This window comes from Nostoc sp. (assembly GCF_036916655.1).
In the GTDB taxonomy this organism is placed as follows: Bacteria; Cyanobacteriota; Cyanobacteriia; order Cyanobacteriales; family Nostocaceae; genus Nostoc.
This window is the reverse complement of the sequence record NZ_JBALFY010000019.1, coordinates 1-115,343: the sequence shown is the minus strand read 5'-3', so window position 1 is coordinate 115,343 and position 115,343 is coordinate 1. Positions and strand designations below refer to the sequence as shown.

111 protein-coding genes, 1 tRNA gene and 1 pseudogene (1 of these 113 running past the window's edge) are annotated in these 115,343 nt (G+C 41.5%); 52 read left to right on the top strand and 61 right to left on the bottom strand.

Features of this window, described 5'->3' with window-relative positions; translation table 11 throughout:
* Both V7L31_RS04755 and V7L31_RS04750 read left to right on the top strand, forming a co-directional pair.
* Nucleotides 1–1,379 carry the 3' portion of a proline--tRNA ligase gene (locus V7L31_RS04755; protein WP_334695177.1) on the top strand. It extends 436 nt beyond the left edge of the window, so the window shows 1,379 of its 1,815 coding nt (coding positions 437–1,815); its start codon lies off the left edge, out of view; its stop codon occupies nucleotides 1,377–1,379.
* Nucleotides 1,380–1,697: 318 nt separating this feature from the next.
* Nucleotides 1,698–2,312, top strand: coding sequence for a GerMN domain-containing protein (locus tag V7L31_RS04750; protein ID WP_334695176.1), 615 nt, complete (start codon nucleotides 1,698–1,700; stop codon nucleotides 2,310–2,312).
* A gap of 64 nt (nucleotides 2,313–2,376) precedes the next feature.
* On the opposite strand, the gene V7L31_RS04745 is transcribed toward V7L31_RS04750, so the two are convergent.
* From V7L31_RS04745 to efp, 3 genes are all read right to left on the bottom strand, one after another.
* A complete protein-coding gene (locus V7L31_RS04745; RefSeq protein ID WP_104909018.1) occupies nucleotides 2,377–2,724 on the bottom strand; it encodes an ArsR/SmtB family transcription factor in 348 nt (115 codons plus the stop codon).
* Between the two features lie 62 nt (nucleotides 2,725–2,786).
* Complete coding sequence (gene accB / locus V7L31_RS04740; protein WP_334695175.1) at nucleotides 2,787–3,344, bottom strand: acetyl-CoA carboxylase biotin carboxyl carrier protein; 558 nt, start codon at nucleotides 3,342–3,344, stop codon at nucleotides 2,787–2,789.
* 108 nt (nucleotides 3,345–3,452) lie between these two features.
* The gene (gene efp, locus V7L31_RS04735; RefSeq protein ID WP_179067019.1) at nucleotides 3,453–4,010 is read right to left on the bottom strand and encodes an elongation factor P; all 558 of its coding nucleotides are present in this window, start codon (nucleotides 4,008–4,010) and stop codon (nucleotides 3,453–3,455) included.
* 187 nt (nucleotides 4,011–4,197) lie between these two features.
* On the opposite strand from efp, the gene V7L31_RS04730 reads away from it, so the two are divergent.
* Nucleotides 4,198–5,304, top strand: a complete 1,107-nt coding sequence (locus V7L31_RS04730) for a peptidylprolyl isomerase (RefSeq protein ID WP_334695174.1) — start codon at nucleotides 4,198–4,200, stop codon at nucleotides 5,302–5,304.
* A 69-nt stretch (nucleotides 5,305–5,373) separates the two neighbouring features.
* Here V7L31_RS04730 and V7L31_RS04725 read toward each other — a convergent pair whose 3' ends face one another.
* Complete coding sequence (locus V7L31_RS04725) at nucleotides 5,374–5,955, bottom strand: Uma2 family endonuclease (protein WP_334695173.1); 582 nt, start codon at nucleotides 5,953–5,955, stop codon at nucleotides 5,374–5,376.
* A gap of 95 nt (nucleotides 5,956–6,050) precedes the next feature.
* Between V7L31_RS04725 and thiL the strand changes: the two genes are divergently transcribed.
* A complete protein-coding gene (thiL, locus tag V7L31_RS04720) occupies nucleotides 6,051–7,103 on the top strand; it encodes a thiamine-phosphate kinase (protein WP_334695172.1) in 1,053 nt (350 codons plus the stop codon).
* A gap of 55 nt (nucleotides 7,104–7,158) precedes the next feature.
* Here thiL and V7L31_RS04715 read toward each other — a convergent pair whose 3' ends face one another.
* Together V7L31_RS04715 and nadD are read right to left on the bottom strand one after the other, a co-directional pair.
* The gene (locus V7L31_RS04715; RefSeq protein ID WP_334695171.1) at nucleotides 7,159–8,172 is read right to left on the bottom strand and encodes a type I glyceraldehyde-3-phosphate dehydrogenase; all 1,014 of its coding nucleotides are present in this window, start codon (nucleotides 8,170–8,172) and stop codon (nucleotides 7,159–7,161) included.
* Nucleotides 8,173–8,288: 116 nt separating this feature from the next.
* The gene (nadD, locus tag V7L31_RS04710; RefSeq protein WP_334695170.1) at nucleotides 8,289–8,915 is read right to left on the bottom strand and encodes a nicotinate (nicotinamide) nucleotide adenylyltransferase; all 627 of its coding nucleotides are present in this window, start codon (nucleotides 8,913–8,915) and stop codon (nucleotides 8,289–8,291) included.
* A gap of 403 nt (nucleotides 8,916–9,318) precedes the next feature.
* Here nadD and murC point away from each other — a divergent pair, with 403 nt between their 5' ends.
* The 4 genes from murC (at nucleotide 9,319) to V7L31_RS04690 (ending at nucleotide 12,990) form a co-directional block, all read left to right on the top strand.
* On the top strand, nucleotides 9,319–10,782 hold the full coding sequence (gene murC / locus V7L31_RS04705; RefSeq protein ID WP_334695169.1) for a UDP-N-acetylmuramate--L-alanine ligase: 1,464 nt from the start codon (nucleotides 9,319–9,321) through the stop codon (nucleotides 10,780–10,782).
* A 125-nt stretch (nucleotides 10,783–10,907) separates the two neighbouring features.
* Nucleotides 10,908–11,909 (top strand): UDP-N-acetylmuramate dehydrogenase, encoded by a 1,002-nt coding sequence (gene murB, locus V7L31_RS04700; RefSeq protein ID WP_334695168.1) that lies wholly within the window; start codon nucleotides 10,908–10,910, stop codon nucleotides 11,907–11,909.
* A 184-nt stretch (nucleotides 11,910–12,093) separates the two neighbouring features.
* Nucleotides 12,094–12,441, top strand: coding sequence for a YbaB/EbfC family nucleoid-associated protein (locus V7L31_RS04695; RefSeq protein WP_179067011.1), 348 nt, complete (start codon nucleotides 12,094–12,096; stop codon nucleotides 12,439–12,441).
* 69 nt (nucleotides 12,442–12,510) lie between these two features.
* Nucleotides 12,511–12,990, top strand: coding sequence for a low molecular weight protein-tyrosine-phosphatase (locus tag V7L31_RS04690; protein ID WP_334695268.1), 480 nt, complete (start codon nucleotides 12,511–12,513; stop codon nucleotides 12,988–12,990).
* A gap of 59 nt (nucleotides 12,991–13,049) precedes the next feature.
* Here the strand turns inward: V7L31_RS04690 and V7L31_RS04685 are convergent, their stop codons facing one another.
* The gene (locus V7L31_RS04685; RefSeq protein WP_334695167.1) at nucleotides 13,050–13,733 is read right to left on the bottom strand and encodes a response regulator transcription factor; all 684 of its coding nucleotides are present in this window, start codon (nucleotides 13,731–13,733) and stop codon (nucleotides 13,050–13,052) included.
* A 460-nt stretch (nucleotides 13,734–14,193) separates the two neighbouring features.
* On the opposite strand from V7L31_RS04685, the gene smpB reads away from it, so the two are divergent.
* Both smpB and V7L31_RS04675 read left to right on the top strand, forming a co-directional pair.
* Nucleotides 14,194–14,661, top strand: coding sequence for an SsrA-binding protein SmpB (gene smpB, locus V7L31_RS04680; protein ID WP_094349892.1), 468 nt, complete (start codon nucleotides 14,194–14,196; stop codon nucleotides 14,659–14,661).
* 183 nt (nucleotides 14,662–14,844) lie between these two features.
* On the top strand, nucleotides 14,845–15,126 hold the full coding sequence (locus V7L31_RS04675) for a WGxxGxxG family protein (RefSeq protein WP_334695166.1): 282 nt from the start codon (nucleotides 14,845–14,847) through the stop codon (nucleotides 15,124–15,126).
* A gap of 76 nt (nucleotides 15,127–15,202) precedes the next feature.
* On the opposite strand, the gene V7L31_RS04670 is transcribed toward V7L31_RS04675, so the two are convergent.
* Nucleotides 15,203–16,621, bottom strand: a complete 1,419-nt coding sequence (locus V7L31_RS04670; RefSeq protein ID WP_334695165.1) for an IctB family putative bicarbonate transporter — start codon at nucleotides 16,619–16,621, stop codon at nucleotides 15,203–15,205.
* Between the two features lie 404 nt (nucleotides 16,622–17,025).
* Nucleotides 17,026–18,579, bottom strand: coding sequence for a GAF domain-containing sensor histidine kinase (locus V7L31_RS04665; RefSeq protein ID WP_334695164.1), 1,554 nt, complete (start codon nucleotides 18,577–18,579; stop codon nucleotides 17,026–17,028).
* 744 nt (nucleotides 18,580–19,323) lie between these two features.
* On the opposite strand from V7L31_RS04665, the gene V7L31_RS04660 reads away from it, so the two are divergent.
* The 5 genes from V7L31_RS04660 (at nucleotide 19,324) to V7L31_RS04640 (ending at nucleotide 26,628) form a co-directional block, all read left to right on the top strand.
* Nucleotides 19,324–20,589, top strand: a complete 1,266-nt coding sequence (locus V7L31_RS04660) for a DegT/DnrJ/EryC1/StrS family aminotransferase (protein ID WP_334695163.1) — start codon at nucleotides 19,324–19,326, stop codon at nucleotides 20,587–20,589.
* Nucleotides 20,590–20,802: 213 nt separating this feature from the next.
* Nucleotides 20,803–21,696 carry a cyanoexosortase B gene (gene crtB, locus V7L31_RS04655; RefSeq protein WP_334695162.1) on the top strand — a complete coding sequence of 298 codons (894 nt, stop codon included), beginning with the start codon at nucleotides 20,803–20,805 and terminating at the stop codon, nucleotides 21,694–21,696.
* A 199-nt stretch (nucleotides 21,697–21,895) separates the two neighbouring features.
* On the top strand, nucleotides 21,896–22,618 hold the full coding sequence (locus V7L31_RS04650) for a cyanoexosortase B system-associated protein (RefSeq protein ID WP_334695161.1): 723 nt from the start codon (nucleotides 21,896–21,898) through the stop codon (nucleotides 22,616–22,618).
* A gap of 222 nt (nucleotides 22,619–22,840) precedes the next feature.
* Entirely contained in the window at nucleotides 22,841–24,193 is a 1,353-nt protein-coding gene (locus V7L31_RS04645) for a polysaccharide biosynthesis/export family protein (protein WP_334695160.1), read from the top strand.
* A gap of 251 nt (nucleotides 24,194–24,444) precedes the next feature.
* Nucleotides 24,445–26,628 (top strand): GumC family protein, encoded by a 2,184-nt coding sequence (locus tag V7L31_RS04640; protein WP_334695159.1) that lies wholly within the window; start codon nucleotides 24,445–24,447, stop codon nucleotides 26,626–26,628.
* 102 nt (nucleotides 26,629–26,730) lie between these two features.
* Here the strand turns inward: V7L31_RS04640 and V7L31_RS04635 are convergent, their stop codons facing one another.
* The 3 genes from V7L31_RS04635 to V7L31_RS04625 all read right to left on the bottom strand — a co-directional run bounded on the left by V7L31_RS04635 (nucleotide 26,731) and on the right by V7L31_RS04625 (nucleotide 28,860).
* On the bottom strand, nucleotides 26,731–27,402 hold the full coding sequence (locus V7L31_RS04635) for a rhomboid family intramembrane serine protease (protein WP_334695267.1): 672 nt from the start codon (nucleotides 27,400–27,402) through the stop codon (nucleotides 26,731–26,733).
* Between the two features lie 126 nt (nucleotides 27,403–27,528).
* Nucleotides 27,529–28,248 (bottom strand): rhomboid family intramembrane serine protease, encoded by a 720-nt coding sequence (locus V7L31_RS04630; RefSeq protein WP_179067001.1) that lies wholly within the window; start codon nucleotides 28,246–28,248, stop codon nucleotides 27,529–27,531.
* A 132-nt stretch (nucleotides 28,249–28,380) separates the two neighbouring features.
* The gene (locus V7L31_RS04625; RefSeq protein WP_334695158.1) at nucleotides 28,381–28,860 is read right to left on the bottom strand and encodes an MEKHLA domain-containing protein; all 480 of its coding nucleotides are present in this window, start codon (nucleotides 28,858–28,860) and stop codon (nucleotides 28,381–28,383) included.
* 120 nt (nucleotides 28,861–28,980) lie between these two features.
* Between V7L31_RS04625 and V7L31_RS04620 the strand changes: the two genes are divergently transcribed.
* On the top strand, nucleotides 28,981–29,604 hold the full coding sequence (locus V7L31_RS04620; RefSeq protein ID WP_334695157.1) for a tetratricopeptide repeat protein: 624 nt from the start codon (nucleotides 28,981–28,983) through the stop codon (nucleotides 29,602–29,604).
* Between the two features lie 89 nt (nucleotides 29,605–29,693).
* Here the strand turns inward: V7L31_RS04620 and V7L31_RS32540 are convergent, their stop codons facing one another.
* From V7L31_RS32540 to V7L31_RS04610, 3 genes are all read right to left on the bottom strand, one after another.
* The gene (locus V7L31_RS32540) at nucleotides 29,694–29,912 is read right to left on the bottom strand and encodes a transposase family protein (protein ID WP_442944357.1); all 219 of its coding nucleotides are present in this window, start codon (nucleotides 29,910–29,912) and stop codon (nucleotides 29,694–29,696) included.
* A 213-nt stretch (nucleotides 29,913–30,125) separates the two neighbouring features.
* Nucleotides 30,126–31,394, bottom strand: coding sequence for a bifunctional sterol desaturase/short chain dehydrogenase (locus V7L31_RS04615; protein ID WP_334695156.1), 1,269 nt, complete (start codon nucleotides 31,392–31,394; stop codon nucleotides 30,126–30,128).
* Between the two features lie 400 nt (nucleotides 31,395–31,794).
* Nucleotides 31,795–31,959, bottom strand: coding sequence for a hypothetical protein (locus tag V7L31_RS04610; RefSeq protein ID WP_334695155.1), 165 nt, complete (start codon nucleotides 31,957–31,959; stop codon nucleotides 31,795–31,797).
* Nucleotides 31,960–32,292: 333 nt separating this feature from the next.
* On the opposite strand from V7L31_RS04610, the gene V7L31_RS04605 reads away from it, so the two are divergent.
* Nucleotides 32,293–32,805, top strand: coding sequence for a hypothetical protein (locus V7L31_RS04605; protein ID WP_334695154.1), 513 nt, complete (start codon nucleotides 32,293–32,295; stop codon nucleotides 32,803–32,805).
* Between the two features lie 750 nt (nucleotides 32,806–33,555).
* On the opposite strand, the gene V7L31_RS04600 is transcribed toward V7L31_RS04605, so the two are convergent.
* Complete coding sequence (locus V7L31_RS04600; protein ID WP_334695153.1) at nucleotides 33,556–33,720, bottom strand: hypothetical protein; 165 nt, start codon at nucleotides 33,718–33,720, stop codon at nucleotides 33,556–33,558.
* Between the two features lie 27 nt (nucleotides 33,721–33,747).
* Here V7L31_RS04600 and V7L31_RS04595 point away from each other — a divergent pair, with 27 nt between their 5' ends.
* Nucleotides 33,748–35,418, top strand: a complete 1,671-nt coding sequence (locus V7L31_RS04595) for an MBL fold metallo-hydrolase (RefSeq protein WP_334695152.1) — start codon at nucleotides 33,748–33,750, stop codon at nucleotides 35,416–35,418.
* Between the two features lie 58 nt (nucleotides 35,419–35,476).
* Here V7L31_RS04595 and V7L31_RS04590 read toward each other — a convergent pair whose 3' ends face one another.
* From V7L31_RS04590 to V7L31_RS04555, 9 genes are all read right to left on the bottom strand, one after another.
* On the bottom strand, nucleotides 35,477–35,788 hold the full coding sequence (locus V7L31_RS04590; protein ID WP_012408115.1) for a DUF6679 family protein: 312 nt from the start codon (nucleotides 35,786–35,788) through the stop codon (nucleotides 35,477–35,479).
* A gap of 851 nt (nucleotides 35,789–36,639) precedes the next feature.
* Nucleotides 36,640–36,900: a hypothetical protein gene (locus V7L31_RS04585; RefSeq protein ID WP_334695151.1), complete on the bottom strand. Its 261-nt coding sequence runs from the start codon at nucleotides 36,898–36,900 to the stop codon at nucleotides 36,640–36,642.
* Nucleotides 36,901–37,165: 265 nt separating this feature from the next.
* Entirely contained in the window at nucleotides 37,166–37,954 is a 789-nt protein-coding gene (locus V7L31_RS04580; protein WP_334695150.1) for a Nif3-like dinuclear metal center hexameric protein, read from the bottom strand.
* Nucleotides 37,955–37,986: 32 nt separating this feature from the next.
* Nucleotides 37,987–38,736: a hypothetical protein gene (locus V7L31_RS04575; RefSeq protein WP_334695149.1), complete on the bottom strand. Its 750-nt coding sequence runs from the start codon at nucleotides 38,734–38,736 to the stop codon at nucleotides 37,987–37,989.
* A gap of 291 nt (nucleotides 38,737–39,027) precedes the next feature.
* On the bottom strand, nucleotides 39,028–39,441 hold the full coding sequence (locus V7L31_RS04570) for a secondary thiamine-phosphate synthase enzyme YjbQ (RefSeq protein ID WP_334695148.1): 414 nt from the start codon (nucleotides 39,439–39,441) through the stop codon (nucleotides 39,028–39,030).
* 216 nt (nucleotides 39,442–39,657) lie between these two features.
* The gene (locus V7L31_RS04565; RefSeq protein WP_334695147.1) at nucleotides 39,658–40,740 is read right to left on the bottom strand and encodes a glycosyl transferase; all 1,083 of its coding nucleotides are present in this window, start codon (nucleotides 40,738–40,740) and stop codon (nucleotides 39,658–39,660) included.
* A gap of 225 nt (nucleotides 40,741–40,965) precedes the next feature.
* On the bottom strand, nucleotides 40,966–41,652 hold the full coding sequence (locus tag V7L31_RS04560; protein WP_334695146.1) for a hypothetical protein: 687 nt from the start codon (nucleotides 41,650–41,652) through the stop codon (nucleotides 40,966–40,968).
* Nucleotides 41,645–41,809, bottom strand: coding sequence for a DUF6960 family protein (locus V7L31_RS32535; protein WP_442944352.1), 165 nt, complete (start codon nucleotides 41,807–41,809; stop codon nucleotides 41,645–41,647). The genes V7L31_RS04560 and V7L31_RS32535 overlap by 8 nt, the downstream gene beginning before the upstream one ends.
* Nucleotides 41,810–41,985: 176 nt before the next feature.
* Nucleotides 41,986–43,179, bottom strand: coding sequence for an aminotransferase class V-fold PLP-dependent enzyme (locus tag V7L31_RS04555; RefSeq protein ID WP_334695145.1), 1,194 nt, complete (start codon nucleotides 43,177–43,179; stop codon nucleotides 41,986–41,988).
* 126 nt (nucleotides 43,180–43,305) lie between these two features.
* Between V7L31_RS04555 and V7L31_RS04550 the strand changes: the two genes are divergently transcribed.
* From V7L31_RS04550 to ftsH2, 8 genes are all read left to right on the top strand, one after another.
* The gene (locus V7L31_RS04550; protein WP_334695144.1) at nucleotides 43,306–44,766 is read left to right on the top strand and encodes a TM0106 family RecB-like putative nuclease; all 1,461 of its coding nucleotides are present in this window, start codon (nucleotides 43,306–43,308) and stop codon (nucleotides 44,764–44,766) included.
* A gap of 407 nt (nucleotides 44,767–45,173) precedes the next feature.
* Nucleotides 45,174–46,358, top strand: a complete 1,185-nt coding sequence (locus tag V7L31_RS04545; protein WP_334695143.1) for an esterase-like activity of phytase family protein — start codon at nucleotides 45,174–45,176, stop codon at nucleotides 46,356–46,358.
* A 287-nt stretch (nucleotides 46,359–46,645) separates the two neighbouring features.
* Entirely contained in the window at nucleotides 46,646–48,268 is a 1,623-nt protein-coding gene (locus tag V7L31_RS04540) for a serine/threonine protein kinase (RefSeq protein WP_334695142.1), read from the top strand.
* 104 nt (nucleotides 48,269–48,372) lie between these two features.
* Nucleotides 48,373–49,896, top strand: a complete 1,524-nt coding sequence (locus V7L31_RS04535; protein ID WP_334695141.1) for a serine/threonine protein kinase — start codon at nucleotides 48,373–48,375, stop codon at nucleotides 49,894–49,896.
* A 110-nt stretch (nucleotides 49,897–50,006) separates the two neighbouring features.
* Nucleotides 50,007–50,080, top strand: a tRNA-Asp gene (locus V7L31_RS04530).
* Nucleotides 50,081–50,218: 138 nt separating this feature from the next.
* Nucleotides 50,219–51,664 (top strand): glutamate--tRNA ligase, encoded by a 1,446-nt coding sequence (gltX, locus tag V7L31_RS04525; protein WP_334695140.1) that lies wholly within the window; start codon nucleotides 50,219–50,221, stop codon nucleotides 51,662–51,664.
* A gap of 325 nt (nucleotides 51,665–51,989) precedes the next feature.
* Entirely contained in the window at nucleotides 51,990–52,484 is a 495-nt protein-coding gene (locus V7L31_RS04520) for a hypothetical protein (RefSeq protein WP_334695139.1), read from the top strand.
* A 396-nt stretch (nucleotides 52,485–52,880) separates the two neighbouring features.
* Entirely contained in the window at nucleotides 52,881–54,767 is a 1,887-nt protein-coding gene (gene ftsH2, locus V7L31_RS04515; RefSeq protein ID WP_334695138.1) for an ATP-dependent zinc metalloprotease FtsH2, read from the top strand.
* A 152-nt stretch (nucleotides 54,768–54,919) separates the two neighbouring features.
* Here ftsH2 and V7L31_RS04510 read toward each other — a convergent pair whose 3' ends face one another.
* From V7L31_RS04510 to V7L31_RS04500, 4 genes and pseudogenes are all read right to left on the bottom strand, one after another.
* Nucleotides 54,920–55,408 carry a hypothetical protein gene (locus tag V7L31_RS04510; protein ID WP_334695137.1) on the bottom strand — a complete coding sequence of 163 codons (489 nt, stop codon included), beginning with the start codon at nucleotides 55,406–55,408 and terminating at the stop codon, nucleotides 54,920–54,922.
* A 210-nt stretch (nucleotides 55,409–55,618) separates the two neighbouring features.
* Complete coding sequence (rnc, locus tag V7L31_RS04505) at nucleotides 55,619–56,305, bottom strand: ribonuclease III (RefSeq protein ID WP_334695136.1); 687 nt, start codon at nucleotides 56,303–56,305, stop codon at nucleotides 55,619–55,621.
* Between the two features lie 91 nt (nucleotides 56,306–56,396).
* Nucleotides 56,397–56,552, bottom strand: a pseudogene (locus tag V7L31_RS32530) (HNH endonuclease); the annotation flags it as partial.
* 712 nt (nucleotides 56,553–57,264) lie between these two features.
* Nucleotides 57,265–57,876, bottom strand: a complete 612-nt coding sequence (locus V7L31_RS04500; protein WP_334695135.1) for a Uma2 family endonuclease — start codon at nucleotides 57,874–57,876, stop codon at nucleotides 57,265–57,267.
* 91 nt (nucleotides 57,877–57,967) lie between these two features.
* Here V7L31_RS04500 and bchD point away from each other — a divergent pair, with 91 nt between their 5' ends.
* The 3 genes from bchD to V7L31_RS04485 all read left to right on the top strand — a co-directional run bounded on the left by bchD (nucleotide 57,968) and on the right by V7L31_RS04485 (nucleotide 60,751).
* Nucleotides 57,968–60,001, top strand: coding sequence for a magnesium chelatase ATPase subunit D (gene bchD, locus V7L31_RS04495; protein ID WP_334695134.1), 2,034 nt, complete (start codon nucleotides 57,968–57,970; stop codon nucleotides 59,999–60,001).
* Between the two features lie 55 nt (nucleotides 60,002–60,056).
* Nucleotides 60,057–60,212 carry a hypothetical protein gene (locus V7L31_RS04490; protein ID WP_334695133.1) on the top strand — a complete coding sequence of 52 codons (156 nt, stop codon included), beginning with the start codon at nucleotides 60,057–60,059 and terminating at the stop codon, nucleotides 60,210–60,212.
* A gap of 173 nt (nucleotides 60,213–60,385) precedes the next feature.
* A complete protein-coding gene (locus V7L31_RS04485; protein WP_334695132.1) occupies nucleotides 60,386–60,751 on the top strand; it encodes a hypothetical protein in 366 nt (121 codons plus the stop codon).
* Between the two features lie 24 nt (nucleotides 60,752–60,775).
* Here V7L31_RS04485 and V7L31_RS04480 read toward each other — a convergent pair whose 3' ends face one another.
* Genes V7L31_RS04480 through V7L31_RS04470 form a run of 3 tightly spaced genes read right to left on the bottom strand, consistent with a single transcriptional unit; the run spans nucleotide 60,776 to nucleotide 63,700 of the window.
* Nucleotides 60,776–62,158 carry an aminopeptidase P family protein gene (locus V7L31_RS04480; RefSeq protein ID WP_334695131.1) on the bottom strand — a complete coding sequence of 461 codons (1,383 nt, stop codon included), beginning with the start codon at nucleotides 62,156–62,158 and terminating at the stop codon, nucleotides 60,776–60,778.
* 28 nt (nucleotides 62,159–62,186) lie between these two features.
* Nucleotides 62,187–62,438 carry a hypothetical protein gene (locus V7L31_RS04475; RefSeq protein WP_334695130.1) on the bottom strand — a complete coding sequence of 84 codons (252 nt, stop codon included), beginning with the start codon at nucleotides 62,436–62,438 and terminating at the stop codon, nucleotides 62,187–62,189.
* Nucleotides 62,439–62,491: 53 nt separating this feature from the next.
* A complete protein-coding gene (locus tag V7L31_RS04470) occupies nucleotides 62,492–63,700 on the bottom strand; it encodes an RNA-guided endonuclease InsQ/TnpB family protein (RefSeq protein ID WP_334695129.1) in 1,209 nt (402 codons plus the stop codon).
* Nucleotides 63,701–63,893: 193 nt separating this feature from the next.
* Between V7L31_RS04470 and V7L31_RS04465 the strand changes: the two genes are divergently transcribed.
* Nucleotides 63,894–64,694, top strand: a complete 801-nt coding sequence (locus V7L31_RS04465; RefSeq protein ID WP_334695266.1) for a PhzF family phenazine biosynthesis protein — start codon at nucleotides 63,894–63,896, stop codon at nucleotides 64,692–64,694.
* 243 nt (nucleotides 64,695–64,937) lie between these two features.
* Nucleotides 64,938–65,378, top strand: coding sequence for a DUF4332 domain-containing protein (locus tag V7L31_RS04460; RefSeq protein ID WP_334695128.1), 441 nt, complete (start codon nucleotides 64,938–64,940; stop codon nucleotides 65,376–65,378).
* A gap of 83 nt (nucleotides 65,379–65,461) precedes the next feature.
* On the opposite strand, the gene V7L31_RS04455 is transcribed toward V7L31_RS04460, so the two are convergent.
* On the bottom strand, nucleotides 65,462–66,076 hold the full coding sequence (locus V7L31_RS04455; protein ID WP_334695127.1) for a TetR/AcrR family transcriptional regulator: 615 nt from the start codon (nucleotides 66,074–66,076) through the stop codon (nucleotides 65,462–65,464).
* Nucleotides 66,077–66,230: 154 nt separating this feature from the next.
* Between V7L31_RS04455 and V7L31_RS04450 the strand changes: the two genes are divergently transcribed.
* The 4 genes from V7L31_RS04450 to V7L31_RS04435 all read left to right on the top strand — a co-directional run bounded on the left by V7L31_RS04450 (nucleotide 66,231) and on the right by V7L31_RS04435 (nucleotide 72,255).
* Nucleotides 66,231–67,874 carry a M16 family metallopeptidase gene (locus V7L31_RS04450; protein WP_334695126.1) on the top strand — a complete coding sequence of 548 codons (1,644 nt, stop codon included), beginning with the start codon at nucleotides 66,231–66,233 and terminating at the stop codon, nucleotides 67,872–67,874.
* A 148-nt stretch (nucleotides 67,875–68,022) separates the two neighbouring features.
* Nucleotides 68,023–69,567, top strand: coding sequence for a M16 family metallopeptidase (locus V7L31_RS04445; RefSeq protein ID WP_334695125.1), 1,545 nt, complete (start codon nucleotides 68,023–68,025; stop codon nucleotides 69,565–69,567).
* A 658-nt stretch (nucleotides 69,568–70,225) separates the two neighbouring features.
* Complete coding sequence (locus tag V7L31_RS04440) at nucleotides 70,226–70,867, top strand: Uma2 family endonuclease (protein WP_334695265.1); 642 nt, start codon at nucleotides 70,226–70,228, stop codon at nucleotides 70,865–70,867.
* Nucleotides 70,868–71,052: 185 nt separating this feature from the next.
* A complete protein-coding gene (locus V7L31_RS04435; RefSeq protein WP_334695124.1) occupies nucleotides 71,053–72,255 on the top strand; it encodes an alpha/beta hydrolase in 1,203 nt (400 codons plus the stop codon).
* Nucleotides 72,256–72,259: 4 nt separating this feature from the next.
* Here the strand turns inward: V7L31_RS04435 and V7L31_RS04430 are convergent, their stop codons facing one another.
* Nucleotides 72,260–72,883, bottom strand: coding sequence for a hypothetical protein (locus tag V7L31_RS04430; RefSeq protein ID WP_334695123.1), 624 nt, complete (start codon nucleotides 72,881–72,883; stop codon nucleotides 72,260–72,262).
* Nucleotides 72,884–73,122: 239 nt separating this feature from the next.
* On the opposite strand from V7L31_RS04430, the gene V7L31_RS04425 reads away from it, so the two are divergent.
* Entirely contained in the window at nucleotides 73,123–73,554 is a 432-nt protein-coding gene (locus tag V7L31_RS04425; protein ID WP_334695122.1) for a biotin carboxylase, read from the top strand.
* Between the two features lie 192 nt (nucleotides 73,555–73,746).
* On the opposite strand, the gene V7L31_RS04420 is transcribed toward V7L31_RS04425, so the two are convergent.
* The 3 genes from V7L31_RS04420 to upp all read right to left on the bottom strand — a co-directional run bounded on the left by V7L31_RS04420 (nucleotide 73,747) and on the right by upp (nucleotide 75,201).
* Nucleotides 73,747–73,998: a YggT family protein gene (locus V7L31_RS04420; RefSeq protein WP_334695121.1), complete on the bottom strand. Its 252-nt coding sequence runs from the start codon at nucleotides 73,996–73,998 to the stop codon at nucleotides 73,747–73,749.
* A gap of 123 nt (nucleotides 73,999–74,121) precedes the next feature.
* Entirely contained in the window at nucleotides 74,122–74,475 is a 354-nt protein-coding gene (locus tag V7L31_RS04415; RefSeq protein WP_334695264.1) for a hypothetical protein, read from the bottom strand.
* A 75-nt stretch (nucleotides 74,476–74,550) separates the two neighbouring features.
* Nucleotides 74,551–75,201, bottom strand: coding sequence for a uracil phosphoribosyltransferase (gene upp / locus V7L31_RS04410; RefSeq protein WP_334695120.1), 651 nt, complete (start codon nucleotides 75,199–75,201; stop codon nucleotides 74,551–74,553).
* Nucleotides 75,202–75,564: 363 nt separating this feature from the next.
* Between upp and crtH the strand changes: the two genes are divergently transcribed.
* Complete coding sequence (gene crtH, locus V7L31_RS04405; protein ID WP_334695119.1) at nucleotides 75,565–77,055, top strand: carotenoid isomerase; 1,491 nt, start codon at nucleotides 75,565–75,567, stop codon at nucleotides 77,053–77,055.
* Here the strand turns inward: crtH and V7L31_RS04400 are convergent, their stop codons facing one another.
* Together V7L31_RS04400 and V7L31_RS04395 are read right to left on the bottom strand one after the other, a co-directional pair.
* Entirely contained in the window at nucleotides 77,056–77,445 is a 390-nt protein-coding gene (locus tag V7L31_RS04400) for a hypothetical protein (protein WP_334695118.1), read from the bottom strand. It abuts the gene before it with no gap.
* A 56-nt stretch (nucleotides 77,446–77,501) separates the two neighbouring features.
* Nucleotides 77,502–78,452 (bottom strand): hypothetical protein, encoded by a 951-nt coding sequence (locus V7L31_RS04395; RefSeq protein ID WP_334695117.1) that lies wholly within the window; start codon nucleotides 78,450–78,452, stop codon nucleotides 77,502–77,504.
* Between the two features lie 291 nt (nucleotides 78,453–78,743).
* Between V7L31_RS04395 and V7L31_RS04390 the strand changes: the two genes are divergently transcribed.
* Nucleotides 78,744–80,105: a serine hydrolase gene (locus tag V7L31_RS04390; protein WP_334695116.1), complete on the top strand. Its 1,362-nt coding sequence runs from the start codon at nucleotides 78,744–78,746 to the stop codon at nucleotides 80,103–80,105.
* A 259-nt stretch (nucleotides 80,106–80,364) separates the two neighbouring features.
* Here the strand turns inward: V7L31_RS04390 and purT are convergent, their stop codons facing one another.
* Genes purT through V7L31_RS04370 form a run of 4 tightly spaced genes read right to left on the bottom strand, consistent with a single transcriptional unit; the run spans nucleotide 80,365 to nucleotide 84,731 of the window.
* Nucleotides 80,365–81,528, bottom strand: a complete 1,164-nt coding sequence (gene purT, locus V7L31_RS04385; RefSeq protein ID WP_334695115.1) for a formate-dependent phosphoribosylglycinamide formyltransferase — start codon at nucleotides 81,526–81,528, stop codon at nucleotides 80,365–80,367.
* A gap of 52 nt (nucleotides 81,529–81,580) precedes the next feature.
* Nucleotides 81,581–82,063 carry a pentapeptide repeat-containing protein gene (locus V7L31_RS04380; protein WP_334695114.1) on the bottom strand — a complete coding sequence of 161 codons (483 nt, stop codon included), beginning with the start codon at nucleotides 82,061–82,063 and terminating at the stop codon, nucleotides 81,581–81,583.
* Between the two features lie 59 nt (nucleotides 82,064–82,122).
* Entirely contained in the window at nucleotides 82,123–83,736 is a 1,614-nt protein-coding gene (locus tag V7L31_RS04375) for an ABC transporter permease (RefSeq protein WP_334695113.1), read from the bottom strand.
* A gap of 44 nt (nucleotides 83,737–83,780) precedes the next feature.
* A complete protein-coding gene (locus V7L31_RS04370) occupies nucleotides 83,781–84,731 on the bottom strand; it encodes an ABC transporter ATP-binding protein (RefSeq protein WP_334695263.1) in 951 nt (316 codons plus the stop codon).
* Between the two features lie 177 nt (nucleotides 84,732–84,908).
* On the opposite strand from V7L31_RS04370, the gene V7L31_RS04365 reads away from it, so the two are divergent.
* The gene (locus tag V7L31_RS04365; protein WP_334695262.1) at nucleotides 84,909–86,690 is read left to right on the top strand and encodes a M61 family metallopeptidase; all 1,782 of its coding nucleotides are present in this window, start codon (nucleotides 84,909–84,911) and stop codon (nucleotides 86,688–86,690) included.
* A 269-nt stretch (nucleotides 86,691–86,959) separates the two neighbouring features.
* On the opposite strand, the gene pyk is transcribed toward V7L31_RS04365, so the two are convergent.
* Entirely contained in the window at nucleotides 86,960–88,729 is a 1,770-nt protein-coding gene (pyk, locus tag V7L31_RS04360; RefSeq protein ID WP_334695112.1) for a pyruvate kinase, read from the bottom strand.
* Between the two features lie 381 nt (nucleotides 88,730–89,110).
* Between pyk and crtR the strand changes: the two genes are divergently transcribed.
* The 4 genes from crtR (at nucleotide 89,111) to V7L31_RS04340 (ending at nucleotide 90,832) form a co-directional block, all read left to right on the top strand.
* Nucleotides 89,111–90,001 carry a beta-carotene hydroxylase gene (gene crtR / locus V7L31_RS04355; RefSeq protein WP_334695261.1) on the top strand — a complete coding sequence of 297 codons (891 nt, stop codon included), beginning with the start codon at nucleotides 89,111–89,113 and terminating at the stop codon, nucleotides 89,999–90,001.
* Nucleotides 90,002–90,085: 84 nt separating this feature from the next.
* Nucleotides 90,086–90,379 (top strand): papain fold toxin domain-containing protein, encoded by a 294-nt coding sequence (locus tag V7L31_RS04350; protein WP_334695111.1) that lies wholly within the window; start codon nucleotides 90,086–90,088, stop codon nucleotides 90,377–90,379.
* The gene (locus V7L31_RS04345; RefSeq protein WP_334695260.1) at nucleotides 90,322–90,453 is read left to right on the top strand and encodes a papain fold toxin domain-containing protein; all 132 of its coding nucleotides are present in this window, start codon (nucleotides 90,322–90,324) and stop codon (nucleotides 90,451–90,453) included. The genes V7L31_RS04350 and V7L31_RS04345 overlap by 58 nt, the downstream gene beginning before the upstream one ends.
* Before the next feature lie 13 nt (nucleotides 90,454–90,466).
* Nucleotides 90,467–90,832 (top strand): hypothetical protein, encoded by a 366-nt coding sequence (locus tag V7L31_RS04340; protein WP_334695110.1) that lies wholly within the window; start codon nucleotides 90,467–90,469, stop codon nucleotides 90,830–90,832.
* A 245-nt stretch (nucleotides 90,833–91,077) separates the two neighbouring features.
* Here the strand turns inward: V7L31_RS04340 and V7L31_RS32525 are convergent, their stop codons facing one another.
* Together V7L31_RS32525 and V7L31_RS04335 are read right to left on the bottom strand one after the other, a co-directional pair.
* Nucleotides 91,078–91,209 (bottom strand): peptidoglycan-binding domain-containing protein, encoded by a 132-nt coding sequence (locus tag V7L31_RS32525; protein ID WP_442938171.1) that lies wholly within the window; start codon nucleotides 91,207–91,209, stop codon nucleotides 91,078–91,080.
* The gene (locus V7L31_RS04335; RefSeq protein ID WP_334695109.1) at nucleotides 91,202–92,227 is read right to left on the bottom strand and encodes a hypothetical protein; all 1,026 of its coding nucleotides are present in this window, start codon (nucleotides 92,225–92,227) and stop codon (nucleotides 91,202–91,204) included. Before V7L31_RS04335 ends, V7L31_RS32525 begins: the two co-directional genes overlap by 8 nt.
* 828 nt (nucleotides 92,228–93,055) lie before the next feature.
* Here V7L31_RS04335 and V7L31_RS04330 point away from each other — a divergent pair.
* A complete protein-coding gene (locus tag V7L31_RS04330; protein ID WP_334695108.1) occupies nucleotides 93,056–93,625 on the top strand; it encodes a hypothetical protein in 570 nt (189 codons plus the stop codon).
* Between the two features lie 402 nt (nucleotides 93,626–94,027).
* On the opposite strand, the gene aroH is transcribed toward V7L31_RS04330, so the two are convergent.
* The 3 genes from aroH to V7L31_RS04315 all read right to left on the bottom strand — a co-directional run bounded on the left by aroH (nucleotide 94,028) and on the right by V7L31_RS04315 (nucleotide 96,504).
* Complete coding sequence (gene aroH / locus V7L31_RS04325) at nucleotides 94,028–94,441, bottom strand: chorismate mutase (RefSeq protein ID WP_334695107.1); 414 nt, start codon at nucleotides 94,439–94,441, stop codon at nucleotides 94,028–94,030.
* 101 nt (nucleotides 94,442–94,542) lie between these two features.
* Entirely contained in the window at nucleotides 94,543–95,364 is an 822-nt protein-coding gene (gene sppA, locus V7L31_RS04320) for a signal peptide peptidase SppA (protein WP_334695106.1), read from the bottom strand.
* 843 nt (nucleotides 95,365–96,207) lie between these two features.
* Entirely contained in the window at nucleotides 96,208–96,504 is a 297-nt protein-coding gene (locus tag V7L31_RS04315; RefSeq protein ID WP_334695105.1) for a hypothetical protein, read from the bottom strand.
* Between the two features lie 501 nt (nucleotides 96,505–97,005).
* Here V7L31_RS04315 and V7L31_RS04310 point away from each other — a divergent pair.
* The 4 genes from V7L31_RS04310 (at nucleotide 97,006) to plsY (ending at nucleotide 100,525) form a co-directional block, all read left to right on the top strand.
* Nucleotides 97,006–97,800, top strand: a complete 795-nt coding sequence (locus V7L31_RS04310; RefSeq protein ID WP_179063719.1) for an MlaE family lipid ABC transporter permease subunit — start codon at nucleotides 97,006–97,008, stop codon at nucleotides 97,798–97,800.
* Between the two features lie 127 nt (nucleotides 97,801–97,927).
* Nucleotides 97,928–98,314, top strand: a complete 387-nt coding sequence (locus V7L31_RS04305; protein ID WP_334695104.1) for a DUF3119 family protein — start codon at nucleotides 97,928–97,930, stop codon at nucleotides 98,312–98,314.
* Nucleotides 98,315–98,450: 136 nt separating this feature from the next.
* Entirely contained in the window at nucleotides 98,451–99,728 is a 1,278-nt protein-coding gene (locus tag V7L31_RS04300; RefSeq protein WP_334695103.1) for a DUF3086 domain-containing protein, read from the top strand.
* A 116-nt stretch (nucleotides 99,729–99,844) separates the two neighbouring features.
* Nucleotides 99,845–100,525, top strand: a complete 681-nt coding sequence (plsY, locus tag V7L31_RS04295; protein ID WP_334695102.1) for a glycerol-3-phosphate 1-O-acyltransferase PlsY — start codon at nucleotides 99,845–99,847, stop codon at nucleotides 100,523–100,525.
* A gap of 82 nt (nucleotides 100,526–100,607) precedes the next feature.
* On the opposite strand, the gene V7L31_RS04290 is transcribed toward plsY, so the two are convergent.
* The 6 genes from V7L31_RS04290 to V7L31_RS04265 form a co-directional block, all read right to left on the bottom strand.
* Nucleotides 100,608–100,865 (bottom strand): hypothetical protein, encoded by a 258-nt coding sequence (locus V7L31_RS04290; protein WP_334695101.1) that lies wholly within the window; start codon nucleotides 100,863–100,865, stop codon nucleotides 100,608–100,610.
* Nucleotides 100,866–100,928: 63 nt separating this feature from the next.
* Nucleotides 100,929–101,168: a hypothetical protein gene (locus tag V7L31_RS04285; RefSeq protein WP_179063724.1), complete on the bottom strand. Its 240-nt coding sequence runs from the start codon at nucleotides 101,166–101,168 to the stop codon at nucleotides 100,929–100,931.
* Nucleotides 101,169–101,606: 438 nt separating this feature from the next.
* Nucleotides 101,607–102,170 carry a 3'-5' exonuclease gene (locus V7L31_RS04280; RefSeq protein WP_334695100.1) on the bottom strand — a complete coding sequence of 188 codons (564 nt, stop codon included), beginning with the start codon at nucleotides 102,168–102,170 and terminating at the stop codon, nucleotides 101,607–101,609.
* A 178-nt stretch (nucleotides 102,171–102,348) separates the two neighbouring features.
* Complete coding sequence (locus V7L31_RS04275) at nucleotides 102,349–102,783, bottom strand: hypothetical protein (protein WP_334695259.1); 435 nt, start codon at nucleotides 102,781–102,783, stop codon at nucleotides 102,349–102,351.
* 62 nt (nucleotides 102,784–102,845) lie between these two features.
* Entirely contained in the window at nucleotides 102,846–104,117 is a 1,272-nt protein-coding gene (locus V7L31_RS04270) for a hybrid sensor histidine kinase/response regulator (protein WP_334695099.1), read from the bottom strand.
* Between the two features lie 30 nt (nucleotides 104,118–104,147).
* A complete protein-coding gene (locus V7L31_RS04265) occupies nucleotides 104,148–106,034 on the bottom strand; it encodes an ATP-binding protein (protein ID WP_334695098.1) in 1,887 nt (628 codons plus the stop codon).
* A gap of 259 nt (nucleotides 106,035–106,293) precedes the next feature.
* Here V7L31_RS04265 and petN point away from each other — a divergent pair, with 259 nt between their 5' ends.
* The 3 genes from petN to V7L31_RS04250 all read left to right on the top strand — a co-directional run bounded on the left by petN (nucleotide 106,294) and on the right by V7L31_RS04250 (nucleotide 109,856).
* Nucleotides 106,294–106,383: a cytochrome b6-f complex subunit PetN gene (gene petN / locus V7L31_RS04260; RefSeq protein WP_012408302.1), complete on the top strand. Its 90-nt coding sequence runs from the start codon at nucleotides 106,294–106,296 to the stop codon at nucleotides 106,381–106,383.
* Nucleotides 106,384–106,390: 7 nt separating this feature from the next.
* Entirely contained in the window at nucleotides 106,391–106,552 is a 162-nt protein-coding gene (locus V7L31_RS04255) for a hypothetical protein (RefSeq protein WP_334695097.1), read from the top strand.
* 154 nt (nucleotides 106,553–106,706) lie between these two features.
* Nucleotides 106,707–109,856: a GAF domain-containing sensor histidine kinase gene (locus tag V7L31_RS04250; RefSeq protein ID WP_334695096.1), complete on the top strand. Its 3,150-nt coding sequence runs from the start codon at nucleotides 106,707–106,709 to the stop codon at nucleotides 109,854–109,856.
* Here V7L31_RS04250 and V7L31_RS04245 read toward each other — a convergent pair.
* The 6 genes from V7L31_RS04245 to V7L31_RS04220 all read right to left on the bottom strand — a co-directional run bounded on the left by V7L31_RS04245 (nucleotide 109,853) and on the right by V7L31_RS04220 (nucleotide 113,437).
* Nucleotides 109,853–111,295, bottom strand: coding sequence for a RecQ family ATP-dependent DNA helicase (locus V7L31_RS04245; protein ID WP_334695095.1), 1,443 nt, complete (start codon nucleotides 111,293–111,295; stop codon nucleotides 109,853–109,855). The genes V7L31_RS04250 and V7L31_RS04245 overlap by 4 nt on opposite strands.
* Before the next feature lie 398 nt (nucleotides 111,296–111,693).
* Nucleotides 111,694–111,822, bottom strand: coding sequence for a hypothetical protein (locus V7L31_RS04240; protein ID WP_334695094.1), 129 nt, complete (start codon nucleotides 111,820–111,822; stop codon nucleotides 111,694–111,696).
* Nucleotides 111,792–112,436 carry a metallophosphoesterase gene (locus V7L31_RS04235; RefSeq protein WP_334695093.1) on the bottom strand — a complete coding sequence of 215 codons (645 nt, stop codon included), beginning with the start codon at nucleotides 112,434–112,436 and terminating at the stop codon, nucleotides 111,792–111,794. Before V7L31_RS04235 ends, V7L31_RS04240 begins: the two co-directional genes overlap by 31 nt.
* A 274-nt stretch (nucleotides 112,437–112,710) precedes the next feature.
* Complete coding sequence (locus V7L31_RS04230) at nucleotides 112,711–113,004, bottom strand: type II toxin-antitoxin system RelE/ParE family toxin (RefSeq protein ID WP_334695092.1); 294 nt, start codon at nucleotides 113,002–113,004, stop codon at nucleotides 112,711–112,713.
* Nucleotides 113,001–113,258: a type II toxin-antitoxin system ParD family antitoxin gene (locus V7L31_RS04225; protein WP_334695091.1), complete on the bottom strand. Its 258-nt coding sequence runs from the start codon at nucleotides 113,256–113,258 to the stop codon at nucleotides 113,001–113,003. Before V7L31_RS04225 ends, V7L31_RS04230 begins: the two co-directional genes overlap by 4 nt.
* Nucleotides 113,259–113,287: 29 nt before the next feature.
* A complete protein-coding gene (locus V7L31_RS04220) occupies nucleotides 113,288–113,437 on the bottom strand; it encodes a hypothetical protein (protein ID WP_334695090.1) in 150 nt (49 codons plus the stop codon).
* Nucleotides 113,438–113,704: 267 nt separating this feature from the next.
* Here V7L31_RS04220 and V7L31_RS04215 point away from each other — a divergent pair, with 267 nt between their 5' ends.
* Nucleotides 113,705–115,255, top strand: a complete 1,551-nt coding sequence (locus tag V7L31_RS04215) for a HEAT repeat domain-containing protein (RefSeq protein ID WP_334695089.1) — start codon at nucleotides 113,705–113,707, stop codon at nucleotides 115,253–115,255.
* Nucleotides 115,256–115,343 lie beyond the last annotated feature (88 nt).

Genomic DNA, 115,343 nt, shown 5'->3' with positions numbered 1-115,343 from the left:
TTCGTCCCCGCTTTGGTTTAATGCGCGGACGAGAATTTATAATGAAGGACGGCTACTCTTTTCATACCGATGAAGCCAGCCTCAAAGAAACTTACCAGGATATGTATAAAGCCTACAGCAATATCCTACGGCGTTCTGGTTTAGCTTTTCGGGCAGTGGAAGCTGATTCTGGTGCCATTGGTGGTTCTGGTTCCACAGAATTTATGATTTTGGCGGAAGCTGGCGAAGACGAAGTTCTCTACACTGAGGATGGTAAATACGCCGCTAACGTAGAAAAGGCTGTTTCTTTACCAATTGACGCCGAAACCTCACGGTTTACAACCTACGAAAAACGCGATACACCTGGAACAGAAACCATTGAAAAAGTCTGTCAACTCCTCAACTCTTCTCCTACTCAATTAGTTAAAAATGTCCTTTATCAAACAGTTTATGATAATGGTATAACAGTGTTAATTTTGGTGAGCATCCGAGGCGATCAGGAAGTTAATGAAGTCAAATTGCAAAATGAACTGACCAAATTAGCTTCTGAGTATGGTGCTAAAACTATTATTAGTTTGAATGTACCAAATGTAGAAGCCCAGCAAACATGGACAGCGAAATCTCTACCTTTAGGCTACATTGCGCCAGATATCGCAGATGAGTATATTGCCGCCAATAAACAGATTCATCCCAAGTTTTTGCGCTTGGTGGATCAAACAGCCGTTGATTTAAAAAACTTTGTTACAGGCGCGAATGAAGCTGGTTATCACGTAGTTGGTGCTAATTGGGGTGAGCAATTTAAGTTACCAGAGCGAATAGTAGATATTCGTAAGTCAAGACCAGGCGATCGCGCCATCCATAACCCAGAACAAACCCTTGCAAGCGCCCGTGGAATTGAAGCAGGTCACATCTTCCAATTAGGGACTAAATATTCCCAAGCTATGGGTGCAACTTATACCAACGAACAGGGTGAAGAAAAGCCGCTATTTATGGGTTGTTTTGGTGTAGGCGTATCACGTTTAGCCCAAGCTGCCGTCGAGCAATCTTACGATAAAGATGGGATTATTTGGCCAGTTGCGATCGCACCCTACCACGCGATCGTCACAATTCCTAACATTAAGGATGCTCAACAAATCGAAATCGCCCAAAAACTTTACACAGAACTCAATCAAGCGGGAATTGAAACTTTACTAGACGACCGCGACGAACGGGCAGGAGTGAAATTTAAAGATGCGGACTTGATTGGCATACCTTATAGAATTGTAACCGGACGTGCGATCGCTAATGGCAAAGTTGAAGTTGTAGAAAGAGCCACCCATAAATCCCAAGAAATAGTCATTGATGAAGTTACAGCAACACTCAAAGGTTGGATTACAGAAGCAATAGGGCATAAGGCATAAGTATGGAGAAGAGACAAGGAAGAGGGGGGAGACAAGGGAGAGACTTGTCCAATAATTTCCCTTATCTTCCTTGTCCCCAACTTCTAACTCCTAACTCCTAACTCTTAACTTTTCACTCTCGACTTCCCAAAATTTACATAATTTGGTAGGTGACGGATTAGAAATAAAAATTCTAGAATTGGATTAGGGAATTACATAATAAAAAGGCATCAAGTCTCCTCTAGATTGTGGGAAACTCTCTACTTGTAAGTATCGTCTTTAACCAGGCTGCTCCTCACATAACTACCATATCAGCCCTCAGTTAGGAAGGTTTTAAACATGAAAGACCAACAAGGATCTAATCGTATTTCTTCAGGCGTAATTGCAGCTGTATCAGCAGTGGTTGTAGCGGTGGGTGGTGGTGTAGCTTGGTTTACCACACAATCCAACAATACTCCCACACCATCATCAAACCCATCTCAGCAAATAGCTCAACCAGCACAGCCATCAACTAGACAGCCAGGTAATGAGCAAACGCCTAACGTTTATTGGCTAAGACCAAAGGACAAAAATGTTGCTTTGGTTCCCCAGCCTGTTAAAGTAGCTTCTGTATTACCCAACCAAGCTTTAGAAGCAGCTTTCCAAAGTTTGTTAGCAGGCCCAACAGATGGGACAGATTCGACAACCATCCCCAAAGGAACCAAATTATTGGGGCTAAAGTCGGAAAATAATGAGGTTCACGTTAATTTATCCGAAGATTTTACCAGTGGTGGTGGTAGCACCTCAATGATGGGCCGTGTGGGACAAGTTGTTTACACTGCGACAACTTTAAATCCCAAAGCCAAGGTGTACATTGATGTGAACGGCAAACCGTTGGATGTTTTAGGCGGTGAGGGTGTAGAGATACAACAACCGCTAACTCGCGAACAGTTTCAGAAAGATTATCCACTTTAGTCATTAGTCATTAGTCATTGGTTTTTCACAAATGACAACTGACAAATGACAAAGGACAAAAGACCTAACGTTTGCTATTTAATACACGAAAATTACGGGCTTGCTGCTCCAACCTTGTGGCGAGGCGATCGCAAACCCGATTACACAAATCAAAAATCATTTGATCTTCCACCCGGTAATAGGCGCAAGTTCCTTCACTGCGGCGGCTAAGGATACCTGCTTGCCACATTACCTTCAGATGTTTTGACACATTTGCCTGAGAAGTCTGTGTTGCCTCTACCAACTCTTGCACGCATTTTTCTTCATCCCGTAATAAGTGTAGCAGCCGTAGGCGCATTGGCTCACTTAACAGGCTGAAGTATTCAGCTACTTGTTGCACCACTTCTGGTGGTAAAGGCAACGTTTGTTTCATCAGGGTTAACCCGCAAGGAAAGAAAATTTTAACAATGATTCACATCATATATAGATTAATACTTAATCGGGGTTAATTCGCATCAAAGGTTGACCATATTCTACAGCGTCGCCATTATGTAGGAGAATTTCCATCACCTGTCCAGAAACTTCGGCTTCGATTTCATTCATCAGCTTCATAGCTTCAATGATACAGACTGTTTGACCCTTGCGGACGCGATCGCCCACTTCCACAAATGCCGCTTCCCCAGGCGCAGGAGCGCGATAAAACGTTCCTACCATTGGGGAAGGCACTTCTACTAATCTTTGGTCAATGGTTGAGGGAGGACTTACTGACAACTGCAATTGTGTGCTAGTACCAGTATTCTCAAACACACGAGATGTGGACACCTCCGTTACCTGACTTCCGCTCACCTGGTTTCCCCCAGATGAACTCGATGTCAAGCCTGAACCTACCACACCGCCTAAAGTCCCTTGACCTACCGACAACATCTGATTGCTAACGCTCACAGCCTTACGAACTGTTAGCTCAAAATCATCGCTTTTGAGCGTGACTTCTGCAATATCTGTTTGTGCGATAGTTGCCAGAAGTTGGCGGATTTCATTAAAGTCCAATGGCACAGTTTTTATTACCTCGACCTATCCGTAAATTAGCATTTTAAGTGTGGCAGGGGATTAATCCCTATGTAGGGATTTAAATCGGGACTTGCATCTCCATAGAGATGAAAGTTATTCCCTGCTGATATATTTATCTTCCTGGGTATCAACTTTGATGCGTTCTCCTTGGGAAATAAACAAAGGAACCATCACAACTGCACCAGTTTCCAGAGTTGCTGGTTTTGAGCCACCTGTGGCGGTGTCACCTTTTAAACCGGGATCTGTTTGGACAATTTCTAGAACCACAGACTTAGGCAATTCTACTCCTAGCACCTGTTCGCCCCACTTAATAACTTCGGCTTCCATACCTTCCTTCAGGTATTTGACGCGATCGCCAATTTGTGCCTTGGTCAATCTGCCTTCTTCATAAGTTTCCATATCCATAAAGACAAACTCATCGCCTTCTTTATAGGTATGCTGCATCGTGCTTTTTTCTAGAGTGGCTTGCGGCACTGTTTCCCCGGCTCGGAACGTTTTTTCCATAACGCTCCCACTCTGGACATTTTTTAGCTTAGTTCGTACAAAAGCGGAACCTTTACCTGGCTTGACGTGTAGGAATTCAAGCACTCGCCATACAGACCCATCCAATACAATTGAAACACCGGGTCGAAAGTCGTTACTGGAGATCATGAAACTTTCAAATTTTGGAAGACAATCGGCATTTATTGTACCCTTCTAGGGTCGTCATTGGGCATTTGTCATTAGTCATTTATCATTTGTCATTAGTCATTAGTCATTTATCCTCTGCCCTTAACGTGGGAAGATTATTGATGGGTTACGTCCAGTCAACAATTTAATGCTGCATTTGAGTTATCCCATGCTTAACTTATTAAAATCCTGGCTGAAGAACAGCCTAATGGCAATACTGCTGATAACAATATTTTTAGGCATAACTACAGCTGGGTGGACTCCCTCCAGTAGCGCCGCACTGCCATCGGGCAATGCAATTACCGACGGAAAGGCTTTGTTGCGGTATGCACTCCCGATAGATAACAAACCTGTGCGGCAATTACAAGGCAGTTTAGAGGACATCTCTGCCCAACTGCGGGCGAATCGGCGTTGGGGTGCTATTTCCAAGGACATTAGCCAAGCATCCCGCATTCTCGATAAACCTTCCCAAATCTTAACAAGCGTTCCCGCAGAACGCCAACCCCAAGCCGAAGCTTGGATTACCGAGTTGAAATCTGGGGTGGGTAAATTGCAAGAATTGGCGAACAGCAAAGATAAAGAACAAATTCTGCAAGAAAGAGGTAAACTGCTAAATCTCGTGACTCAGCTAGAAGAGTCAATGGTGAAACAATTTCCCTTTGAAGTGCCTGCTGAATATAGTAATTTGCCGCAACTTAAAGGTCGTGCCACTGTAGAAATCAAAACCAACAAAGGCGATTTGTCCCTTGTTGTGGATGGTTACAGCGCCCCCGTGACTGCTGGTAATTTTATAGATTTGGTGCAGAGGGGTTTTTATAATGGTTTAGAATTTACCCGTTCTGAAGAATCTTACTTTCTCCAAACTGGAGATCCAGAAGGTAAAGACGTGGGTTTCATTGATCCAAAGACGGGTAAATATCGCGCTATTCCTTTAGAAGTCTTAGTTCAAGGAGATAAAGCACCTACTTATGGCATTACTTTAGAAGAAGCTGGTCGTTACGTTGATATGCCAGTTCTACCTTTTTCTGCCTTTGGTGCAGTAGTGATGGCTCGTCCTGAAAGTGAGGTAAATGGTGGTTCATCACAATTTTTCTTCTTTTTGTTTGAACCAGAACTCACTCCCGCCGGACGCAACCTATTAGATGGTCGCTATGCCGTTTTTGGCTATCTCACCGAAGGTAAAGAAGTTTTGGATAAACTGAAAGCTGGTGACAAAATCGAATCAGCAAAAGTGGTTCAAGGGATAGAAAATCTGGTTGAACCGCAAGCTGCATAACATAGGGCAGGGGAGCAGGGGAAGCAGAGGGAGAATAATTAATTACTACTAACTCCTAACTCTTAACTTCTAACTCCCCTGATTCAGATTTCCGGCGGTGAATATCTGCTCAACTGCGATCGCTATTTCTGGAAAAGTCCGCGATCCAATTTGCTGGTCGCCAGTAAACACCGTCTCTTCGTAAAATCCTTCTTCCAAACACAACACAGAAATCTTTTCTTTTAGTGGGTCTACAATCCAATATTCTGGGACTTCAATCGCTGCATATTCAGACCGCTTATAACGATAGTCCCGCTTAATAGAATCTGGACTGACTACTTCTACAATTAGTAATGGTGGTGACTCAAAGACTGCTGATGCATTGAGCAATTCTCTTGCTTGCTCCTGCGTCACCACAGACAAGTCAGTTAACCGAGACTTATTTTTCCCCGTCCTCGTCCCAGTTTCGCGAAAAGTTAACCAAGGTAAACTCAAGCGCTGAATTTCCGCTATAAGTGCGGTATCTAAAAAAGCGACAATCAAGAAATGTTGAATTGTAGGGGAATTCATTAATTCCAGCCTGCCATCTACTAGCTCATAGTGAAAACCACTGCCATCATCATAATTTAAGTACTCTTCAAAGGTGAGCTTTGTTACTGGTGTAGAGACCATTCCAACATCCCCTAGACGATACCTTTATCGTAACTTGGGGGAGTGGGGAGTAGGGAAATGAGGGAAGAAGGAGAATGACAAATGACAAATGACCAATGACAAAAGTTAAAGATATTGGCGAACAAAGTCTTCTAGAAAAATTACAGCGTTTTTGTCCCGCAGAAATTATCGGCGATGATGCCGCAGTACTTGAGACTGCACCAGGGCAATCTTTAGTAGTGACTACAGATGTGCTGGTTGATGGCGTACATTTTAGCAACCTCACCACTTCCCCAGAAGATGCTGGTTGGCGAGCTGCTGCTGCCAACTTATCAGATTTAGCTGCAATGGGTGCTTCTCCATTAGGAATCACTGTCGGGTTAGGACTCCCCGGTGAACTTAGGGTAAGTTGGGTAGAACGCTTGTACCAGGGAATGACAGAATGCCTGCAAAAATACAATACCCTAATTGTTGGGGGTGATGTGGTGCGATCGCCTGTTACTACTCTGGCAATTACCGCTTTTGGTCAAGTTAACCCTAGTCAAATTATCCGCCGTTCTGCTGCTGCGATCGGGGATGCGATTGTTGTTACAGGCGTTCATGGAGCTTCCCACGCTGGCTTAGAACTCCTCTTGCATCCCGAATTAGGACAAAACCTCAAAGATGCAGAACGCACGGCTCTAATCCGCGCACATCAACGTCCACAACCACGATTAGATGTCTTACCCATCCTCTGGAAAATTTTAAATTCCCAATCCCAAATCCCAGTTGCGCTGGAAGCGCACCAAAGGTGCGACCTAAAATCTAAAATTCCTGTAGCTGGTATGGATAGCAGCGATGGTTTGGCAGATGCAATTATCCAAATTTGCCGCGCCAGTGGTGTTGGCGCTGTTTTAGAACACAGACAAATTCCCGTACCAAAAACTTTTAATCATTGGTTGCCACCAGAGCAAGCGTTAAAATATGCTCTATATGGTGGCGAAGACTTTGAATTAGTGCTGTGTTTACCACAAGAATTAGCATCAGCCTTAGTGCAACATCTTGGAGAAGGTGCTGCGATCGCAGGTAGCATTACAGCCGGATCGACAGTAATATTGCACGACGAGCAAAAAAAATTCCCTGACCAAGTTCTGAATCTTAGCCAGGGATTTCAACATTTTGGTCAATAGTCCTTTGTCCTTTGTCATTCTTCCAATGACTAATGACTAATGACTGATGACTGATTTATTGCCACTTCTCGGCTACTAATTCTGCCAAATCCAAAACTCGTTGGCTGTAACCCCACTCGTTGTCATACCATGCCATAACTTTTACTAAGTCATTACCTAAGACCAAAGTCAAGCTAGCATCAACAATCGAAGAAGCGTCGTGACCTTGATAATCAGACGATACCAGTTCTAGATCGCTGTAAGCCAAAATACCTTTAAGTGGGCCTTCGGCAGCATCTTTGAGAGCTTGGTTAACTTCTTCAGTAATAGTACGCTTTTCAACCTGCACTACGAAATCTACCATTGAGACGTTCGGGGTTGGTACGCGTAAGGCAACGCCATTTAGCTTGCCTTTCAGGTCTGGGATAACTAGCGCCACTGCTTTCGCTGCACCAGTGGAGGTGGGTACAATGTTTATCGCTGCGGCCCTCGCCCGTCGCAAATCCCGGTGAGAAGCGTCTAGCAAGCGCTGATCGCCTGTATAGCTGTGGGTGGTGGTCATCGTACCTTTGATGATGCCGAACTTATCGTTCAACACCTTGGCGATTGGTGCCAAGCAGTTGGTAGTACAGCTAGCGTTACTGATAATGTTGTGTACGTTGTGGTCATAGTCGTGATGATTCACACCAACCACAAAAGTGCCATCCTCGTTTTTACCAGGAGCGGTAATCAGAACTTTCTTGGCTCCAGCATTCACATGCTTCAGCGCCCCTTCTTTGCTAGTAAACACCCCGGTTGCTTCGATAATTAGGTCAATTCCCCAATCTCTCCAGGGCAAGTTTTCGGGATTGCGATCGGATACGCACTTAATGGTCTTGCCGTTAACGATGATAGAGTTATCGTCGGCACTAATCTCAGCACCTTTGATCTTCCCTAGCATTGAGTCATACTTGAGCAGGTGAGCATTAGTTCTGGGGTCTGACGTGTCATTAATCGCGACAAGATCGATTTGACTATTCTCTCTACCCACCCAACAACGCGCAAAGTTACGTCCAATCCGCCCGAAACCGTTGATTGCAACTCTAATCACAGTACCTTGCCCTCTGTATTTATGCTTATATGTTGATATCGTTGACCCCAATCATATCGCAAAGGGGGGGGGCACTTATAACCATAAAGTGTTAGATCAATAAAAAAACACATAATTTATTCAGATTTGTGAGAGTAGAGATTGTTGTTAGTGATATATGATCTGACCGATTCCGGTACTAAATAACGAATTGACTGGTGTTCGCGGCGAAATTTGCGAATTAGACTTGACGAAACTCCTACTAAAGGTATATTCAAGAGTTGCCAGTGAATGGTAGAAGACTGCTCTGTGAGTTGTTGCTCTACTTGCTTGCAGATTAATTTGCTTTGAGTTATAGTCTCACCACCTAGCAGTCGGGGTGCGATTAACCAATCACACATTTGTGCTAGTTCGTGTCCACGATGCCAACGGGGTAAGGTTTGGAAAGTATCTAAGCCGACAATCCAGTACCAGTGAGTGTTTGGGTAACAGGCAGATAAGTCAATCAGGGTGTTAATGGCATAAGAAGTCCCAGAGCGATTTGTCTCCACTAGTGAGACAGTAAACGCTGGGTTATCTTTTATGGCTAATTGCAGCATTTGCAAACGATGCTCAAACAAAGCTGCTTCTTTGTGAGGAGGATTTAGGGATGGCACCCAAATTACCTTTTCAAGGCATACTTGATGCAAAGCTGTCTCGGCTACAAGCAGGTGTCCCCAATGAATTGGATCGAATGTGCCACCAAAAATTGCTAGTTGCTGCATCCAGTTATGCCTGGGTTTTATGCAATTGGAAAATAGTTTCGTTACCAATGTACTATTTTACTCAATTCACGCCTAAACTTGATGCAATTTCAAATCAGTTTCACTAAACAATGTATTATGTAGCCAATTACAGTAAGGCAGCCAAATTTATGTATTTGACATTACAAGAATTTCTTTCCCGATGCGGCCAAAATTTTCAGAATAATCTTAAGAACAGTTCAAAAATAGCAAAAACCTCCAACCAAGGTAAAATCATTCTGAACAAAGAAAACCAGAGCAGAAATATCATTTGGACATCAAACATGAACATGATACAGGAGTAGTTACGGTAAAAATCAAATTCCTGTTATGATACGCGTGTCATTTGTGATTATGGTGTGGTGTGGTGTAAAAGGAGCAATAAATGACTAATTTTGTAGATTTTAGTGGTAGACCATTTCATTTCATTGGCATTGGTGGCATAGGTATGTCTGCTCTGGCATACGTTCTCACAAAGCGTCAATTTCCAGTATCAGGTTCGGATCTTCGTCCAAACCATATTACGCACAAGTTAGAATCTATCGGCGCTCATATTTTTGGTAAACAAGAGGCAAGCAATCTTGAATTCTTTCGACCTCAAGTATTGGCTAATGCAGTAGTATTAAATTCACAAGAACAATTAACTCCTGAGACTAACTCGAAATTGCCTCAAGTCATTTGTTCAACAGCAATTAACACTAATAATTTAGAATACAAAGCAGCGCTGGAATTAGGTTGTCCAATTTTACATCGTTCAGATGTACTAGCAGCTCTAATTGCCGAGTACTACAGCATTGCAGTGGCAGGAACACACGGCAAAACCACAACTAGTAGCATGATTGGCTATATGCTTTTGGAAGCAGGCCTAGACCCAACAATTTTAGTAGGTGGCGAAGTCAATGCATGGTCTGGTAATGCTCGACTGGGACAAAGCCAATATTTGGTAGCCGAGGCAGATGAATCAGATGGTTCCCTAGTAAAACACGCTCCTGAAATTGGCATCATTACCAATATTGAACTCGATCATCCTGACCACTACGATACATTAGAAGAAGTCATTGACATCTTCCAGACATTTGCTAAGAGTTGTAAAACCTTGATAGGTAGCATTGACTGTGCGACAGTGCGCGATCGCTTACAACCCACAATTACCTACAGCTTACACTCAGATACCAACGCTGATTACACCGTCACCAATATTGATTATCGGGCTGATGGTACCACAGCTTTAGTTTGGGAAAGAGGCAAAGCTTTGGGCGTATTGACATTGCGGCTGCTCAGTCGGCATAATCTCAGCAATGCCTTAGCCGCCGTGGCTGTTGGTCGCGCCTTGGGTTTAGAATTTGGAGCAATTGCCAAAGGTATCGCCACCTTTGAAGGAGCAAGACGACGCTTTGAGTTCCGAGGTGAAGTCAATGGCATTACCTTCATCGATGACTATGCCCATCATCCGAGCGAGATTCGCGTTACTCTCGCCGCAGCCCGTTTACAGGCAAGACCAGGGCAAAGAGTGGTTGCCATCTTCCAACCTCATCGCTATAGCCGTACACTCACCTTTTTAGAAGAATTTGCCAAGTCTTTTGCACATGCTGATTTGGTTGTGCTGACTGATATTTACAGTGCCGGTGAACCAAATTTAGGGCAAATTAGTGGTGAAAGTCTGGCCGCAGAGATTGCTAAACAGCATTCTCCTGTCGTTTATCAACCAACTTTACCCGCAGTGTGTGAATACTTGCTACAAACACTACGCCCAGGAGACTTGGCGTTGTTTTTGGGGGCTGGAAACTTGAACCAGGTGATTCCTGAAGTAATTACAACACTTTGTGAGCCAGCTAAAGCCACATCCTAAAGCGGAGACTTTGCGAAGTTTTATTTCTGAGCAAAGCACCCCTCTAGTAACGGTTTCATAGGTTAACTCCATTACCGTATCTTTGCGGTAAATAAATGTAAAAATTTTACCAAAAAAAAGTAAAAATGACCATTTCCCAGGCCGCTGGAAACGTCTGCACAGTTTCTTCTTTGGATACAAAGAAACAGCAAACAGCTAATTCGGTGGAGAGTGAAGTAATTTACTTACCCAATACTGATTGTGCAATCAAGTCTCAGGCTTCTTTGTCAGCCTTCACTTCCTATAGAGTTGGCGGAGAAGCACAATTGTACGTTTCCCCTCGAAATGTAGAAGCACTGCAAGCAAGTCTTAAATACGCAAAAGAACGTGATTTAAAGGTGACAACGCTGGGAGCAGGTTCTAACTTGCTGGTAAGCGATGGTGGTATATTAGGCTTAGTTATTGCGACTCGTCATCTCCGCTTCAGTCACTTTGACCCAAAGACAGGTCAATTAACCGTTGCTGCTGGAGAATCAATTCCTAGTTTGGCATGGACAGCAGCGGAATTAGGATGGGAAGGTTTGGAGTGGGCTGTTGGCATCCCTGGAACAGCTGGGGGTGCAGTAGTAATGAATGCGGGGGCACATAATCGCTGTATTGCAGATATGTTAGTTAGTGCCCAAGTACTTTCACCTGATGGGACGCTAGAAACTCTTACCCCCGATCAATTAGGTTATAGCTACCGGACTTCATTATTGCAAGGTGGCGATCGCATCGTCACCCAAGCCACCTTACAACTTGCCCCAGGTGCCGACCCAGCAGCAGTTGTAGCAATCACCAAACAACACAAAAAGCATCGGTTAAGCACCCAACCATACAACTTTCCCAGTTGTGGTAGTGTGTTCCGCAATCCCAAACCTTACAGTGCTGGCTGGTTAATTGAACAAACTGGCCTCAAAGGCTACCAAATTGGCGGAGCGCAAGTAGCACTACTTCATGCTAATTTTATCGTTAACCGTGGTGGAGCAAAAGCTAGTGATATCTTCTGTCTCATTCGCCACATCCAACATCAAGTACAAGAACGTTGGTCTATTAATTTAGAGCCAGAAGTCAAAATTCTCGGAGAGTTTCAAGGTGCTTGTGGATAGAAAGTGGGGAGTGGGGAGTGGGGAATGGGGAAGAAGAATTAATAACCAATGCCCAATGTGCAAGGCCCAATTCCCTACTCCCATTCTATGAAGCATTAATTATTGGTAAAAAAAGAGTCAAATTACTTACCGCATCTATAATTGAATTTGATTTGTTATTCAACGCACACGCGTACAAATAATTATGACAGGAAAAGGACAGGGATTTGGCTTCGGCCTAGGAAAAATGAAAGAATTGGCTGAAGCTTTTAAGAAAGCGCAGCAAGTTCAAGAAGGTGCAAAGCGACTCCAAGAAGAATTGGAGCAAATGGAGATTCAAGGAGAATCTGGCGGTGGTCTGGTAAAGGTGATTGTCAGTGGGAACCAAGAACCCAAGCGGGTGGAAATTTCTCCAGAAGCTTTAGCAGAAGGTGCAGAAGTACTTTCCGATCTTGTAGCAGTGGCAATGAAAGAAGCCTACAACAAATCCACAGCAACCATGCGAGAACGTATGGAAGAATTAACCAGTGGGTTGGAGTTACCTGGATTTTAGTCATTGGTCATTAGTCATTAGTCATTGGACAAAGGACAAATGACTATTGACAAAGGACAAATAATATCTATGCCTTACAAGTTACTGTTTGTCTGCTTAGGTAACATCTGCCGATCGCCATCGGCAGAAAATATCATGAATCATTTAATTGAGCAGGCGGGCTTGAGCGATCGCATCTTTTGTGACTCTGCTGGGACATCTAGTTATCACATTGGTAGCCCACCTGACAGACGTATGAGTGCTGCGGCGGCTACAAAGTTGGGAATTAAACTGCGTGGACGGGCACGCCAGTTTCAAAAGTCAGACTTTCAAGAGTTTGATTTGATTTTAGCGATGGATCGAGAAAATTATGAGAATATCCTCACTCTCGATCGCACTCAGGAATATCAGCATAAAGTGCGTTTGATGTGCGAGTTTTGCTCTCGACACACTCTAAAGGAAGTTCCAGATCCCTATTACGGCGGTGAAGAGGGATTTAATCAGGTTATTGATTTATTGATCGATGCTTGTGAAGGTCTGCTGACAAAAGTTGAAAATGAGGAGTTATGAGTGAGGAGTTATGAGTGAGGAGTTTTAATTCCTCACTTCTCACTTTTAACTCCTAACTTTTATTCCACCAGACCATGTTTCATCGCAAAACGCACTAATTCTGCTCGGTTGCTGGTTGAGGTTTTTCTCAGTAAACTACTAACGTACTTTTCTACAGTTCGAGGACTCAGGTGTAGCTGAAGACCCATTTCGGCATTAGAAAGACCATGAGTTAATAACTCTAAGACTTCCTGTTCTCTATGAGTTAGGGGTGAGTGCAGATGGGATTTCTGAATCTGAGTAGACAGAGAATTATGGACATCCCCCGCTTTTGTAGAGGCGGAAATACCCAAACTCTCTCTATGAGAAAAACGATACTCTGATTGGATAATTTGCGATCGCTCCAAAAGATTGCGGATTGCTGCTGCTAACTCTTCCAGTTCAAAAGGCTTGGGTAAGTATAAATCGCACCCTGACTGATAGCCCAGAATTCTTTCTTGGGTCTTAGTGCGTGCCGTTAATAAAATTACAGGCAATAAACGAAACACTGGTTGCTGACGCACCCGACGCACCAGTTCATAGCCATTCATCTGTGGCATAACGATATCCGTGACAATCAAATCAGGATGATACTCATCCACCATAAACAAAGCCTCTTGACCGTCATTAGCCGTGATCACCGAGTAGCCAGACAGTTCAAGATAGTCGCTAACAGACAGACGAGTGCCCAAATCATCATCCACTACAAGGATCGTCAAGGGCATGGATAATACACCCCTAGCATTTTTTTACTCAGAAATTTGCTTCTATATGTTCCATTAGTGAACACAAACAATAATAGTGTTCTTATGTTTCATACTATGACAGGATTATCAGCTAATTACTGCCTTTAGGGCTGATTTATAAAGAAAATCTTAAATCCTTAGGAAGGTTAATGAAGTCTAACTCACCTTTGACTACCCGTGCTTGGGAGGCACAAAGACCTTTGTAATTTGTAACAACTCATCAATATTCTGACCAGAGTTAACGGAAATGTTTCCGGCTCCACTCCTGAATTCTGTTTCGATAACTTAAATTTGCGAGAAAACTCTATAATTGTGAACTTAAAAAAGCTAGATTAGTGATATGTGGTTCAGCATTCATAGCGGTTCTAAGATACACCCTATAATTTACAAGCCAATCCAAATAATTTTTTAGGTACATTTAAAGCACACAAAATTATCAATGAGCGACAAGAACGAAGGTTACAAAGTTATTTGCGACAACCGTCAAGCCCGTTATTTGTATGAAATTCTAGAAACTTACGAGGCTGGAATTGAATTGACAGGAACAGAGGTGAAGTCAATTCGCGCGGGGAAAGTCAATCTCCAAGATGGCTATGCTTTGCTTCGCAATGGCGAAGCATGGTTGATCAATGTGCATATCTCGCCTTACAACGCTAGTGGACAATATTTCAATCATGAACCACGGCGTACACGCAAGCTATTATTGCATCGTCAAGAACTCCGTAAGCTAATTGGCAAAGTCGAACAGCAGGGTTTAACTTTAATCCCGTTGAAAATGTATCTCAAACGAGGCTGGCTAAAAGTGAGTATAGCCCTTGGCAAAGGTAAAAAGCTCCACGATAAGCGAGAAGACTTGAAACGACGCCAAGACCAGCGTGACATTCAACGGGCAATGAAAAGTTATTGAGGATTTAGTGTTGCTAAACTACCACAGCCAGAGTGAGAAACAGACTGCTGTGAAAACCATGTTGTATGTCTACAGCGTGAGTTATGAAAATGTCTAGTTTATAGCCGCAGATTGATTTTGTTAAGGTTGAGACTCGATACAGTGGTGGGTAACTTCAGACCACACCAAGAATTTTCACAACTTATGAAAAGTAATTTCATTGCAGCTATCGGCGCTGGGGTTCTCTCCTTGAGTATGGGAATTTTACCCTTATCCCTATCTGCACAAGCTCAGACAACTAATGATACCGGAGCCACTACTACTGCTCCAACAACGACCACTGACGATCGCAACGATTTTGATTGGGGTTGGCTAGGATTGCTTGGTCTCTTAGGTTTAGGTGGTTTGGCTGGTAAGAAGCGTGATGACCGGGCGACTGCTTATCGCGACCCTAATGCCCCAAGTGCTACTACCTACAGAGATTAGATAATTTAAGTTTATTCATGGAAAATTCAAAAGTTGTCAGTTGTCTAGTAAGAAAACAACTGACAACTTCTTTATGTTAATTTACTGCTGGTTCTGAATTAGTTGAATTTGTCTGGTTTTGAGTTAAAGGTGTCCAGTAGCTAGCAATTAAGGCAACGATCAGCCACCAGAGGGTATTAACTTCAGGACGATACCAGACAGTATCTACAGTGCCGTGAGCTAGCATACCCAACAAAATAGCGATCGCTCCAATTAACCAAAATCCCTCGACACTTTTCACTTGTCGCAATCGTCGCACTTGCAAAAATGCCGTATTAAATGTGACTATTATTAGCCAGAGAAAACAGGCTAAACCAACAAAGCCAGTTTCTACAGTCACTTCCAAAAATATCGAATAGGCACTCAAAGCAGTGTAACGAGGGTGTTGGTAGAGTGGATAAACTTTATTAAAAGAGCCGTGACCAGGGCCAATGCCGAAAATCGGGCGATCGCGAATCATCTCAAAAACAGCATCCCACACATTTCGGCGAAAATTATTACTACTATCTTTACGGTCTGCAAAAATACTGAATACTCGCAGGCGCACTGGCTCTACAAATATCACTGCTAGCAGCAATACCCCAATCAAACCTCCCAAGACAATCGGCAGTGACCAAGTACGCCAAAAACGAGGCATTTCCACGCTTTTCCAATAAACTAGCAATGCCATCACAGCTAAAAATGCTACCACTAGTCCAATCCAACCACCACGACTAAAAGTCAGAATCAGGCAGGAAGTATTGACAATTAACATTGTTAATGCTAGAGCTTTTTTAAGCCAGCTTTGCCATGCGAAAATTGCCACTAAGCTAAAAATTACTGCTGGTAAAAGGTATCCAGCTAATAAGTTGGGATTGCCTAAATAACTGTAGACTCTTGTCGTCTTAGACAGAGGAGATTCTGGGTCAACCCAAGTCGCTAGTGCTGTGGCTCCAAAAAACCATTGTCGCAACCCATATACGCTGACAATTAACGATACATGCAGATAAAGAATGATAATCCAAGACCGGAGGCGAGGCGACCTTAATACCCTGGCACAAAGGGCAAATAGTAGCAAATACAAGGTCAACGTACCCAGGTCATTAAGTGCCGCCTTTTTTACTGGTGATAATGCTGTTGCAACTGTGGCAACTCCCCAGTAGAGCAATACCAGTAAGTGAATCGGAGTGACTGACGAGACATTTGTTGTTGTTACTTCATCAGATAGAGTCAACAACAGCCAAAATCCGACACAAGCCACCAGCAACAAACCCACCAACGTACTCGAAGCAAAAGGTGCAAGAGCATATATTAAGCTGAGTAAAGCAGCTGCGATCGCATCTCCCCACTGGAGCAAGATGCTGGTTTGCCGCCAAGAACTTAACAGTCCCACCAGAGAGCGGTGTACATAACTGGTAGCAAGATATTCTTTGAGCGGTAAGGATGATAAAGTAAATCGTTGCCAGACTAAATTCATAAAAAACATTGCGATCAATTAGCCTGCCGACGCAGAACTTGGAATTGATCATAATGCATACCCCTATAAAAAGGTAATGACGGAAATTGTACATCGTGTAATGGCGCTCTTATTCCTAGCCATTAATCACTACTTTTAATTTGGAACTACCTCAGTCAATAGGAAGTTACTTCATGTACTTAGTACAACTTTACGTAAAATCGTGGCGAATTGAGGGTTGAAATTTTAACGCCGATACGCTTCTCTACGAGAGGCTACGCGTAGCTTGCTTCCCCGTAGGGGTATGCCTTACCACAGCATCGAGGCAAGGGCCAAGGCACGCAGAGAATTCGCTACAAATTAATGATTTATGATAAAAAATACGTCTTTCCCAGTCCCCAATCCCCAATCCCCAATCCCCAAAATTAGACATCACTAATTGCTTGTGAAGGAGTCGCCACTTGCAGCGGCAAAGAAAGCACATAACGATATCCTGATTCTGGCGAACCTTGAATCAAAATGTGTCCACCGTGCAATTCTGCCAGTTGACAACTTAGTAACAGACCCAAACTTTCACGAGAAAGACTTCCATGTGATTTAGCTAAATTTATACCAGAACTAGTAGCAAAGAAGTTTGTGTGGGAATCACTTGAATTTTTGGAATTATCCACTGCTACTGATGAAGCATCTAGTTGCTCTTGTCCTTCTGCATGAGTATTGTAAGTTCCAACCTCACCTGTCAGTTCCAACAGCGACAAAGAATTGAGCCGAAAATAGGGATCAACCTCAGTGATGCCATCTCCCAGCCAAGGATGGGAAACCCAAATAGTAATATTGAGCGTATCTTCCTTGTAAGAAACATGAATGCGAACAATACTACCTGTAGCCGAAAGTTGAATTACACTGAAAACCAGGTGATAGAGGATTTGCCGCACCTTGTCTTTATCTAAAGGCCAAATGCGATTGCGTCCCGGTTCTATAGACAGGCGAATATCTTGCTCGCGGCGGTTAGCCACTTCTTCTAGGGTATTGATAGCTTGTTGGCATAGCATTTCAATATCTACAGGAGCTAGATTTAGCACAGTTGAGTTTTCATCCATAGCTCCTAGTTCGGTAATTTCGTTTACTAGAGAAAGTAAGTACCGACCACTGTGTTGGATGATTTCTAAATATTCTCTCTGCTTAGTTGTCAGAGGGCCATAAATCTCACGTCCTAAAACACTAGCCATACCGAGTACAGATGTTAAGGGCGTGCGTAACTCTTGAGTTAGCTGACCCAAAAGTTCTAGTTTCAGTTGCTTGGTAGAAATAGAGTCGTTATCTTTAGGGGATGCGGTGATTTTAATCTCAGTATTACGTTCGTCATTGAGTGAAAATATTGGAGCGTTTTTGGGAGTGCTTGATTCGAGTTTCCCTTGCAGGAGCCGGTTACGCTCAAATTCACTCATGCTCCAACGAGCGATGATTTGTAAAAACTCAATGTCTCGGTTTGTAAAATTGCGTGGGACTAAATCCATCACCGCCAATGCACCCAAACAATGCCCCTCAGCATCTATCAGTGGCGCTCCTAAGTAAGCACGAATACCATAATCTTGCACTAGCTTGCTGCTAGCAAGTACTGGATCTGTAAGTTTATGTGTATCATTAATTACAAATATTTGTAAACTCTCTACTACCTGAGTGCAAAAGGATTCCCGGCGTGACAGTTGGCGGCTTTGTGCCAAATGATTCATTAATCCTAGTCTAGATAAGCCCACCGACGACTTGAACCAGTGGCGTTCTTGATCCACAAATCCCAATATGGAAATTGGTGCTTCCAAAAAGTGGGCAGCAGTCTGTGTGGCTTCTTCAAAAACCGGAATCGTTTCTGGTTGCCGCAAACCTAAATCTGACAAAGCTTTGAGGCGTTGTTGTTCTCTTGATTCATGAGAATCCCAACCATCCTTTAGGGCAAATAATTTGTTTTCAGGCTCTATCATTGCCACTGCTACCTTAATAATTTCTCGATTCTGTAATTGATATAAGCTCTATTTCTAGGTTATCAATTGCTATTTTTAAGCATTCCCTAATTTTGCCTCTGACAAACAAATTTAGGGCAAAAATTTTTTATCCCTGCCATTAAGCCGACGAAGTGTGTCCGCTAGTTACTAATTACTGGTGCTGAATGTTCTTTGTTGATCGCTGGTGTAGTCTTTATTGCTTGAGATTTTGCAATCAGGCTGCGTTAGATTTTGAGTCAGCTAGGGTAAGCTAATCCTAGAGACAGAATGCAAAGGCGGTGTCATTCTCGATCTATATAAGCGAAAACTTTTACTGGCATATTTAAGGTAAATTTACTTAAAATAACTACCATACTAGTGTAATTATATATAGCCACTTTTACCGATAACATCTAGCACCAAGAAATGATAATCCTAGTACAGGATGACGTAAATAGAACAAGGATATTTCTATGGGAAAGCAAGCTACAAAATTAGTCAAAAGCTTAGTTGAAAAGCTTTTTGCATTTTGAGTGAAGTTGGAGTGGCAGTTTGGGAATAAGTCTGATGGTAACTTAGAGGAATCAAATCAATAGGGGATGATTTGGAATTACCCATAGTCTACTAGATAGTTGATCTAAGTCCCGATCCAATAGATTAAATCTATTACAATTTCACACCGAAAATTAGGCGGGCAGTTTTATTTTTGGCATACAAGAAAATATTTGTTGAGGACAACTGGTAATGAATAAAATGACTATTAGAGTTCCTTTTGTAGATTTGAAATTACAACATGAACCAATTCAAACGCAATTGCAAGATGCAATTCAATCTGTATTGGAACGGGGAGACTTTATTTTAGGGCAAGCACTCTCAGATTTTGAAGCAGCATTTGCCGTAGTGTCTGGAGCAGCTTACGGGGTTGGTGTTGCATCAGGAACAGATGCGATCGCTCTGGGATTACAAGCCTGTAATATTGGTGCTGGTGATGAAGTAATTTTACCAGCAAACACTTTTATCGCAACCTTAATCGGGGTGCTACGCGCTGGTGCCAAGCCCATTTTGGTAGATTGCGATCGCCAAACAGCTTTAATTGATTTAGAATCCGCAGCAAAGGCAATTACACCTCAGACTAAAGCCATTATCCCTGTGCATCTCTATGGGCAGATGGTATCACCAAATGATTTAATTAATTTTGCCGATACCTACAAACTACTAATTTTTGAAGATGCCGCCCAAGCGCATCTCGCTCAAAGAGACGGATATCATGCAGGTTCAGTAGGAATAGGAGCAGCTTTTAGTTTCTATCCCAGCAAAAATTTGGGAGCATTTGGAGATGGAGGAATGCTGCTGACACGGGATTTGGATGTAGCCCAGAAGATGGTGCGCTTGCGAAATTATGGTGCATCACAGAAGTATTTTCATACTGAACCAGGTACAAATAGCCGCTTGGATACTTTGCAAGCAGCGATTTTACACAAAAAATTACCATATTTGCCACAGTGGAATCGTGATCGCTTGACTATTGCCCAGCAGTATGATCGAGAACTAGCACCCTTGGCCACTGCTGGGATTATCCCTATAGAAAACCAAAGTGATACAGGACATGTGTATCATCTTTACGTGATTAAAGTTGATGATTCTTGCCCAATAGAACGCCAGCAACTCCAGGAAAAACTCACAGCAGCAGGGATTCAAACTGGCATTCATTACCCAATTCCTTGTCATCTCCAGCCAGCATTTAGCAACTTAGGCTATCAGCCGGGAGATTTTCCCCAAGCAGAGAAGTTATCACAGCAAATATTATCATTACCGATGTATCCTGGTTTGAGCAGTAGCCAAGTTAAAGAAGTTGTAAGTGCGATCGCTAATGCAGTTTCAGCAAGTTATAAGACAGATAACCTATCTTCTGCTGATTGGTTAGGACTCGATAACTCCGCCCTAGAAGTCCCAATGATTCAAAAAGCAGACAACATATCTCCTGCTGGTCTTAACAGTGTGGTAGTTTGAAGTTGATTCAATGCAAAACAGGGAGTAGGGAACTGAGCATGGGGCATTGGGAAAGAGAAGGCAGAAGTTCTTTAATTTTGAATTCTGTCTGCGATATGCTGCGCGAACGTAGAGAGCGTAATTTTGAATTGATTTCTCCCTCATGTCTCTCATCTCCCCCATCTTCCCCATTTCCCACCTGAAATACTGAAAGTTTTTGAATTACTTAAAATCATGGCACTCCGGCAACAGGTTAAAAACATAAATGCATCAGGCTTGTTAAATCTAGCTATTTTAGGCGTTTTGCTGCTGCTTTATGCTCCGATATTGCTACACTGGTTGGATGGTTGGCTGCACAAAAATATTAGTACAGAACACGAATATTTCAGCCACGGGATTATTGGTCTACCATTCGCGGCTTATCTGGGCTGGATGAACCGAAAAAAGTGGAGACGTTTGCCAGATACCATCCATCCTTTGGGTGCTGTTTTCTTGTTATTAGGAACAGTTTTTTATCTTAGCGGTGTTACAGAGTGGGTTAACCTTTCCTTGCCCGTTATATTAGTAGGATTATGCTTGTGGTTTAAGGGAATATCAGGTTTGCGATTGCAAGGATTCCCCCTGTTACTAGTATTTTTGGCAACCCCAACAGCATTACCCTATCTCATTGCTCCCTATACCTCGCCTCTCCAAAGCTTCATTGCTGGTACAGCAGGCTTTATACTGAATCAATTTGGGATGGAAGTGACTGTATATGAGATAAATCTCTATGTGGGAGGACGGATTGTAGAAGTTGCTCCCTATTGTGCGGGGCTGAAAATGTTGTTTACTACTCTTTACGTCGGTTTGATGCTGCTTTATTGGACAGATGCTTTATCTTCGCGTCGCACAACTATATTGTTTTTATGTATTGCTGCGATCGTTAGTACTAGTGCCAATATCATTCGTAATACTTTACTGACTTTCTTTCACGGCACAGGACAAGAAGCTGCCTTTAAATGGCTACATGAGGGTTGGGGTGGCGATCTTTACTCTGCTTGTATGCTGGTGTCATTAGTACCCTTACTGAATTGGATTAATAACTATTTCTCGACATCTCCAGAAACTCAGCAAGAAGCAGAAAGTTGAACTGGGGATTGGGGATTGAAGAAGAGGCTGAGGTGCGGGGACAGATGGGAAAACTCTTTTCTCTTGCTCTCTGCTTATCCATCTCCACACTGCCCACGTCCTTAATTTTTCATCACTTATACGTAAGTCCTAAATATTACTGAACTCACAATGTGGTTTTATAAAGTAAAATTTTGCCTAAGTATTGCAAATTTTATTGATGACTTCCTTCTCCAAGTTTTTCAAGGAAAACCAATTGAGTCAAGTAGCAGCACTCTTGTTATTGCTACTACTACTGGCAATTGCAGGGATTCCCGGATACCTGACAGGACACTGGCAATGGAAACAGCCACCCCCTGTTACTACCCTCAGACAATTAAAACAGATCCACAAGACTGGGTTAACCCTTCCTGGTTGGCAAACCATTGAACAAGCACAACAACAAATTGGCGAACATCAATGGTCTTTGCAGATAATTAAAAAAGAAGGCTCTGAATCCCAGGCAATTCTACTTTTGTTACCGCAAAATGGGCCTATGGATCAACCAGAGGTAGAGTGGACAGACGTTAACGGCTGGGGAAGATCGCGTTGGGGAAAATGGGATGTAGCTCAATCTCGTTCTGCTGAATTTAGTGTGAAACCACCTGCCAAGTTGGCTTCTAATGTCAAAACTCAAGTAGAAGCTAGGTTCTTTCGCGCCTCCACGCCACAACAAACTTTTGCTGTCTTGCAATGGTATGCCATGCCAGACGGCGGAAATTCATCGCCTTTTCACTGGTTTGTAGCGGATCAATTAGCACAGTGGCGTAAGCAACGCACTCCGTGGGTGGGCGTCAGTATTTTAATTCCAATGGAACCTTTGGGACAGGTAGAAACATCTTGGTCTTTAGCTCAGTCTATTGGGGAAACAGTGCAAGCTACATTAATGGCAGGCCCTTTGTAGAGTCTGTTAAAGATGCCTTTGTGCTGAGATTAATCAAAAGTATCTTGATAAAATTGCGTCCAAGCTAAAACTCTTCTAAAAGATGAAGTTGCAAATAAAATTTAGTAAAAATTTTCTCTTTTTCTTGGTAAATACTTGCAGACAAAAGAGACATCTAAGACATTTTTAGAGTAAAATAACGACTCGGCGCTACTAATTTCTATATCAGTATTTTCTACAACGATGTTCATAGATCCCAGTTATTATATGCGTGGATTCAGCGCCCTGTGTTTTGTCAGTCTTCAAGTAGGAGTTTTCTTAACAACACCTATCCAACTGGTTGTTGCCCAGCCTTTTCCACCTCAAGGACAATCACCAGGGCAACCTCCCTCGCCGGTGCCTGGTACTGAGGTTGTACCCCCAAGTGCAAATAACGAAATTTCTCCACAACTCAGCCGCTACCTCTTGGGACCAGGAGATGGAGTTGGCATTGTGCTTCAGCGTCCCCCTGGCCCATACCGCTTAGGCATAGGTGATGGAATTAGCGTTTCGGTTCAGCGCTTTCCAGATTTGAGCTTTCAAGCTTTAATCAACCCAGAAGGTAATATTGTAGTGCCGTTACTGGGAACAGTTTTCTTACAAGGTTTAACTTTGCAGGAAGCTCAAGAAAAAATTCGCTTGGGTTTAAATCGTTATGTGGTTGATCCAGTGATAGTTTTAGCCTTAGCAGCGCAGCGTCAAGACTTAAATTTTCAAGCTGTAATTAGTCCAGAAGGCAATATTATAGTGCCGCAAGTAGGAACAGTGTCATTACAAGGTTTAACTTTGCAGGAAGCTCAAGAAAAAATTCGCTTGGGTTTGAGTCGCTTTTTCCCAGATCCAATTGTAGTAGTATCTTTGCTAGGGACGCGACCAGTTCAAGTGACCATTAGCGGAGAAATATTTCGACCAGGGATTTATCCGATTAGTTCACCAACACCCCGCGTTGCTGATGCTTTACTAGTATCTGGTGGTTCAACTTTGAATGCAGACCTACGACAGGTGCAAATACGTCGTAAGTTAATGGATGGTTCTGTGATTTCACAAACTATTGATTTATATGCAGCACTGCAAAATGGCGGTTCAATCCCTAATTTACGGTTACAAGACGGAGATGCCATACTCGTACCCCGTCGTGAAGTTGGTAATGATGACGGTTATGACCGCAATTTGGTAGCACGTTCATCCTTGGCTGTACCACAGATTAGAATCCGGGTTTTAAACTACGCTGCGGGAGGCCTTTCCGTTCAAGCGTTGCCTAACGGAAGTACATTTGTAGATGCTTTGGGAGGAGTCAATCTTGACACTGCTAACCTCCGAGATATCGCTCTGGTTCGCTTTGATCCTGAACAAGGTAAAGCTGTTACCCAAAAACTTGATGCTAAAAAAGCTCTAGGTGGTGATGCATCTCAAAATATAGCACTTCAAGATAATGATGTTATTGTTGTTGGTCGGAACCTCATTGGTAGAATTACTAATTTACTGACTACCATTACCCAACCTTTTTTCAACGTTCAATCCTTTCTGCAATTTTTTAAAACCTTCGGTGGCAATTGATCAAATTAGTGACTATAAAAGAAGGACACAAGCTGGATCTAGTTGGGAGTGGAGGAAGCCATATCTCAAACTTATCTTTGAATTCATTAATAGAAAAATCTTAAAGATATCAACGGATATGTAGTAGGAAGTTGATAGCATTCTTGTATCAAAGCCACTATCTTTAGTTTGGTGCTTCCTAAATTTTGAATTTTGTACGCCCTTGGCGTTTCCGTAGGGTATTTTAAATTTTTAATTGGAGTGAAGCGACCATGACCCCACCAATTGTTAAGCGCTATCTTATTGCTTTTGATAAGTACAAGTGGATTGGATTAGCTAGTTTTGCTTTAGTTGTCGCTGGGTCAACTGTGGTCGCTATGCAACCAGACCCACCTGCTAGCTATATAGCATCTGCCGCACTTACCTATAGTGGGCCACCAGTTTCTTTCTCTGCAACTGGTACTGAGATCCAACAGCAAGGAAAGGAATTGAGTCAGGAAGTTTTACTCTCAAACCAGATAGTTGCAGCAGTGGCAGAAAAAGTCGGTGTCAAACCGGCAAGGCTCGGTGCCAGTGTTGTACTTTCTCTTCCGAAAAAAAATCCCAGGAGTGGAGAATTGGAATCTAGTATTTTGGAATTGAAATATGTAGATACCGATCCCAAGCGAGGTATACAGGTCTTGACAGAATTGATGCAAGCAATGATCAAGTTGAGCAGTGATATCAATACTGGGCGATTACAAGCAATTATTGAAAAAATTAATGATCGCACACCACCAACTAAACGGGAGTTGCAAATCGCTGAGAAGAAGTTGGAGCAGTACGATCGCATCGAGCGAACAGCAATATTAGCAGCAGAGAATGGTAGTTTGTTAAGCGCTATCACTGCCAGCCAAAATCTCCAAAGGCAAATTCAATTAACTATTTCTGGGGTTGATGGTCAAGTTCGCAGTTTACAAAATAAATTAGGCTTAACAGTCGGACAGGCTTATGTTTCTTCGGCTTTGAGTGCCGATCCAATTATTGGTAACTTGCGAGCGCAAATTTATCAAAGTGAGTCGCAAATCGCTCTACTCAGAAAAGATTTGCGACCGGAACACCCAACAATGGTTCAGTTGATGCGTCAGAAACAAGCTGCTGAGGAATTGCTGCAACAACGTGCGGCTGAGGTGTTAGGTGGTGGTGGGGCGGCGGCTCCGCTTCAGGGTAGTGTTGCAGGTATTCGTACCCAAAGTAGCTTAGATCCAGCCCGCCAGCAATTGGCAAACCAAATGGTGTCTTTGCAAACCCAACGGGAGACACTACAACAACAACTATCTCAAGAAATCCGCCAGGAAGCACGACTACGACAAGAGTATTCTTTGATACCCAATAAGCAATTAGAGCGATCGCGTTTAGAACAGGAAGTTGCACTGAAAAAAGCTATCTACGATCAAATGCAGGTGAAGCTAACCGATGCTAAAACCGCAGAGGCAGAAACTACTAGTAGTCTCAGCATTGCCAGACGCCCTACAGTCACGGTCGATGTCAAACCTCCGAAGAGTGTACCTATTACCCTTGCTGTGGGTGGTTTCTTAGGCGTGGTGGTTGGTGGCGGGGTGATATTTTTGCTAGGAGCGTTGGAAGGAACTTTCAAAACCAGAGAGGATATCCGTCAGAGCCTCAAGCAACGGGAAGTAGCAGTGTTGGGAGAATTGCCTTTAATGCCAGTTGATGATTTGGATCAAGACTCTTTGCCAGTAGTGCTTTCCGCCGACTCTCCTTATTTAGAATTTTATGAAAAATTCCGTAGTAATCTGCGCCGGATTGGTGGTAAAACCTTAAAGGTAGTGTTAATTACTAGCACCAGTAGCCTAGAGGGCAAAACGGCAAGTGCTTATAACTTGGGTGTTGCTTCAGCCCGTGCTGGTAAAAGAACCTTAATTATCGAAACAGATTTGCGATCGCCTTCCCGTAGTGCATCCCTGAAAGTAATTCCTGATCCTGAAGCCGGTATTGAACCCCTGCGTTATTACGCTAATTTGAGTGAATGTATCCGTTTAGTTCCTGATGTAGAAAATTTATACATTCTTCCCAGTCCTGGTCCGGTGCGGCAATCTGCTGCGATTCTTGAATCAAGCGAAATGCGGCGGCTGATGGAAGATGTCCGCGAGCGCTTTGATTTAGTAATCTTAGATACTAGTCCCCTCAGTATATCCAATGACCCTTTGTTAATCCAACCCTACAGCGATGGGATCGTACTAGTAGCACGACCACACTATACACAAGAGAATATGCTAGGTGAAGCTATCGATCAATTGGTTGAATCTGAACTAGGGTTATTGGGAGCAATTATCAATGGTGCTGATATCATCGTTTCTGTACCTGAAGAAGTTGTAAAATCATCAACATTTACATCTGAGGTAGAAGAAGTAGAAGAGTCTGAAGAAGTTTCGGTGAGTGCCAACAAAAACTAATCTAAATAGTTGCCTAATGTGGAAACTTTAACGCAAAGAATACGCAGAGAATTAATTGAAAAGCAGCAATTGTTTCGCTAGAAATTTTCGGAAATGCTGTATTTAGTCGCGCCGAAACAAGCCAAATAGGGGAGCGAGAATTATCCCAAAAGCAAAACCACCAATGTGCGCCCAATAAGCAACTCCACCAGTTTCCACTGTCATGTTAGCGGCTGTTTGCAGGGCAGCAAGACCGGATATGACATTTTGGACAATAAAAAGTCCAATTATTACTAGTGCTGGCACTCTAATTGTGGTAATGAAAAACCCCAAAAATATTAAGGTAACAACTTTAGTCTGGGGAAAGCGGATAATATACGCACCTAAAACTCCAGAAATTGCACCACTTGCCCCCAAGGAAGGAATCTCAGAATTCATGCCAATAAACCATTGGCACAAGGCAGCTAAAGCACCACACGCCAAATAAAAAATCAGATATTTGGCATGACCTAAACGATCTTCAATATTGTTGCCAAAAACCCAGAGAAACACCATATTTGAGATTAAGTGCCACCAACCGCCGTGTAAGAATTGCGATGTAAATAATGTTATCCACTCTCCATTCAAATTAGTGGTTAACTCTTGAGGCACTACCGCATACTGGCTCAAAAACTGACTCAATTGTGCATTTGACAGGCTTACCTCGTGAATAAAAACTATAATATTCATCCCAATTAACCCGTAGGTAAAATACGGGGTGATTCGCGTCGGATTTTCGTCGTAGAGGGGAAACACAGGTGTTTTTCCTAAATTATTGACTAACTGCAATATAGCTTGTCAGGCTAGCGGTTGCGAACGTTAGGCAATTTCATCTATTAAATCAATCAGTATAATTGAAAACCACTACAATCCTATGAAAAATTACTTATACCAAGATTCTTCCTGTGATTTATCGCTAAATAAACCCAACAGTGGGCCAAGAATTGCCCCAAATATAAACCCGCCTGCATGGGCCCAGTACGCAATACCGCCGCTTTCCATACCGATATTGGTACGTGTTTCAAGGCTGGCAAGTCCGTAGAAAGCTTGTTCGAGAAACCAGAATCCTAAAAAGAAATATGCGGGGACGCGGAAAGTTGGGAAGAAAAATCCTAAAGGTACAACACCGAGAACTTCAGCGTTGGGAAAGCGGAGAATGTATGCACCAAGAATACCTGCGATCGCACCACTCGCACCCAAAGATGGAATGCTAGAATCTTGAGCGAAGAACCACTGTGTCAAAGATGCCAAAACACCGCAAGATAAATAAAACAGCAAATATTTAGCATGACCTAACTTATCTTCAACGTTGTTACCAAAAATCCAGAGAAACAACATATTGCCGCCTAAGTGCAACAATCCCCCATGCAAAAATTGGGAAGTAATCAAAGTTGCCCACTCTGGCACTGGTTGATGTAAGGAGATACCACCAAAGCTCAAAGTCAGTTCTCGTGGAACTACAGCTGCAAGGTGTAAAAATCCATTTAATGCTTGTGGGGGAAGACTTGCTTCATAAAGAAAAGCGAGGACATTGGCAGCAATCAGTCCATAAGTTACATAAGGCGTGATTTTTGTCGGATTATTATCGCTAATTGGAACCACGGGCGTTTTTCCTGATTTTAAGACAGTAATTCTACAATACGGAATTTTGCAAGTAGTTTCTTCTACCTCGTGGATGGATCTCAGTTTTATATTTGAGATTTATTGTAGGATTTACCCCTGAAACAGTAGGTTTCATGCGATAAATTTCCAGTTAGAGAAAAAAGCAGCTTGACCACAGTGCTGATTTTGTTCATCTAAGATGTTCCATAAGATGGTATCTTCTATGTAAAAGCGTTTACCAGTGCTAGAAGTGCGGATACCGGAATAATTATTGATAAAGCCTTTAGTTGCTGCTTCTGATAATAGGCGATCGCGCTCTTCCTGCACAACCTCTTCAGCCGATTTTCGGGAAGGCATTCTGGTAAACTCTTCCCAAGAAAGTTCCCATAGTTCCAACGCTTTGCGATTACCATAGTTGAAAATTGGATCTGGCTCAGTGCCGTGAGAAACTAAGACAAACGGTGCTTCAAATAACGCCTCTGCTGTTTCAAATTCAGAAGTATTGGCATCTAGCAAACAATTTCTTGTCCAATGCTGAAAACTATTTATTAGATATTGACTGTGGAGAATAATAGCCTCTTGCTGCCAAGGAAACTCAATTACACTGGTCATAGAAAACTAGAAATATAACATCAAAAATTTAGTATGACAAAACTTGACTCATTTTAGGGGTTGACGAGTTCTCTCCAAGCCTGAAAATATTCTGTTTAATGCATATTAGCTAGCAAATCTATGTTTTTTTCAAATTCTCTAGAAAATCAACTCCAGCGCTGGAATGAAACCATTCGCAATCAGCCAAAAAATCCTAATGCTTACGTTCGCCGGGGTATGGTTAACTTTCAACTAGCCAAGATTGATGAATCTATTCAAGATTTTGATATGGCGGAGCAATTGGATGACCGTATCAAAACTTACCTTTGGCAACGGGGATTATCGTACTATTATGTAGAAAGATTTGCTGAAGGCGCTGAACAGTTTGAAATAGATTTGACAGTGAATGCTCAAGATGTAGAGGAAACAGTATGGCGATATCTCTGCATAGCTCGTTCTTTAGGTGTTGAAGAGGCACGTAATTCTTTACTAACTGTGAAAAATGATCCTCGACGTATTATGCAGCGCGTATATGATTTGTATGCAGAAAATTGTACACCAGATGATGTTTTAACTGTTGGTCAATCAGAAGGGATAAAAGGAAATTTTTACAGTCATCTTTACTTGGGATTATATTATGAAGCCCACAATAATATTGATTTAGCTCAGGATTATATAGTTAAAGCTGCTGATAATTACAAAATTGATGATTATATGTGGTATCTAGCACAGGTACATAAAAAATTACGAACGAGCATAAACTAAGTTATATAAGCTACCAGTTTCTAAATCATCACCAAAATAAACGCTTGCATAGGTAACGTCATTTTGCAATCTTTCAAACTCTTGAAGTGTTATACGCCTATAGCTAGCTTCAATACCCATAAAAAAAGGATTACAAGCATTTTAAGATTATAGCGATGAAGAGATAAACGGAATCGCTCACTAGCTACGCGAAATATTTTTACTCGACATATCATGTGTTCTACACCAATTCTGCGGGATGAAAATTGTCGATTTTCCTGTTTATGTAATTCCGAAATTTCAGCTTTCCTGGATTTGTCGCGTAAAATCTGTATTGATAAGCTGTTTCACATTCAACTTGCATAATTAGGGCGGGCAAGATGCCCACCCCACAAGAGTGATATGAATTTTGGATATGCAAACTAGATGTGGTTTAGCTTACCTTGCTTTCATTGGCTACGCACAAATATTTTCGATAAATATCATCAATTGGGGCACAGTGGAAAGCTAAAAATGTTAATCAAGTGCTTTGTGTGTTGTGGCTATTGTTTGCCTAAATCCGGTTCATTTTTCACTGTTCGGCTAAAAAGTCGATAGTATAGCGACGTACTAGTTTCCTTTAAGGGAAACAGCAAATACGTTAGAGGATTTATGGCTACAATAATATTTCGGAAGTCGCGCCGTGCCAAAAATAAGATCGCACGAGCAACTTGCTGTGCAGACATCACTCCATAAGGATTCAGCTGACTCTTAAATGGGCCAAGAATTAACTTGCGAATTACACAATCCCCATCCAAACGCTTGAGGGTAATAATATCCCCTAGCGATCGCTTACTGAGTTCATAAAGCGGACTCAACGCGGGAGAAACCTCAGCTTCAGAAGTGTTTACCCAAATTTCCTTCGTTGCTTTTGCTTGTGGCCCTGTGACAGTTGTTGAAAATATATCCATCAACCGCAATGCCGAAAAGGTATTTACCTCATAAGAGGAGTTAATAGCCTCCGGTGTACGGCTGGTGTAAACATTGATTCCGTGGTTGATAATTAAAATATCTACTTTCTCTAAAGTATTCCTCAAATTGGCTTCATTTCCCAACTGCCAGGGAACTACTTTCACGCCAACTTCCTCTCCTAATTTTTCTGGATTAGTGGTTAATGCCACGACTTTAGCATTATTCTTGACAAGTTCCGCCACTAATGATTGTCCCAATGCGCCTGATGCTCCAGTTAAAGCAATAGTTTTCCCCTTGAGAGACAATCCTGTACCCAGAATTTTATCCACTAAGGGAAAGACACCACTGTAGTAAGCGTTGACATCATCAAAATGATGCCGCCAATGGTAAGACCGATTCACCCACCAAATAGATGGTATTGTCTCTAAAGGGCCGGGTAGATGGTTATAGTCTGTATCAATTTTTCCTTGAAAATACCGCACAGACGCACCATACAAGAAGGTGCAAGCATAAGCTACTCCCAACCATAACCCCATCTGCTGGATGATTAAAGCAATTACCAGCAATACCACAAGCAGTAGACTCGACTCTAAAATGTCGTGATATAGCTGGGATTCTTGATAAATTTTCAGAGAAACTATTGATAAATCGCGGCGGTAGGCGCTATGGTGCTTGTTATGCCATTTAGCAAGCCAATTGACTTTGTGACACAAAGCATGATATGTGTCTCTCAAAACCTCAGCGAGTAAAAGTGAAAAAAGTCCCCAACCAGCGAACTGTAAGCTGGCATTTAGCCAAACCCAATTAATTTGTAATCTTGTATCAATTCCAATCAAGTTTTCGGCCAGCATTTTTATCATGTTTGTCTATACTCGTTTTTCTTAATTATTCTTCATGATCCGATAAAGGTGCGTTAAGGTCGAGCCTAGAGCAATTAAAATCCAAATGCAAGGCAAAAATAAGCAATGCCAAATTACGAATGACGTTGGCGCAACATTAGTAAGTATTTTCGCCTGATTACTGGAGTTGCCAGAAAAAATATTTGGTAATAACACGTTTTGTGCTTTTTGATTGTTCAGATTCTAGATGAGGATTTTTACAACAGAGCAAGCGATCGCGGCATAATACATCATTCACGATATGGGAGCGTGTATGCGAGTAAATGTTATTACTACAACTCTATTGCTATCACTGGTTGCACCACAGGGTGTTTATGCTCAAGACACCGACATCACGAGTCAGGCATTCATGCGGGCTGCACTAACGGTGATGACATTCGACTACTTCGCTACGAAATGTAAGCAGGGTAATGGCTTTGCCGCTACTGATGCCGCCAAGATCGAGTCTTGGCAAACCGCGAACGGAGTTGCCCAGATCCGCGATCGCCTGAGCGACTTCGATCGCCACCCTACCCAAAAGCAGCAACTCGACCAGGCTGTGGCTGAGGTTACTCAAAAAATCGAACGTCAGTACGTCAATATCGATGCCTGTACTGTGGCGTTGTCGGTGTCGAAGTTGCCCGATGCACAGTTCGCAACGATATCGCCACAACTTCTTGCGTCGGTGAGCAACCCCCCTAAAACACCCAAGAAAGTCGAAGGGCCGCCTTCCAACACGCCTGCAATTGTTTCTTCCCAATCGGACGCCAAAACTGTGGCTCAAATCGATAGCTTCGGTTTCAATTCGCGTCCGAAGATGGGCATCGGTGGCTTTATTGCCCTTGATATCTATCCCGTTGTACTCTTTCGTAACGGGGATGTGCTTACCAACGTCGAAGGGCTTTCCTTCAGTGGCGGACTCGAAGCCCACAAACGCGCAAACCCCGATGAATGGACGCGTTGGCGTCGTCAGGGTGGCAAATTGCAACTTGCACAAAAAAGCGGTTGGGAGGCGTTACCCTTCCAAACTACGTATCCGAAATTGCCAAACAACTTCAAGCTTGATGGACTCTTCCGCTCACTCTCTGGCGCGGGGACGGTGGCGATTGGAGGCAACCAATTGGTCGCTGCTTGGCAAGATTATCGCTTCTCGGCTGATGGTCGAGTCGTGCGCGGCAACGGTGCCGGTGGAAGCGCCGAATCTGGTGGCACAGCGATCGCTACTAGCAGCACAGCGCCAAATCAGCGCGGCCGCTATCGCGTTGAAGGACTGACGCTGTACATCACCTACGAAGATGGCTCAAGTGAGCGTCGCATCTTGATCACCGATCCGAAAGATCCCAAGAGTGTCATCTGGCTCGATGGAGTTAGTTATGTACGCCGGAAGCAGTGACAAAACAATTAAAGTTGTGGGCTTATATCCCACAAGAAAAACATATTTGTCCGAGACGCGCAGCCCAAAGCGTCCTTATTGCAACCCCACAGCTTAAGTCGGGGAATTGAATTTTTAATTTTTAATTTTTAATTTTTAATTCGAGCGAAGCGAGTATCATTCCTAGATTGATGGACAGGTGAACCGAAAGGTTCTACAATCTGACTGATTGCGGTAAATTTACCTATTGCCCAATCCATATAAGCATAGTAAAGATTTTCTAGTGATTCCGTTTGATTGCGGAAGCACTAAATTAATATAGGAAAGTCTTTGAGTAAAGGGCAGCAAACAAATGGATGTAAAGCTGATTCTAGCTGGATTAACAGTTATATTTACGCTTTCGTGCTTATTTTTTGGCACGAAAAATGGATTCTATGATTCAGATAACTATCACGGCAATGGCTCCGCACATTGAGATAAGTCTGTAGACGCTCGATCGACTTCCCAGAAGGTGAGTTAGCTAAGATAGCTCCGAACTTGCAAAGGGAAAAGAAACAAGAGGCAAACTCCTTTGGTTTCTAGTTTGATAGCTTCTCGTTAGCCCACCTTTCCGAACCAGTGCGGGTTTGGTGGAGGCGTCCTCCCCAATCAAAAATCTGTATTTTCAGGGTGTAGGGGCGCACGATAAAACTTACCCCTAAGTCACAAAACCAAAATTTGTATGAGAAGGAGTCAGAAGACAGAATTCAGAATTCAGAATACCCCAAGCTATCAAGTCAGGGGTTTCAGTAAGGAAAGAATTTTTTCTTCTTCACAATTAAAATCGGGGGCTTTAAACCTCGATTCTCCATCCAGTCGCACAGAATCCAGAATGGATTCTGGCTCCTGAATTCTGAATTCTTCTTCGATAACTTTTGGCTTTTGGGATATGTCCATGATGATGAGGTTTGAGGGGAGGAGAGCATGAGGGATAATCTGTCGGCATCCTCTCGCTTAGATGCTGCGGAAGCGGGTAGTGAATTAGAATGTTTGCCCTATAGTGTCCAGCATGACAATGAGGGCGTGTGTTTATTGGTGAAGATGGGCCCACACCGCATTCTATTGGACTGCGGTATGGAAGATATTTCATTGCTGGCTAAGGGGCTTACTAAGTCGGGAGGTGCAGCTAGTTCGCCCCTACCAGCAGATTTAGTTTTGATTAGTCACGCCCACCCAGATCACTCCAGAGGCTTACTGGCACTGAATAAAGCTTTTCCCAAGTTACCTATTTATGGTAGCGAGGTGACTAGTAAGTTGCTGCCGCTGAATTGGCTTGAGGAAGATCCTGAAAAAATTTCCAAATTTTGTCATGCGCTGCCGTTGCGATCGCCTGTGGAACTCCAAGATGGTTTGGTGGCAGAATTATTTCCCGCAGGGCATCTACCAGGGGCAGTGGCAATTCTCCTGACCTACACTACCCAGCAGCGCACATACAAGCTGCTGTATACAGGAGATTTTTTCCTGTCAAACTCCCGATTGGTAGAAGGTTTGCGTTTAGAGGAACTGCGGGGCTTAGATTTGGATGTGCTAATCATTGAAGGTAGTTATGGCACATCCCGTCATCCTCACCGCCGCAACCAAGAAAATCAACTAGCCGAGCGAATTAATCGCGCGATCGCTGATCATTGTTCTGTAATTCTTCCCACTCCGGCTTTAGGATTAGGTCAAGAATTATTAATGCTCTTGCGATCGCATCACCACTTTACCGGGCGAGATTTAGATATTTGGGTAGATGGTGCGGTCGCTACTGGGTGTGATGCCTACCTCGAACTGCTACCCCACCTCCCTCCATCAGTACAGAATTTTGCCCGCCATCAACCCTTATTTTGGGATGAACGGGTACGTCCCCGCGTGCGTCGTTTGCAACCAGAACATCGCTCCAATGTGGGCAAGTCACCTTGTATTGTCCTCACAGACTCGACATCTGATCTAGGTGAACATTGCCAACTAGACACCGGCCCCTGGCTAATCCTGCTACCAGAAAAAATTGATATAAAAGTTAATAAAGAATATTTAGCACCTACTAGTGTTGAAACCTACTTATTGGCTCAACATAGTGACGGCCCTGGTACTACGCAGCTAATTCATAACTTGCGACCCCAGCACGTAATTTTTGTCCACGGTTCTCCTGCCTACTTGGCAGACTTGACTAGCTTAGAGGAATTGCAAAACCGTTACCATGTGCATTCCCCGGCGGCTGAAACCTTAGTAGAACTACCAATTGGCGATACATTTTTACAACCGGCAGCACCAGAGACTAACTACGAAGGCGAACTGACAGAGTTGGGAACAGTAATCACAATCACCCTACCCAATGTGATTACTGCCGATCCGCGTTGGCGGCAATTTGCCGACACTGGTTTAATCGAAGCTCGTTGGCAAGGGGAAGAATTAGTATTAAGGGGATTGTCTCAACGAGAACTGCTCAACCAAAATAGCGATCGCTATACCTGGACAGATGTAGACTGTTGTGGTACTTGCCGACATCAAAGGGGGCAGCGGTGTTGGAATCCAGCTTCCCCGTTGTATAACTTCAAAGTAACTCTCGAAGGTTACTGTCCTGCCTTTGAAAGTTTATCTAATCCTGAGTCCTGAATGCTCAATACTGAGTTAGGATTTGTTAACTCAGTACTCAGCACTCAGCACTGGTTATTTATTCTGGATTCGAGTCAGTGTAACGGTTGTGGATGCGCTCTGCTTCGGGACAATCTTCAGTCATCAGAGGTTCCACATTCCCGCGCGGTACTGAAGCCAATTTTTGCGTTACAGCACCAATGCTCTCAAGGCGAACCATTTCTTCCCAAGAACAAACTTCATCCTCTTCTTCTGTTTCATAGCGTAGGGTAACTAAATCTCCCTCTATATCTATGATGCGGGCGCGTTCAATCCAGCGTTGCTGGTCCCGCAAGAAAACACATACCTCGCGCCCATCGCAACACAGTTGATAAATCTTGCGGTGTAGCATGTATTGTTTCTGCCTTTTTAAACAATGTAGTTAAACCTGTGAAAATCTGGGTTCTACCCCATTACATTACACCTTTAAGAGGTTAATTTCACTCTTTAGAACAAGTACGCTTCATCATCCAATCCCAAGACTTGCTTCTAGTTGTCAAAATATCGGGAAATGTTGGGTCATGAATCAATTGATTGCTCTCACAATGAACTAAGTCCCCCTCTGGCTCATTTTAGGGAATGTCTGCTTCATCGAAGAAGTCAAACAATTCGGTACCTGTCCTAACCAGGTTTATATTTCTTGGTGAGTCATTCTTACAATTGTGTAATAAAGAACACTCCAAAACAATCGTTGATTGCGGTTGTTTAATTTGCCTACTTTTAATCATTGGCATTACTGGGAAGTCCGGGGACTTGGTTTTACTTTTACCCACTTGTATCTGATCTTAACTCATTCTCTTGCTGACCTTGATGGTTTTCTACAAGAACACCCAAAGAGTTTTGAGTTTTTAAGATTTTTGCCTGATTATAGCAATCCGATAGCGAAGCGGTAGCGAGTCCTCGAGCGTCTTTGATTTCTGAATCACTCGTAGAGGTAAGGGACTGGGGATTGGGGACTGGGAAGAAGGAATAAAGCTGTACTGAGTTTTGTTCAAAAATCAAATAGGAGTCCTATATAACTAAGAAAAAGCAACGGAGTTGGGGGAAAAGGCAGATAGACAAAAGAGATAAGGGGCAGAGGGTAAATACCCTGAGAAGATTGATTCTCTTCTGCTTCTTTTGTGGGGTGTCAGCAAGATTTATCAAGAGAGGCGGTTCTTGCTGTTCGCGCATCGTGTCGAAGACAGGCTAGGAGATACCAAATCATCCGGGGTCAAATCCTCTTGGAGTTTGCTCATCCTGCTTCCTGCCCCCTTCAACCGATAGAGGAAATTCCATAAGCACGTTCGACGAGGACGCTTCTCGTTTAATTTGACCTGCGCGAACTGCATTGTATAGGGATGCGAGAAAAGGCAAATCCTCTGACTGATAGCATTTGGTGGACAGCACTTGCTGGAGTAAACCCTCAGATTCAACACTAAGATATCCAGTTTCAAAAGCAGATTCAATGAGTGTGCGAATCATCTTGATTAGGGCAGAGTAAACAATTGATTATTTCAAGTGTGGAACATTTCTCTCGCTTGCTAATTGATATAGAACATTAATACTGTGTGATTAGTATTACACGTAAATGGTGATTCATATCACATTGAATAGTATAAGTTTTGGAAGCTCAGTACATTAATATACGGAGATGATTTGCATAAAGCCGCTCTAGAAGCACAGGGTTTAAAACTCAAATTTTCGATAAAGAGATGAGTTTTAAAGCAGAATATTTAATAATCAGCAATCAAGCAAAAAACTGGCGGAAATCTTCATCTTTTTGACTTAATTGCACCCAGTCTAGATTTAAGGACTGGAATTTTTGCACTAAGCGATCGCAAGCTGGACGTTCGGTAGCGTAATGTCCAGCATCGATTAAAATAAGATTGCCATCGCGGCTTTCTTGAAACTGATGAAATTTGCAGTCAGAAGTCAGATAAGCTTGAGCGCCAGTTTTAGCGACGGCTGAAATGTAACTAGCCCCTGAACCACCCAAAACAGCAACTCGTGAGATTGTTTGCTGTAAATCAGCAGTTGGGGAAAAAATCAAATTAGGGGGAGAAAGTCGGGTTTGAATAGTTGCGAGTAATTCCTGTAATGTTAGAAATGGCTCTAGCGAACCGACACGACCATATCCTAATCCTCCTTGTGTAGGTTCTATGGGAGTAACTTCTTTGAGTTCTAAAATCTGAGCTAAAACGTCAGCAGTCCCATCTTGCACTTGGTCAAAATTCGTGTGAGCAGTGTAAATACCAATATTGTGGGTAAAAGCTAACCGTAGCATTTCGGCGATCGCTTCACCAGTGCGTAAAGATTTGAGAGGATTAAAAATTAAGGGATGATGGGCGAATATCAGATTAGCATTTTCTGCGATCGCTTCCTGCATTACCGCCAAAGTTGGTGTCAAACAGACTAAAACCCGTGCTTTTTCTGGTAAAACTCCTGGTTCAATTTGCCAGCCACAATTATCCCAACTTTCACACCAAGCGGGATTTGCCCATGCTTCAAACCAAGTAATTAAATCAGCAATTTTCATAATTATTTTCTTCAGCAATTTTTAATTGCTCATCAGTGTCTCTGTGGTTGAATATTTAATTTTAATGCTAATTGCTGGCGCATTTCTTGGAAAGGTTTGTTCCACACAGGGCTAGCATTCCAGTTCCATACTGCTACTGGAATAAGTTGTTCTTCCGCAAGATAACTTAACAAACGGTATTCATCTTCTGGTTCACGAGAAAAAGTGAAGGGGTTGCGGTAGCCTGTTTCACACAGTTTATAAGATACGACCTGACCATGATTAATCCGTTGTAAAAGTTCCTTGCCTTTGACGAGCAAGTAATCAAAAAAAACTAGACTAAAAGGCTCTATATGTGCGCGATTCTGTGGCTCTTTTTGTACCCATCTTGCCCACTCAAATCCATATATAAAATCATGAACATAACGGAAGCGCATTTCCGTTTTATTTCCGAACATCTCCGTCAAAGAAACCATCTTTGCACCAAAGATTTTTAAGAATGGAATAGCGCCCTCATCTGCGGTTAAAGCCTGTCTAAGCATACTACTTACAAGAAAATCAAAATCCCAGAATATATTTTCTGGGAAGTTTTGCAATTGAGTACGAACGATGCTTTCGAGAGTTTCCTGAAGGGTTATTATAATTTTAATATCAGTGTTTTGTTCAGTAATCAAATTTCCCAATTCTGCAAAACTGGTAATTAATGTCTTTTCGGGACTAAGTGACAATAAGTTAACAGACTGCTGGGCAAGTATTTCATCAATAAATTGAAAATTATGAGTTGGTGTCAATTCTTGCTTCATAGTAATTGAAATAGCCCAAACAGCGTATACTAAATATTAGTATATATCGAAAGTAAGAGGCTATTTAATAATTATAAATAATCTTAATTTTTAAATTCACAAATATACATAAATTATTTAATATGTGTCTGGTTAGTTTTGTATTAATAATTTTTATAATAAAAGTACCACGGCGAAATTTATTTAATGCTTATCACCGCGAGTTGAGGAGATTATACCCAAAAGTTAAGCAGTATAACCAGAGTATTTAAGCTCTATCTAATTAGACCTTAAATAAAACTTGGAAATCGGCTATCCAGAAATGTGAATCACCAATTCTCTGGAATGATTGCGCTGACGGTGTTCCCAAATATAAATTCCCTGCCAAGTTCCCAGTACCAAATGACCACGATTAATGGGGATATGTTCAGAAGTATGGGTGAGTGCAGTACGGATATGTGCTGGCATATCGTCGGGGCCTTCTGCATCGTGAACGTATTTGCCTGCTTCTGGGACGAGTTTCGCCATAAAATTAGCTAGATCCACAAGAACATCAGGATCGGCATTTTCTTGAATAACTAAGCTGGCTGAAGTATGGCGTAAAAATAAAGTACAAAGACCAGTTTCAACTCCCGATTCTGCAACTGCGGCTGCAATTTTTGCAGTGATGTTATAAAAAGATTTGCCAGTTGTGGAAATTTTTAGTAACTTTTGGTAGTGAGTCATTTCACACAGTAATTATTGATGACAGTAAAAGCTAGTTAACAGTTCAATCTACTTAATTTGGTTGTTGGTTTGCCCTTGGTTGATCATTAGATTGAGTACAATTATTATAAATCTTTCTGAAGTCAGCTAACATCTGTAAATTGTATTCTTGAGACGTAGATTTATTTATCTATGGTTAGAGATTCCATGATTACATTGATGTTGCTTTGAATAACTTTATTTTGTCTGTAAATAATTGATAACAGCTTTAGCGATCGCTTCATTACCATCCTTAGCAATTGGTTGAGATTGCTTTGGGGCTTGGGGTAACTCATGCAGAAAATTCCAAGTCCCTTGAAAAAAATCAGATGGGGTGATGATTTGATGCTGGTTGTAATTAGTTATACCTTCTACGATAAAAGTCGCTTCGGCAAAATCTTCGCGCGGTATGGTGACAATTGGTAATCCTAGTATTGTCGCTTCAGAAAAAGTACTGTACCCAGGTTTAGAGACAACTCGTGTACAAAGAGGCATAAAATCTACAGGGCGGTATTTGCGGTCATCAATTTTCACTAAATTAGGTAAATCAGGGGCAGATTGATCGAATACGATAAATTGCCAATCTGGAAATCGCTGTAAGTTATCATAAGGGATTTGCTGTAAACCCAAACCGCCAAAGGTCAATAAAATAGTTTTTTCGACTGGTGCAGTTATCCCCCAAAGAGAACGTAAATCATCAACAGGGTAACGGGGGGAACCGCCTGTTAAGCCGACATCTGTGATATTGTTAAAAGCTGTCATTGGTTCATGGAAAGGGAGACGAAACAGGCGATCGCACTTTGAATACCAATCACTAATCCAATCTGCAACTGCGGTAAATTCCCCTCCCCAATCTCGGTAGATCAAGTCCCAGCCGAAGTTACTCATCATCCAGCAGGGAATATTTGCAGCTTTGGCAAACCCAGGAGCGAGGAAGGGAATATCTGCCAAGATAAGATTAACGCGATTTTGACGGATAAAATTCACTTCTGAGGCAATCAGCGAATTTTGATGCTTCTTAATATCGAGCAATTTTTCTAAAGTCGCTACTTTATCCATTGTCAAACTATCCGTTTGCACCACACCCAAATCAAATGCACGGGGACGATAAATAAAATCACCTTCTATATAGCACTCTAGTAACCAGCGTGGGGCAGTACTCGCCAGAATTAGCAGAACCTCTGGACATAATTTTTGAATTGTTGCAGCTACAGAAGCCGTGCGGGTAGCATGACCAAAGCCGTGGTTAGTTATGGCTATGTATAAGATTGGGCGTTCCATTTTTATGTTAAGAGGTAGCAGTTTAATATATAGCAGTTATCGGTTGAGTAAAATACACCATCTGATTAGGAAACACTATAACTTTAAAAGCAAAATTTTTATTTAAGGGTTTGTTCCAAGCCTAATATTTTTCCGTAATTTGCATATATGCTAAAGCCATCAGCAAACTGAATAGCAGGAAGGTGTTCTCCATGAAGATTATTCTGTTCATCTAATCTTATTATGCTAGGGCGAGAAGATATATATAATACATATATTCTCGTATGGTAAAATCCAACCACAATAACTTATTAGATTTTGAAAAGTTTTCCATTTTTCAGGATTATGCTCACATTTTAAAACTGATATACAAAAATCATATATACAAGCTTCCCCAATGCTTGCCCATGAAGAAAATATATTACAATAAAATTCCACAGATGGCTCCCACTCATTCTGAGGTTGAAGTTGTTTTTCAATCCATAATAAACTACTTAATTTATCCCATTTATTACCAAGTTCTACCTCTAGTTTTTCTTCTAATAAATTCCAAAAAGGTATTTCTAATCTATCTAAAAATAAATCTGTAAGTTCGCTTAAGAAGTTGATTTTTAATGAGAACCATAATTCTTCATTCAGTTGATTCTTGATTTCTGATTTTAAAAGACTTATTTTTCTGTCAAATAATTTTTCTAAAGGTTGACCTATTATCTTGCTCGCTCCATCTAATTCCATTAATGTTTTTAAAGCTTGATAAGGACTATTAACTAATACGACTTCCGGCTCTTTAAATCCAAGTAGAGCATGGATTGTGTTTATCTCTTTTTTGATTTTATGGTAATCAGTCTGTTCTATTTGCAAACCAATTTTAAACCATTTTTGACGATATTCTAGTATTAATTTTTCTTGCTCTTGGGAAATACTATTAATCATATTCATTATACTGTAGTGTTAAAAAATTGTTGTCTTCGTTAATGCAGTGAAATACTTTATCATTAGGTAAAAGAGCTTTAAATCTTTCTATGTTTTTAGAAAAAATTAAATGTTCTCCATATTCGGAAAACCATTGATAAAGCCCCCAAATTCCCATATTTTTGCTTATATAATATTTTGTTGATTGTAAGGTTTGAAGCTCTGGAAATTTTAGTTATGTGAGACAAGCTGCTTAAGCTTCTATGTTCGGGAGCAACCTCAAATTTAATCGGTATTAGAAGTTAGGGAATTAAGATTGTAATTCCCAGATTGATAATTTATAACTCCTAATTTTTAACTAGTTTTGCAAAATTTTTGAATCGCCTCAACCAATAGGTCAATTTCCGATCCTAAAGTAAAGTAATGAACACTGGCGCGTATACAGCTAGGATCGGCAATTGTGCGAATTAATATGTTTTGTGAGTCTAAAAATTGCACTAATTTGAGATTAGCTTGAGGCTGATTATTTGCAAGTTGAAAGGAGACTATACCGCTTTCGGGTGGGGAAGTTCGCAAACATTTAATATCGGGTAACGCCGTCAATTGTCGCCATAGGTACTCACTATTGTGGCAGATTTGCTCGTAACGTTCTTGTGAGGTTCCCCATTGCTGATGAATTGCGATCGCTTCCTTTAATCCAAGATACAACGGATAAGATAATGTAGAAACCTCGTATCGTCGCCCATCTGGCTGCCAATCCACAGGCTGAGATTGACTATCCACAACAATGCCACTCAAGCCAATAAACGTAGGTTTCAGGCTTTCTCGTGCTTCTGGGCGGACATACAAGCCACCAGCACCCGCAGGGCCACATAACCATTTATGACCAGTGAAAGCATAAAAATCTACTCCCAATTCTGTCAAGTTTAAAGGCAATAAACCAGCAGATTGGGCAGCATCTATTAATAGTGCAGAATGATTATTTCTGCATACTTCGGCAATTTTGTCCAGTGGTAAAACTTGACCAGTATTCCAAAAAACATGACTTAATATTACAAGACGGGTATTGGGGCGCAAGTGCTGGGCAATGACTTTTATGGGGTCGCCCTCATTTAAAGTCGCCTTTAGGGGACAGGTGGTAACTTCCACTGCGAATCTACGTGCGATTTCTTGGGATGTGGCAATTACGCCTGGATGTTCGCAGTCAGAGAGTAACAGATGGTCGCCAGCCCGCCATTCAATACCCCACATGGCGATATTACAGCCAACAGTGACATTTTGGGTGAGAGTAATTGTTTCAGATGGTGCATGAAACTCAGAAGCGATCGCAACTCTAGCAGCTTGAATCTGGGGCGCTATCCAGCTATATGCCTCATTGCCGAAGGGGCCTATTTGCTGAACATAAGCTTGAGTTTGGGCCATAGTATCCATTGCCCTTTGGGGCATCGGCCCTTGTCCCCCATAATTGAAATAAGTCTTATTCGCTAAAGCCGGAAATTGCTCTCGATGGCTATGCAACCTGGTTTGTGCAACAGAAGTACTAGTCATATCAATTTTGGATTTTAGATTTTAGATTTTGGATTAGCATTAGTTTCTCATCTCCCTCATCTCCCACTCCATTATTAATTGTCTGAGGTACTCCCAGAGTGTGCTAAATCTTGTTAACTTAAAAGGATGCTAATTAATGCTGAACTCCTACTGCAATACCAACGCTGTAAACGCCGACCTTTTTTAGATATCCGCGGTGACAAAAGTCAGCGCGATGCCCCCAATGAGTTGCTAAGGAAACTGCAACAAGACAAAATCGCTCATCAGTTGAGTATTTTGACAAAGGTGACTTATCACCAACCAGATTATTCTTATGGAAACTGGGAAAGGGCAGAGAAGGCAACTTTAGAATTGATGCAGCGTGGGGTTGAGTACATCTATAAAGGAGTGCTGTCAGCAACTTATTCTGAAGCAGACACCTTGCTAAGTCGTCCAGATTTACTCGTGAAACAACCGGGACAATCAAATTTTGGAGATTGGATCTACGTCCCAGCGAGTATTGAACTGGGTAAGCGCCCTAAGCAAGAATATCAGGTTGTCGCGGCATTTCATGCCCAAGTGTTGACAACAGTGCAGGGAGTTCCACCGGGAACAGCTTCACTCATATTGCGAAGTAAAAATACAAATTATGCAGTGGATCTATTTAAATGGATGCCACGGATGCAGCAGATTCTAGAGGAGTTTATTCAAGTTTTAGAGTTACCGAATCCGCCAGAGGTGTTTATTTCTCGCCAAAAGTGCAATTTTTGCCATTGGTATAGTGAATGTTATGCGATCGCTCAATCTGAAAAACATCTCTCACTAGTACCAGGCATAACACCCATTCGCTACACTCAACTCCAAGCCTTAGCCATTACCACACTGGAATCTCTCGCTAACACCAGTCCCAGCGCCTTAGAAAATCTACTTGGTTTTGATAGCGAAGTAGCACCCAAGTTAGTAGTGCAAGCTCAATCTGCACTAGAAAAACGACCGTTAATTTTACCCTACCCGCTACCAACAGAAGATATTACATTTACAGCACCCATAGAGCTTTATTTTGATATTGAAGCCCAGCCAGACTTAGATTTAGATTATCTCTTAGGGGTTTTGGTCGTTAATAGACAAGCTAATACAGAACAGTTTTATTCCTTTTTAGCAGACAAACCAGAAGACGAAGAAGTAGTTTGGCAGCAATTTTTGGATTTGGTTTGGCAATATCCCGAAGCGCCAATTTATCATTTTTGTGTCTACGAATTTGATACAGTTAAACGGTTGGCAAAACTTTACGGCACTCCACACTCCTTAGTGCGTCCTGTACTGAATCGATTTGTGGATGTGTATGAGCAATTAACCCAAAGTGTAGCATTGCCAATAGAAAGCTATGCCTTGAAAGCGATCGCTCGTTGGATAGGATTTGAGTGGCGTGATAAAGAAGCCAGTGGTGCCAAGTGTATTTACTGGTACGATCAATGGTTAGAAACAGGCGATCGCACCTTACTAGAAATTATCCAACGCTACAATGAAGATGACTGTCGTGCTACTCATCAAGTGAAAGATTGGCTTGTCAATTTTTTCCAAGATGAATATGGTTTGCGACTAGCCTAAGTAATTTCCTATTTTCTAAAGCTTTTCAAATTAACAATTAATTAAAGCCTGATTTGATCGGGTTTCCAGGCTTCTATAGGACTCATATTTGATTATTGAAATATACGTAGGGTGCGTTACGCCAAAGGCTAACGCACCACCTTTAAGTTTTGGGTGTGTTATGGCGTAGCCTAACACACCCTACATACTACTTAGATTTTTTCAGAAATCAAATCATATTCCTATATCTGTCATTTAACATTGTTTTTTCATTGGTATTATTTATAAGGACGCACAACTAGGCATTTATAACGTCAATACAAACCATCATGTAGAGACGCGATTTATCGCGTCTTAAAAGACTACACCGACAACCTTTAACTGAACCATATTGCTTTATAACACATATTTATTTAACAAAAAAATCTATGCAGCTAATTAAAAAAATCTTTGTATTGCCACGAATTATTTACTTTTTGCTCCCAATTATAATTCTTAGCCTCATATTCATAAACTTAGCGTCAAATGCTGTTGAAATCAGTAGCATAGAATTTATTGGGGAAGCTACCTTACGGAAAGGTTTAATCTTTCAAAAAACGGAAGTTGGAGGTTTATCTGGAATTACATATAATCCTAAAAACAACCTCTATTATGCTATTTCCGATGACCGTGGACAAAAAGCTCCCGCTCGTTTCTACACATTAAAAATAGACTTGAGCAAAGGGGTTCTACAAAAAGGTGGAATTACCCCAGTCAGCATTACCGCATTACTAAATGAAAATGGTCAAACATTTCGCCCTGGTGAAACTGATACAGAAGGTATTGCCTTAACTAATAAAGAAACTGTATTTATTTCTTCTGAAGGTGATGCTATAAGATTAATTAATCCTTTTATTAAAGAGTTTTCACTATCTTCTGGCAAAGAAATTGTAACACTCCCCATCCCAAACAAATTTTTGCCAGATAAGAATGGTCAAAAAGGTATCCGTAACAATTTGGCTTTTGAAAGCCTTACCATCACACCTGATAAAAAGTATCTATTCACAGCTACCGAAAATGCTCTAATTCAAGATGGTGTCGCAGCTAAACCTAATATTGGTAGTCCTTCTCGCATTTTGCAATACAACTTGCTCAACAACCAGCCAGAAAAAGAATTTCTTTACCAAACTGAAGCAGTTGCACCATTTTTGAATCTGATTGGCAAATTCGCGAGTGGATTACCCGATTTACTGGCTCTTGATAATCAAGGACACTTCCTAAGTCTAGAAAGGTCTTTTACTGGTTTAGGATTTGCTATTTCCCTGTTTCAAGTTTCTTTAGAAGGAGCCGATGATATTCATCACATTGATAGCCTTTTAGCAGTTGATTCCAAAAATATTAAACCAGTTCAGAAAAAACTGCTGTTAGATTTGAGAACCCTAGATGTACTACTAGACAACATTGAAGGCTTAACTCTTGGCCCTAAATTACCCGATGGTCAGCAATCATTAATTCTCATCAGTGATAACAATTTTAACTCCCTGCAACGCACCCAAATACTAGCCTTTAAAATTAAAATTGAAAATCCTCTCATGAGATTATTGCGCCGTTTATCCCCGAATCTTAACCTTTAACCACACAGATATAATACTGTTATTTCTTTTTTATGATTATTTCTGTGTATCCACGGAATCTACTAGACAACTTTATCTACCTTGCTTGTAGTTTACGTGTAATTTCTCAACCGTAATCCTTAATAAATATGTTACACAATGTTTAGGAGATTTTGCAGAGAGCCTAAGCATATTTACAGCATATAGTTAATTTTCTCAAAAATCGGATATTTTTTAGATTTAAACTTAATAATTAGCTAGACTTAATTAAAGTATTTTGCCAATAACATTTTTCATAAATGATTTTTATGCCAGAAAATAAAATTGAGAGTATGGTAGGGCAAAAAGCAGAATTAGATGATTATATTGGACAATTTTTAAACAATCGTTATCTAATCAGAGATTTGATTGGCAAAGGGGGGATGGGTAGAGTTTATCTCGCGGAAGATACTGCTAAAGGTGGTATGCCGATCGCAATCAAAATCTTATCACTCAGTTTGTCAAACCAACAAATGTCTCAACGCTTTGCCAGAGAGATTTTTATTGGCGCTCAATTGGGTCGCAAAAGTAAACATATCGTTCGCATCTTAAGTTATGGCGTTACTGAAGATAAAACTCCATTTTATGTAATGGAATATCTTCAAGGAAAAAATCTCAAACAAATTCTGAAAATTCAGCCCTTAACAATCTCGAAGTTTTTAGAGATTTGTAATCAGATTTGTTTAGGTTTACAATGTGCCCACCAAGGCATCAGCTTGAAAGGAGAAATTTATCCTATTGTCCACAGGGATATTAAACCAGAAAATATATTTCTTGCTGAAGATAGTAAACAAGGAGAAATTGTTAAAATACTAGATTTTGGTATTGCCAAATTTCTCACAGAGCGAAGTGGGATGACTCTCACAGATTCTTTTATTGGCAGTTTACCTTATTGTTCTCCAGAACACATGGAAGGGCGCAAACTGCTAGATGTGCGCTCTGATATTTATAGTTTGGGAGTATTAATGTTTGAGATGCTGACAGGGAAACATCCATTTCAAACAAAAAGTAACTCCTTTGGTACTTGGTATCAAGCCCATCGCTTTCAAATGCCACCGACAGTTACAGAAGTAAATCCGCAAGTCAAAATACCGGAAATATTAGAAAAGATATTGATGAGTTGTTTGGCAAAAGAAGTAAGCGATCGCCCTCAAAATATCAGTCAAATATTAGAAGGTTTAGAAAAAGTTAATCTTCAGCTTAATAATGCTATTCCTAGCAATAGTACTGACATTATTAAAGTCTCATTTCCGGTTCAATTAGTACCTGCAACTTTACTATCAGAAAAAGAGTGTTTGCAGAAAAATTGGCCGAAAAATAAACCAATTGCGCCAATTGGGTTTCCGCATTTACTACATACTCTTCAAAGACCAATACCAACTTTTTGGGCAATGTTACCCAAAGAAGATATTACAAAGTTTTTGAATAACATACATGGTACTGAATTTATTAGTCAAATGAATGTATACCCGATGCTATTGTGGGTAACAGTACTATATGATGCCCAACCTTCTATGACTAAATGGCTACCTTATTTTCTGGATTTGAAAGATAATAAAGGTCAGAATATAGCACGTAGTTTAGCAGAAGTAGGTTACTATCATTTACTATTTTTTCCTCTAGAAGATCCAACTCGTTGCTCTCATGTAACGACTTTAAACCTTACGGCTAACCAGCGGCAGCAACTTGTAGATTGGTTAAATATGAGTCAACAGTCCAATGAATTAATTTCACCTAATCAAGCTAAAAATATTTTGAAAACAGAATATGAAAAGTTAAAGTTAGACATCTTACGCAAGTTAGCTGCACATCAAAAAGCTGAGAAAGAAGGTTTAAAAAATTGGATGGTTAAATTTTTGGAGATTTTTTTAAAACTTTTATCACGTCCTTGAAAATTTGCGATTACAATTCTTGCTATGCTTGCTACAATTGTCTAATCATATTCTTATGTGTGTATTACTAACTTTAAATAGACTCAATAGCAGAGGTGAATAAAGTGAATCAAAGCCCATTTACATCTCCAAGTACTACGGGCTTGCTTGCCAATCGTTATCAACTTAAGCAATTAATTGGTAGTGGTGGTATGGGTGAAGTTTTTTTAGCCAATGATATTTTGCTAGGAGGCATACCGGTTGCTGTCAAGTTTTTGACTAAAACTGTTGTCGATAGCAAGATGCAACAAGACTTTGCTCGTGAAGCTTTAATGAGTGCAGCTTTGAGTCAAAAAAGTATACATATAGTACGAGCCTATGATTATGGTGTGAATGAGAAAGGAAAACCATATTATGTGATGGAATACCTATCTGGCAAGAGTTTAAAAGATTTAATTACGCTACCTCTACATATATTTTTGACTCTCTCTCGCCAGATTTGTTTGGGCTTACAATGCGCTCATCAAGGTATTAACATTGATGGCAAAATTTGTCCATTAGTTCACAGAGATATCAAGCCTGCTAATATATTAGTTATTCCCGATCCAATATTGGGTCAGTTAGTTAAAATTCTCGATTTTGGGATTGCTAGATTTTTAAATTATGCATCAACAGCCAGTACAAGTAGGGGATTTAATGGCACTTTACCCTACTGTTCTCCAGAACAATTAGATGGAGAAAAATTAGATAGCCGCTCTGATATTTATAGTCTGGGTGTGATGATGTTTGAGATGCTCACAGGTAAAAAACCTTGGGAAACTGAAACTGATTACTTTGGCGCTTGGTATAAGGCACATCACTTTGAACAGCCAAAAACGATCGCAGAGGTTAAACCCACTCTGAAAATACCTCAAAAGCTGAATAATTTAATCATGGCTTGTCTGGCTAAAAAAGCAAGCGATCGCCCTCAAAATATCGCTCAAATTTTGCAAGTATTAAACAGTCTAGAATCATTAAATTGTCCCAGCGTACCTACAAATATCGCCTCTAATTCCATCTTGAGCCGTCCTTTGAATTCTGTATTACCAATTGCAATAGAACAAAGCTGTCGGCAACTTTTATGGCCTCCAAATAAACCAATTCAAGAAATTGTTTTTCCTCAACTTCTAGACACCGCACAAGGATCGATGACAGCACTATGGTTGATGTTGTCTCAACAAGAAATCAAAAATTATGCGGCTTCTACCCGTTACAGCCGATTTATCTTTATCACATCCCCTCACCCAATGCTGTTGTGGGTGACAGTACTCTACAATCGCCAATTGGCTCCTAAGTGGCTACCATGCTACTTAGATATGCAAAACCCCCAAAATCTTAAAATGGTAAGTCTCTTGACTGAAAATGAACACTATCCTTTGATTTTCTTTACTCTGGAAGAACCGCATTCCTGTACCCAGGTTCTCAGCAGTCGCATTGAGCCAACTCAGCGGCAATTGTTGAAAACCTGGGTGCAACAAAGTCATACTCTACCACCCACTTCTCAAGCCCAGTTGAGCAGACAGCTATTAAAGCAGCAGTATAAACAAATACAATCCAGGATATTGCAGCATTTGGAATCAGAGCCACAGGTTGCATTATCAAGGTTTTAACGAAAAATTCGCACCTTGGAGGGATAGGACAAAAATAATTTCTAATTCCCAACTCCAAAACGCTTGACAAGTAGAAAAAAAATAGTGATAATAGCAAAGTTGCCAAACAAGGGACTGTAGTTCAATTGGTTAGAGCACCGCCCTGTCACGGCGGAAGTTGCGGGTTCGAGCCCCGTCAGTCCCGTTCTAAATTTATGAGTAGTGAATCACTGAATTTAATTTCGGTGATTTTGGATTTTGAATTCCCCAAAGGCATTGCCTCAGAATTCAGGATTTGATTATAAGCTACATTTATCATGCTTTGCGAAAGAGAGAATTAACTGTGACTGTTAGAGTGCGTATTGCGCCGAGTCCAACCGGAAATTTACATATTGGTACAGCTAGAACGGCTGTATTTAACTGGTTATTTGCCCGCCACCACGGTGGGAAATTTATCCTGCGAATAGAAGATACAGATTTAGAGCGATCGCGTCCTGAATACACCGACAATATTCTTGAAGGACTGCGCTGGCTAGGGCTGAACTGGGATGAAGGGCCATTTTTTCAATCCCAACGCCTGGATCTTTATAAAGAAGCAGTAGAAAAACTGCTAGAGCAAGGATTAGCTTATCGCTGCTATACCACTTCCGAAGAACTAGAGGCACTCCGAGAAGCACAAAAAGCTAGAGGTGAAGCCCCTCGCTATGACAACCGTCACCGCAACCTCACCCCAGAACAACGCGCCGCCTTTGAAGCCGAAGGTCGTTCTTCTGTAATTCGCTTCAAAATCGAAGATGGGCGGGAAATTGTCTGGAATGACCTAGTAAGGGGAAAGATGTCTTGGCGAGGTAGCGATTTAGGTGGTGATATGGTCATCGCCCGCGCCTCAGAAGAGTCTAGCGGTCAACCTTTATACAACTTTGTGGTTGTCGTGGATGACATCGATATGCAAATCACCCACGTCATTCGGGGAGAAGACCACATCGCCAACACCGCCAAGCAAATTTTACTGTATGAAGCCTTGGGGGCAAAAATCCCAGAGTTTTCTCATACACCGTTAATTTTGAACATGGAAGGACGCAAGCTTTCTAAACGAGATGGTGTCACTTCTATTTCTGACTTTCAGAAAATGGGCTTTACTGCTGAAGGCTTGGTAAATTACATGACATTGCTGGGTTGGTCGCCACCAGACTCGACGCAAGAAATATTTACCTTAGAAATAGCAGCCAAAGAATTTGGCTTTGAGCGTGTCAATAAAGCAGGTGCAAAGTTTGACTGGGACAAGCTGGATTGGTTAAACAGTCAGTATATCCACAAGACGCCAGTAGATAAACTCACAGATTTACTCATCCCCTATTGGCAAGCGGCTGGGTATAAATTTGATGGTGGAAGAGAACGCCCCTGGTTAGAACAGCTAGTAACTTTAATTAGTCAGAGTTTAACTCGCCTGGTAGATGCAGTACCTCAAAGTCAATTGTTTTTTAGCGATACAGTTGAATTTAGCGAGGAAGGTAGTACGCAACTGAAGCAAGAAGGCTCGGCGGCTGTTCTGGAAGCGATTGTCACAGCTTTAGAAAATCAGCCGCAATTGTCAGAAGCCGCTGCCCAGGAGATTATTAAACAAGTAGTGAAAGAACAAAAAGTCAAAAAAGGCTTAGTAATGCGATCGCTCCGAGCAGCCTTAACTGGAGATGTTCATGGCCCTGACTTAATCCAATCTTGGTTACTACTAAATCAAATTGGTTTAGATAAGCCGCGCTTGAGTCGGGCAATCACAGAAGTGAATTAGCGATTACTTTTGAATTTTAGAAATATTTTAGACTTTAGGGGCGCACATTTGTGGGCCCCTATCCATAAGGTAATACGCTTGGGTTAAGAAATTTATCAGTTGAGGCAGGCAGGGGGAGCAGGGGATGCAGGGGGGAGAAAAAAGCTTATCTGAACCGTCTTGATCCATAAGGTAGAGCAACTATGAGAACAAGAAATCATTGACTAATTACTAATGAATTATTCTCAATTTCACATCTAAAATAGTTAGTCAATTCTCCTCATGTTGGGAACTTGGTGTGTAAAATTCATGTCTTCAAAAACACTTAGAAGCGAACGTAATTACAATGCCGACAAAAGCGCTCAATAGAGGGATGAGATTATCGTTCATGATAGTTACGCTCTTCATCACCTCGACAGTTAATGCTGTGACTGATGCTCAAGAAGCGCCAGCAATATTTGGAGATGTCACAATTGGCCCTCAGTTTTCCCCAGACCCTTTGACAGTTCGCGGGATGAGTGGTGGTTCAATATCTGGGAGTCAAATAGGTGGGAGAACCGAAACAGCCACCGGCCCTTGTACTGGATTTGTTGATGAAACACCAGACCACACATTAGTGCTAACAAGTAAATTTGACTACCTAAAGCTGCAAGTTCAAAGTCCTGAAGATACCACCATAATTATCAAGGGCCCTGGTGGTACTTGGTGCAATGACGATTTTGATGGCAAAAATGCCGGCATTATTGGTGAATGGCTACCTGGAAGTTACCAAATTTGGGTTGGTTCCTACGAAAAAGGCAAGTATCTTCCTTACACTCTCAAAATTACAGAAGTTAAGTAGGGAATTGGGCATGGGGGATTGGGGATTGAAAAGATGCAGAGGGGAAAACTTTTCTCCCTTGCTCCCTGCTCCCTTGCTTCTTCCCCACTCCCCCAGAATCATCATTGAGAAAGACCTAAACCGACACGAGGAAGATTCTGGAGAAATTATCCGTGTCTTTGCATCCCGTTGCGCTTCCTTTTATCGTGCGATTTTGTATTAAAATTAAGTTAACTTTGATTAAGATTCTTATATGTACTGTCATAATGCTCTAGTTGCTTTATAACACTGCATATAAGAGATCAAATTAAACAAAATGGATTTATAAACATCCGTTTAACAGCTTAAGGTGACAGAGTGATGAAGATTCTGTTGCTAGAGCTAATGATTTGTATAGGCATCTAGAGGCAAATTAAGATGAAATTCTCTTGGAAAGTCGTAGCACTCTGGACATTACCGGCTCTGGTAATTGGCTTTTTCTTTTGGCAAGGGGCCTTTGCAGGCGCTCCTGCTGACATGAATAGAAATACAGCCAATACCCGTATGACCTATGGTCGCTTTCTAGAATACTTGGATGGCGATCGCGTCACCAGCGTGGATCTGTACGAAGGCGGTAGGACAGCAATTATAGAAGCCCGCGATCCAGACATCGAAAATCGTGTCCAAAGGTGGCGTGTGGATTTGCCTATTAACGCTCCTGAGTTAATTAGCAAGCTCAAAGAAAAAGCCATTAGTTTTGATGCTCACCCCATGCGGAATGATGGCGCAATTTGGGGATTGTTGGGTAATCTCATCTTTCCAGTTTTATTGATTACCGGACTGTTCTTTTTGTTCCGGCGTTCTAGCAACCTTCCCGGCGGCCCAGGTCAAGCGATGAACTTCGGCAAATCCAAAGCGCGTTTCCAAATGGAAGCGAAAACTGGAGTCAAATTTGACGACGTAGCCGGCATCGAAGAAGCTAAGGAAGAACTACAAGAAGTCGTCACCTTCCTGAAGCAGCCAGAAAGATTTACCGCAGTAGGCGCACGCATTCCCAAGGGAGTGCTGTTAGTTGGGCCTCCTGGAACTGGTAAAACTTTACTAGCAAAAGCGATCGCTGGTGAAGCAGGTGTACCTTTCTTCAGTATTTCCGGTTCGGAATTTGTGGAAATGTTCGTTGGTGTGGGTGCATCCCGCGTCCGCGATTTGTTCAAGAAAGCCAAAGATAACGCCCCCTGTATCATCTTCATCGATGAAATCGACGCTGTGGGCAGACAACGGGGCGCTGGTATCGGTGGCGGTAACGACGAGAGAGAGCAAACCCTCAACCAATTGCTCACCGAAATGGACGGGTTTGAAGGTAACACAGGCATCATTATTATTGCTGCTACCAACCGTCCTGATGTACTAGACTCAGCATTGTTGCGTCCCGGTCGCTTTGACCGCCAAGTAACAGTTGATGCACCCGATATCAAAGGGCGTTTGGAAATCTTGCAAGTCCATGCGCGGAATAAGAAATTAGACACTAGCGTATCGTTGGATGCGATCGCTCGCCGCACTCCTGGATTCACTGGTGCTGACTTAGCTAACTTACTCAACGAAGCAGCAATTCTTACCGCCAGAAGACGTAAAGAAGCCATCACCCTCCGCGAAATTGATGATGCGGTGGATCGGGTAGTCGCTGGGATGGAAGGCACTCCTTTGGTGGATAGCAAGAGCAAGCGCTTAATTGCTTACCACGAAATTGGACACGCTTTAGTTGGGACTTTGTTAAAAGACCATGACCCAGTGCAGAAAGTTACCCTGATTCCACGGGGACAAGCCCAGGGTTTAACTTGGTTTACTCCCAACGAAGAACAAGGGTTAATTTCCCGTTCTCAGTTGAAGGCTAGAATTACTGGTGCTTTGGGTGGCCGCGCCGCCGAAGAGGTAATTTTTGGCGCTGCGGAAGTCACAACTGGCGCTGGTGGAGACTTGCAGCAATTATCGGGAATGGCGCGGCAAATGGTGACTCGTTTCGGGATGTCCGACTTAGGACCACTGTCATTAGAAAGCCAGCAGGGAGAAGTATTCTTGGGTCGTGACTGGACAACCCGATCTGAGTATTCCGAATCCATTGCTTCCCGCATTGATGCTCAAGTCAGAGAAATTGTTGAGCATTGCTACGACAATGCTAAGAAGATCATCCGTGACCATCGCACTGTCACCGATCGCTTAGTAGATTTGCTCATCGAAAAAGAAACCATTGACGGCGAAGAATTCCGCCAGATTGTGGCTGAGTACGCTGAAGTACCTGATAAGCAACAGTACGTACCACAAATATAATAGTTGACTCTTTTCTAGCTAACATCTGGAAATGAGTAAAGTAACAAAAAATAAAATGGGGATGGCGTATACCATCCCCATTTTTTTGGCTGAAATTTGGGGTTTTTTAGCTAAAACTTTAAGTTGGCTCTCGCTGACCCCAAATCCTATCTCTATCTATGATGTTCAACATCGTAAAGGGCACGCTTAGTCGCTTTGAGTGCAGCATCGATATGCCAAAGGGAACGATGTTGCAAGCCACGTGCCGCCGGATCATCTTCCTCACGCCCCACATCAGAATGCACTTTCTTCAATATTTCCTCTGCCTTGTGTAACCGTCCAGGATGATCATTGGGAACATCGAGTTTTGGGTGATTATGAATGTCTTTTCCATCATCAATAGACGCTTTCTTAATGTCGTTAATAGCGTCATCTATCTGCCTAATTGCAACATCTTCTTGTCTACTGACGGCAGCATCACCTGGGCGATGTTCCAGCAGCCACCGTGCAGTGCGTAAATCACTGAGTGCGTGCAGGTAAGAAGGATGTCTTCCTGGCAAGTCGGCATACGCACTTCCCGAAGTAATCGAGAGACTACTACCTAGAACTACTGCTGCTAGTCCTGTCAACACACTAATCGAACGAATTTTCTGCTTGATCATATTTATAGAGATAAATTCAACGAAGTCTACATTATTTAGACTTGCTGATTTCACAAAAGGTTTAATTATATTTACGTCAATCTTGTGTAGTTAATATGTCAATCTTCTAACTCGCACCCTCTGCCTTATTTCGTATATTTATGTAACAAATTTGACTCATAGGTGCTAAAAAGTTTTAAGGTGATCTAAAAATTTCTGAACCCATAAACTCTACAACAAACCTTGTTTTTTTAACTTAGCTAGCGCATCTTCAGCAGCAGCTTTTTCTGCATCTTTTTTATTGCGTCCTTTACCTTCTCCGTAAATTTTTTCATCTACCAATACTTTGGCGATGAATTCTGGTGCATGAGAAGGGCCTCCTATTTGTTCTGTAAAATATTTGGGGGGATTTGGGGTAACGTTGCGTTGCACCCATTCTTGAAAGCGGTTTTTTGAGTCTACATTAGAACGAGATACAATTATATGCTTAGGATCTACAGAATCAAATAGTGGTTCTATAATTGCACGAACTGTTTCAATATTAGAATCATTATCTAAATAGTAAGCACCAAGAACTGCTTCAAACGTACTACTGAGCAAATTAGGATTTTGGTAGCCTCCGTCTCGAATTGCACCTTTTCCTAGCCGCATCCTAAAGTCTAAACCCACTTCCTCAGCAAATTTCGCCAATTGCTTTTCATCTACTAGCGCTGAACGCCGCCGGGTTAATTCATCTTCCCCCATTTCTGCATGACGACCATAGAGATATTCGCCACTTAAGAAATTCAGCAAAGCATCACCGAGGAATTCTAGGCGTTCATTATGTTCGCCTTCTCCTGGGTTTTCATGAACGTAAGAACGGTGGGTAAGTGCTTGTCGCAGAAGTTTTTCATTATGAAATATTAGAAGTTTGTGCATTTTTTTCCTATTGTTAGTAGTTAATTGAATGGGAAAGGCGGACAATATGCCCACCTTAGAAGATAAAAGCTAAATCAAGTTAGGATGCTAACTAGAAACAGTTATTCTCTCTCTGGAGAGGCGGATATAGACTGTTCCCACGAGAATTGTTACATGGAAAGCAAGAAAGTCGTAAGTTTTCAAAAGAATTAGAACCGCCACGACTCTTAGGTAAAAGATGATCAAATGTTAGATTTGTTTGTGGGGTATTTTGACGACACCATCAACAGTAAGAACCATATAAATCAATGAGTTGCTGCTTCTTATTACGTTTTTGTTTGGGATTCATTTTATCGATGTTCCATTTTGCTTCTTGTTTGGAACAGCATTGGAATATTAGGCATCTACGGGTAACGAATTTCTGTGGAGAGAATTAATCAAAAATTAATCTTTCCATATATAAAATTCTTTATCTACGCTTTCTTTGGTTCAAGTCTCAGCCGTAGAACTCCTGGCTTACTACCAAGTTTCGCGTCATCCCCTCCCCTGAACATTTATCCAAACATCTCATCTTCCCGGTGAAAGTCTAATCAATCAGTTGACTTGACATTTTGCTGAATATTCAGCCGAAGGGATGACACGAAGCTCGGCAGGAAACTAGGAATTCTGCTGCTGAGACAACCACCAAAACTTGCGCTTTAGAGTGCGGTTACTTTGCTGTCTTAAATATACATTGGCATAGCGGCTCCTGGATGTCAATATAGTTATTTATGAAGATTTCGTAAAAGCGCTCACCCATATCCATGAACTTTAAAAATACTCTATGGTATTTTTTAAAAGATATTTTAGTTAATAAATTATTTACGGTTTACTTTGAGCGATCGCAGCATATAAAATACCTAAAATCCTCTTAATATCCTTAATATAATATTTGCTCAAATCAATCGAAACTACATAGCCATAAAGCTTATTACTTTGTCTTATGACTCAATCCTATAATAAAGTTTAAAACTCAGCTTTGGCGGAAACACCTTATCTAAATCAAGAGATAAATCAGGAAAACAAGGAAGATTTATCACCTGAGTAGATAAGAAAATTCGCTTATTTGAATAACCATATCTGCCTTGATTATCCTGATATGGTTCACTGTAACATTCCAAATAATTATCGAATAAATTGAATATCCAATAATCAGTAATACCCGCTTTAGCATAGAGAGGTATTTTCACATCTTGGTCATAAGCTAAAGAAGAATCTGAAACCTCCATCACCAATAACACATCAGTCGGTTTAGGGTGAGATAAGAGATAATTATCATCTCGGTTTTGAACAATCGCAAAATCTGGTTCAGGTTCGCTGTTAGGTGGTAAAGTAATTGGGGCTTGAGATTGTAGAGTTGCCCTATCTTCTACAATCTTTGGGAGTTGTTTCCATAAATTCCTTAGACAAGTTTCATGAGCTTTACCTTTGGATGCCATTTCAATAATTTCCCCGTTGATTAATTCAATATGGTCATCTTCATGGAAAAAGCCCAATTCTCCAAGCCTGTGGTATTCATCCAGTGTGAAGCGTTTAGCCTGAGCAATACTCATAACTTTACCTTTCTCTCATTGCCATAATACTTATTCTAAATGTGTCAGAAATTGGTATGCTAAAGGCCGAGACTCGCTATAAAAGCAAACAATGCCTGCGCCTACTATCAATCCCACCATCACTGCTTTTCCCTTGACAGCCGTAGTCGGTCAAGAAGCAATTAAATTAGCCTTACTGTTAGCCGCAGTTGATCCTGGTTTGGGAGGAGTAGCGATCGCAGGTCGTCGCGGTACGGCAAAATCTGTAATGGCTCGTGCTATCCACGCTCTACTACCGCCTATTGAAGTTGTCAAAGGTTCAATCAGCAATTGCGACCCCAATCACCCAGAAGAATGGGACGATCAATTATTGGCGGAGTACGCAGATAAAGACATTCAAGATGTTCCCGTCGAAATCATTCCCGCGCCTTTTTTGCAAATCCCTCTAGGTATCACAGAAGACCGACTCCTCGGTTCAGTAGATGTGGAAAAGTCGGTAAAGCAAGGTGATACGATTTTTCAGCCCGGTTTACTCGCTACAGCAAACCGGGGTGTACTGTACGTAGATGAAATTAATTTATTAGATGACCAAATATCAAATCAGCTTTTAACAGTATTATCTGACGGACGCAACCAGATCGAACGGGAAGGGATTAGTTTTCAGCATCCGTGTAAATCCCTGTTTATAGCAACCTATAACCCAGAAGAAGGCGGATTACGGGAGCATTTATTAGATAGAATTGCGATCGCACTCTCTGCTGACGGTGTACTCGGTTTAGATCAAAGAGTAGAAGCAGTTGAAGTTGCGATCGCTTATTCTAAATCTCCCCAAGATTTTCTCAAACAGTACAACGAAGACTTAGACTCCCTCAAAACCCAAATCATCTTAGCGCGGGAATGGTTGAAAGAAGTCATCATCACCCACGAACAAATTGCCTACTTAGTGGATGAGTCCATTCGCGGCGGAGTTCAGGGACATCGCGCCGAGTTATTCGCCACGCGAGTTGCCAAAGCGGCGGCGGCTTTGGAGGGACGGACAACAGTTAATGCTGAAGATTTGCGCCGTGCAGTGGAACTGGTAATTGTACCACGCGCCACAGTTGTGCAGACACCACCACCCGATCAAGCACCACCACCGCCTCCACCGCCGCCGCAACAAAATCAAGAAGAACCCCAGGACGAATCGGAAGAGGAACAAGAAGAACAGGAAGAACAAGAAGAAAATCAAGAGCAAGAACCCCCCAGCATCCCGGAAGAATTCATTTTTGATCCAGAAGGGGTAATTCTTGATGACAATGTGCTTTACTTTACTCAAATGGCGAAGCGGCAAGGTAAATCAGGTAGTCGTAGTGTCATCTTTTCCGATGACAGGGGACGTTACATTAAGCCAATGCTGCCCAAGGGGAAAGCGCGACGCATTGCAGTAGATGCCACCTTGAGAGCTGCGGCTCCTTATCAAAAAGCACGAAGACAAAGACAACCAGATAGAAAAGTTATTGTCGAACAGCCTGATATTCGCTCGAAACGCCTGGTACGCAAAGCTGGGGCGTTGGTAGTATTTGTGGTAGATGCTTCTGGCTCAATGGCCTTGAATCGAATGCAATCGGCTAAAGGTGCGGTGATGCAACTGTTGACTGAAGCTTATCAAAACCGTGACCAAATAGCATTAATTCCCTTCCGAGGAGAACAGGCAGAGGTATTATTGCCTCCAACACGTTCTATTGCTTTGGCACGTAACCGTTTGGAAAGGTTGCCCTGTGGTGGGGGTTCGCCCTTAGCGCATGGTTTAACTCAAGCTGTGCGCGTCGGCTTAAATGCTCAGATGAGTGGAGATATTGGGCAAGTTGTCCTTGTCGCAATCACCGATGGACGGGGTAATATTCCCTTAGCGCGTTCTTTAGGTGAACAGCTAGAACCAGGAGAAAAGCCAGATATCAAAGGAGAATTATTAGAAATTGCTGCGAGAATCCGGGCTTTGGGGATGCAGCTATTAGTAATTGATACGGAAAGTAAATTTGTGTCTACGGGCTTTGCTAAGGAATTATCGCAAACAGCAGGCGGTAAATATTATCATTTGCCAAAAGCCACAGATCAAGCTATTGCTGCTATGACCAAAGGTGCGATCGCTGATTTAAAATCTCGTTAACTCATCCCCCAGCTTCAAGCCGGAGGAAAATCGAAGTCATTAGCACCAATGACTAATGACTCAATACTGTTTGGTTAAGGCAAGAGACGTGATGAATCAGCATCAAGACAAAAGACTGATTATTGTAGAGATGCCGATTTATCGCGTCTTTGAGATTTATAATTTTCATCAAAAAACCTTACTTAACCCAACTCTATTGGCTAATGACTAATAACTATGGGGATGAGGGTTTTAGAGACTTTCAAATAAAAAAATATTCAATTAACTCTTGTGGGGTGGGCGTCTCGCCCGCCCAAGCAAGATGCCCACCCCACAACTTTGGATAATTTATTTCTTGGAGTTCCCTTAAATCTTGAAAGTTTCAGTTACCCTGAAACTAAAACTATGCAAATAGCTAAACGTAATGATTGGAAGACAGAACCTATGCCTTCCACATCCACAAATATAACGCTAGAAAAAGTTTACTCACAGGAAGAATTCGACCGGATTGCTGCTGGAGTAATTCCAGAGCAGATGGAAGATAAGTGGTTCATTTTCTATGAAGCTCCTTGGCTATACTTGCATCGTAGTTGGACTGGTTTTTGCATTTTCAAAGTGCATTTTGAGGTGATTGCAGAAAGCGTAAAGATTGCAGAAGTGCAGGTAAATCGAGATCCAGAGGAGTACTCTAACACTGATGATGAGCGTGATGCTTCTATGTTAAGGATATTGCTGGATTCACGATCTGAACGTGATGTGCAAAGAAGTTAAAAGGGTTTGGCGCATCACATAAACTCAGTCATTGACTAGATTTTCCACACTATCAGCATCGTTTGGCAATGCGGCTGTTAAGACTTCGCTGCCTTCTGTAGTAACTAAAACATCATCTTCAATACGAATTCCGCGAACATCGGCAAATTCAGATAAACGCTGCCAATTCACCACACTCTGATATTTTGAACGGACATTAGCATCATTTAAAATTGCTGGTACTTGATAAAAACCAGGCTCAATTGTGACTAACATTCCTGGACGCAGGGGACGATTTAAACGCAGGTAGCTTAAGCCAAAGCGATCGCTCCTTGTACGTCCCTCTTCATACCCTGCTAAATCGCCTAAATCTTCCATATCATGGACATCTAAACCCAGTAGATGACCAATACCATGAGGGAAAAACAGCGCGTGGGCATCGATTTCTACTAAATCTTGGGGATTTCCTTGTAAAATACCTAACTCTACTAAACCTTCTGCGATCGCTGTAGCCGCTAGCAAATGAATATCGCCATACTCTACACCAGGCTTTATTTTGGCAATGCAGGCATCATGGGCTGCCAACACCACATTATAAATATCTCTTTGGGTAGATGAAAACTTCCCGGAAACTGGCCACGTGCGAGTTACATCACCTGCCCAACCCATCTCGGTTTCAGCGCCAACATCGGCAAGCAGTAAATCACCTGGTTGCAAATTATGGTGATAATGCTCGTTATGCAAAACTTCACCGTGAACAGTGACAATACTGTTGTAAGAGGTAGTCATATTGTGAGCAATAATTACCCCTTCCATCGCTGCCCGAACTTCTGCTTCTAATTTGGCTTGGGGTGTTGCAGCCATCCCAGCTTTGTGGGCTTTTACAGTCACAGCAGCAGCTTTTCGCAACTCGATTAATGCCGCATCATCATGGATCAGGCGCAGAGAAACGATCGCCTTAGCTAACTCCAAGTCAATTCCTTGGGGAGGACTTTGGGGTAAAACCCATTTATTTAATATCTGTGATTGCTGCGTCCAAGTAGCTGCATCTTGAGCAGCAAGTGTAGCGGCATCTTCTACCCAAGACTCTAATTCTGCCATTGGCCCTGCCATATCCGCCCCAATCTTTTCGGCTATTTCCTGGCGCGTTGGCGTTTCTCCATGCCAAAGGGCGCTGCTGGGTGACGGATCGTCGATGAATAATTCTAGCTTGCCTGCTTTTAAACGAATTGCCGCCTTTGATAATGGCAGTCCAGCAAAATAGAGGAAATGACTGCTAGCACGAAACGGAAAGGAATTTGCCGGAAAGTTGCGCGGATTGTTGCTACCTGACCACAGAATTACTGGAAAATCAATGAGATTGGCTAGTTGTTGGCGGCGGCGGCGTAAAGTCTCGATGAGGGAAGTAGAAGTTTGTGGGATAAGCATAAATTTAAGGTGATAGTTTTACCTTTATTTAGTCGTTATCGTCATCTTTTTTATCATCCTTGCGATCGCCATCTTTTTGATCATTTTTGCGATCGCTATGTTTATCATCTTTATCGTTCTGCTTTGCCTGCTTAGGCTGTTGGCTAGGTTGTACGACTGGTTTTTGTTGCTCAGTTGGAACAGGTGGCTGTGGTACTTCAACAACACAGCTAACTAATCCTCCAGAAATTAGCGCTAAGTTGAACGCAGCAAAGATGCTTCTGAAGATTTTTATCCTCATATTTTCGTTTTGCTTTAACATTGACTCTAGTTTTTGGAGATTGTATTCGTGAACTACCTACACTGACCTGACGATAAAGTGTGGGCTTCCTGCCCAACAGAAAGCGTAGTAGTAGATTTCTTACGTCCTCTATTACTGCGACTTACATCTGGGCGACAGGCTTTATCCCCCGTTCCAGAGGTCAAAACTCGTAGTCCTTCATCTCGAAGGTTAATACTTGCGTTAATATCCCTGTCATGTCTTGTATTGCACTTTTCACAAGTCCAAAATCTGACATCTAGAGGCAAACTTCCAACTTGATTAAGACAAACATGACAGGTTTTTGAACTAGGGAAAAACCTATCTACTTCTTGATAAATCTTGCCTTCTATCTCTGCTTTGTATTTAAGCATTGTGCAAAACATTCCCCAGCCAATCTGATGAATAGATTTAGCTAGACAGTGGTTTTGCATTATGCCTTTAACGTTGAGATTTTCAACCACAATCACTTGGTTTTCGTTAACTATTCTACGAGATAGTTTGTGTAGAAAATCTTCACGGCAGTTAGCAATTTTTCTGTGAACTCTAGCAACTTTCTTTCTAGATTTAATACGGTTATTAGAACCTTTCTTATTCCTAGACAGTTGTTGCTGTTTGAACTTTAAGTTCAAATCGTGTTTGTTGAGTATTCTAGGATTATCAAATTTAGAACCATCACTAGTAACAGCAAAATGAGTCAATCCCAAATCAATACCTATTACTTTACCATCCGTGTTTGATTCTGGTTTTTCCTTGCCATCATCAAATAGAATAGCTGCAAAGTATTGGTTAGAACAGTTTTTAGATATAGTGACAGTTTTAATTTTTCCCTCAACAGGTCTATGAATTATTGCTGATACATCCCCTATCTTGGGTAAAGTTAAATGATTGTTAGCAAGCTTGACGTTTTGAGGATACTGTATCGATTGCAAAACATGCTTTGACTTGAAGTTTGGATACTTTGCCCTTTTTTCAAAAAAGTTATTAAAAGCTACTCCTAGATTCAAGCAGACTTGTTGTAAGCACTGTGAGTAATTCAAAGCCAGCCAATCATGCTCTTTTTTCAGCTGCGGAATTAGTTTTTTGACAGTATAACCGGACAAACCTTTACCAGTTTCTTTGTATGTTTGATTCATCAAATTCAGACAATAATTCCACAGCCAACGACAACTGCCAAAAGCTTTCGCTAGTGACTGCTGTTGTTGGACATCTGGATATAACCTGACTTTGACGACTTTTAACATTTTAGAGTAAAATCAATTTTTTATAAAAACTATAGCACAAGATTTTTACCCTTCTCTTGTGGGAGACGCTCCGCGAATATGTTGGGTTACGCAAAGCCTCCACCCAACCTACGTCTAAATTTATTTATGGGGATCATTAATTTTGAATTTTAAATTTTAAATTTTGAATTCGGAGCGAAGCGACGTGACTCTAATGGGACAAATCATTACTCAAGTTGATGCTTTTACCAATACACCTTTTGCAGGTAATCCTGCTGCTGTCTGTGTTTTGCCTACTCCCCAAGATGAAGGCTGGATGCAGAACGTGGCGCAGGAGATGAATTTATCTGAGACGGCTTTTCTTGTCAAACAGGATGATGGTTTCAATCTGCGTTGGTTTACACCCACGGTAGAAGTACCGCTTTGTGGTCATGCAACTTTAGCTAGCGCCCATGTACTTTGGTCAGAAGGGCATTTGTTGCATGATGAAATTGCGCGTTTTTATACCAAAAGTGGGGTACTGATTGCAAAGTTGCAAGGTGAGTGGATTGAATTAGATTTTCCTGTGAATCACTCACGAGCAGCAATCGCACCTCCAGAACTTAGTGAAGCTTTGGGTGTACGATACAAATCTGTCTTCCAAAATTCCCTCGGCTATTTAGTGGAATTAGAATCTGAAGAATTGGTACGGCAAGTACAGCCAAATTTCCAACTCTTGAAAACGTTGTCTATTGGTGATGTAATCGTCACTAGCACCGCCAATTCTGATTCCGAATACGATTTCGTATCACGCTTCTTTGCACCGAAATTAGGTATTAATGAAGACCCTGTGACTGGGGCGGCTCATTGTTGCCTTGCTGCCTTTTGGCGCGATCGCTTGCACAAAAATGAGTTTTTGGCTTATCAGGCATCCAGTCGCGGTGGTGTGGTGAAAGTATATTATGACGGAGGCGATCGCGTCTTTCTCTCTGGACAAGCGGTAACTGTACTGCGAGGCGAGTTAATTACCGCATGAATATCATAGACTAATTAATTTTTGCAAGCCGATGCGATCGTATTGTCAGACAAAACAATCGCATTGTTAGACGAAACAATGGCATTGTTAGGCGAAACAATCGCATTGTTAGTTGAAACAATCGCATTGCAGAAGATTGAGTTAGAATAGCACGGCTATACAAACACTGAATCGCAAAAGTACGCTCTTGCCAAGAAACAACTGTCACAATATTTAAAGAAACCTAATATTTTAATTTTAAATATGTCTGCTAAACAAAAAGATGCTAGAAATCTTATCCAATCTCGTGATTGGCCAATTGAGCAATTACCTGGACTGAGCCACGAAGAACAATCGCAACTGCAAAATTGTGGGATTAGCAGCACAGTAGCGCTATTCAAACAAGGTAAAACTCTAGAGTCAAGACTAGCATTAGCAAATAAACTACAGATTCATCTTCAGTATGTAAATAAATGGATGGCTTTAGCTGACTTGGCGCGTATTCCCAGTGTCGGGACACAATATTGTGGTTTATTGCTTCATGCGGGTATTGGTTCTGTGGTGCAGTTAGCTCAAACTCCCACTCACAGATTGCACCAACAAATTATGCGCTTGCAAGTAGCCACAATGCAACGCCGAGATTTGTGTCCAGCAATTGAGCTAGTACAGCAGTGGAGTCAGCAAGCGAAAACAATAATTAGTTAGGAGTGAGGAGTTAGGAGTTAAAATTCATAACTCATAACTCATAACTCATAACTCATAACTCATGACTCATAACTCATAACTCATTACTCTTTAACCAAGACACCATTCAGAAAAATATCAGCAAGTCCTTCGGCCATTTCCTGCATTTGTTGAGGAGAGGCGTCAGGTTCGATAAGGGTGTTGTTAGAAAAACCTGCGATCGCAAACATTCCTAAGAAAACTTTTGCAACTAGCTTCGCGTCCCCTTGACGATAAATACCTTTATCCATTGCTGTTTGAAAGAATGCTTCACCCACATCAGTCATTTTGGTAATGACTTCTAATTGAATGCGATCGCGTAAATCGGGGTGAAACTGCACCTCCATAAAACAAACACGCATCAAATCGGCATTTTTTTGGAAATTCCACATCCGGCGGCGCATCACCTGCGCTACGGCTTTATAGCTGCCCATTTCACTTAACTCTGTGAGCAAATCGGTGAGAATCTCTACCCATCCACTCGTGGCTACTTCCACCAAAATTGCTTTTTTATTGGGAAAATGACGAAATAGAGTGCCTTCAGCAACACCTGCTTGTTGTGCTAAATCGCGGGTGGTAGTACCATCAAACCCTTGAGAGGCAAACAACCGTTGTGCAGCCTCTAAAATTCGGGTGCGCGTCTGAGCTTCTGAAGGTGGGGAAGAATTAAAAATTCGCATAACAGTTATGGTTAGATATCCGTAACAGGATTTGTAGCATTATTGTCTAACGTTAGGCATAAAGAGCCACTGAAAGCTTAATACAACAAGATTAACGCTCTTTTGCTAAGTATCCTGTTTTTTAGGTAATGTAACTTTATCGTAATTTTCGCTTATGAGCCAGAGCAGTCGGTCAATTTTGGATTTTAAATTAAAGATTTTGGATTGGTCAGATCGAGTATCTGTCATATTGCGGCGGTTGTCGATCGCTTTGTTGACTTGGATCATCTTCTCGTGGGGATTGCTACCAGAAGTTGCTCTAGCTCAAACTCAGACAGCACCCCCTCCTCAAGAAACCAAAACTCAAACCCCGCCAGTTCAAAGTTCGATCCAACCTTATCTAGATCGAGTCATCAAGCAGTTAACGGAGTTTCGCCTCGACAATGGTTTGAAATTCATCGTCTTGGAACGGCATCAAGCGCCTGTGGTTTCTTTTCTTACATACGCAAATGTTGGTGGTGTCGATGAGGTAGATGGCAAAACAGGTGTAGCTCACTTTCTGGAACATTTGGCATTCAAAGGTACAACGCGCATCGGTACACAAGACTACAAAAAAGAAAAACCGCTACTAGAAGCTTTAGAGCAGTTGAATGCCCAAATTAAAACCGCGAAAGCCAATGGCAGAAAAGCTGAGGTTATTCGGTTACAAACTGAGTTTGAGCAAGTGGAATCGCAAGCAGCCAAGCTAGTCAAGCAAAACGAATTGGGGCAAATTGTCGAACAAGCGGGAGGTGTGGGTTTAAATGCCAATACTTCTACTGAAGCCACTCGTTATTTTTATAGCTTTCCTGCCAATAAGCTAGAACTTTGGATGTCGCTGGAGTCGGAACGATTTCTCGATCCGGTAATTCGTCGTGAGTTTTATAAAGAAAAAGATGTAATTTTAGAAGAACGACGGATGCGGGTGGAGAATTCTCCCATTGGTTTGATGGTGGAAAAATTTATCGATACGGCTTACAAAGTCCATCCCTACAGGCGTCCGGTGATTGGTTATGACGAAGATATTCGCAATCTGACACCAGAAGATGTCCAAAATTTTTTTGATACTTACTATGTACCAAGTAATTTGACCATTGCCATTGTCGGAGATGTCAATCCCGCTCAAGTGAAAAAACTGGCGCAAACTTATTTTGGCCGCTTTCAAGCAAAAACCAAAGCTGTAGAAAAAATTCCGGTAGAACCGTCACAAAAACAAACACGGGAAGTTACTTTACAGCTATCTTCTCAACCCTGGTATTTAGAAGGTTATCACCGTCCGGCTGTGACTCATCCAGATAATGCAATCTATGAAATTATTGGCAGTTTATTAAGTGATGGACGCACGTCGCGGCTGTATAAGTCTTTGGTAGAAAAGCAGCGTTTGGCGCTAAGTGCCCAAGGTTATAGCGGATTTCCTGGAGATAAGTACCCAAATCTGATATTTTTCTATGCTCTCACGGCTCCTGGTCATACAGTTGATGAGTTGGCGGTGGCTTTGCGGCAAGAAATTGACAAATTAAAAACTGAGCCTGTAGCGACGGCTGATTTAGAACGGGTGAAAACCCAAGCACGGGCAAGTTTGTTGCGTACCCTCGATTCTAATACGGGGATGGCTCAACAATTGTTGGAATATGAGGTGAAAACTGGCTCTTGGCGGAATTTGTTTAAGCAGTTGGATGATATTGCAGCCGTGACAACGACTGATATTGAGCGGGTGGCAAAGGAGACATTTACGCCAGAAAATCGCACGATTGGGAAGTTGTTGTCGAAAGAAGCATGAGACAATTTTAGATTTTAGATTTGGGATTTTGGATTATCAAAAGCTTGCTGAAGCTACGATTCGAGGAATTCAAATGTAACGACCAAAAAGTGAAATGGTGTAACAAACAGCCCCAGATGTAGAGAAAGAGAAATATGGAGAATTCAAGATGGTAAAAAAGTCTTTTGCTGGCATAAATGCAAAATTTCGCTTCCGATCAATCCAAAATCTAAAATCTAAAATCCGAAATGTGAAGGGGCTGATTTATGCTTTGGTTGCTGTTTTTGCGTGTTTACTTTTAACTTGTAATTTTTCTTTGGCGGCGACGACTGAGGCAAAGCATTATACAGACTTGCAACTACCACCGCTACCTGAGATTAAGTTACCTAAGTATGAACGGTTTGTGCTGCAAAACGGCTTGGTTGTCTATTTGATGGAGGATCATGAGTTACCGTTGGTGAATGGAACGGCCTTTGTACGCACAGGGAATCGCTTAGAACCACCGGAGAAAGTCGGGTTGGCTGGTTTTACAGGCGCGGTAATGCGAACTGGAGGAACTAAGCAGCATTCGGCTGATGAACTCAACGAAATATTAGAACAACGGGCGGCATCTGTAGAAGCTAGTATTGGTGAAGCTTCTGGTGGTGCTAGCTTTGACGCACTCAGCGAAGATTTAGAAACGGTGTTTGGGCTGTTTGCAGAGGTGCTGCGATCGCCTGTATTTGCTCAAGAAAAGCTAGACTTAGCTAAGACACAAGCCAAGGGTGGCATTGCTCGTCGTAATGACAATCCAGATGGGATTGCTAATCGAGAATTTAAAAAATTGATCTATGGCAAAGATAGCCCATACTCTCGCACTATCGAGTATGCAACGGTTGATAAAGTTGAGCGTGAGGATTTGCTCAAGTTTTATCAACAATATTTTCACCCCAATAATATAATTTTGGGGATTGTGGGCGATTTTGATAGTAAGAAAATGCGATCGCTCATTCAAGCTAAGTTTGGTGATTGGCAGCGGAATCCAGGGATTGCTAAACCCACATTACCAAAGGTTTTAGCAGCTAATACAGGTGGAGTCTTTTTTGTCAATCAGCCACAACTAACGCAAAGTAGTGTGCTTCTGGGACATTTAGGCGGACGTTTCGACAATCCCGATTATGCAGCGCTGGATGTATTAAATGGGGTGTTAAATGGATTTGGCGGACGCTTATTTAATGAATTGCGATCGCGTCAAGGTTTAGCTTACTCTGTCTACGGGCAGTGGAGTCCCCGCTACGATTATCCTGGCATCTTTGTTGCTGGTGGACAAACGCGATCGGATGCTACCGTCCAGTTTGTCAAAGCTTTACAAGCTGAAATCAAGCGCACTCAAACTCAAAGAGTGACAGCAAAAGAACTCGCTTTTGCTAAAGAGTCTACACTCAACTCCTTTGTATTCAACTTTCAAGACCCCAGCCAAACCTTATCACGGTTGATGCGATACGAATATTACGGCTATCCTGCTGATTTTCTCTTTCGCTATCAAAAAGCCGTCGCCGCCACCACAGCAGCCGATGTCCAACGGGTAGCACGAGAATACCTCAAGCCAGAAAAGATTGTGACTCTAGTAGTGGGGAATCAAACCGCCATTCAACCACCGTTGACACAGCTAGCTGCAAAGGTGACACCAATAGATATAACGATTCCTGGTTCGCAGCCACAGGCGAAGAATTAATCGCGTAGATTAGGTTGAGACTCAATATAGGGACTTCCAAATAAAAAATACTCAACTACTTCTTGTAGAGTAGGCGTCTCGCCCGCCCATATCTAAAGGCGGGCAAGATGCATTTGTGTCAACTTAAGCTGGAAATAGCTTATCTGTTGGCTTCCATGCCCGCCCGGAAATAAATTTCCGGTCTAATAGCTTAAGTCTACTGAAGTAGACTGGAGATTTTTGGCGATATTTAGTCATCTTCAGATGACTTTAGCTATGAGACGGGAATTTCAATTCCCGGCGGACAAGCGGTTTCACGTTAAGTTGACACGTATGGGCAAGATGCCCACCCTACAAGATTGGGTAATTTATTTGTTGGAAGTCCCTATACAAAAAAATCGCAGGTTCAGAACCCCGACTTCTTTGAGAAGTCGGGGTTTTTGTTGTTCAAATAATTTTTTTTGATTATCAGGAAATGACTGAGGACAAATTGGAGTAACAACTAGAAACTAAATCAGGAACCAAAACCTCTGGGAATTCCAGAGGTTTTTTCTTTACTCTGGTTTTTTTGGAGCGATCGCCCCAGTATACACTAGCCATGAAGCAGCAAAAATTGTCGCAGCACATTAGTCAACTAGAGTAAGCTAAATTTAGGTTTCAGCTATTGGGAGTGGAAATGATGTTGTTGGAATTAAAGCGCATCCATGTTCCACCAGGACAAAGAGTGCTGCTACAAGATGTAACCTGGCAAGAATTAGAAGCAATTCTAGAGGATTTAGGAGAACACCGAGCAGCACGAATTGCTTATGATCGGGGAATACTGGAGATTATGGCACCACTGCCAGAACATGAAGACGATAAAGAAATTATTAGCGATTTAGTCAAAGCGCTTCTGGAAGAATTAGACATTGAGTTTAGATGCCTTGGTTCTACCACTTTCAAAAACCAAGCAATGGCTCAAGGTATAGAACCCGATCAGTGTTTCTATATCAAAAATGAATCTAAGATTCGCGGCAAGAAGCGGCTAGATTTAGCAGTAGATCCTCCTCCAGATTTAGCTCTAGAAATTGATATTACTTCTCGCACTCATCCTAATATTTATGAAGCGCTAAAAGTGCCTGAACTTTGGCGTTTCGATCGAGGAAAGCTCCAAATTAATGTTTTGCAAGATGGTCATTATGTAGAATCTCAGCAAAGCCTAAATTTTCCTCTATTCCCACTAATTGAAGCAATTCCCCAACATTTAGAGCAAAGTACAATAGCAGGTAGAAATGCAACCCTTAAAGCTTTTCGGATTTGGGTACAAAAACAGTTTAAATAAGTCTAAAATACTTGTAGAGACGGCGATTTATCGCGTCTCGAAAACCCCAAATTGTTGCCATTAGCCCTTAATCCAAGCATATTTAAATATATGTAGCTTCACAAAGAAACGGTATAACTATTGCTAATCTTATAATTAGCGGCTAAATTGTACTTTTTTGAGTCATTCTTGCCGAACTTTAATTTATGTTCGCTAAACCCAAAATACTTTTATCCTGGCTTGCATTATTACTCAGTTTTGCCAGTCTAATTCTTAGTTCTTGGATTATTCTTCCCGCTCCAAATATGTTTTTACTCACCCTAGCAGTAGGAGCGCCAGAAATCAGTCCTTGGTTATTTTTATTAAATTTGCTCTTTTTGTTGTTGTCTTTATTCTATATTCGTCGCCGTCAAATCCAACGTATAGTTTGCATTTTCAGTTTAATTGGATTACTAATTTGTGGATGGGTGCTAATAAATATCCCACCAACTCAAATACAGATGGCTAAAGCCATGAAACAAGGGCTTGGAGCAAATTATCTAGAGCAAATTTCCCCCCAAGTCAGGGCTAAAATGCAAACCCATCCCTTTGACTTAGTTAATTTTTTCCGGGGTATTCCATTAGGTAAAACGCGCCATCAACAAGATATTCTCTTTGCTTCTCCTGGAGGAGTGCCTTTGAAAATGGAAGTTTACCAACCCTCAGAGGTAGGGAAATATCCCGCAGTGGTAGTAATTTATGGTGGAGCTTGGCAATATGGAAATCCTCATGCCAATTCTGAGTTTAATCAATATATTGCTAATCATGGATATACGGTATTTGCAATCGATTATCGACACGCCCCTCAATATCAGTTTCCATCTCAGTTAGATGATGTGCGTACAGCCCTGAATTTTATTCGCAAACATGCAGCTGAATATGAAGCTGATTCAGAACGTATGGTACTTTTAGGACGTTCTGCGGGGGCACATCTAGCAATGTTAGCGGCTTATCAAACAGATGCACTACCCATCCGTGCTGTAGTGAATTATTACGGGCCTGTTGACTTAACAGAAGGATACAAAACACCACCAAATCCCGATCCTATAAATAGCCGCGCTGTTTTAAAAGCATTTCTTGGTGGTTCTGTAGAAGAATTGCCTAATCAGTATAAAATTGCTTCACCGATAAATTATCTAACGCACCCTTTACCGCCAACTCTATTAATCTACGGCAGTCGCGACCATTTGGTGCAAGCGCGATTTGGCAGACAGATGTATAAACGTTTACATGACTCTGGTAACACTGCGGTTTTTCTAGAAATTCCTTGGGCGGAACACGCTTTTGATGCCGTTTTCAACGGTGTGAGCAATCAATTAGCGTTGTATTATACTGAGAGGTTTTTAGCTTGGGCGTTGTTCAAGGATTAAAAACTCAGCATTCTTTACTCTTTTGAGGCCAGCGCCAATTGTAGCGATTCCATTCATAAATTCCTTGAATTTCATACTCAGCGCCGTTGAAGAAGCGGACGACGCAATTAGTAGAAGAATCATTGCGCTCGCTAATTTCCTCAACCTGAATCACCATACAGGGAAACCATTCGCGTTGACAAGGCCCATCCTCTTGCACCCATTCCCATAGTGCATTAGAAACTTCAATGCGATCGCCTACTCTTAACTTTAGTGCATCCTCAAAATAAGAATACTTGTCAAAATGACACGCCTCAACCCGATTCAACCACTGTAAACCATAGCGTTGGCGAATGAATTGCACCTTTCCAGAGTCATTTTCCAGCAACCAGTCGTTGAGTAATTGCACTTTCCAAGTACGGTTGCGTTGTTCTTCATCCTTAACAAATTGTAAAAATGCTTCTAACTCCTCTGGGGTAAGTTCATCTAAGGGATTAGCAATATTTGCCATCCCAGAGGTAGAATTTCCCTGAATTTGCTCGACCAGTCGCAGTAATATCTGCTTCTGGGTGTCAGTGAGAGGACAGCTTGCGGCATCACAACTACTAAAGGCTGCAAGCATAGCTGTTTCAATCTCATCTGGAGTCATAATTTAATAGCAATTGAGGGCTTATTTCCCTAATTATTACAAAAGTTAAATTAAAGTCTCCAATCCCTTTGTCGTTAAATCTGGACATAATTAGGGTTTGCTGAAAAAGTCTTTTCGTGAGGGCTAAGAGGGAGAAGGCAATTGCTAATCAATCAGGGAAGTAGAGAAACGGAGTAGGGGTATGTTGTAAGCTGAGGTTGTAAGTTAAATCATTATTAAATTAAGTCACGGGGTTTTTTATGCGGTTGCGCTCACTCACGGTCATTTTTATTTCCTGTCTCATCACCTTTCTATCGTGGGTGATTGTTCCTCCAGCTATAGCCCTGACACAGATTAAACTATTTGATGTCTCTTATAAAGATTGCCCACCAGAACTTGCAGAAGGGGCTGTTCTCAGTAGTGGTAGCGCGGCGGCTAATTGTTTTCTTGTCATTGGCAAAGCAGAAAATGGCACTAATAAAACAGTCTACGACGCAGATATTTTTGGACGTATCTATGATGCCAATAATGACTCAGTGATGCAAAACCGCACTCGCTTAGGCTCCATTACTGAGGTGCCACCAGGTATTAGCGATTTTGAATTGAGAATTTCTGTACCTGCAAATCAGCCTACTCCGTTGAAGCTGAAGCAGTTTAAGGCTGCTGGTTTTAGCGGTCAAGTACGTAAGTAAAGCCGTCTTAAAAAGACGGGGTTTTAAACGCAACGCAGGTTTTCGATAAAATACTCAGAAATCCTTGAAATATAGCGCCAGCTTTAAATTATCACATTCATGATTAGACTTGAGATTGTATAAGTCTGAGCAGGTTAGCCCAGACCTAAAATCCATCAGTTGAATATGGAACAAACTGCAAATTCTGTGTTATCAGATGGATTGCAGACCACCACCGACTATTTGAAGCAGTAGAATAGCTAACATTGCTGAAAAGTCTATACCGCCCAAAGGGGGAATGATTGAGCGGAACAGATTCAGATAAGGATCGGTTATCTGGCTCAAAGTGGCAAATGGTTGGTTGTACCAGTTGATATTGGGGAACCAGGTCAATAAAACCCGAATAATTAGCAGAAGAGTATAAATCTGGATGAAACTGGCCAGAGTGTTAATCAGAAGGTACATGGATTTGTTGGTTTCCTACTAAGTGTCAAACGCGGTCTTATCTTTTAATTTTAATTTAGTCCATGTCATGTTTGCGGATTCCATATTTACCACACTTGACACTTTCACCACGCCTGAACAAACTCAGGAGTCTTTAGTGAGGGAGCGGTCATTGCTTGGTTGGGGTGAACTACTATTTACGTTCCCTAGTTGATTTCGCACTTCGTCAATTGTGGCATTTAGCTGGGCAATTTTATCTTCTAGCGATCGCCTGGCCGTTTCTATACTGTTGCTCTCACTTTCTGAGGCTTTCATCTGACGCCGCTTTGCTACTATTTTCTTAGCTTCGGCTTGGCTATCTGTCAGTTGTGTTTCTTCTTCTGCTAGCAATTCTGGTTCGCGTCGAGAAACAATCAGTGCCCCGATTACACCGCCAAATATCCCACCAACAAAGGCCCCTGCTAAAAAGCCACTGCCAAAACCATCTCGCTGACTCATATCTTTACCGCCTTCAACAAACCTTGCAACTTTTACAGTAGTTATGCCATTTTCCTGCCCTAGCTGCATAGTAGCTTAAGTCCCAAAGATGCGATCGCCTGCATCTCCCAATCCCGGTACAATATACCCCTTGCTATTTAGTTTTTCGTCAATAGTAGCGGTGTAAATTATTAAACCCGGATAAGCTTCACTCAGTTTTTGCAAAGCGGGTGGAGCTGCTACCACACAAACAATCCGTATCAGAGCTGGGTCAGCACCCCGTTGTGTCAATTCTGCCATTGCTGCCATAATTGACCCTCCAGTTGCCAACATTGGATCGGTAACTAACACTCGTGTTTGAGGGTCAAATTTTTCTGGTAACTTGTTCAGATAACAATGAGGTTGCAGTGTTTCTTCATCTCGTGCCAAGCCAAGATGATAAATCGATGCTAAAGGTAATAAAGTCTGCGCTCCCTCTAGTAATCCTAAGCCTGCCCGGAGAATCGGCACTACTGCCATCGGCACTTGCGGATCAATTACCGTTGCGGGACAAATATCTAAGGGACTCTGCACCGCCGTTTCTTGGGTGGGCAACCAGTCTCGCGCAGCTTCATAAGTCAGCCATCTTCCCAACTCAGTCATCGCACTGCGGAACAATACTGAAGGCGTGCCTGCATCACGGGCAACTGCTAGCCAGTGCTTGATCAGGGGATGGGGTGGAACATAAACGCGCAATTGTAGCGTCATAGCCAAAAACAGGCGCCTTTTTATTGTATAAGAACTGAAACACCATAATACTCTTTCCTGCATCTGGCTGACAGCTAAAAATTAAAGCGCTCAATATTATTGAGAATTCTTTTCATTAATAGTTGACATTTATTCTCAATCAAGGCTATATTGATTCTTATAAAGTGTTCTCCTCTCTTTTAAGGATCGGCAGACGGGATTAGCCAGCAGCAGCAGGCTCGTCCCTCTTTTTTTTTGATTGGTCATTGGTCATTTGTCATTAGTTAAATTAAATATTGATTGACTCTCTACAAGACGCTACGCGTTAGCGGAGCTTTCGCTTTAGCGATACGCTCAATACAAATGACAAAGGACAAATGACAAATGACAAATGACGCGATCGTAATTGGGTCTGGGATTGGCGGATTAGTAACAGCGACTCAGTTAGCAGCGAAGGGAGCGAAAGTACTCGTACTGGAACGTTATTTGATTCCAGGTGGTAGCGCTGGTTATTTTGAACGCCAAGGCTATCGATTCGATGTTGGCGCATCAATGATTTTTGGACTGGGAAAAAATGGTACTACTAACTTACTCACCCGTGCATTATCAAGTGTAAATGTCAGCCAAGAAGCGATCGCAGATCCGGTACAGATTCACTATCATCTACCCCAAGGTTTAGACCTGAAGGTTGACCGGGTTTATGAAAAATTTTTGCAAAATCTTATTGCTCATTTTCGCCACGAAGAACAAGGGATTCGTCGCTTTTATGACGAATGCCAAAAAGTATTCAAGTGCCTCAACAGCATGGATTTGCTGTCACTGGAAGAACCTCGGTATCTACTGCGCGTATTTTTCCAGCATCCTTTAGCCTGTCTCGGTTTAGCCAAGTATCTGCCCCAAAATGCCGGAGATGTGGCGCGGCGTTACATCAAAGACCCGCAATTATTGAAATTTATCGATATGGAATGTTATTGCTGGTCGGTAGTTCCATCAGATATGACACCAATGATTAATGCTGGGATGGTCTTTTCTGACAGGCATTATGGCGGAGTTAACTATCCCAAAGGCGGAGTCGGACAAATTGCCCAAAAACTAGTAGATGGTCTAGAAAAAGCTGGAGGTCAGATTCAGTACCAAGCTAGAGTCACCAAAATTCTGACAGAACAGGGAAAAGCGGTAGGTGTGGAACTAGCGAATGGTAAAGTATATCGGGGTAAACGTATAGTTTCTAATGCTACACGGTGGGATACATTTACACAATTATTACCACCAGAAGCAATACCAAATAATGAGAAAAAGTGGCAACAAAACTACCAAAAATCTCCAAGCTTTTTGAGTTTGCATATAGGGGTAAAGGAGTCAGTTTTACCAGTGGGGACAGAGTGTCACCATATTTTGCTGGAAGATTGGGAAAAGATGACAGATGCAGAAGGCACAGTATTTGTTTCGATTCCCACATTACTTGACCCAGATTTAGCACCAAATGGATATCACATCATTCATGCCTTCACGCCTCACTGGATTGATGATTGGCAAGAACTTTCTCACGGTGAGTACGAAGCGAAGAAAGAAAAGGCTGCTTGGCGAATTATTGACCGCCTAGAGAAGCTTTTTCCCGGTTTAGATGCCGCATTGGATTATTTAGAAGTGGGAACACCGCGCACCCATCGCCGCTTTTTGGGTCGTGAAGATGGCACTTATGGGCCAATTCCCCGACGCAAGTTGTGGGGATTATTGAATATGCCCTTTAATCGCACAGCTATTCCAGGACTTTATTGTGTAGGGGATAGTACCTTTCCGGGTCAAGGTTTGAATGCAGTCGCTTTTTCTGGGTTTGCTTGTGCCCATCGCATCGCCGTAGATTTAGGATTGTGATTAAAGGAACAGCTTACGCAAAAAACCTAGTAAACGGATGGCCAAATCTATATTTACCTGAGTTTTACGTGCAGTCTCGATTTCCTCTAATATTTTTTGCATTTGTACCAGATTTTTTTGATCGATGCCGATGATACTAACATTTATAATTGCTGCTCTTACCTGATCGAGAGTAAGTTTGCATTCGCTAACTGCTAACTTAAACTTGTTGACGTTTTCCCAGTTTTTTTGACGTTGGGCATTGATAAGTTCAAAATTAAGCTGAAAGAGAATATCTTGTAATTTTTCTTCTGTCTTATTGAGTTGTTCTAAGTCAATTTGATTACCAGGAACTTCTTTAAGCTGAGAAATTATTTCTGCAAAAGTATCTAAAATATTATTGGTGGTCATGTTTTATATATTCAGTTAAGTTTTTAACATGATTCCTAACTAGTTTTACCCTAAAATCATTGGCATAATTGAGAGTTTGGTGGTTGTAATTGTCTGTTCCTCAGAGATACTTCTTTCATGAATTCTTTTAAAACTTCATCTTTGTTAACTTCTCTTTCAAGAGTAATAATCTTTGTGAGTGTTAAACTGTAGTCGTTACCAGTGAAACTAGTAGCTACCCCAAAAATTTGAGTAACTCTAGCAGCAATAACTTCAAAATTAAGATTAGGGTAGTCATCAATAAGTTCTGATAGTTTTCGACCAGTGTCAGCTGCTAACAAAAGTTTAGAGATAGATTCATTTAAACTTTGTTGTTCAGCAGCATTAACCTTGCGCCAATCATCTATCTTTTCAATAACTTGACGCTTAATTTCTTCTGCTTCTGGTTGTGAAGATGTACTTAACTTTCTATATCGTTCGCCGAGATCCTTTAGCTTAGAACTGATGATTACCCTTTCCCAATCCATTGGTCTTGGTGGTTTTTCTTGAATTATTTTGGCTAAAAGTAGCATTTTTACTGTTAAACATCTTGCTGGCTGGGCAGTTTGAGCAACTATCCTTGTACTTTCATAATCAATTGTTTCTAGCTTGTTAAATACCTCGACTGCTGTATCATATTCTGCTTTTAAAGCATCGAGTGTTTGATCGACATCTGATGACTGGGAATTTTGCTGACTTTCTCCGGTGATAATGCTATTTACTTCTGTCGGAATTCCAAATTCAATACTGGTATCAGTGAGTAATTGATCGACAACTAAATTATCATCTATAGGTAAATTATTCAGTTGGTAAATTTTCTTCACCGATGTAATAGCATCAGCGGCCCGATCGCGAAAATTCTCGGCAGTTATTCGCAGCATTGCTCGTTTTTCAGGCGTACAACCGCTGATGGTGAAACTGATAGTACAGGCTACTATACAAAATTTCCATAATTTGAATTTGTGGTTATGGGGAACTCTCATAGACATACTTACCTGTGTCCAGATATAGTTATTACTTATTTATAAAGATGAGATCATCAGTATAAAAATGATGAAAAAGCTAATTGCGTCCGAATTAAATCTTTTTTCCCAATAATCTGGAATTTTTAGTAACCGTAGAAGATCGCGGAAAGCTCATATACTGATTAAATTAAATACTTGTTTTAACAGATGCTTTTTCGTATAAGCGCATAATTTACAAAAATTTTTATAATTGTGCTTTAATGGTGGGCGGCTTTTGTTCGTTTAAAATCTTCCTCACACACAAAGCGATCGCGGATGCTACTCACACACAAAGAAAACATTGTAAAATTTAGCTGGTTTCTACCCAGCTTCTTAAGCTTGCTCCTGTTTGGTTCCATTGTTAAAGCTAATGGTGCGATGCCTGCGGCGGGCGTAGCCATCGCCAATTGGCATTTTGATAGCAATCGTAATCATCTGGACTTCACCACAGATGAGAACATTCAACCGAAAGTACAATTACTTAACAACCCGACTCGTTTGGTAATTGATTTGCCTGGAGTTACATTAGGATATCCACAGACTAGTCAAAGAGTGGGATTAGTAATCAAAGACATTCGCATCGAGCAGTTTAACGCAGATACTACCCGCATGGTAGTTACTTTAGTACCTGGTTACACCTTTGATTTAACACAGGTGCAACTGCAAGAGGAATCTCCTAATCATTGGTCTGTGCAGTTACCCAAACCAATACAACAGACTGCAATCCAGCCGCAATATTTAGAAGTAACTCCGAGTATTTATCCAAGAGTGAATGATAATAGCACTCTCTTTGCTGGCGTAGTTCCCATGCATTCACCGATGAAAGCGCTGGAACCTCAAATTAAAGCCTTGATGAATCGCTATAGTTTTCTGAAAACAGGAATGTTTTTTCTGGATTTGGATACTGGCGATTATTTAGATATTGGAGGCGATCGCGTTTTCCCCGCTGCTAGTACAATCAAACTGCCAATACTCATCGCCTTTTTCCAAGATTTAGATGCTGGTAAAGTCACCCTTCAGGAAAACCTGACGATGCGGCGTGACTTAGTTACTAATGGTTCTGGAAGTATGCAGTATGAACGAGTTGGTAAGAAGTATACAGCTTTGGAAACCATCACTAAGATGATTACCATTAGCGATAATACCGCCACCAACATGATTATTGATCGCTTAGGTGGAGCGGCGAAACTAAATCAGCGTTTCCGTAGTTGGGGACTGAAAGACACAGTAATTCGCCATCTTTTAGCTGACTTGAGAGGAACCAACACCACTAGTTCTCAAGATATGGCGCGGGTGCTGGCTTTGGTTGTGAACAATAAGCTAGTTTCTTTACAGAGTCGAGAACAAGCCTTAGATATTCTGCGCCACACCACAATTCACACACTGCTTCCCGCAGGTTTGGGGAAAGGTGCTGTCATTGCCAACAAAACCGGAGATATTGGCTTTCTCATCGGTGACGCGGGATTTATTACTATGCCCAATGGTAAGCGCTACTTAGCTTCCATCTTCGTTACCCGTCCCTATAAAGACAGCAGGGGGAGAGACTTTATTCGTCAAGTTTCCCAACTTGTTTACAATTACCTGAATCAGACGAACCCGGTTGCTGCGGTTAATTCGCCTAACAGTGTTACGAGATAGCGGTTAGAAACCGCGTCTACACAAACAAAACCCACCTCCGTGGGTTAAAAACCTTAATTTGACGTTAGTCAGCGGAGGCGGACTTTGCCTGTATAGCCGCTAATTCCATTCGCCCAATGCACAGCTATCCGCCCATACTCTAAGAAATAAATTATCCAATGTTGTGGGGTGGGCAAGATGCCCACCCAATAGACTGGGCGGGCAAGATGCCCACCCCACAAGAGTTAATTGAATATTTTTTTATTTGGAAGTCCCTAATTTAGATAATTGTGATTTTACTTGCGGCTTTAGTAGCCTTTTCCCTAGCCTCTTGGACATTAACGCCCTTTGCCAAAGCTACGCCCATTCGTCGATATGGATGAGCATTAGGTTTACCAAATAATTTAATATCTACATCTTTTTCTGACAAAGCGTCGGCGACACCACTAAAAGCAATAGAATCGGATTTTTCTGAAGCTAAAATCACTGCACTGGCTGAGGCTCCTAACTGCTCTATATGAGGAATTGGCAAGTCTAAAATAGCTCGTAGATGGAGTTCAAATTCATTGAGATTTTGTGAGATTAACGTCACCATTCCCGTATCATGGGGTCTGGGAGAAAGTTCTGAAAAAATCACTTCATCTTTGGTAATGAAAAATTCAACGCCAAAAATTCCGGCTCCTCCTAAAGCATCAGTAACTTTTATCGCTATTTCTTGAGCTTTTAATATCTTGTCTTCAGAAATTTCTGCGGGTTGCCACGATTCTTGATAATCTCCTCTTTCTTGGCGATGACCAATAGGAGAGCAGAAAATTGTGGGTGCATTCCATTGTTTAATAGTCAGTAAAGTTATTTCAATTTCAAAGTTAATAAATTCTTCGACGATGACCTTTTGACTGTCACCTCTAGAATTAGCGATCGCATAATTCCAAGCCTTCTCAACTTCACTCTTATCTTGCACTACAGATTGACCTTTCCCAGATGATGACATCACAGGTTTAACAACATTGGGAAAGCCAATTTTATCCGAAATAGCAATCAATTCTTCTAGAGTTGTTGCATAACCATATTTAGCTGTTCTAATGCCCAATTGTTGATGTGCCAGTTCCCGAATTCTATCGCGGTTCATTGTATAATTAGTAGCAGCCGCAGTCGGTATAACTGTAATCCCTCGCTGTTCAAATTCGAGCAGTTTTTCTGTTCTAATTGCTTCAATTTCTGGTATAATGATATCTGGCTGATGTTTTGTCATTACAGCTTCTAAATCATCAGCACTGAGCATAGAAATAACTTCATAAGCATCAGCAACCTGCATTGCCGGAGCATTGGCGTAGCGGTCAACAGCAATCACATAATTACCAAGACGTTGAGCCGCGATCGCAAATTCTTTGCCTAGTTCTCCTGAACCCAGCAACATCAATTTTTGGGGTAACTTAATACTCATTAACTTATCCAGTCAATTTCAACTCAATAATCTTATAATTTTTTGTGTCTTCTCAAGAATTAAATCTAGCTCCGCGTAGTTGTAAATCTTGACGTTGCAGATAATCTAACCCAGTACCTACCCCAAACTCACACTTATCCACGATAGTCTCTAACCAAATAGTCTCATTCAAAGTTGCACCTCGTAAATCTGCATTTCTCAAGTCAGCTTTCGTAAAATTTACAAATAAGAGGTCTGCATTGACTAAACTACTACTTTGTAGATTAGCTTCTGATAAGTTTCCTCGAATGAAGTTGACACCATCTAAAATTAAACCAGATAAATCTGCTCCAATAAGATTCGGAAACTTTAACTGACTTGGATACTTGAAAAACCGCATCATACAAATGATATTGGCTTCATTGAGTTGTATTTTAGTTAAAAAATCATAACGAGCTATGCCCATCTTTTTAAGAACTTGTAGACGCTGCGGGGGACTTTGTTCTAAAAACTGAATAGCTTTATGACGTAAGTCTTGATTAGGGATATTTAACATAATTATTAAATTGTAAAGATATTAGATACCCGACTTATTTAAGAAGTCGGGTATCTAATTTAACGTCCTACCAATAACGCTTTCGTAGCAGATGCACCTACCAATCTAACGCGCCTTGCCAACTGGAAGTTTAACAACGCTAGAACACTCAACTCAGCTAGGAACGCCATAAAAATTGTTGTTACCCCAGAGTATTCTATAGCTGCCCAAGGAAAAGTTGAAAATAACCAGACAGTAGGATATTTCGATGGGGGGATGTCGATAAACTGTAGAATCATCGGTGGTAGAAACATTGCTGTACTTAAAGTTCCAACTGCCCAGAAAGAACGCTTGGGAGTTTTTAGCAAAAGTATGAATTGGGTGATGGTAGCATAAATCATCATTAAGCTGATAGACAAAGCTATAGCTAAAAGTACTTTAAATCTACCTATATCGTTACTCAGCCAACTTTGGCCATTGTTTGTATCAAAAATAGATGTAAATGAAATCCAAACTAGCCAGGGGATAGTCACAATTGCCAGATTAATAGCGATCGCCACAAGTGCAGGGCTTTTTTCAGCCGAAATTAGATCCTGCCATAAGTTTTTGCGGCTAGAAACTCCCTGATATCGATATCTTGCCCAATCTTGTACATCTTGACGATGAGGGGAAAGAACGACAATTAAACTTAAAATCAAGAGGGAGTTGTACACTGCCAGCAAAACGAGATTTCCCGCAAACCGTTCATCCCATGTTTCATTATTTAGACTAATTTGGACGCTAAATCCCCACATCATCAACTGGCAAAATGCTACTAGAAAATAACTTTGTTCCTTACTGATTATTGACGCTTGAGGATTACGGAAACAACGTTTAAGAGCTTGGAAAATACCGTAACTGCATAATCCAAAGTTCAGTAAATAGAAACCAATAACACTAACAACACTCGTCCCTAATGGTAAATAGAAAAACTGCAAGTTTGTCAGGGGAGAACCATCGGATAAATTAAACAAATTAGGAAATAGATAATTTGTTACATCCCAGGGATTAAACAGTCTAAACCAAGCAGTTGAATTATTTAAAGTTCTGTTGTCAGACGATGCCACCACCATTGTGATGAACAAAAAAAGCAAAAGCAGACCACTACCTAGCCAAGGCTGAAAACCACTAAAGGAACGGCTAAATAAACCAAATAGTAGTGCAGCACTGTAGAAGAAAATACAACTAGCAGCAACGATTGCGTAGTAAATCAAAATGTAATTAAAGGCAATTTGGGCAGAAAACCCAGCCCATAAATGTAAAGGAAGTGCTACTAAAATGAACAGATAAATTAAACTTGGAACTCCTAGCAACTTGCCAGTCAATATACTTGTTTCTGATTGGGGACTGAGACGGATGAAATTCAGTGTACCGCGAGTTTCTTCTTTTGCTAAATCGTTGATTAGCAAATAAGTTCCTGCAACTAATAGTGTAAATATAAAAATTACACTCAGCGTCAGGAATGTATGTTCCCAATGCTCTCGCCACCAATTATCATCGGCAAATTCTCGTAACTGATATGAAACAAGTAACCATTGTAGTACTAAGGATACTGTAACTGCGATCGCGACATTAAAAAAATTGAGTCGCCCTTTGAGTTCCCGGAATAATTGTGGGTTCCAATCGCCGATTTTGTCTATTAAATTGAGCATCATAGTAAAAAATTCTCCAAAAATGGGGAGTGATATTTATTGACGAATTAAGATGCTTGTTTGTGACCTAATTTTAAGAAAATACTTTCTAAGTCTTCTTGTGTGCAGTGAAAATCAGTCAGAGGAATACCTGCTTTAATGAGCGATCGCAATAACTCAGCACTATCTTCATCTTTGCCCGAAAAATTCACCCGCACACTGTTTTTTCCTGATATCACCTCCCACTCTTCTACCAAAGGATGATGTTTAAGTTCGCTCAAAAGTGTCTCTAGATTCCCCAGAGTTGATAACACAATTTGTTGATGAGCAAGACGCTGATAAAGTTGCTGTAGGGAAGTACTTTCTACCAAGAAGCCAAGTTCCATAATTCCTACAGAAGTACAGAGTTCTGCTAAATCACTAAGAACGTGGGAAGAGATGATGACAGTCATCCCAGCTTCTTGCAAAGCCTTAATGATTTCGCGAAACTGCATCCTAGCAATGGGGTCAAGCCCAGAAACAGGCTCATCTAGTAATAGTAAAATTGGTTCGTGGATAATAGTTCGCGCTAAACTTAAGCGCTGTTTCATCCCTCGCGATAGAGTGGAAATCTGACTGTTACGTTTATTTCCAAGTTGAATTAGTTCTAAAACTTCATGTAAGCGTTGAGTACGGCGTGGTTCTTGCAAACGATACAGACGCGCAAAATAATCTAAGTAATCCCAGACTGTTAGATCCTCATACAGTGGATAGTCATCGGGTAAGTAGCCTAGACGACGCTTGAGTTTGGGGTTACTCTTGTCACGGAGTAGGCGATCGCCATTAATATAAATCTCACCTGTAGTTGGTTCCTCAGCAGTTGCCAACATACGGATGAGAGTTGTTTTACCCGCACCATTCGGGCCAATCAGTCCATATACTTCTCCCGCCTGAATCTCTAAATCAACATTATTAACAGCAACGTGCCGATCAAATTGCTTAGTTAGTCCACGGGTGCAAATTGCTAATTCTTTTACCATCGCTGCTGGGATGCGGCTTGTGATTAACACATAACCTAGCCTTTTCTAAAGCTTTTGTCAGGCTGGTTTCAGAAATTGAAACTGGCTTGCAGAAAATTGGGGCTGCTAAATTCTGAATTCTTCTTCGGTAAATTTGTCATGATGGTAAAAATTACACATCTTAACTCAGCACACAAGATGACTGAAGCAACAGCAATTCGTCCCAACACCTACATTCAGGAAACCGGGCCAACGATTCATTACCTGGTGGCAATGTCCCAACCAGAAACCCATCTGTTTGAAGTGACTTTACGCCTTGTGAATTATCCCTCACCGATTCTCGATTTAAAACTGCCAGTGTGGACACCCGGTTCCTATTTGGTTCGGGAATACGCCAAGAATTTACAGGATTTTGTGGCTTTTGCAGAAGATAAGCCTTTATCTTGGCGGAAGATTAGTAAAAACCACTGGCAGGTAGACAAAACAGGTATTTCAGAATTAACTGTACGTTACCGCGTTTTTGCCAATGAGCTATCGGTACGAACAAATCACCTCGATACCACTCACGGTTATTTCAACGGTGCGGCACTATTTTTTAGAATACCAAGCTGGGATAAGCAACCCATTCGCGTCACTGTCGTACCACCACGCCCAGAATGGCACGTAACTACTGCCTTACCACCCGTTGCTGAAGAAACAAATACTTTCTTGGCTGGCGATTTTGATACTTTGGTGGATACTCCCTTTGAGATTGGTAGCCACCAATTGTATAAATTTGAGGCTTTGGGAAAACCCCATGAACTGGCAATCTGGGGGCAAGGTAATTACCAAGTTCAGCAATTGATTGCTGATATTCAAAAAATTATTCAGGTAGAAGCGCAGATGTTCGGCGGTTTGCCTTATGAACGATATGTGTTTCTCCTACATTTATTTAGCCAAGCTTTTGGCGGTTTGGAGCATAAAGACTCTTGCTCTTTAATTTACCAACGTTTTGGGTTTCGCGCTCAAGAAAAGTACGATCGCTTTCTGCAATTAGTTGCACACGAATTTTTTCACTTGTGGAATGTCAAACGAATTCGCCCCAAAGCATTAGAGGTTTTTGATTACGACCAAGAAAATTACACACCATCATTATGGTTTTGTGAAGGTACTACTAGTTACTATGACTTGTTAATTCCTTTGCGGGCAGGAATTTATGATGTGAAGTCGTATTTGAATAACTTGGGTAAGGAAATTACCAGATATGAAACAACACCGGGGCGTAAGGTACAACCTGTTTCCGAGTCGAGTTTTGATGCCTGGATAAAACTCTATCGCCCTGATGCCAATAGCGGTAATTCCCAAATTTCTTACTATTTAAAAGGAGAAATGGTATCGTTGTTGCTGGATTTGCGGATTCGCTCTACTCACAACAATCAGCGCTCCCTTGATGACGTGATGCTGAAAATGTGGCAGCAATTTGGGAAAGATGAAATCGGCTATACCCCAGAACAGTTGCAGAAAGTTATCGAATCTGTCGCCGGAATCGATTTGACTGATTTCTTTAAACGCTACATTGATAGTACTGAAGATTTGCCATTTAATCAGTATCTAGAACCCTTCGGCTTGCAGTTGGTAGCCGAAGGGCAGGAAGAACCTTACCTGGGCGTGAGAATAAATACAGAAAATGGGCGGGAGATCGTGAAGTTTGTGGAAATTGGTTCACCTGCACAAGTAGGGGGAATTGATGCAGGTGATGAGTTGTTAGCAATTGATGGGATTAAGATAATTGCGGGTGGCTTAAGCGATCGCCTAAAAGATTATCAACCAAACGATAAAATCGAAGTCGCAGTTTTCCACCAAGACGAACTGCGTATTTATTCCATCACCCTCGCATCACCACGTCCAACTAGATATCAGGTAAAGCCTGTTGAGCATCCTAACTCCAAACAGCAACAAAACTTTGCTGGATGGCTTGGGGCTGCGATCGCAACTGTTTAATTAGTCATTAGTCATTAGTCATTGATAAAGAGTTTTTTGGTATATACCTTGCTCGATTAGTGGGCGAAAATAACTTTCTTGACTTCAGGCTAATTTAAACCACGCCCACTAATCGGGCGTGGCGTTTCACAGACTTTCTTACTAATGACTCTCGGTTGCGGTTTAATAAATGGACTGGGTATGGGATATGAGGTATTTATTGGGCATTGGTATTGATAAAACTCTTCTCCATGTCCCCAACCCCAGTCCCCAATCCCCAGTCCCCAATCCTAAGCCGTTCTCACCGCCCCAGAGTAAATCAAACCCCGTTGCAGATCCAGCGTTATAATCGCCCCATCTCGGATCACCTGCGTTGCCTGCTTCACGCCGACAATCACTGGTACACCGAGACGCAAGCCAATTACTGCCGCGTGACTTGTGAGACTTTCTTCTTCGGTAATAATCCCGGCAGCTTTCCGAATTGCTTCAACAAAATCGGCACTAGTGCGGGATGCAACCAAAATATCTCCAGGATTAAAGTTACTCACATCCATCCCTGTATTAGCCACCCGTGCGCGACCACTTACTGAACCTTGTCCCAAGCCAATTCCGTGACCTAGTACCGCCGTCACCACTTCTACCTTAATCAAATCTGTAGAGCCAGAAATTCCCTGGAGTGTACCAGCAGTCATCACTACTAAGTCTCCCTGAGACAGCAACTTAAGTTCCTGAGCCACGTTAATCGCAGCTTGAAACGTCTGACCTGTGGAAGGTAATCCTAACACCAACAGCGGTTTAACTCCCCACACCATCTGTAGCTGTCGTGCCACATTTACATGGGGTGTCACTGCCAAAATTGGTGTGTGAGGGCGAAACTTAGAGACATTGCGAGCGGTTGCCCCGGTTTGGGTTAGGGTCATAATTGCCGCTGCACCTAATTGTTCGGCAATTTGACCGACAGCTTGACTAATCGCATTGGGAATAGAGCGTCGGGCATCTCTGGTAGAACGTAGGTTTAAGTGTTGCGCTTCTTCCTGTTCCATACGTTCGGCAATTCGCGCCATCGTCGCCACTGCTTCTACTGGGAAGCTACCCACAGCAGTTTCATTGGAGAGCATTACCGCGTCCGTGCCGTCTAAAATCGCATTGGCCACATCCGATACTTCAGCGCGAGTAGGACGGGGATTGCTCACCATGCTATCTAACATCTGAGTAGCGGTGATGATGGGAATTCCCAAGCGATTTGCTGTGGCAATTAGCCGTTTTTGCAGTACCGGCACATCTTCTGCTGGCAATTCCACCCCTAAGTCGCCTCTGGCAACCATCACGCCATCACACAAAGCCAGAATCGCCTCCATTTGTTCAATGGCTTCGTGCTTTTCGATTTTGGCAACCACTGGTACTTGCTTGCCTGTACTAGAAATTAGTTCTTTAATTTCGATCATGTCTTGGGGATTGCGGACAAAGGAAAGTGCCACCCAATCCACACCCTGATCTAGACCAAACATTAGATCCTCTCGGTCTTTGTCGGTCATTGCCTTAATTGACAGGTAAACGCCGGGGAAGTTTACGCCTTTATTGTTGGAAAGTTTTCCAGGCACGGTGATGCGACAATGCAAATCACCTTTGTCCCGGTTAATTTCCTCTACAACCATTTCTACTCGTCCATCATCGAGGAGAATTTTTGCCCCAACTGGGACTTCTTCGGCTAAATAATCGTAGGTGACACAGCTAATTTCTTGAGTACCTACTACTGGACGATTTGTCAATGTGAAGCGATCGCCTTTTGCCAAAACTATAGACCCGTTGTCAAACTTTCCTAAGCGAATTTTTGGGCCCTGCAAGTCTTGAAGAATAGCCACTGGCTGATTTAATTCAAAAGCGGTTTGCCGAATTAAGCGAATACTACGCTGATGGTCGGCATGAGTTCCGTGGGAGAAGTTTAGCCGCAGCGTCGTGGCTCCCGCTTCAATAATCGCCTTGAGCATTTCAGGACTGCTAGTAGCGGGGCCAATAGTAGCGACAATTTTTGTCCGGCGCAGAGAATCTCGTAATTGCATAAGGGCTGAAGTTAGGGAGCTATCTGGGAAGTCATCGTAACTTAAGTGGCATCTCCTTTTCAGTCACTCCTATATCAATAAGATATAAGCAGTTAGATGAGGGTTTATGGGAGAGTGAGGGCTGTGGTATAGACTAGATATAGTACATTAATCTTGTATCCATCCTCCCTAAGAAGGAGTTTGTTGCATAAACTTTTTGCCGATTGTCATATCCCACTTATCAGCAAAGACTAGGCTTCGTCTGGAATCATAGCGTTATTCATCTGCTGATATTCAAAGCTGCGGATAAATCTTGCTATACAAAACTTTGCAAAACTTTATTATTCACTAATATTTATCGTATATTCGTAATGTCTGCTCAAGAAGGAGTCAATGTTAGAGATGATCGCATCGGAGGCACAAAAGCCACTGACAATCCCACCCAAGGAATTTTTAGCGCCTCCTGGTGATTTTAATCCGACGCTGCTGTTGTTTTCTGTTGCTGTATCCATGCTGGTGTTATCCAACTTTGGTTACTGGCTTTGGGAATGGCCGCATTGGCTATGCTTTAGCGTTAACACGATTGCCTTGCATTGTGCTGGAACAGTAATTCATGATGCCTGTCACCAATCTGCCCATCGCAACCGAGTGATGAATGCGATGTTAGGGCATGGCAGTGCGTTGATGCTAGCTTTTGCTTTTCCAGTCTTTACGCGGGTACATTTGCAGCATCATGGTCATGTCAATCATCCTAAAGACGATCCAGATCATTATGTTTCTACGGGTGGGCCTCTGTGGCTGATTGCAGTGCGGTTTTTGTACCATGAGGTATTTTTCTTTCAACGGCGACTGTGGCGGAAATATGAGCTATGGGAATGGTTCATCAGCCGTTTAATTGTTGGCGTAATTGTTTATATCTCAGTGCAACACCACTTTTTGGGTTACATTCTCAATTTTTGGTTTATACCGGCTTTTGTAGTCGGGATAGCACTAGGATTATTTTTCGACTATTTACCCCATCGTCCTTTTGCCGAGCGCGATCGCTGGAAAAATGCTCGTGTCTACCCGAACCAAGTTCTCAATATCTTGATTATGGGACAGAATTACCACTTAATTCATCATTTGTGGCCTTCTATTCCTTGGTATAATTATCAACCTGCGTACTATGTGATGAAACCACTGTTAGATGAAAAAGGATGTTATCAAACTTCAGGATTGTTGCAGAAAAAGGACTTTTTTGAGTTTGTTTACGACATCTTTTTAGGAATTAGATTTCATCATCAAAAAGAATAGAGTTATTGCATAAAGCGATGCTTAGGTTGGGGCTGCAACTAAGCTCACTAATGGGTAGCACTGGGAAATTGACACAAGTACATCATGACCAAGGCCAGCCTTCAAAGTAAATTAAGTGCGATCGCTTCACAATTCCAAGTTTTTCAATGTGTTTCCTGTGCTATTGCCCTGCGCCAATTCCTGATTAATCAAAACATTTCTGGTAAACAGATTAGTCTGTTCACAGGTAGTACAGAAGATCCTTTCTGCAACATTTACCATGAACGCCTCCAACAAAACATTTCTATTATTATGGGCTACATGAAGCGATCGCCGTTGAAATTAATGGGCAAGAACTCATTTTTGACAACATCCACCCTGAAGGAATTTCCAGAGTAGACTGGATTAATAACCTATACTGCCCTGCTCTAGATTTGGGCGGCAATTTCCAAATCACCGAAACCGATTTTTAAGCAAGAGGGACAGATGGTTGATTTATATGACCTAATCCACAATATACGGAAACGTCCTGCTATGTATTTAGGACGGCCTTCTATATCCAATCTCCGCACTTTTCTTGCAGGTTACTGCTTTGCCCGTCGCCAGATAGGAATCCCTCAAACACAACAAGAACAGGAATTTTCAGCATTTCAAACCTGGATTCAGCAAAAATTTAATTTAACTTCCAATCAGACTTGGGATCAGATTATTTTATTTTTTTCCCAAGATGAAGACACTGCACTAGAGCAGTTTTTCAAATTGTTTGATGAATTCATTCAAACAGAACATCCTAGAGAACTTCAACCGAATACAACGAATAATTTGATAATGGTTTCAGGAACCCAAGATTAAAAGAAGCTTGAAATGGATGCTTTAGTGCAAGAACTCTACACAAATCTTTGATTTCAATAACCACTTGGATCGCTCTCCAAACAAAGCCAAATCAGTAATTTTGGTTAGTGATGGATGCGATCGCAGTAATTAAACTCCCATTATATTAAAGTCGGAAGCTGCTACAGGGTACGCGAAACACCCAAACGTGAAGACGGAAGCTACTACAGGGTGCGCGAAACACCCAAACATGAAGGCGGAAGTTGCTACAGGGAAGATAAGTGGTTCGTATACAACCCTAATTTTTCACTAGTCTTCGAGTCAACAATTCCAGTCTTATCTAAGCCGTTCTTCTCTTGAAACAATTTGATTGCCTCTTCAGTGTCCTGGTCACTCACTTACAATTGGTGTCGGTAGCGGTTCTTTCGCTCCATTAGCAACAGCGGCTTTTTTCGTAAGATAGGCTGCTTGACTGATACCAAATATTGACAATATCGTCGTATCTACATCAGGTAATGTTACCAAACGATGGAGTTCGAGGACACCTAAAAAGTTAATTAACTGTAGTAGATAAACCACAATGGCAAGGAGAGTAATAAAACTCATTTGGAGGTCGCCAAAGTCTATATTAGCATCATCATCAGTGACAAAATCAGTCAGACTTACCACGTTCTTACTACTCGGTTTACTATTCGGTTTGCTGTTAACTTGACTTTGAGTAATAATTTTTGCTCCCCCATAGGTCAAAGCACTTAATCCTGATAGAAGCAAAAGGTTCTGAGGGATGCCGATTCCCCCAACAAATCCTAGACCACCATGTATGACACGCAAAGAACTTAAGGAGATGTAACCTACTAGAAGAACAAAAAACCAAATTGCCATTTGAGACTTAGAATTACTAAGCCGGTTGTCCTGACCAACAAAAATTTTATTCAAGTCTTTTTTGCACGCAAAATTTACAATCAAAAAGGAAATCACATAAAGCCCAAATCCAGTAAGTATAAGTGCCAGAAACCCCTCTATGCCATTGATTACTGGTTTCACCACAGAAATAACTGTAAGATCGTTTTCAGAGGTGTAAGTAAGATTAACGTTATCGCCACTCGAAAATCCTTGCAAAGTTGCTTTAAGCTCTGGCTTATTGACAGAAATGGTTATTGGATCAGACTGATTGGGAGGATTGCACTGAACTTGTAAACTAGATTGGTCTGCGGCAATAGACTCAATTCTCCCATTTTTAATAGTAGAACTTACCTTTTCGTTAGAAATGGGACAACCTTGGGAGGCAGTATTTTCGGCAATGGCATATGTTGTAAAAATTCCAAAGAGAAATGTTGCAAAAAGCAATGGTATTATCAAATATCGCCTGAAGAATTTCTTCACGCTGAGACCTTTTTTACCACTAACAAATTTCATGTTTTTAATCCCTGAAATTTAAATGATTGTGTGTCACCCGAAGGATAATTTGTTCGGGGCGGAAAGCATAAATTGTCTGCCAAGATGTGTCTAAAATTATTGACAATGAAGAACGTAAAAATCAGGGATTGCGAAACCCTAAAAATACCCTTTTCACCATGCCGTGAAAAGTCAGATTAGTTTGAGATTTTTCTGCATTACAATCGGTCATTAATTTTGGTTAAGTGATTTTTAATAGTAGTAAGATAATACACTTTGCAATACCTCTAAAGCAATGGAAGTTTGCCAACTTAAGCACAGGCAAATTAAGAATTATTACAATTGTTGCTCTAAACCATCAGTAGCAATTTCTTCAACAACTGAGAAATTGAGCAGATGAGATCACAACATTGCTACTTGCATAAATACGGGATAAATTGAGGTTTTTAGCAAATTAAAATATTGATTTTTCGCCAAAAAGAAGGAAAAATTATCTAAAACTCAGAAAAACTAATTTAGTTACATAGTATTAAAGCTACGTGTTTTTTTGAAATTGCAGTATTTAAAATCACAAATTTTGTCTGTTATACTCTGTTCAATCTCCATCTGATATCCATATACTCTGACTATCAAAAATTTACTGTTGAATAACATTTCTAAAATCGAACTTTTAGGAGCGTAATTTGGGCGCATCCACTTTTGGAAGAAATAGAATAAGCACCCCTATATGGGTTGTATCAAAAAACTATCTGCCAAAACCGGATGCTCATTGGAAGTTGTGATTTTCCCTTTCGGCTGACTCTCTTTTTTGCCTAAAGTGTTGCGTAAATCAAATCCAACTGTTTCTTTATGCTTCCAAAACAACGCATACGTGGTGTAATTCTTACGCCTAAAGGATTACATAAACTTGAGTTAGCAAAACAACAAACAGAATTTAATGAAAACGGCAACAAGCGATTTACACTCAGATTGATGAGTGTTAAGACAGGTTTAGACTCTCATACCCTGTGTAAGATTTTTAGCTGTAGCAACAAAGTTGATCGATACTCTCTCACTCGATGTTTTCAAGCATTCAAAATATTATTAGAGCCGGATGATTATGATATCGCCACGATTCCCCGGCTCATAACTAGCTCAGAGTTACAACAGCGAGAAAGCTGCAAGGATAAGACTTTAGGCAGAGAGGAAGACAAAAAACTTGGATTACAGTTGAAGCTAGATGTAAATGAGGTCAACTTGCCCATGACTCCACGTGAAGAAATTCGCTCAAGAGCAATAAGACTGCTGGAAGAATTATCGGGAGAATCTTTACTAAAAGCAGTTAAATTTTTAGAATCCCTTTCTCAAGAGTCTTTACCGCTAAGTCAAAACAAGCATGAACATAGCAACGGTGTTGCGAAGAATATTACGCTCAATTAAACTAAAAAGATTTTTCAACAACTATAAAAATAACCTCTGGAAGCGATCGCACCTTTAATTGGTACAATCGTACTCTTTAGAGGTTATTGTTCAATCGAATTATTAATTGTTGAACTGAATTATTCCTCCACACCCAATACTGTTCGGTTAAGGCAAGAGACGCGATGAATCACCGTCTCTACAATAATCAGTCCTTTCAATAATCAGTCCTTTGTAGATACGGCGATTTATCTCGTCTTTGGCGATTAATAATTGTCATCAAAAAACCTTAATCGAACCGAATTATTCCTCCACACCAGCATTTTCTTTGCTAATTCGAGAGCGGCGTAACCCCTCGTAGACATCGCTTGCTCACGGCTGAGACTGGGAGGCTGTTTGTTAAATATATTTTATTTAAATAATTTACACTTTTGACTTAACTACTGGCTGTGATGTTTGTAAAGCCTGAGGCAAACTCCAGTCGGGACGCAAGCTAGCGGCGTTGCGTAAATAGATATGATGAATTGAGGCGGACGCTGGTAGATAGGCGTGGATTAAAAACCGAATGCAGCGCTGTAAGCTACCTTCGACGTGCATTTGCTGCACATCCAACATGGCTACATTATCCCAACCAGGACGCGATCTAGCGATCGCAGCCGGGAAAATCGCATCCAAATCGCGTGTCACAGAGAAAGTCACACTGATCATGTCCCCCGGCTGGAATTGATTCCGGTTTTCCAGTTCATCTAGTAGTTCTGTAACTACCTCTCGGATTACCTCAACAGTATTTTCTGAAGCGGTTGTTGCTCCGCGAATAGCCCGCATTTGCCAGTCCACGCCAAAATCCTCCTTAAAACACAAAAGTAAGGAATTGGAGTTAAGAGTGAGAAATTAAGATTTTTAACTCATAACTCCTCACTCCTAACTTCCAACTCATATTAGGGTCGATATAACCACAGAGGCAAACCACTAGTAGAGACTTCAAATTCGAGCCAATCAATTCCAGATCGAATTCCTGATGAGAACTGACGACTCCCTGGTAGAAGGCGACTCAATAAGGGTTTACGTTCTTCTAGGGTATAGCAGAGAGTTTTTTCTGGATCAAGTCCGACTAGTTCTGCTGTCCAGCGACGGGCATCTTCTTCTGTGCCCAGGCGATCGACAACACCCAAGGCTAGGGCTTGCTGTCCAGTAAAAATCCGACCATCGGCGAAACTTTTCACAGCTTCTACTGTTAAAGAACGGCCATCTGCTACCGTTTGGACAAACTGCTGATAACTTGTGTCAATCAACTCTTGCAGGATGATTTCTTCTGGTTGAGTAAGTTGCCGATCAAAAGCCAAAATGTCTTTGTAAGGGCCAGACTTAATTACCTGGAAGGAAACACCAATTTTGTCTAGCAAGCGTTCTAAGTTATTTCCACGCAGAATCACACCAATACTACCCGTAATCGTACCTGGGTTGGCGACGATGTGTTCGGCTCCCATGCCGATGTAGACTCCTCCAGAAGCCGAAATATTGCCAAAGCTAGCGACGATTTTGATTTTTTCGCGCAAACGCTTCAGGGCGCTGTAGATTTCTTGGGAATCTCCGACTGTACCGCCAGGACTATCGATGCGGAGCAATAATGCCGGAAACTTTTTTTCTTCTACAGTTTTCAGGGCTTCTAGGACGCGTTTGCGAGTAGCACCGGCGATCGCACCAGTAATTTCAATCCGCGCAATTTGTTTTTTAAACTTGGGCTTAAACGGCCATACCATGAGCTGTCAACATACCTCGTAATAAATTCAATATAAGATGCCTAACGGTTAAACGACCTGCTTTGCTCGTTAAGAAACATGAGCAGGCATTGTGAGCATCGGGATTTTAAGGAAATTTTTATAAGAAGAATTCAGAACTCAGGAGTCAGAATGGGCTAAACCTTAGCTATCCGCTAACAGTATTAATTCTGTACGATTGGATGATAGCGTCGGCGGCAAGCGAGTGTTTTCGAGTTGCGTCTGAATATTGGTTAAAACCATACAACTCTTAGAGACTCTACTGCGTAGCTATTTCCCCGTAGGGGTACGTCCCACTATCGGCTTTCGCCCCTGGTGGGCGAAAAAATTAAAATATTCTCGCCTTAAAACTCTATCCCTTTATGGGTAGAGTATTCTGAATTCTGTATTCTGACTCCTGTTTTATATTTTTTAGTGAGTTTTATTTGATATTCTCAATAAATGCTAATCAAATCCTTCCAGATTGCAGCTAATAAAAAATACCAAACTCTAGTTTAGCGTTAACTTGGTAATTTAGAAAGACTATTTTAGCTATTTGACAAAATTAAAAATTTATAAACCCTTAGTGTTCTAGGTTTTTAAACTGGTTGAAAATTATTTGCGTATAGTCGCGCACCTTTACTAGTTGTTAGTAATTAATCACTAATAACTAAAAAATAATAAATATTTAATCAATTACTTCGACACTGTATTTAATTAATAAAAATTCATTCCGCAGCACTAATCTCTATTGGGGTTAAGTTCGGTAGTACTTTCAATCTTGGAAATATCACTTTTTCCTGTATTCTAAAGCCCAATAATCTCCTGACGAAGCTATTTCACTACTCAAGAATCTATCCGTAATATTTGATACCGATAGCATACGAACATATCAAACAGTCCCCCAACGAAACTACAGGTCAAGCTAATTACGAATAATCCGCGTAGGGGGGTTCCACTGCCGAAGGTGGCGAGAAAACGCATAATCTGAGTAGCGATCGCTTCAGTTAACTCTTGTAAGCCAGGGAAGTGGCCAATGAGGGATAGAAAGAGCAACCCCCCGCCAACGAAGAACATGGGAACGACAAAACTAAAAATGATTGTAAGTACTAGGGAGCGGAGAAAGTTAGTCAAAATAGTCATTTAGGACACACTCCGTGAGTAGAGATGACAAGAGCTAGATAGCGGTTTGTCATTTTCTACAATACGTGCGATCGCTCCAGAGCAGACAATCTGTCAAGAATCTTAAGTTTTCATTAAAATAAACGGCTATCAGTTACAGCCCATGCTGGGCAGATTATAAACAGCTTAAATCTACAAAAGCCTTGCAAAATTAAGGTTACAGCAAAGAGTACCACTTATTTATTGCTTTTCAGCACCTTTAATAACAGCTTCATTTTCTGAGAGCATCTTTAATCTAAGTTAATATTCAGCCTTTTTAGGGGAGTAGGGGACAAAGGGGACAAGGGGGAATTATTGAACAAGTCTCTCCCTTATCTCCTCCCACACTCCTCTTCCCCTGAAGCCTACACTATGCGTGAGAAATCCGGGTTTCTTGTCTACCTTGTCTCTTCTCAATTCCCATTCCCCATTCCCCATTACTTCCGCTATTCTTAAGGCAGTTACCGAGTTAGCTACAGAACATTGAACCAGACTACATCCAAATCCAGTTTAAGGGAATGGAGTCAGCGATTGCTGGCAGCGATTTTTCTGGGTGGGCAAGTACTAGTTCACCTATTGAGAGGCAAAATCCATCGGCGCAACACCTTAGAACAGATGGCGGCAGTTGGGCCAGATTCTTTATTTATTGCCCTACTGACGGCTATTTTTGTTGGTGCTGTGTTTACTATTCAGGTGGCGCGGGAATTCATCAACTTTGGCGCAGGAAACATTATCGGCGGAGTGCTTTCTGTTGCGTTGACGCGAGAACTCGCTCCGGTGTTGACAGCAGTGGTTTTGGCGGGGCGAGTCGGTTCTGCCTTTGCAGCAGAAATCGGTACCATGCGAGTCTCAGAACAAATCGATGCTATGTTGATGTTGAAAACAGATCCAATCGATTACCTGGTTATTCCCCGTGTCCTTGCTTGCTGTTTAATGCTGCCAATTTTAACCCTTCTGTCTTTGGTGACAGGGATGTTTGGGGGATTAATAATTGCGACAACTATCTACAATCTATCTGATACGGTCTTTCTAGACTCAGCCCGTAACTTTCTTGGTATCTGGGATATTTTTAGCGCCATGATTAAGGCGTGCTGCTTTGGTATTTTAATTGCCGTAATTGGTTGCAGTTGGGGGCTGACGACAACAGGAGGTGCTAAAGGTGTAGGACAGTCAACTACAACTGCTGTTGTGACTGCCTTACTAATTATATTTGTGAGCAACTTCTTTCTTTCTTGGTTGATGTTTCAGGGAACTGGCAGTGCATTCATCGGACTATAAAAGTGAGGAGTGAGGAATTAGGAGTTATGAGTTAAAACTTCTCACTCCTAACTCTTAACTTCTAACTTCTAACTCCTGACTCCTAAAATAGGAGATATGCCTACTAAATAAAGCAGGATTTAAGACTTTGACCAGTTTATTTACTCCTAACTCCACATCCACTGTGGAACTCAAGCCTAGTTACAATATACCTATAGGGTTGGTAATTGCCGCGATTCCACTACTATTGGTACAACCGTGGGTAGGTTCCCTTTTCACGCTGTTTGGTTTGTTTCTCATGTTTCAGGCGTTAACGCTGCGTTTGCAATTTACCGTCACCGACTTAGATATTTACAGAGGCGAAAAGTTGATTCGGCGCTTTCCCTACCAGGAATGGCAAAACTGGCGGATATTCTGGAATCGAGTACCCATCCTGTTTTATTTTAAAGAAATTAAAAGCATTCACTTTTTGCCGATTTTATTTGACCCCAACACATTGAAAACTTGCTTAGAACAACGTTGTCCGCGTTTTTAGTGCTGAGTACCATCTGTGCTGAGTCGTTTTGATATAAACTCGTAACTTAGCACTCATGCTCAGGATTTTTATGGCAGGTCAATTGTAATATTTCTGAAAGCTATTTATTCGCGTCATCGGAATTACACTATTGTTTATGAACCTAGAGGCATCTCAAACCCCAGAACCAAGTGATGAGCAATTGACAGAAAAACCAGAAGAGAACAATGCAGTTGAACATCCAGTAAATTCATCTGTTGAGTCAGTGCTAGAAACAGAAGCCATTAGCTCATCAGAAGGCTACACGACTTTTGAGCCACTCATTTCTAATGCAGAAGTTGTCGATTCTACAGTAGAGCTAACAGAAAATTCAGATGGCGAGTTTGTAGCGCAGTTAGAAGCGGAAAATGTCGCGCTGGGGTCTGAAATAGGATCGGGAAATAATTTATTATATGCAGAAGCAGAGCAGCGAGTGGCAGAGTTACAAAGCGCTGAAGCATCTCTTAAGGAAGAAATAGCCAAGCTGCAAGCTTCTTATGAAAACCTGCAATCACAGGTGAGTGAAACTCAAACCTCACTGGGGCGAATTGTACAAGAGTCACTGTTGCAGTTGGAACAACGCAAGCAAACTCTGCAAATTTCTGTCGAACAACTAGAACGCCGTCAAGAACGTATCCGCAACGAGATGCGAACCACTTTTGCTGGTACATCTCAAGACTTGGCTATTCGGGTGCAGGGTTTTAAAGACTATCTCACGGGTAGTTTACAAGATTTGGCCGTTGCCGCTGAACAGTTGCAACTGACCCCAAGTGTGGTAATAGAACGAGAAAAACCAGCTGTAAAAGAGGCTAAACCTGTTGAATCCCAGCCTGGAATACCCCAATTTGCCCAACAGCAGTTTCAAGATACTACCAAGCAAATTCGCCGCTTAATTGATCAATACCGCAATAAACCAGATTATTATGGCCCACCGTGGCAACTACGTCGCACCTTTGAACCAATCCATGCTGAACGAATCTCTAACTGGTTTTTTACCCAAGGGGGACGGGGTGGTTTGCGGACAATGGGTAGCCGCTTGCAGAATATCCTAATTGCCTCAGCTGCAATTTCGATATTACACAAGCTGTATGGCGATCGCGTCCGTACTCTAGTCTTAGCTAATACACCGGAGCGATTAGGTGAATGGCGGCGCGGCTTGCAAGACTGTCTCGGAATCGGTCGCCCAGACTTCGGCCCAGACCGGGGTGTGGTATTATTTGAGGCATCTGATGCTCTTGCTCAGAAAGCAGAGCGATTGACGAAAGCCAATCAACTGCCCTTAATTATCATTGACGATTCAGAAGAACAAATCAGTTTGTCACTGCTGCAATTTCCCCTGTGGTTAGCCTTTGCTCCTGACCCCAAAACAGTGAGAAACTATGATGATGATTTTTAAATGAGTCATTGGTCAAGAGTAATCCCTCTTGACTTTTTTGAATTTTGTTAGCGAGTCTTCTCCCAAGGGGAGACGCTAAGAGCGAACGAGAGTCATTTTGAATTTTGAATTGTATTATGGCTATTTGGTTAACTCTGTGCGGGGCAATTGTAGTCATAGCTTACTTGCTGGGTTCTTTTCCCACTGGCTATATTGCTGTGAAGCAGTTAAAAGGTATTGATATTCGAGAAATTGGTTCTGGTTCCACTGGCGCAACTAATGTACTAAGAACCTTGGGTAAAGGGCCAGGAGCATTGGTTTTAGTACTTGATTCCTTAAAGGGAGTATTAGCGATCGCTCTAGTTTACTGGTTGCTCAACTTTGCCTCTAATCAAAATTTTATCCCTCCAGCGGTAGATGCACAACTATGGCAACCGTGGATTGTAACTTTAACTGGGTTAGCCGCCATCCTGGGACATAGTAAATCAATTTTTTTAGGCTTTACCGGTGGTAAATCCGTTGCTATCAGCTTAGGGATTTTATTGGCAATGAGTTGGCAGGTAGGTTTAGCAACAGCGGGTGTGTTTGCCGTGGTTGTGGCAATATCACGGATTGTCTCTTTGAGTTCAATTGTAGGTGCGATCGCAGTTTCCATTCTTATGGTATTTTTACATCAACCCTTACCCTATATTCTGTTTGGGATTGCTGGTGGATTGTATGTGATTTTGCGCCATCGCACTAATATCGAACGACTGTTTGCGGGAACAGAACCAAAAATTGGGCAAACTGTAGCGACAGAACCCGAACAAACTGCATGATAGATCAGCGGAAGCCAAACTCCCTCTATGAAACGGGGTTGAGGGAGTTTGGCTTCCCAATTACTGCATTGCTATTTTGCGCTTATGGACGAACGTTACCTTTAATTAAACGGTGAAAAAGACGGCACGGCCACAAAAAAGCTCCACAAATGCTGACTGAGGCGATGGCTACCACAACTCGCCAACTCGAACTAGGCTCAGTAGAAGATTCTGAAGGATTAGCTTGTGTACTTTTAGCGAGTTCTGGCATTGAATGAGATAGCTGACTGACTGTACTCACCCCTTCAATCGCTGCTCCAATTAGATAAGCTACTAGGGCAATTACTAGCCAGTGATTCATAATATTGCACTGTTTGAACTCTGAGCGTATGCTTGGCAGTGATCAATCATTTGATTTATCGTATTAATGATTGCCGCCTTGCCCTAAAGATAATCTGCCTTCAGCCGTATCGCGAATTAGGGGCAGTTTAGATTTAATATAAGTGTTAAGAGTTGTATCTGCCTGGGCATCAAGCCCTTGTTTCGCTTTTAACTGCTGGAGGAGCAATTGTATTAAAGCAGCATCATCAAACTGGAGCAGGGTGCTGACTTGGGTAGATTCGATTACAGCCCAAAGCTGTTGCATCATTTTAGCAGTTACCATGAAGCCTGTAACCTCTTAAGCTTTTCTTTATATTTACACGAATTTTGGATTTGTGGTTAGTTTTTATCTGAAGATTTATAAAGATGTAGGTTGGAAAAGCTTGATTAAGCAGGTAGGCATAATTAAATATACAGCAGAATTCAGAATGGGCTATGCCCCGTTGCGCTAAGGGACTTCCAATAAATTACCCAATCTTGTAGGGTGGGCATCTTGTCCTTTAGCTAGGCTACACGACTAAGCTCGACTTTATCCAAAATTAAGAACTCAGTTTCTTTATCTGGTAAAAATCGTGGCTTTTTGGCAAATACTTTTTCTTTTTCTACGTCACAGAGCATAGATAAAGTTCAAAAAGTAAAACTACTATCCCACATAGGTTTCAGCAATAGCGATCACGTTGCGAAAAAAATGGATAAAGTCGAGCTAATAATTTTTGATTATTCAGCTTAGTTGTTTGTTTTTCATCTGTCTGTAGATAGCTGCAATGTTGCGGGCATCATCAATACCACGATGGTGTGTGCCTTTTAATTCTATTCCCAACTCATTGAGAGCTAGTGCCATACCAAATTTTTTAGATACGCCAAGATATTCTGAAAATTCCTCTTTGATATTTATGTGTTCTGAAGTAAAAGGATAAGAGAAATTATGAAACGCGCAATCTTGAATAAATTGCTTTTTGTCGTAATTGCCCCAAGAACAGAAAATATGGTTGGGAAATGAATAAATCCATTCTTTGAAGCGAGAAATTGCCTCTAAAAATTTTGGTGCTTCGTCAACATCTTGCTGCCGAATACTAGTCAATTCGGTGCAAAAATCTGTCAGTTGTGGATGTCTCACAGGTTGGATGAATTGCTGAAACTCAGAATCAATTTCCCACGTTGTTCGATTGAGCATCACCGCACCAATTTCGATGATTTCCATTTCGTGACGGGGAATAGTTCTACTGTTACAGCACGTAGCTTCAAGATCGATTATCAAATAATAGTCGGATATTTTAGTATTCATATTATGTAATTGAGTATTGGATAATTAAAGATAGTTATTATTTATACGTATTTTTCGAAAAATACATAATTTTTGTAACTTTGTTGTATTTATTATACTACAATAGCGTGATGCTTACAGGCTTTTTTATCTATTTGAAGCACAACCCTCTACCAAATAAGAACTTGACAAAGAGAATTTAGATTGATGAAAAAGGTTTAATCCAACGGAATTGAATAGCGAGATCAAGAGCGATGGCAGCCAACACAAACCACAATAAACTTTCTGCCGCCAACACCAAAAAAGGCCAAATCGTGCTATTGGAATTCCAGCCAAGTTCTATCTGAGTTAATCCCCGCACCAAGCCAAAAGCCAATACACCGCCAGCTTTGAGTTGAGGATTTTGATCTGAGCGGATGATATAACGGTAGGTAACACCAAATAAGAAACCAATAAAAGTTGCGATCGCACCACTTACCCACAAGTGCCAATTCACATCAATTTGCAGAATTACGAGTGTCTGAAAATACTTCGCAAGTACGAAAGTATTTAAAAGACTGGCGAGCGCAAAGGCAGAAAATAGCGAAAAACCTCCAACTATTCCAGCCTTGAGGGATTCTAGGCGCTCTGCCATTAATTGAGAATCTAAAGTTGCCTTCACTGCTTCAATAAACTTACTCAAATAATTGTAATTAATTAAATGCTCTCATCGGGGATTTTGATGATAAATTCGGTTCCCCCACCTGGTTGAGAATTCACTTCTAATACACCGCTGTGTTTTTCTACGACTATTTCATAAGCAATTGACAAACCAAGTCCAGTACCTTTACCAACAGTTTTTGTGGTAAATAACGGCTCAAATAAGCGTTTTTTCAGCCGTTCAGGAACACCAATCCCATTATCAGCAATCCGAATTATAACCAATTGTTCCGAATCTATTTCTGTTGTAATTTTAATCTGAGGAATTAGATTACTGATTTTGCCTTGTATGATAGCGTCATCAAGGGCATCAACTGCATTTGCCAGAATATTCATAAATACTTGATTCATCTGTCCTAAATAGCAGTGTATATGTGGTAATACTCCATAATTTTTAATAACTTCAATCCGGGGACGATCGCCATTAGCTTTCAGGCGGTGTTGCAAAATCATGAGTGTACTATCTAATCCTTGGTGCAAATCAGCAGAGATTTTTGTATCACTATCTGAGCGACAGAAGTTGCGGAGTGAATTAGAAAGATTTTGAATTCGTTCGCTTCCTATCTGGAGTGAGTTTAAGATTTTTACCATATCTTCGAGAACGAAATTCAGATCCAACTTCTCAATAGCAGTAGTAATTTTAGTCGTTGGGTTGGGATACTCTTGTTCATACAGTAGAAGCAACTCAGTTACTCCGGCAATATATTCTTGTAAAGGTGGAATATTGCTAGAAATAAAGTTGACGGGGTTATTGATTTCATGGCCAATCCCAGCGATCAACTCTCCAAGTGTTGATAGTTTCTCTTGCTGCACTAATTGAACTTGGGCTTGTTGCAAAGCCCTGGTGCGATCGCTAACTTGTTGTTCTAAAGATTCATTCAATTGTTTGAGTTGTAAATGCACGCGCACTCTAGCAATAACTTCCTCTTGTGCAAAGGGTTTCGGGATATAGTCTACTGCACCAAGGGAAAATCCCTTCGTTTTGCTCTCTGTATCTGCTAAGGCAGTGGTGAAAATAATTGGAATGTTTTGGGTGAGAGGATTGGCTTTGAGGCGACGACAAGTTTCAAATCCGTCAATACCTGGCATTTGTACATCCAGCAAAATCAACTCTGGTTGATTGCGTTCGGCTTGAGCGATCGCACTTTCTCCATCGACTGCAACACGGAAACGAAAACCCTCACTATTGAGCGCTTCACACAGGACAGATAAATTTGTTGGATTATCATCCACAATCAAAATAAATCCAGTATTTTGCTTCTTGTTCATGATCCATTTAAAAGTAAAATTCAACTCAAATTAATTGATGTATTGTTCAACAAAAGTTTCCAAGCGTTTGAGTTGGAAATTACTAGCAAGCTGGCTCAGATGTTGAGCAAAAATATTTAATTTTTCATCAGAGGCGGAAAGTTGTTCAGCTAGTTCCAAAACTTTTTGAATATCACCGTCTTGAATGAGTTCGAGTAACTGTTGTAAAATCTCATCGGCGGGAGAAATTATCTCATTTTTTTGATCCAAATCACCCGCATAGTTTTTTTTAATTGCGTCTACCTTACCATCAAAAATCCATTCCAGTTGCAAAGATTGCCGTAGCATTTCTAATAGTGCTTCAGCTTCTACGGGCTTTGGTAGAAAGGCATCTGCACCTAAATCAATGCTCTTATATTGGTCGGCTGCAAACACACTTGCGGATGAAGCAATGACAGTAATATCTTTAAACTTGTCAGATTTACGCAAACGACTAATAAATTCAAATCCATCCAATATAGGCATCACTAGGTCAGTGATAATCAAGTCTGGTTTGTGTGCTATAGCCTGTTCCCAAGCTTCCTGACCATGACTAGCCTCTACAACAATAAACCCAACTGGCTCTAATAAATTGACAATTACCGATCGATTTTCCCATTTGTCATCTGCAATCAAAATGGTGCGGCGTTGTCCCTGATAACCAATAATAGTTCCCTGCTCAACTATTCTCGAAACCTTTGCCCAGTCTTTAGATTCTGAGAATTTTGCTTCAAACCAGAAAGTACTACCCTTACCAAGTTCACTTTGCACCTGAATTTGACCACCCATCAACAAAACAATTTTTTGGCTGATTGCTAATCCCAAACCTGTACCTTCCGATTGTCGTTTCTGATTTCCAACTTGCTCAAAGGGCTGGAAGATTTTCTCGGCTTGTTCGGGGATTATACCCGTGCCGGTATCTATCACCTCAAAGCGAATTTTGTAGTTAGTTTTTTCATTAGTATTTAATTCTTGCTCAATCACTTTAACCTTGAAAGTGACATTACCTTGATTAGTGAATTTAATGGCATTACTAAGTAAGTTAATCAATACTTGTCGTAAGCGTTTTTCATCACCATGAATACCCGTTGGCAAATTAGGATCGAGTTGGACATCAAAGGCGATGACCTTTTGTTCTGCTCGGATGCGGCAAATTTCAGTCACACTATCTATAAAGGAAGGTAAGAAGAAATCAACAGGGTGCAGTTCCAGTTTTCGAGCTTCTATCTTGGAGAGATCCAGGACATCATTAATTAGGGTTAAAAGATGAGAACCACATTGATAAATAATGCCGACTCCTTTACGTCCTTTTTCACTTAAAGATTCTGTGCGTTGGAGAATTTGAGTATAGCCAAGGATACCGTTAAGGGGTGTGCGTAATTCATGACTCATATTTGCAAGAAATTCACTCTTAGCTTGGCTGGAGTTTTGAGCGACTTCTTCTGCAAGGCGTAGTTCTTTCTCAATGCGCTTGCGTTCGACAATTTCAGTCGAAAGCACTCGATTGATCGCTTCTAATTGGGCAGGGCTAGGTAGCGCCAGGGCTTGAGGCATGAGATCAATTAACGCAAATGCCGTATATATTGAGATAATGGCGGTTAGAGCTTTTAAAGCACCTGCAATCCAATAATCTGGATGCCAAAGCGTCCAAATTTCCATCAAGTGTCCAGTACCGCAGGCAATGATAAAAGCACCAAATAATAGAAATACTCCATTAAAAGGAACGTCTTTGCGTTTGGAAATAAAGTAAATTAATAGGAAAGGAATTGAATAATAGGCAAGAGCGATCGCGGCATCAGAAATAATGTGCAGCCAAACTAATCCAGTTTGCCAGAGATAACAATGTCCGTGGGGAATAAAATCGTTAGTTTGGAAATAATTGTTGAAAAATGTCGGCATGATACTAAGGGTTGCGAGGTTTGAAATATATACCCATTGCCCTAGTATTCCCAAATTATCAATTTAAAAAGCGCGATCGCTACTTTTTTACATTCGTCTTTATAATTACGTAAAGTAGTATGGTATCAATAAAAGATAGTGTCTGCTTGGGGTGGGATCGCCTAAGTTCCAATGTCATTGGATAAAAAAATCTGAGCCTGCCCAATCCCTGTATGATAAGTATTAGGAAACCTTTTGTAATTATTTGAAAAGTGGGACTATGGAGATTTTGACACTAGGTTGGGTATCGTTGTTAGTTGTGTTCACTTGGTCAATTGCAATGGTAGTGTGGGGACGTAACGGACTGTAGAGGCATTGTGGAAAGTCCATTTTTGAGTATTTTAGCAATAGTAGCTGTACTGCTACTCGTAGTCGTCACTGGTGGTATTGGTTATTTAACCCTGGCAGATTGGCGCGATCGCCGTCGCCGAGATGAAGAGAAACAGACCACCCGCAGCGCCCCTCCTAAGCGGCGATAATTCCTTTGTGGTTGAAAAATCTTTTTGTAGGGATATGATACTATCATGTCCCTATATTGTTTTTTCTGACATTCCCAAGAAATAACTGTTACCTTTGCGATCGCAACGGGAATCATGAGATAGAAGACTTTCAATATTTAAAGTCCCACTGGGAATGGAAAACTCCTCTACTACTCAACCCATAGAACCAAATTCAGAACAGCAAGAATCTCATTCAGATGTGACATTCTCTCTCCGTCAGAATGAGCAACAAAAAGCCTTGTCTGGAGTTATTGCCCATATTCGGGAATCTCTAGACATAGAAACCATCTTCAAAATTACGGTCACTGAAGTACGTCAGCTTTTAAAAAGTGATCGGGTTGCCGTATTTCGTTTTTATCCTGAGTTGGCATGGGAAGGGGAATTTATCTATGAAGATGTGGGAACAGAATGGGGTTCGGCACTAGCAGCCAAACTCCGTGACCACTGCTTTAGTGAGGAGTTCGCAGGACTGTATCAGCAAGGTCGAATTAAAGCAATAGCTGATATTTATCAGGTTAATGCCAGTGAATGCTACATCCAGATTTTGGAAAGATTCCAAGTACGTGGCAATATAACTGCCCCCTTGATGAAAGGTAAAGATTTATGGGGCTTGTTGTGTATTCATCAGTGTAGTAGTCCTCGGCAATGGGAAGACTCAGAAATTGAGTTTGTGCAATTAATCGCCGAACATCTCGGAGTTGCCTTGCAGCAAGCAGATTACCTAGAACAAGTAAAACTACAATCGTCAGAACTAGCACAAGCAAAAGCCAGAGAAAAAGCAGCCGAATGGCAGAAAACCATAGCCATAACCATTGAGAAAATTCGTCAGTTCCTAGACTTAGAAAGCATTTTCCACACAACCACCGCAGAACTTAGGCAACTGCTAAATGCCGATCGCGTCGCCATCTACCGCTTTAATCCCGATTGGAGTGGTGAATTTGTGTTTGAATCAGTGGCAAAGGGTTGGATTTCTCTCATCCACGAACAATCGCAGCGACCGGAATTGAAAGAAAACGTCAGTGAATGTAGCGCTAAAGATTTATCTAAACCCCCTGTTGCTGATACCTATTTACAAGATACAGAGGGTGGTAGTTTTAGTAGATGTGAAGTTTACCGTGTTTGTAATGATATTTACAATTCAGGCTTTAGCAACTGCTACATTAAAATCTTAGAGATATATCAAGCCAGAGCTTATGTAATTATTGCCATTTACCACGGTCAAAAGCTCTGGGGGCTGCTAGCAGTGTATCAGAATGCTACAAGCCGTAATTGGCAAAAAGATGAAGTTTACTTGCTTACCCAAGTGGGCACTCAATTAGGTGTAGCTTTGCAGCAAGCAGAATTTATCCAACAAATGCAGATTCAAGCCGCAGAGATTAGCAAAGCTGCTGAAAGGCAAAGGGCGCTGGCCAACACCGTAGAAAAAATTCGTCAGTCTCTTGATATTGAAGCCATCTTTAAAACTACTACTCAAGAAGTCCGTCGGCTATTGGAAGTGGAACGAGTCGCAATTTATCGCTTCTATCCTGATTGGAGTGGCGAATTTGTGGCTGATTCTATTGTTGATGGCTGGACACCAGTGGTTAAGCCGCAACCTGTAACCGAACGCATTCTTGTACAGGGGACGAAAGCAGGTAAGTATGCACGTAATGAAGTTTTTGTCCCAATTTCTCAGGGCGAAAAGCTGTGGGGATTGCTAGTAGCTTATCAAAATTCCCAGCCCCGTTATTGGCAAGATGAAGAAATCAATTTGCTAGCACAAGTTGGCGTTCAATTGGGGGTAGCATTACAGCAAGCTGAGTCCTTGAAACACATGCAGGTGCAAGCCCAAAAACTGGCTAAAGCCGCCGAACGAGAACGGAAAGCAGCCCAAAGGGAAAAGGCTTTAGCCACAACGGTGGAGAAAATTCGCCAGTCTCTTGATATTGACACCATCTTTGCTACCAGTACAGAAGAAGTCCGGCGGCTATTGGAAGTCGATCGAGTGACAATCTATCGATTCGCGGCTGATTGGAGTGGGGAATTTGTTGCTGAGTCTTTAGCCCAAGGTTGGACAGCAGTAAAAGAAATTGTATCAGCGATGTCTACGACGGACTACGCTTACGCCAGTAATTACTTGCAAGAAATCCAAGGCGGAGATTTTGCTAATAGTAAAACTCTTGTTATTAAGGATATTTATAGTACCGATGATTCTATTCCTTATCTTGCCCTAATCGAGCTAATGGAGGCTAGGGCATATATGATTGTGCCAATTTTTCAGGGTGAGAAACTTTGGGGGTTACTAGCAGCTTATCAAAATATCAAACCCCGTGATTGGCAAGAAGATGAAGTAGATTTGCTGATGCAAATTGGTACTCAGTTAGGAGTAGGACTTCAGCAAGCCGAATTACTCGAACAAACTCAACGTCAAAAAGAAGAAATCACACAGACTCTTAAAGAATTACAGCACACTCAAAGCCAGTTAATTCAAAGTGAGAAAATGGCAGGCTTAGGACAGTTAGTTGCTGGTGTAGCACATGAAATTAATAACCCGATTAGTTTTATTTATGGCAATATCACTTATGTTACAGAACATGCGGAAAATTTATTGAAATTACTACGCCTTTATCAAAAACAGTATCCCAAAACAACAGGAGAAATTCAAAAGCAAATAGCAGCATTAGATTTAGATTTCATTAGTGATGACTTCCCTAAAATTCTGACTTCAATGAAGATAGGGGCAGATCGAATTTCTCAATTAGTCTTGTCGTTACGAAGCTTTTCTCGACTTGACGAAACAGGAATGAAGCCAGTAGATATCCATGAAGGCATCGACAGTACTTTGCTAATTTTACAACATCGACTGCAACCAGAGACTAATTCTTTTGCAATTGAGGTAGTTAAACAATATGCTGAATTACCCCCAGTAGTCTGCTATGCAGCCCAGATAAATCAGGTATTTATGAATATTCTCAACAATGCGATCGATGCACTAGAAAACTCAGCAACTAGTGGAAAAATAATTCAAAATCCCAAAATTTGGATTCGTACAGAAGTCATAGAAGAAAATACGATTCTGATTTGGATTGCTGACAATGGTTGTGGGATTCCAGAGAGGATGCGATCGCGCATTTTTGAACCTTTCTTTACCACCAAACAACCTGGACAAGGCACTGGTTTGGGGTTATCTATTAGCTACCAAATTATTGTCGAAAAACACGGTGGTAATATCAAGTGTGTTTCGGAAGCTGGTAAGGGCTGTGAGTTCTGGATAGAAATTCCGATGAAACGGACTGTTAGTTAACAGCAATTATCGCAATGTCCGCAACGCCAGTTAGCTGCTTCTTTGTCAAAACCAAAGGCGTTTAACAAAAATTGCCAACGACACTGCTTTGTAGTCAGATATTGCTGCATCTGTTTGGCGGCGTGTAACTGCGTCGGTGGCTGATTTCCAGCTTTTTGCCCAATGGTGTAATGAAAAGGGTCAAGCCAGTTTAACTGACCACTGCTGTGGAGTAAAGCCAGTGCCGTCGCACCTTCGGGAAATTGTCGAGTTACTGCATTCACTTCTCCCTGTTTTGGTAATTTTTTCACAAGTTGCTGCGCTATTTGTTGTTGCGATCGCATTTGTTCTTGAAAAAACTCCTGTCTTTGCTTATCCCCTGCATCTAACCACCCCGTAGGTTCACTTACCAATGTCAACGCTTCGGCTGGTTTCCCATCCCTTCCAGCCCGGCCAATTTCTTGCACATATTCAGATAGCAGATGTGGGGCGTGAAAGTGGGCAACCCAGCGAACGTCGCTTTTATTTATCCCCATACCAAACGCACAGGTACACACAACAAAGGGGATTTTACCACTTAACCAGCTTGCTTCTACTTCACGGCGTTCTGTTGCACCCAATCCCGCATGATAACTAGCTGTGGCGTAACCCATCTCTGTTAACCATTGAGCTAAATCTTCACTATCTCTCCGAGTGCGAACATAAACTAATCCCGATTGTTGCGGTCTATTTTGAATAAACTTTAATAATTGTTGTTTCCTACCTCGTGGTGTCCAAGCAATGCGAATGCTGGGATGCAAGTTAGAACGGTAAGGATTCAAGCGGAAAATCTCTGGTTGCTGTAATTGTAAAACTGTTTGAATAATTTTTTGGGCTGAGGGGTCAGCAGTAGCAGTAAAAGCGGCGATACTAATTTTTGTTCCTGGTGGTTTTGATTTTAGCAATGCCGGACGCACCGCCCCTAATCTGCGATAAGCTGGGCGAAAAGTATCACCCCACTGCACTAAACAATGAGCTTCATCTAAAATCAAACCATTAATTTGCAATTGCGGGTCGCATAATCTTTCCCACACTGGCGAACTTAGTAAAGTTTCTGGCGACAAATATAGTAATCTTAGCTGTTGATGTTCTAAAGCTTGCAGAGTTGCACGACGTTGAGATGAAGATAATTCACTATGCAAAAGTGCTGCTTTTTGGTGGCTTTCTCGTAGTTCCTGTACTTGGTTTTCCATCAACGCCACTAGAGGCGAAACTACCAAAGTTAATCCTGTTTGTAGGAGTGCAGGAAGTTGAAAACAAATCGACTTTCCACCACCTGTAGGCATAATAATCAGCGCATCTTTTTGTGATAATAAACTACTGACAATTTCTCCCTGTGGTGGACGAAAATCTTCATAACCCCAGATTTTTTTAAAAGCAGCGAGGACTTCTTGCCAAGATTTTGTTGTAGACTGATTCATAATCAATGGTAAATGCACCCATATCCTTGAATACTGAATATAGCCTTTGTTATCCAGCTAATGGTTCAGTAATTTCATCATCTTAGGTTGCAACTCGCTGACCGCAAGAATGAATTATAGTTAACATGAGTTCGACTGGTCATCTCATGTCCACCCAAAAGACCTCTCCCTGATTTTACTACGCAAAACCTGTCCCTCTCCGACTCGGAGAGGGACAGACTTGAACTTTAGTTCAAGGCAGGGAGAGGTCTGTGGAACTCACGTATAGTTATTATTATTTTTGGTTCTTCGGTTACTTTTATGGATAATTACTGGTAACAGTGACTTAGAGATGTTGCAGCGTTATCTGGAGGTTACACTTAGATTTTAATAAAAATCAAATTGGATTGCTATATTTATTAAATCTCCACGAATAATCCTGGATTAAAGTAATTATTTGGTTCATCTGGATAACCACGCGGATTACAAATAACGCGAGTCAAACCGATTTGATAATCTAATTGATTGTGATGTGGCCATGAATCCATAATAATGCTCCAGACTCCTCAACTAAAGTATCAAGATTTGAAGCATAAGCAGCACTTAAAATATCTTCTTGATATTGAAAAGGTATAGACTTTGCACTAGGAGCATGATGGCTAATAATTACATTTTTACCAGATAAGCCAGATAATGTATTTTTTAACCAATTAACTGATTTTTGACAAATTAGGGCTGTGTCAATACTTTTTAACTTTGAGTATTGAGGACTTAATCTAATTTTCTTATAATCGTTCATGACTTGACTAGCTTCTACACCTGCCATACGTGGCTCACCAAACAGTTTAAAATCAGTCCATAAAGTACAACCTAAAAAATTTACTCCCTCAATAGTAACTAAATCATTCTCTAGAACATGAACATTAGTTCCTAATGAATAATTTTTCAGCTTCTCAACAAGCCTTGGATAAGCACTTCCATAGTATTCATGATTACCTAATACATATATTACTGGTTTATTGGGAATATTTTGAATTGCCCATTTAATTCCTCTCTCTCTTAAATTAATATCTCCAGCTAAAACAACAATATCAGAATTTATATCAGGAGTATTAAAGGGTTGAAATTCAAGATGCAAATCACTTAATATGTGAATTTTCATGCTAGTTCCATAATTGAAGCATTTTGAAATACTATAGGACTAGTATTTGATTTTTGAAATGCACGTAGTGGACTGTCTACGCAAAATAGTTCATTAGACGTAGGTTGGGTGAAGCGGAGCGCAACCCAACATATTATATCAGGATGTTGGGTTACGCAAAGCCTCCACCCAACCTACAATTTTCTTGTATCGTATTTGTATTGTACTAAGTTAGTTTTATGTCCCTGAATAAGGCGATAAGTACTAGACCAAAAATATAGTTACAGCTTAATTATTAATCTACGAACAAAGATTCTAAATCTCGATAACCACTGGCAACACGAGTAATACTAATTCCGTCTTCTCTTGGATAGTAAAATATAATGTAATCATCCACAACAAAACCGCGCAGATTTGGTACAAGTCTTCCATAACTTTTTCCCATATTGGGGAAACTCGCTACTAATTTACATTTGGAGCGAATGTCATCAAAAAGCTTACTAGCTGCTTTTGGGTTACTCCGAGCAATATATTCACAAATTTCATCTAAATCTCGAATTGCTGCATCTGAAAGTGAATAATTACTCATTCAGAGGACTCCTCAGCAATTAGACGAATTTTTTCTTGTAATCTGGCAAATACAACTTCGCCGTCAGTTACTTGTCCCTTAGCAATTTGTTCAGTTCCTACAGAAATTTTATGCCGTAATTCTTCAATGCGCTGCTCTCTTTCTTGTAGCAGTTTAAAGGCTTCATTGATGACATCATTTGCATTAGTAAATCTACCACTTGCAAGCTGTGCCTGAATAAATTGCTCTAGTTCTGGTTTAATTTGGATGTACATATTTTTTTAGCTTTATATAATTAATATTCTTATCTAAATTTTAACAGCATTGCTACATCAAAAGCAATTATTGATTGGTAATTAACCATCCCACAAATTCTGTAAGCATTCACCTTCCTGGTGACGACTACCGATGTGGTAAACCGCAATTGTATTTTGTAATCGCTACCTATAACCATCGATATTTACCTTTCTTGTACCAAGGTGTTTCGTCAAGGTGGATGTTAGGCACAAAAGATGCTCATGGACTTTACCGCTGTTACGGATTTAAAAATTTGACAGAACCGGAAAGAATCATGATGCGTTTAAATCCCAATGCTAACCAAGCTTGAGCAAAGCGGGGACAAAGCAGTTCGTAGGCGTAGCCCGTCGTAGACATCGCTAACCTGCATTGACAGTTAGATTACAATCTAGGTATAGTTTCTCTGACTGGAGTTGTTCATCGGGTGATTCAATCCGATTCAATGACAAAGCACACCAGACAAGTATTACTTAGTGCGCTCAAGGTGGTTGTCTTATGCATGATGCTGTTCCTACTATGCACAAGCAATAGTTGGGCGCAAATCACTACTGACAGCAAAATTGCTCCCCTGATTCAGAAGCTAATAGATAACGATGCCCACATCAGTAGCATTGCCGCAGATGCCTTAGTTAGTATCGGTTCGCCAGCAGTACCGTCTCTGATTGAGGCGTTGAAAAATCAGGATATTAATCTTCGTTGGCACGCCGCTTCGGTTTTAGGAGATTTGGGTGCAGAAGCAGCACCAGCCGTTTCTGCCTTAAGTGCGGCATTGCACGATGAGGATGGACAAGTCCGGCTGTACGCCACCTTAGCTTTAGGAAATATTGGTACAGCAGCCAAAGCAGCAGTTCCATCGTTAATGGCGGCATTACAAGACAAGGAGCAATTCGTTCGTATTTATGTTCCTTCTGCACTCAGAAAAATTGGTGTAGAAGCGAAAGTAGCTGTCCCAGTATTAACCGCTGCCCTAAAAGATAATAACCCCGCTGTACGTTACAATTCTGCCTACGCCCTGGGTGCAATGGGTACAGAAGCAGTATCGGCTGTCCCTAATTTAATTACCCTGTTGAATGATAACCAGTTTTACGTGCGTTTAGGTGCTATCAAAGGTTTAGGAGGAATAGCGGCAGGCTTTCAGGATAAAGCAAATGCTTTACCTAGCTCAAAGTTGCAGAAAGTCATCTCAGACTTTGAGCAGGTATTGACAACTATCCAAGAACACAAAGATAAATTTACTGAGACGGACAGTAGGCTGATACGTCGCCCTCTGAATGCCCTGAAAGCAGAAAAAGAAACTCGCCTCTTTGATAGAGTTCTAGAATGGCTATTTGGGCATAAATTACTCTTGGGAATTGCCGCCTACCTGATCTTATTACCTTCCGTGTGGTTAATTCTCTTGCGATTAGCCCCTTTATGGTTGTTGAAAATTAACAACGCCCTCAAACCTTACACAGATTTTTCTCTCCCATTTATCAGCGTCAATGTACCTCTGCGATATGTGCTATTTGTTGGCTGGTTTCATTACCATCCCAGAGTATTAGATGCGTGGGTAGCTAAATATATCAAAGCAGCCCGCGAACAATTTCCCAAAAAGGATACAGTTAGCAGTCGCGCCTGTTACATTCCCATTCCCGTTGTTTTGGATGGTACAACAGTTCCCCAACTAATGAATGAGAATTTGCGCTCAACTTTCGAGAAACAACGTAGCTGCCTAGTAATTGGCGGCGAAGGGGGTGTAGGTAAAACCAGTTTAGCGTGTCGAATCGCTGGGTGGGCAATGGCTGAGGCTGAAGACCAACAACTCTGCAAACATTTGATGTTACCTGTGCTGTTAGAAGAAGAATTTCGGGTAACTGAAGGTAAGTCGCCGCTTTTAGGAGCTATCAGAGGACAGTTGCAAGCTTTAATTGATGAACCAGAGCCGATTTGTCAAGAGTTACTGTTACGTTTGTTAAGAAAGAAACGCATTCTATAGCGGTTCTCAGTTGGGTGCAATATAGTAACAGCAGTGAGTGAACCAGCCAATAATGTCTTTTTTAGTTACTGCATTGAGAGCATTTGTA

What these genes read in the sequence shown, in the direction of transcription:
- murC (WP_334695169.1), top strand. Translation starts at nt 9,319, where the DNA reads ATGACTAATTTTGTAGATTTTAGTGGTAGACCATTTCATTTCATTGGC.
- V7L31_RS04275 (WP_334695259.1), bottom strand. Translation starts at nt 102,783, where the DNA reads ATGGCAGAGCGCCTAGAATCCCTCAAGGCTGGAATAGTTGGAGGTTTT.
- V7L31_RS04280 (WP_334695100.1), bottom strand. Translation starts at nt 102,170, where the DNA reads ATGAATACTAAAATATCCGACTATTATTTGATAATCGATCTTGAAGCT.
- V7L31_RS04695 (WP_179067011.1), top strand. Translation starts at nt 12,094, where the DNA reads ATGACAGGAAAAGGACAGGGATTTGGCTTCGGCCTAGGAAAAATGAAA.
- V7L31_RS04440 (WP_334695265.1), top strand. Translation starts at nt 70,226, where the DNA reads ATGTTGTTGGAATTAAAGCGCATCCATGTTCCACCAGGACAAAGAGTG.
- V7L31_RS04550 (WP_334695144.1), top strand. Translation starts at nt 43,306, where the DNA reads ATGCTAATTAATGCTGAACTCCTACTGCAATACCAACGCTGTAAACGC.
- V7L31_RS04595 (WP_334695152.1), top strand. Translation starts at nt 33,748, where the DNA reads ATGAGGGATAATCTGTCGGCATCCTCTCGCTTAGATGCTGCGGAAGCG.
- V7L31_RS04600 (WP_334695153.1), bottom strand. Translation starts at nt 33,720, where the DNA reads ATGGACATATCCCAAAAGCCAAAAGTTATCGAAGAAGAATTCAGAATT.
- V7L31_RS04250 (WP_334695096.1), top strand. Translation starts at nt 106,707, where the DNA reads ATGGAAAACTCCTCTACTACTCAACCCATAGAACCAAATTCAGAACAG.
- V7L31_RS04375 (WP_334695113.1), bottom strand. Translation starts at nt 83,736, where the DNA reads ATGATGCTCAATTTAATAGACAAAATCGGCGATTGGAACCCACAATTA.
- V7L31_RS04585 (WP_334695151.1), bottom strand. Translation starts at nt 36,900, where the DNA reads ATGATTCGCACACTCATTGAATCTGCTTTTGAAACTGGATATCTTAGT.
- V7L31_RS04590 (WP_012408115.1), bottom strand. Translation starts at nt 35,788, where the DNA reads ATGCTACACCGCAAGATTTATCAACTGTGTTGCGATGGGCGCGAGGTA.
- V7L31_RS04725 (WP_334695173.1), bottom strand. Translation starts at nt 5,955, where the DNA reads ATGGTCTCTACACCAGTAACAAAGCTCACCTTTGAAGAGTACTTAAAT.
- V7L31_RS04290 (WP_334695101.1), bottom strand. Translation starts at nt 100,865, where the DNA reads ATGAATCACTGGCTAGTAATTGCCCTAGTAGCTTATCTAATTGGAGCA.
- V7L31_RS04225 (WP_334695091.1), bottom strand. Translation starts at nt 113,258, where the DNA reads ATGTACATCCAAATTAAACCAGAACTAGAGCAATTTATTCAGGCACAG.
- ftsH2 (WP_334695138.1), top strand. Translation starts at nt 52,881, where the DNA reads ATGAAATTCTCTTGGAAAGTCGTAGCACTCTGGACATTACCGGCTCTG.
- V7L31_RS04575 (WP_334695149.1), bottom strand. Translation starts at nt 38,736, where the DNA reads ATGAAGCAAGAATTGACACCAACTCATAATTTTCAATTTATTGATGAA.
- V7L31_RS04745 (WP_104909018.1), bottom strand. Translation starts at nt 2,724, where the DNA reads ATGAAACAAACGTTGCCTTTACCACCAGAAGTGGTGCAACAAGTAGCT.
- V7L31_RS04615 (WP_334695156.1), bottom strand. Translation starts at nt 31,394, where the DNA reads ATGATAAAAATGCTGGCCGAAAACTTGATTGGAATTGATACAAGATTA.
- plsY (WP_334695102.1), top strand. Translation starts at nt 99,845, where the DNA reads ATGGCTATTTGGTTAACTCTGTGCGGGGCAATTGTAGTCATAGCTTAC.
- bchD (WP_334695134.1), top strand. Translation starts at nt 57,968, where the DNA reads ATGCCTGCGCCTACTATCAATCCCACCATCACTGCTTTTCCCTTGACA.
- V7L31_RS32535 (WP_442944352.1), bottom strand. Translation starts at nt 41,809, where the DNA reads ATGGGAATTTGGGGGCTTTATCAATGGTTTTCCGAATATGGAGAACAT.
- V7L31_RS04415 (WP_334695264.1), bottom strand. Translation starts at nt 74,475, where the DNA reads ATGAGTCAGCGAGATGGTTTTGGCAGTGGCTTTTTAGCAGGGGCCTTT.
- V7L31_RS04485 (WP_334695132.1), top strand. Translation starts at nt 60,386, where the DNA reads ATGCAAATAGCTAAACGTAATGATTGGAAGACAGAACCTATGCCTTCC.
- crtR (WP_334695261.1), top strand. Translation starts at nt 89,111, where the DNA reads ATGATCGCATCGGAGGCACAAAAGCCACTGACAATCCCACCCAAGGAA.
- V7L31_RS04420 (WP_334695121.1), bottom strand. Translation starts at nt 73,998, where the DNA reads ATGTACCTTCTGATTAACACTCTGGCCAGTTTCATCCAGATTTATACT.
- upp (WP_334695120.1), bottom strand. Translation starts at nt 75,201, where the DNA reads ATGACGCTACAATTGCGCGTTTATGTTCCACCCCATCCCCTGATCAAG.
- thiL (WP_334695172.1), top strand. Translation starts at nt 6,051, where the DNA reads ATGACAAAAGTTAAAGATATTGGCGAACAAAGTCTTCTAGAAAAATTA.
- V7L31_RS04235 (WP_334695093.1), bottom strand. Translation starts at nt 112,436, where the DNA reads ATGAAAATTCACATATTAAGTGATTTGCATCTTGAATTTCAACCCTTT.
- V7L31_RS04625 (WP_334695158.1), bottom strand. Translation starts at nt 28,860, where the DNA reads ATGACCAGTGTAATTGAGTTTCCTTGGCAGCAAGAGGCTATTATTCTC.
- V7L31_RS04390 (WP_334695116.1), top strand. Translation starts at nt 78,744, where the DNA reads ATGCTACTCACACACAAAGAAAACATTGTAAAATTTAGCTGGTTTCTA.
- V7L31_RS04395 (WP_334695117.1), bottom strand. Translation starts at nt 78,452, where the DNA reads ATGTCTATGAGAGTTCCCCATAACCACAAATTCAAATTATGGAAATTT.
- V7L31_RS04620 (WP_334695157.1), top strand. Translation starts at nt 28,981, where the DNA reads ATGTTTTTTTCAAATTCTCTAGAAAATCAACTCCAGCGCTGGAATGAA.
- sppA (WP_334695106.1), bottom strand. Translation starts at nt 95,364, where the DNA reads ATGGTATGGCCGTTTAAGCCCAAGTTTAAAAAACAAATTGCGCGGATT.
- V7L31_RS04730 (WP_334695174.1), top strand. Translation starts at nt 4,198, where the DNA reads ATGCTTAACTTATTAAAATCCTGGCTGAAGAACAGCCTAATGGCAATA.
- nadD (WP_334695170.1), bottom strand. Translation starts at nt 8,915, where the DNA reads ATGCAGCAACTAGCAATTTTTGGTGGCACATTCGATCCAATTCATTGG.
- purT (WP_334695115.1), bottom strand. Translation starts at nt 81,528, where the DNA reads ATGAGTATTAAGTTACCCCAAAAATTGATGTTGCTGGGTTCAGGAGAA.
- V7L31_RS04685 (WP_334695167.1), bottom strand. Translation starts at nt 13,733, where the DNA reads ATGCCCTTGACGATCCTTGTAGTGGATGATGATTTGGGCACTCGTCTG.
- V7L31_RS04475 (WP_334695130.1), bottom strand. Translation starts at nt 62,438, where the DNA reads ATGAGGATAAAAATCTTCAGAAGCATCTTTGCTGCGTTCAACTTAGCG.
- V7L31_RS04665 (WP_334695164.1), bottom strand. Translation starts at nt 18,579, where the DNA reads ATGATAGAGCCTGAAAACAAATTATTTGCCCTAAAGGATGGTTGGGAT.
- V7L31_RS04330 (WP_334695108.1), top strand. Translation starts at nt 93,056, where the DNA reads ATGCTTCCAAAACAACGCATACGTGGTGTAATTCTTACGCCTAAAGGA.
- V7L31_RS04365 (WP_334695262.1), top strand. Translation starts at nt 84,909, where the DNA reads ATGACTGAAGCAACAGCAATTCGTCCCAACACCTACATTCAGGAAACC.
- murB (WP_334695168.1), top strand. Translation starts at nt 10,908, where the DNA reads ATGACCATTTCCCAGGCCGCTGGAAACGTCTGCACAGTTTCTTCTTTG.
- V7L31_RS04580 (WP_334695150.1), bottom strand. Translation starts at nt 37,954, where the DNA reads ATGAAAATTGCTGATTTAATTACTTGGTTTGAAGCATGGGCAAATCCC.
- V7L31_RS04450 (WP_334695126.1), top strand. Translation starts at nt 66,231, where the DNA reads ATGAGCCAGAGCAGTCGGTCAATTTTGGATTTTAAATTAAAGATTTTG.
- V7L31_RS04490 (WP_334695133.1), top strand. Translation starts at nt 60,057, where the DNA reads ATGACTCAATACTGTTTGGTTAAGGCAAGAGACGTGATGAATCAGCAT.
- V7L31_RS04400 (WP_334695118.1), bottom strand. Translation starts at nt 77,445, where the DNA reads ATGACCACCAATAATATTTTAGATACTTTTGCAGAAATAATTTCTCAG.
- V7L31_RS04300 (WP_334695103.1), top strand. Translation starts at nt 98,451, where the DNA reads ATGAACCTAGAGGCATCTCAAACCCCAGAACCAAGTGATGAGCAATTG.
- V7L31_RS04670 (WP_334695165.1), bottom strand. Translation starts at nt 16,621, where the DNA reads ATGAATTTAGTCTGGCAACGATTTACTTTATCATCCTTACCGCTCAAA.
- V7L31_RS04520 (WP_334695139.1), top strand. Translation starts at nt 51,990, where the DNA reads ATGCCGACAAAAGCGCTCAATAGAGGGATGAGATTATCGTTCATGATA.
- V7L31_RS04650 (WP_334695161.1), top strand. Translation starts at nt 21,896, where the DNA reads ATGACTTCCTTCTCCAAGTTTTTCAAGGAAAACCAATTGAGTCAAGTA.
- V7L31_RS04690 (WP_334695268.1), top strand. Translation starts at nt 12,511, where the DNA reads ATGCCTTACAAGTTACTGTTTGTCTGCTTAGGTAACATCTGCCGATCG.
- crtH (WP_334695119.1), top strand. Translation starts at nt 75,565, where the DNA reads ATGACAAATGACGCGATCGTAATTGGGTCTGGGATTGGCGGATTAGTA.
- V7L31_RS04500 (WP_334695135.1), bottom strand. Translation starts at nt 57,876, where the DNA reads ATGAGTATTGCTCAGGCTAAACGCTTCACACTGGATGAATACCACAGG.
- V7L31_RS04555 (WP_334695145.1), bottom strand. Translation starts at nt 43,179, where the DNA reads ATGACTAGTACTTCTGTTGCACAAACCAGGTTGCATAGCCATCGAGAG.
- V7L31_RS04285 (WP_179063724.1), bottom strand. Translation starts at nt 101,168, where the DNA reads ATGGTAACTGCTAAAATGATGCAACAGCTTTGGGCTGTAATCGAATCT.
- V7L31_RS04340 (WP_334695110.1), top strand. Translation starts at nt 90,467, where the DNA reads ATGGTTGATTTATATGACCTAATCCACAATATACGGAAACGTCCTGCT.
- efp (WP_179067019.1), bottom strand. Translation starts at nt 4,010, where the DNA reads ATGATCTCCAGTAACGACTTTCGACCCGGTGTTTCAATTGTATTGGAT.
- V7L31_RS04350 (WP_334695111.1), top strand. Translation starts at nt 90,086, where the DNA reads ATGACCAAGGCCAGCCTTCAAAGTAAATTAAGTGCGATCGCTTCACAA.
- V7L31_RS04245 (WP_334695095.1), bottom strand. Translation starts at nt 111,295, where the DNA reads ATGAATCAGTCTACAACAAAATCTTGGCAAGAAGTCCTCGCTGCTTTT.
- V7L31_RS04545 (WP_334695143.1), top strand. Translation starts at nt 45,174, where the DNA reads ATGCAGCTAATTAAAAAAATCTTTGTATTGCCACGAATTATTTACTTT.
- V7L31_RS04470 (WP_334695129.1), bottom strand. Translation starts at nt 63,700, where the DNA reads ATGTTAAAAGTCGTCAAAGTCAGGTTATATCCAGATGTCCAACAACAG.
- V7L31_RS04455 (WP_334695127.1), bottom strand. Translation starts at nt 66,076, where the DNA reads ATGCGAATTTTTAATTCTTCCCCACCTTCAGAAGCTCAGACGCGCACC.
- petN (WP_012408302.1), top strand. Translation starts at nt 106,294, where the DNA reads ATGGAGATTTTGACACTAGGTTGGGTATCGTTGTTAGTTGTGTTCACT.
- V7L31_RS04370 (WP_334695263.1), bottom strand. Translation starts at nt 84,731, where the DNA reads ATGGTAAAAGAATTAGCAATTTGCACCCGTGGACTAACTAAGCAATTT.
- pyk (WP_334695112.1), bottom strand. Translation starts at nt 88,729, where the DNA reads ATGCAATTACGAGATTCTCTGCGCCGGACAAAAATTGTCGCTACTATT.
- V7L31_RS04560 (WP_334695146.1), bottom strand. Translation starts at nt 41,652, where the DNA reads ATGATTAATAGTATTTCCCAAGAGCAAGAAAAATTAATACTAGAATAT.
- V7L31_RS04270 (WP_334695099.1), bottom strand. Translation starts at nt 104,117, where the DNA reads ATGAACAAGAAGCAAAATACTGGATTTATTTTGATTGTGGATGATAAT.
- V7L31_RS04565 (WP_334695147.1), bottom strand. Translation starts at nt 40,740, where the DNA reads ATGGAACGCCCAATCTTATACATAGCCATAACTAACCACGGCTTTGGT.
- V7L31_RS04430 (WP_334695123.1), bottom strand. Translation starts at nt 72,883, where the DNA reads ATGACTCCAGATGAGATTGAAACAGCTATGCTTGCAGCCTTTAGTAGT.
- V7L31_RS04425 (WP_334695122.1), top strand. Translation starts at nt 73,123, where the DNA reads ATGCGGTTGCGCTCACTCACGGTCATTTTTATTTCCTGTCTCATCACC.
- rnc (WP_334695136.1), bottom strand. Translation starts at nt 56,305, where the DNA reads ATGCACAAACTTCTAATATTTCATAATGAAAAACTTCTGCGACAAGCA.
- V7L31_RS04460 (WP_334695128.1), top strand. Translation starts at nt 64,938, where the DNA reads ATGTCTGCTAAACAAAAAGATGCTAGAAATCTTATCCAATCTCGTGAT.
- V7L31_RS04335 (WP_334695109.1), bottom strand. Translation starts at nt 92,227, where the DNA reads ATGAAATTTGTTAGTGGTAAAAAAGGTCTCAGCGTGAAGAAATTCTTC.
- V7L31_RS04510 (WP_334695137.1), bottom strand. Translation starts at nt 55,408, where the DNA reads ATGATCAAGCAGAAAATTCGTTCGATTAGTGTGTTGACAGGACTAGCA.
- smpB (WP_094349892.1), top strand. Translation starts at nt 14,194, where the DNA reads ATGAGCGACAAGAACGAAGGTTACAAAGTTATTTGCGACAACCGTCAA.
- V7L31_RS04645 (WP_334695160.1), top strand. Translation starts at nt 22,841, where the DNA reads ATGTTCATAGATCCCAGTTATTATATGCGTGGATTCAGCGCCCTGTGT.
- V7L31_RS04675 (WP_334695166.1), top strand. Translation starts at nt 14,845, where the DNA reads ATGAAAAGTAATTTCATTGCAGCTATCGGCGCTGGGGTTCTCTCCTTG.
- V7L31_RS04220 (WP_334695090.1), bottom strand. Translation starts at nt 113,437, where the DNA reads ATGGTTATAGGTAGCGATTACAAAATACAATTGCGGTTTACCACATCG.
- V7L31_RS04660 (WP_334695163.1), top strand. Translation starts at nt 19,324, where the DNA reads ATGAATAAAATGACTATTAGAGTTCCTTTTGTAGATTTGAAATTACAA.
- V7L31_RS04445 (WP_334695125.1), top strand. Translation starts at nt 68,023, where the DNA reads ATGGTAAAAAAGTCTTTTGCTGGCATAAATGCAAAATTTCGCTTCCGA.
- V7L31_RS04480 (WP_334695131.1), bottom strand. Translation starts at nt 62,158, where the DNA reads ATGCTTATCCCACAAACTTCTACTTCCCTCATCGAGACTTTACGCCGC.
- V7L31_RS04265 (WP_334695098.1), bottom strand. Translation starts at nt 106,034, where the DNA reads ATGCCGACATTTTTCAACAATTATTTCCAAACTAACGATTTTATTCCC.
- V7L31_RS04315 (WP_334695105.1), bottom strand. Translation starts at nt 96,504, where the DNA reads ATGACTATTTTGACTAACTTTCTCCGCTCCCTAGTACTTACAATCATT.
- V7L31_RS04540 (WP_334695142.1), top strand. Translation starts at nt 46,646, where the DNA reads ATGCCAGAAAATAAAATTGAGAGTATGGTAGGGCAAAAAGCAGAATTA.
- crtB (WP_334695162.1), top strand. Translation starts at nt 20,803, where the DNA reads ATGGCACTCCGGCAACAGGTTAAAAACATAAATGCATCAGGCTTGTTA.
- V7L31_RS04465 (WP_334695266.1), top strand. Translation starts at nt 63,894, where the DNA reads ATGGGACAAATCATTACTCAAGTTGATGCTTTTACCAATACACCTTTT.
- V7L31_RS04750 (WP_334695176.1), top strand. Translation starts at nt 1,698, where the DNA reads ATGAAAGACCAACAAGGATCTAATCGTATTTCTTCAGGCGTAATTGCA.
- V7L31_RS04640 (WP_334695159.1), top strand. Translation starts at nt 24,445, where the DNA reads ATGACCCCACCAATTGTTAAGCGCTATCTTATTGCTTTTGATAAGTAC.
- V7L31_RS04240 (WP_334695094.1), bottom strand. Translation starts at nt 111,822, where the DNA reads ATGGATTCATGGCCACATCACAATCAATTAGATTATCAAATCGGTTTG.
- V7L31_RS04435 (WP_334695124.1), top strand. Translation starts at nt 71,053, where the DNA reads ATGTTCGCTAAACCCAAAATACTTTTATCCTGGCTTGCATTATTACTC.
- V7L31_RS04230 (WP_334695092.1), bottom strand. Translation starts at nt 113,004, where the DNA reads ATGAGTAATTATTCACTTTCAGATGCAGCAATTCGAGATTTAGATGAA.
- V7L31_RS04380 (WP_334695114.1), bottom strand. Translation starts at nt 82,063, where the DNA reads ATGTTAAATATCCCTAATCAAGACTTACGTCATAAAGCTATTCAGTTT.
- V7L31_RS04570 (WP_334695148.1), bottom strand. Translation starts at nt 39,441, where the DNA reads ATGACTCACTACCAAAAGTTACTAAAAATTTCCACAACTGGCAAATCT.